The organism is Pelomonas parva, assembly GCF_043555835.1.
GTDB lineage: Bacteria > Pseudomonadota > Gammaproteobacteria > Burkholderiales > Burkholderiaceae_C > Pelomonas > Pelomonas parva.
In genome coordinates this window covers 217565-327640 of record NZ_JBIGHV010000006.1, presented here as the reverse complement: position 1 = coordinate 327640, position 110076 = coordinate 217565, and the positions used below count along the sequence as shown (strand labels likewise).

General features: G+C 69.4%; 102 protein-coding genes (2 of these 102 only partly in view). 40 read left to right on the top strand and 62 right to left on the bottom strand.

Annotated features, from left to right (window positions below; genetic code table 11):
• The 7 genes in view from ACG00Y_RS18075 to ACG00Y_RS18045 are tightly spaced (at most 26 nt apart) and all read left to right on the top strand, a layout consistent with a single transcriptional unit that may run on beyond the window.
• On the top strand, positions 1–397 hold the 3' portion of the coding sequence (locus tag ACG00Y_RS18075; protein WP_394481212.1) for a carbohydrate ABC transporter permease. 440 nt of this gene lie to the left of the window's left edge; the window shows 397 of its 837 coding nt (coding positions 441–837); the start codon falls outside the window, past its left edge; its stop codon occupies positions 395–397.
• Complete coding sequence (locus tag ACG00Y_RS18070; RefSeq protein ID WP_394481210.1) at positions 394–1725, top strand: ABC transporter substrate-binding protein; 1332 nt, start codon at positions 394–396, stop codon at positions 1723–1725. Before ACG00Y_RS18075 ends, ACG00Y_RS18070 begins: the two co-directional genes overlap by 4 nt.
• Positions 1725–3251 (top strand): arabinosylfuranosidase ArfA, encoded by a 1527-nt coding sequence (gene arfA, locus ACG00Y_RS18065; RefSeq protein WP_394481209.1) that lies wholly within the window; start codon positions 1725–1727, stop codon positions 3249–3251. The genes ACG00Y_RS18070 and arfA overlap by 1 nt, the downstream gene beginning before the upstream one ends.
• Positions 3248–4186, top strand: coding sequence for a glycoside hydrolase family 43 protein (locus ACG00Y_RS18060; protein ID WP_394481207.1), 939 nt, complete (start codon positions 3248–3250; stop codon positions 4184–4186). The genes arfA and ACG00Y_RS18060 overlap by 4 nt, the downstream gene beginning before the upstream one ends.
• A 19-nt stretch (positions 4187–4205) precedes the next feature.
• On the top strand, positions 4206–6101 hold the full coding sequence (locus ACG00Y_RS18055; protein WP_394481205.1) for a glycoside hydrolase family 97 protein: 1896 nt from the start codon (positions 4206–4208) through the stop codon (positions 6099–6101).
• A 26-nt stretch (positions 6102–6127) separates the two neighbouring features.
• A complete protein-coding gene (locus ACG00Y_RS18050; protein ID WP_394481203.1) occupies positions 6128–6880 on the top strand; it encodes a FadR/GntR family transcriptional regulator in 753 nt (250 codons plus the stop codon).
• Between the two features lie 10 nt (positions 6881–6890).
• The gene (locus tag ACG00Y_RS18045) at positions 6891–7868 is read left to right on the top strand and encodes a LysR family transcriptional regulator (RefSeq protein ID WP_394481201.1); all 978 of its coding nucleotides are present in this window, start codon (positions 6891–6893) and stop codon (positions 7866–7868) included.
• 96 nt (positions 7869–7964) lie between these two features.
• On the opposite strand, the gene ACG00Y_RS18040 is transcribed toward ACG00Y_RS18045, so the two are convergent.
• The 7 genes from ACG00Y_RS18040 to ACG00Y_RS18010 form a co-directional block, all read right to left on the bottom strand.
• Complete coding sequence (locus tag ACG00Y_RS18040; RefSeq protein WP_394481199.1) at positions 7965–9386, bottom strand: pectate lyase family protein; 1422 nt, start codon at positions 9384–9386, stop codon at positions 7965–7967.
• A 333-nt stretch (positions 9387–9719) separates the two neighbouring features.
• A complete protein-coding gene (locus ACG00Y_RS18035) occupies positions 9720–10829 on the bottom strand; it encodes a cytochrome-c peroxidase (RefSeq protein WP_394481197.1) in 1110 nt (369 codons plus the stop codon).
• Positions 10819–13260, bottom strand: a complete 2442-nt coding sequence (locus ACG00Y_RS18030; protein ID WP_394481195.1) for a porin family protein — start codon at positions 13258–13260, stop codon at positions 10819–10821. Before ACG00Y_RS18030 ends, ACG00Y_RS18035 begins: the two co-directional genes overlap by 11 nt.
• Before the next feature lie 332 nt (positions 13261–13592).
• The gene (locus ACG00Y_RS18025) at positions 13593–16601 is read right to left on the bottom strand and encodes an AAA family ATPase (protein WP_394481193.1); all 3009 of its coding nucleotides are present in this window, start codon (positions 16599–16601) and stop codon (positions 13593–13595) included.
• Positions 16602–16620: 19 nt separating this feature from the next.
• On the bottom strand, positions 16621–17826 hold the full coding sequence (locus ACG00Y_RS18020; protein WP_394481191.1) for a hypothetical protein: 1206 nt from the start codon (positions 17824–17826) through the stop codon (positions 16621–16623).
• A 199-nt stretch (positions 17827–18025) separates the two neighbouring features.
• Positions 18026–18304 (bottom strand): hypothetical protein, encoded by a 279-nt coding sequence (locus ACG00Y_RS18015; RefSeq protein ID WP_394481189.1) that lies wholly within the window; start codon positions 18302–18304, stop codon positions 18026–18028.
• A 137-nt stretch (positions 18305–18441) separates the two neighbouring features.
• Positions 18442–20460 (bottom strand): alpha/beta hydrolase family protein, encoded by a 2019-nt coding sequence (locus tag ACG00Y_RS18010; protein WP_394481187.1) that lies wholly within the window; start codon positions 20458–20460, stop codon positions 18442–18444.
• A gap of 75 nt (positions 20461–20535) precedes the next feature.
• On the opposite strand from ACG00Y_RS18010, the gene uvrA reads away from it, so the two are divergent.
• Positions 20536–23421, top strand: a complete 2886-nt coding sequence (gene uvrA, locus ACG00Y_RS18005) for an excinuclease ABC subunit UvrA (RefSeq protein ID WP_394481185.1) — start codon at positions 20536–20538, stop codon at positions 23419–23421.
• An 11-nt stretch (positions 23422–23432) separates the two neighbouring features.
• Here uvrA and ACG00Y_RS18000 read toward each other — a convergent pair whose 3' ends face one another.
• Positions 23433–24269: an MHFG family PEP-CTERM protein gene (locus ACG00Y_RS18000; RefSeq protein ID WP_394481183.1), complete on the bottom strand. Its 837-nt coding sequence runs from the start codon at positions 24267–24269 to the stop codon at positions 23433–23435.
• 220 nt (positions 24270–24489) lie between these two features.
• Here ACG00Y_RS18000 and ACG00Y_RS17995 point away from each other — a divergent pair, with 220 nt between their 5' ends.
• A complete protein-coding gene (locus ACG00Y_RS17995; protein WP_394481181.1) occupies positions 24490–24882 on the top strand; it encodes a response regulator in 393 nt (130 codons plus the stop codon).
• Here ACG00Y_RS17995 and ACG00Y_RS17990 read toward each other — a convergent pair.
• The 8 genes from ACG00Y_RS17990 to ACG00Y_RS17955 form a co-directional block, all read right to left on the bottom strand.
• Entirely contained in the window at positions 24879–25319 is a 441-nt protein-coding gene (locus tag ACG00Y_RS17990) for a hypothetical protein (RefSeq protein WP_394481179.1), read from the bottom strand. The two genes, ACG00Y_RS17995 and ACG00Y_RS17990, sit on opposite strands and share 4 nt — an antisense overlap.
• A gap of 88 nt (positions 25320–25407) precedes the next feature.
• The gene (locus tag ACG00Y_RS17985; RefSeq protein ID WP_394481177.1) at positions 25408–25845 is read right to left on the bottom strand and encodes an SWIB/MDM2 domain-containing protein; all 438 of its coding nucleotides are present in this window, start codon (positions 25843–25845) and stop codon (positions 25408–25410) included.
• A 221-nt stretch (positions 25846–26066) separates the two neighbouring features.
• On the bottom strand, positions 26067–26612 hold the full coding sequence (locus ACG00Y_RS17980) for a cytochrome b/b6 domain-containing protein (RefSeq protein WP_394481176.1): 546 nt from the start codon (positions 26610–26612) through the stop codon (positions 26067–26069).
• A 3-nt stretch (positions 26613–26615) separates the two neighbouring features.
• Entirely contained in the window at positions 26616–26903 is a 288-nt protein-coding gene (locus ACG00Y_RS17975) for a PepSY domain-containing protein (protein WP_394481174.1), read from the bottom strand.
• A 10-nt stretch (positions 26904–26913) separates the two neighbouring features.
• Complete coding sequence (locus ACG00Y_RS17970) at positions 26914–27954, bottom strand: alpha-hydroxy acid oxidase (protein WP_394481173.1); 1041 nt, start codon at positions 27952–27954, stop codon at positions 26914–26916.
• 74 nt (positions 27955–28028) lie between these two features.
• The gene (locus ACG00Y_RS17965; RefSeq protein WP_394481171.1) at positions 28029–28712 is read right to left on the bottom strand and encodes a Fe2+-dependent dioxygenase; all 684 of its coding nucleotides are present in this window, start codon (positions 28710–28712) and stop codon (positions 28029–28031) included.
• Positions 28713–28736: 24 nt separating this feature from the next.
• The gene (locus tag ACG00Y_RS17960) at positions 28737–31001 is read right to left on the bottom strand and encodes a TonB-dependent receptor (RefSeq protein ID WP_394481169.1); all 2265 of its coding nucleotides are present in this window, start codon (positions 30999–31001) and stop codon (positions 28737–28739) included.
• Between the two features lie 97 nt (positions 31002–31098).
• Entirely contained in the window at positions 31099–31851 is a 753-nt protein-coding gene (locus ACG00Y_RS17955; RefSeq protein ID WP_394481167.1) for an energy transducer TonB, read from the bottom strand.
• 134 nt (positions 31852–31985) lie between these two features.
• Here ACG00Y_RS17955 and ACG00Y_RS17950 point away from each other — a divergent pair, with 134 nt between their 5' ends.
• Positions 31986–32339, top strand: a complete 354-nt coding sequence (locus tag ACG00Y_RS17950) for a phage holin family protein (RefSeq protein ID WP_394481165.1) — start codon at positions 31986–31988, stop codon at positions 32337–32339.
• A gap of 132 nt (positions 32340–32471) precedes the next feature.
• Here the strand turns inward: ACG00Y_RS17950 and ACG00Y_RS17945 are convergent, their stop codons facing one another.
• Positions 32472–34067 (bottom strand): M48 family metalloprotease, encoded by a 1596-nt coding sequence (locus ACG00Y_RS17945; RefSeq protein ID WP_394481163.1) that lies wholly within the window; start codon positions 34065–34067, stop codon positions 32472–32474.
• A gap of 119 nt (positions 34068–34186) precedes the next feature.
• Between ACG00Y_RS17945 and moaC the strand changes: the two genes are divergently transcribed.
• Positions 34187–34663, top strand: coding sequence for a cyclic pyranopterin monophosphate synthase MoaC (moaC, locus tag ACG00Y_RS17940; RefSeq protein ID WP_394481161.1), 477 nt, complete (start codon positions 34187–34189; stop codon positions 34661–34663).
• Here the strand turns inward: moaC and ACG00Y_RS17935 are convergent.
• A complete protein-coding gene (locus tag ACG00Y_RS17935) occupies positions 34655–36370 on the bottom strand; it encodes a PglL family O-oligosaccharyltransferase (protein ID WP_394481159.1) in 1716 nt (571 codons plus the stop codon). The genes moaC and ACG00Y_RS17935 overlap by 9 nt on opposite strands.
• Positions 36371–36456: 86 nt before the next feature.
• On the opposite strand from ACG00Y_RS17935, the gene ACG00Y_RS17930 reads away from it, so the two are divergent.
• Positions 36457–37062, top strand: coding sequence for a fused MFS/spermidine synthase (locus ACG00Y_RS17930; protein WP_394481157.1), 606 nt, complete (start codon positions 36457–36459; stop codon positions 37060–37062).
• 2 nt (positions 37063–37064) lie between these two features.
• A complete protein-coding gene (locus ACG00Y_RS17925; protein ID WP_394481155.1) occupies positions 37065–38687 on the top strand; it encodes a spermidine synthase in 1623 nt (540 codons plus the stop codon).
• A 15-nt stretch (positions 38688–38702) separates the two neighbouring features.
• Here the strand turns inward: ACG00Y_RS17925 and ACG00Y_RS17920 are convergent, their stop codons facing one another.
• From ACG00Y_RS17920 to recA, 13 genes are all read right to left on the bottom strand, one after another.
• On the bottom strand, positions 38703–40097 hold the full coding sequence (locus ACG00Y_RS17920; RefSeq protein ID WP_394481153.1) for an O-antigen ligase family protein: 1395 nt from the start codon (positions 40095–40097) through the stop codon (positions 38703–38705).
• 69 nt (positions 40098–40166) lie between these two features.
• Entirely contained in the window at positions 40167–40628 is a 462-nt protein-coding gene (locus tag ACG00Y_RS17915; RefSeq protein ID WP_394481151.1) for a pilin, read from the bottom strand.
• Positions 40629–40891: 263 nt separating this feature from the next.
• Complete coding sequence (locus ACG00Y_RS17910; protein WP_394481149.1) at positions 40892–41173, bottom strand: virulence factor; 282 nt, start codon at positions 41171–41173, stop codon at positions 40892–40894.
• The gene (locus ACG00Y_RS17905; protein WP_394481147.1) at positions 41173–41373 is read right to left on the bottom strand and encodes a DUF5397 family protein; all 201 of its coding nucleotides are present in this window, start codon (positions 41371–41373) and stop codon (positions 41173–41175) included. The genes ACG00Y_RS17910 and ACG00Y_RS17905 overlap by 1 nt, the downstream gene beginning before the upstream one ends.
• A 45-nt stretch (positions 41374–41418) precedes the next feature.
• Complete coding sequence (locus ACG00Y_RS17900; RefSeq protein WP_394481145.1) at positions 41419–42204, bottom strand: MBL fold metallo-hydrolase; 786 nt, start codon at positions 42202–42204, stop codon at positions 41419–41421.
• Between the two features lie 157 nt (positions 42205–42361).
• Complete coding sequence (locus ACG00Y_RS17895) at positions 42362–43012, bottom strand: FHA domain-containing protein (RefSeq protein ID WP_394481143.1); 651 nt, start codon at positions 43010–43012, stop codon at positions 42362–42364.
• Positions 43013–43064: 52 nt separating this feature from the next.
• Positions 43065–43862 carry a Stp1/IreP family PP2C-type Ser/Thr phosphatase gene (locus tag ACG00Y_RS17890; RefSeq protein WP_394481141.1) on the bottom strand — a complete coding sequence of 266 codons (798 nt, stop codon included), beginning with the start codon at positions 43860–43862 and terminating at the stop codon, positions 43065–43067.
• The gene (locus ACG00Y_RS17885; protein WP_394481139.1) at positions 43859–44977 is read right to left on the bottom strand and encodes a serine/threonine-protein kinase; all 1119 of its coding nucleotides are present in this window, start codon (positions 44975–44977) and stop codon (positions 43859–43861) included. The genes ACG00Y_RS17890 and ACG00Y_RS17885 overlap by 4 nt, the downstream gene beginning before the upstream one ends.
• Positions 44978–45093: 116 nt before the next feature.
• On the bottom strand, positions 45094–45987 hold the full coding sequence (gene sucD / locus ACG00Y_RS17880; protein WP_394481137.1) for a succinate--CoA ligase subunit alpha: 894 nt from the start codon (positions 45985–45987) through the stop codon (positions 45094–45096).
• A gap of 18 nt (positions 45988–46005) precedes the next feature.
• A complete protein-coding gene (gene sucC / locus ACG00Y_RS17875; RefSeq protein WP_394481135.1) occupies positions 46006–47166 on the bottom strand; it encodes an ADP-forming succinate--CoA ligase subunit beta in 1161 nt (386 codons plus the stop codon).
• Positions 47167–47191: 25 nt separating this feature from the next.
• Positions 47192–47764 carry a DUF2889 domain-containing protein gene (locus tag ACG00Y_RS17870; protein WP_394481133.1) on the bottom strand — a complete coding sequence of 191 codons (573 nt, stop codon included), beginning with the start codon at positions 47762–47764 and terminating at the stop codon, positions 47192–47194.
• Between the two features lie 175 nt (positions 47765–47939).
• The gene (locus ACG00Y_RS17865) at positions 47940–48464 is read right to left on the bottom strand and encodes a regulatory protein RecX (RefSeq protein WP_394481131.1); all 525 of its coding nucleotides are present in this window, start codon (positions 48462–48464) and stop codon (positions 47940–47942) included.
• A gap of 20 nt (positions 48465–48484) precedes the next feature.
• The gene (recA, locus tag ACG00Y_RS17860; RefSeq protein WP_394481129.1) at positions 48485–49522 is read right to left on the bottom strand and encodes a recombinase RecA; all 1038 of its coding nucleotides are present in this window, start codon (positions 49520–49522) and stop codon (positions 48485–48487) included.
• A gap of 153 nt (positions 49523–49675) precedes the next feature.
• Here recA and ACG00Y_RS17855 point away from each other — a divergent pair, with 153 nt between their 5' ends.
• Together ACG00Y_RS17855 and ACG00Y_RS17850 are read left to right on the top strand one after the other, a co-directional pair.
• Positions 49676–50347 carry a response regulator gene (locus ACG00Y_RS17855; RefSeq protein ID WP_394481127.1) on the top strand — a complete coding sequence of 224 codons (672 nt, stop codon included), beginning with the start codon at positions 49676–49678 and terminating at the stop codon, positions 50345–50347.
• Entirely contained in the window at positions 50348–51868 is a 1521-nt protein-coding gene (locus ACG00Y_RS17850) for a sensor histidine kinase (protein WP_394481125.1), read from the top strand.
• Between the two features lie 3 nt (positions 51869–51871).
• On the opposite strand, the gene rodA is transcribed toward ACG00Y_RS17850, so the two are convergent.
• From rodA to ACG00Y_RS17825, 5 genes are read right to left on the bottom strand one after another with little or no spacing between them, the layout of a single operon-like run.
• Entirely contained in the window at positions 51872–53026 is a 1155-nt protein-coding gene (gene rodA / locus ACG00Y_RS17845) for a rod shape-determining protein RodA (protein WP_394481123.1), read from the bottom strand.
• Complete coding sequence (mrdA, locus tag ACG00Y_RS17840) at positions 53023–55038, bottom strand: penicillin-binding protein 2 (protein ID WP_394481121.1); 2016 nt, start codon at positions 55036–55038, stop codon at positions 53023–53025. Before mrdA ends, rodA begins: the two co-directional genes overlap by 4 nt.
• Positions 55039–55560: a rod shape-determining protein MreD gene (gene mreD / locus ACG00Y_RS17835; protein ID WP_394481119.1), complete on the bottom strand. Its 522-nt coding sequence runs from the start codon at positions 55558–55560 to the stop codon at positions 55039–55041.
• Positions 55557–56549 (bottom strand): rod shape-determining protein MreC, encoded by a 993-nt coding sequence (mreC, locus tag ACG00Y_RS17830; RefSeq protein WP_394481117.1) that lies wholly within the window; start codon positions 56547–56549, stop codon positions 55557–55559. Before mreC ends, mreD begins: the two co-directional genes overlap by 4 nt.
• A 24-nt stretch (positions 56550–56573) precedes the next feature.
• Positions 56574–57617 carry a rod shape-determining protein gene (locus ACG00Y_RS17825; RefSeq protein WP_394481115.1) on the bottom strand — a complete coding sequence of 348 codons (1044 nt, stop codon included), beginning with the start codon at positions 57615–57617 and terminating at the stop codon, positions 56574–56576.
• Positions 57618–57830: 213 nt separating this feature from the next.
• Here ACG00Y_RS17825 and gatC point away from each other — a divergent pair, with 213 nt between their 5' ends.
• The 3 genes from gatC to gatB are packed head-to-tail and all read left to right on the top strand — an operon-like array spanning position 57831 to position 61068.
• Complete coding sequence (gatC, locus tag ACG00Y_RS17820) at positions 57831–58130, top strand: Asp-tRNA(Asn)/Glu-tRNA(Gln) amidotransferase subunit GatC (RefSeq protein ID WP_394481113.1); 300 nt, start codon at positions 57831–57833, stop codon at positions 58128–58130.
• Positions 58127–59614, top strand: a complete 1488-nt coding sequence (gene gatA, locus ACG00Y_RS17815; protein ID WP_394481111.1) for an Asp-tRNA(Asn)/Glu-tRNA(Gln) amidotransferase subunit GatA — start codon at positions 58127–58129, stop codon at positions 59612–59614. The genes gatC and gatA overlap by 4 nt, the downstream gene beginning before the upstream one ends.
• 2 nt (positions 59615–59616) lie before the next feature.
• Positions 59617–61068 (top strand): Asp-tRNA(Asn)/Glu-tRNA(Gln) amidotransferase subunit GatB, encoded by a 1452-nt coding sequence (gene gatB / locus ACG00Y_RS17810; RefSeq protein WP_394481109.1) that lies wholly within the window; start codon positions 59617–59619, stop codon positions 61066–61068.
• 33 nt (positions 61069–61101) lie between these two features.
• Here gatB and ACG00Y_RS17805 read toward each other — a convergent pair whose 3' ends face one another.
• The 3 genes from ACG00Y_RS17805 to ACG00Y_RS17795 form a co-directional block, all read right to left on the bottom strand.
• Positions 61102–61782 (bottom strand): hypothetical protein, encoded by a 681-nt coding sequence (locus tag ACG00Y_RS17805; RefSeq protein ID WP_394481108.1) that lies wholly within the window; start codon positions 61780–61782, stop codon positions 61102–61104.
• On the bottom strand, positions 61782–62450 hold the full coding sequence (gene pyrE, locus ACG00Y_RS17800; RefSeq protein WP_394481106.1) for an orotate phosphoribosyltransferase: 669 nt from the start codon (positions 62448–62450) through the stop codon (positions 61782–61784). Before pyrE ends, ACG00Y_RS17805 begins: the two co-directional genes overlap by 1 nt.
• A gap of 304 nt (positions 62451–62754) precedes the next feature.
• Positions 62755–65025, bottom strand: coding sequence for a TonB-dependent receptor (locus ACG00Y_RS17795; protein WP_394481104.1), 2271 nt, complete (start codon positions 65023–65025; stop codon positions 62755–62757).
• Positions 65026–65209: 184 nt separating this feature from the next.
• On the opposite strand from ACG00Y_RS17795, the gene ACG00Y_RS17790 reads away from it, so the two are divergent.
• From ACG00Y_RS17790 to ACG00Y_RS17755, 8 genes are all read left to right on the top strand, one after another.
• On the top strand, positions 65210–66001 hold the full coding sequence (locus ACG00Y_RS17790; RefSeq protein WP_394481102.1) for an exodeoxyribonuclease III: 792 nt from the start codon (positions 65210–65212) through the stop codon (positions 65999–66001).
• A gap of 175 nt (positions 66002–66176) precedes the next feature.
• The gene (locus tag ACG00Y_RS17785; protein WP_394481100.1) at positions 66177–66554 is read left to right on the top strand and encodes a RodZ family helix-turn-helix domain-containing protein; all 378 of its coding nucleotides are present in this window, start codon (positions 66177–66179) and stop codon (positions 66552–66554) included.
• 35 nt (positions 66555–66589) lie between these two features.
• Positions 66590–67402, top strand: a complete 813-nt coding sequence (locus tag ACG00Y_RS17780; RefSeq protein WP_394481098.1) for a hypothetical protein — start codon at positions 66590–66592, stop codon at positions 67400–67402.
• Positions 67403–67564: 162 nt separating this feature from the next.
• A complete protein-coding gene (locus ACG00Y_RS17775; RefSeq protein ID WP_394481096.1) occupies positions 67565–68110 on the top strand; it encodes a L,D-transpeptidase in 546 nt (181 codons plus the stop codon).
• Positions 68111–68242: 132 nt separating this feature from the next.
• Positions 68243–69793 (top strand): peptide MFS transporter, encoded by a 1551-nt coding sequence (locus ACG00Y_RS17770; RefSeq protein ID WP_394481094.1) that lies wholly within the window; start codon positions 68243–68245, stop codon positions 69791–69793.
• Positions 69794–69961: 168 nt separating this feature from the next.
• A complete protein-coding gene (locus ACG00Y_RS17765) occupies positions 69962–71125 on the top strand; it encodes an efflux RND transporter periplasmic adaptor subunit (RefSeq protein ID WP_394481092.1) in 1164 nt (387 codons plus the stop codon).
• A gap of 18 nt (positions 71126–71143) precedes the next feature.
• Complete coding sequence (locus tag ACG00Y_RS17760) at positions 71144–74434, top strand: efflux RND transporter permease subunit (RefSeq protein WP_394481090.1); 3291 nt, start codon at positions 71144–71146, stop codon at positions 74432–74434.
• 1 nt (position 74435) lies between these two features.
• A complete protein-coding gene (locus ACG00Y_RS17755) occupies positions 74436–75824 on the top strand; it encodes an efflux transporter outer membrane subunit (protein ID WP_394481089.1) in 1389 nt (462 codons plus the stop codon).
• Here ACG00Y_RS17755 and ACG00Y_RS17750 read toward each other — a convergent pair whose 3' ends face one another.
• From ACG00Y_RS17750 to ACG00Y_RS17730, 5 genes are read right to left on the bottom strand one after another with little or no spacing between them, the layout of a single operon-like run.
• On the bottom strand, positions 75825–76361 hold the full coding sequence (locus ACG00Y_RS17750; protein WP_394481087.1) for a lipocalin family protein: 537 nt from the start codon (positions 76359–76361) through the stop codon (positions 75825–75827). It abuts the gene before it with no gap.
• A gap of 13 nt (positions 76362–76374) precedes the next feature.
• The gene (locus tag ACG00Y_RS17745) at positions 76375–76998 is read right to left on the bottom strand and encodes a PqiC family protein (protein WP_394481085.1); all 624 of its coding nucleotides are present in this window, start codon (positions 76996–76998) and stop codon (positions 76375–76377) included.
• Positions 76995–78044: an MlaD family protein gene (locus ACG00Y_RS17740; RefSeq protein WP_394481083.1), complete on the bottom strand. Its 1050-nt coding sequence runs from the start codon at positions 78042–78044 to the stop codon at positions 76995–76997. Before ACG00Y_RS17740 ends, ACG00Y_RS17745 begins: the two co-directional genes overlap by 4 nt.
• Entirely contained in the window at positions 78041–78811 is a 771-nt protein-coding gene (locus tag ACG00Y_RS17735; RefSeq protein ID WP_394481081.1) for an ABC transporter ATP-binding protein, read from the bottom strand. Before ACG00Y_RS17735 ends, ACG00Y_RS17740 begins: the two co-directional genes overlap by 4 nt.
• A complete protein-coding gene (locus ACG00Y_RS17730; RefSeq protein WP_394481079.1) occupies positions 78811–79938 on the bottom strand; it encodes an MlaE family ABC transporter permease in 1128 nt (375 codons plus the stop codon). Before ACG00Y_RS17730 ends, ACG00Y_RS17735 begins: the two co-directional genes overlap by 1 nt.
• 181 nt (positions 79939–80119) lie before the next feature.
• On the opposite strand from ACG00Y_RS17730, the gene ACG00Y_RS17725 reads away from it, so the two are divergent.
• Positions 80120–80392 (top strand): hypothetical protein, encoded by a 273-nt coding sequence (locus ACG00Y_RS17725; protein ID WP_394481077.1) that lies wholly within the window; start codon positions 80120–80122, stop codon positions 80390–80392.
• 22 nt (positions 80393–80414) lie between these two features.
• On the opposite strand, the gene ACG00Y_RS17720 is transcribed toward ACG00Y_RS17725, so the two are convergent.
• Positions 80415–82010: a hypothetical protein gene (locus tag ACG00Y_RS17720; protein ID WP_394481075.1), complete on the bottom strand. Its 1596-nt coding sequence runs from the start codon at positions 82008–82010 to the stop codon at positions 80415–80417.
• A 432-nt stretch (positions 82011–82442) separates the two neighbouring features.
• Here ACG00Y_RS17720 and ACG00Y_RS17715 point away from each other — a divergent pair, with 432 nt between their 5' ends.
• The gene (locus ACG00Y_RS17715; RefSeq protein ID WP_394481073.1) at positions 82443–83489 is read left to right on the top strand and encodes a sensor histidine kinase; all 1047 of its coding nucleotides are present in this window, start codon (positions 82443–82445) and stop codon (positions 83487–83489) included.
• Positions 83477–84175 carry a LytR/AlgR family response regulator transcription factor gene (locus ACG00Y_RS17710; protein ID WP_394481071.1) on the top strand — a complete coding sequence of 233 codons (699 nt, stop codon included), beginning with the start codon at positions 83477–83479 and terminating at the stop codon, positions 84173–84175. The genes ACG00Y_RS17715 and ACG00Y_RS17710 overlap by 13 nt, the downstream gene beginning before the upstream one ends.
• On the opposite strand, the gene ACG00Y_RS17705 is transcribed toward ACG00Y_RS17710, so the two are convergent.
• The gene (locus tag ACG00Y_RS17705) at positions 84136–85272 is read right to left on the bottom strand and encodes a Fic family protein (protein ID WP_394481069.1); all 1137 of its coding nucleotides are present in this window, start codon (positions 85270–85272) and stop codon (positions 84136–84138) included. The genes ACG00Y_RS17710 and ACG00Y_RS17705 overlap by 40 nt on opposite strands.
• Before the next feature lie 165 nt (positions 85273–85437).
• On the opposite strand from ACG00Y_RS17705, the gene ACG00Y_RS17700 reads away from it, so the two are divergent.
• On the top strand, positions 85438–86694 hold the full coding sequence (locus tag ACG00Y_RS17700) for an acyltransferase family protein (protein WP_394481067.1): 1257 nt from the start codon (positions 85438–85440) through the stop codon (positions 86692–86694).
• Here the strand turns inward: ACG00Y_RS17700 and ACG00Y_RS17695 are convergent.
• Positions 86613–87413: a class II glutamine amidotransferase gene (locus ACG00Y_RS17695; protein WP_394481065.1), complete on the bottom strand. Its 801-nt coding sequence runs from the start codon at positions 87411–87413 to the stop codon at positions 86613–86615. The two genes, ACG00Y_RS17700 and ACG00Y_RS17695, sit on opposite strands and share 82 nt — an antisense overlap.
• A gap of 281 nt (positions 87414–87694) precedes the next feature.
• On the opposite strand from ACG00Y_RS17695, the gene ACG00Y_RS17690 reads away from it, so the two are divergent.
• Together ACG00Y_RS17690 and ACG00Y_RS17685 are read left to right on the top strand one after the other, a co-directional pair.
• Positions 87695–88369, top strand: a complete 675-nt coding sequence (locus ACG00Y_RS17690; RefSeq protein WP_394481063.1) for a helix-turn-helix transcriptional regulator — start codon at positions 87695–87697, stop codon at positions 88367–88369.
• A gap of 103 nt (positions 88370–88472) precedes the next feature.
• Positions 88473–89105 (top strand): Crp/Fnr family transcriptional regulator, encoded by a 633-nt coding sequence (locus ACG00Y_RS17685; protein WP_394481061.1) that lies wholly within the window; start codon positions 88473–88475, stop codon positions 89103–89105.
• A 9-nt stretch (positions 89106–89114) separates the two neighbouring features.
• Here the strand turns inward: ACG00Y_RS17685 and ACG00Y_RS17680 are convergent, their stop codons facing one another.
• Positions 89115–90074, bottom strand: coding sequence for a M48 family metallopeptidase (locus ACG00Y_RS17680; RefSeq protein ID WP_394481059.1), 960 nt, complete (start codon positions 90072–90074; stop codon positions 89115–89117).
• A 58-nt stretch (positions 90075–90132) separates the two neighbouring features.
• Between ACG00Y_RS17680 and ACG00Y_RS17675 the strand changes: the two genes are divergently transcribed.
• On the top strand, positions 90133–90609 hold the full coding sequence (locus tag ACG00Y_RS17675) for a flavin reductase family protein (RefSeq protein ID WP_394481058.1): 477 nt from the start codon (positions 90133–90135) through the stop codon (positions 90607–90609).
• 56 nt (positions 90610–90665) lie between these two features.
• Positions 90666–91109 (top strand): SRPBCC family protein, encoded by a 444-nt coding sequence (locus tag ACG00Y_RS17670; protein ID WP_394481056.1) that lies wholly within the window; start codon positions 90666–90668, stop codon positions 91107–91109.
• Positions 91110–91116: 7 nt separating this feature from the next.
• Here the strand turns inward: ACG00Y_RS17670 and ACG00Y_RS17665 are convergent, their stop codons facing one another.
• The 3 genes from ACG00Y_RS17665 to ACG00Y_RS17655 are packed head-to-tail and all read right to left on the bottom strand — an operon-like array spanning position 91117 to position 93844.
• A complete protein-coding gene (locus ACG00Y_RS17665) occupies positions 91117–92568 on the bottom strand; it encodes a hypothetical protein (RefSeq protein WP_394481054.1) in 1452 nt (483 codons plus the stop codon).
• Positions 92568–93455, bottom strand: a complete 888-nt coding sequence (locus ACG00Y_RS17660) for an ABC transporter ATP-binding protein (protein ID WP_394481052.1) — start codon at positions 93453–93455, stop codon at positions 92568–92570. The genes ACG00Y_RS17665 and ACG00Y_RS17660 overlap by 1 nt, the downstream gene beginning before the upstream one ends.
• Entirely contained in the window at positions 93452–93844 is a 393-nt protein-coding gene (locus tag ACG00Y_RS17655; protein ID WP_394481051.1) for a GntR family transcriptional regulator, read from the bottom strand. The genes ACG00Y_RS17660 and ACG00Y_RS17655 overlap by 4 nt, the downstream gene beginning before the upstream one ends.
• Positions 93845–94034: 190 nt before the next feature.
• On the opposite strand from ACG00Y_RS17655, the gene ACG00Y_RS17650 reads away from it, so the two are divergent.
• On the top strand, positions 94035–94649 hold the full coding sequence (locus ACG00Y_RS17650) for an OmpA family protein (protein ID WP_394481049.1): 615 nt from the start codon (positions 94035–94037) through the stop codon (positions 94647–94649).
• A 19-nt stretch (positions 94650–94668) separates the two neighbouring features.
• On the opposite strand, the gene ACG00Y_RS17645 is transcribed toward ACG00Y_RS17650, so the two are convergent.
• A complete protein-coding gene (locus ACG00Y_RS17645) occupies positions 94669–95874 on the bottom strand; it encodes a hypothetical protein (RefSeq protein ID WP_394481047.1) in 1206 nt (401 codons plus the stop codon).
• Positions 95875–96312: 438 nt separating this feature from the next.
• On the opposite strand from ACG00Y_RS17645, the gene ACG00Y_RS17640 reads away from it, so the two are divergent.
• Entirely contained in the window at positions 96313–96726 is a 414-nt protein-coding gene (locus ACG00Y_RS17640; protein ID WP_394481045.1) for a copper chaperone PCu(A)C, read from the top strand.
• Between the two features lie 25 nt (positions 96727–96751).
• Here the strand turns inward: ACG00Y_RS17640 and ACG00Y_RS17635 are convergent, their stop codons facing one another.
• Entirely contained in the window at positions 96752–97630 is an 879-nt protein-coding gene (locus ACG00Y_RS17635) for an alpha/beta hydrolase (RefSeq protein ID WP_394481044.1), read from the bottom strand.
• 157 nt (positions 97631–97787) lie between these two features.
• Between ACG00Y_RS17635 and ACG00Y_RS17630 the strand changes: the two genes are divergently transcribed.
• Genes ACG00Y_RS17630 through ACG00Y_RS17620 form a run of 3 tightly spaced genes read left to right on the top strand, consistent with a single transcriptional unit; the run spans position 97788 to position 102477 of the window.
• Positions 97788–98396: a GNAT family N-acetyltransferase gene (locus ACG00Y_RS17630; RefSeq protein WP_394481042.1), complete on the top strand. Its 609-nt coding sequence runs from the start codon at positions 97788–97790 to the stop codon at positions 98394–98396.
• 33 nt (positions 98397–98429) lie between these two features.
• A complete protein-coding gene (locus tag ACG00Y_RS17625) occupies positions 98430–101822 on the top strand; it encodes an ATP-binding protein (protein WP_394481040.1) in 3393 nt (1130 codons plus the stop codon).
• A gap of 1 nt (position 101823) precedes the next feature.
• Positions 101824–102477 carry a Crp/Fnr family transcriptional regulator gene (locus ACG00Y_RS17620; RefSeq protein ID WP_394481039.1) on the top strand — a complete coding sequence of 218 codons (654 nt, stop codon included), beginning with the start codon at positions 101824–101826 and terminating at the stop codon, positions 102475–102477.
• A gap of 15 nt (positions 102478–102492) precedes the next feature.
• Here ACG00Y_RS17620 and ACG00Y_RS17615 read toward each other — a convergent pair whose 3' ends face one another.
• Entirely contained in the window at positions 102493–102801 is a 309-nt protein-coding gene (locus ACG00Y_RS17615) for a hypothetical protein (protein ID WP_394481037.1), read from the bottom strand.
• A 282-nt stretch (positions 102802–103083) separates the two neighbouring features.
• Here ACG00Y_RS17615 and ACG00Y_RS17610 point away from each other — a divergent pair, with 282 nt between their 5' ends.
• Complete coding sequence (locus ACG00Y_RS17610; protein ID WP_394481035.1) at positions 103084–103497, top strand: hypothetical protein; 414 nt, start codon at positions 103084–103086, stop codon at positions 103495–103497.
• A 22-nt stretch (positions 103498–103519) separates the two neighbouring features.
• Here ACG00Y_RS17610 and ACG00Y_RS17605 read toward each other — a convergent pair whose 3' ends face one another.
• From ACG00Y_RS17605 to ACG00Y_RS17570, 8 genes are all read right to left on the bottom strand, one after another.
• Positions 103520–104173 (bottom strand): PEP-CTERM sorting domain-containing protein, encoded by a 654-nt coding sequence (locus ACG00Y_RS17605; RefSeq protein WP_394481033.1) that lies wholly within the window; start codon positions 104171–104173, stop codon positions 103520–103522.
• A 190-nt stretch (positions 104174–104363) separates the two neighbouring features.
• Positions 104364–105260, bottom strand: coding sequence for an alpha/beta fold hydrolase (locus ACG00Y_RS17600; RefSeq protein WP_394481031.1), 897 nt, complete (start codon positions 105258–105260; stop codon positions 104364–104366).
• A complete protein-coding gene (locus ACG00Y_RS17595; RefSeq protein ID WP_394481029.1) occupies positions 105260–105856 on the bottom strand; it encodes an ATP-dependent Clp protease proteolytic subunit in 597 nt (198 codons plus the stop codon). The genes ACG00Y_RS17600 and ACG00Y_RS17595 overlap by 1 nt, the downstream gene beginning before the upstream one ends.
• Before the next feature lie 124 nt (positions 105857–105980).
• Positions 105981–106427, bottom strand: a complete 447-nt coding sequence (locus tag ACG00Y_RS17590) for a hypothetical protein (protein ID WP_394481027.1) — start codon at positions 106425–106427, stop codon at positions 105981–105983.
• Entirely contained in the window at positions 106424–107251 is an 828-nt protein-coding gene (locus ACG00Y_RS17585) for an esterase/lipase family protein (RefSeq protein ID WP_394481026.1), read from the bottom strand. Before ACG00Y_RS17585 ends, ACG00Y_RS17590 begins: the two co-directional genes overlap by 4 nt.
• A 34-nt stretch (positions 107252–107285) precedes the next feature.
• Positions 107286–108893, bottom strand: coding sequence for a wax ester/triacylglycerol synthase family O-acyltransferase (locus tag ACG00Y_RS17580; protein ID WP_394481024.1), 1608 nt, complete (start codon positions 108891–108893; stop codon positions 107286–107288).
• Between the two features lie 43 nt (positions 108894–108936).
• The gene (locus tag ACG00Y_RS17575) at positions 108937–109263 is read right to left on the bottom strand and encodes a PspC domain-containing protein (RefSeq protein ID WP_394481022.1); all 327 of its coding nucleotides are present in this window, start codon (positions 109261–109263) and stop codon (positions 108937–108939) included.
• A gap of 105 nt (positions 109264–109368) precedes the next feature.
• On the bottom strand, positions 109369–110076 hold the final stretch of the coding sequence (locus tag ACG00Y_RS17570; RefSeq protein WP_394481020.1) for an ABC transporter substrate-binding protein. Its footprint extends 1077 nt past the window's final position; only the last 708 of its 1785 coding nucleotides appear in the window; its start codon lies off the right edge, out of view; it ends in the stop codon at positions 109369–109371.

The following is a 110076-nucleotide window of genomic DNA, read 5'->3' as shown; positions in this document are numbered from 1 at the left end:
GGGCTTGGCCGCGCCGTTCGGCGTCTACCTGATGACGCAGTACTTCAAGGCCATCCCGGCCGAGCTGGAGGAGGCCGCGATGCTGGACAACGCGTCGCGCTTCAAGACCTTCCTGACCATCATCCTGCCGCTGACGCTGCCCGCACAAGCGACGTTAGGCATCTTCACCTTCCTGGCCTGCTGGAACGACTACCTATGGCCGCTGGTCATCGCCACGCAGCCCGACATGTACACGCTGACGCGCGGCCTGGCCTCCACGCAGACCAACTTCGCACAGTCCGAGGGCTTGGGCTTCCTGATGGCACAGGCGGTGTTCGCCGGCGTGCCCGCGCTGATGCTGTATCTGTTCTTCCAACGCCATCTCGTCACCGCAGTGGCAGGTACGGGCAAGTCATGAAGCGCGCTGCCCTTATCCTCTGCACCGCGCTGCTCGCGGCCTGCGGCGCCCGCACGCCCGAAGCCGGCAAGACCGAGATCACGCTGATGCGCTTCTTCGGCAGCTGCGAGTCGCAGTTCGGCCAGGTGGTCAAGGCGTCCGAGGGCGTGGGCGAGTGCGGCATCGTCACCGCGCTGGTCAACGAGTTCAACGCGACGAATACCGATGGCATCGTCGTGCGCACGCAGATCGGCGAGTGGGGCCCTTACTACGACCAGCTCACCGCCCGCCTCGTGTCCAAGGACATCCCGACGGTCGCCGTCATGCACGAGTCCGCACTGGGCGACTACGTGCGCCGCAAGCTGGTGCTGCCACTGGACGAGGACTTCAAGCGCGTCGGCATCCCGGTGGACGACTTCACCGAACACGCGCGCAAGGGCACCACGTTCAACGGCCAGACCTATGCGCTGCCCTTCGACACCTGGGCCTGGCTGTGGCACATCAACACGACGTTGATGAAGCAGGCCGGGTTGCTGGGCGCGGATGGCCAGCCGGTGCTGCCGCGCTCGCCCGACGAGCTGCTGGCGCAGGCGCGGCAGTTCAAGCAGAAGACCGGCAAGCCCTACTTTGCCTGGGCCGTGGCCAACGAGACGGCCGCCAACAACCGCACCTTCCAGTCGCTGATCGCGCAGCAGGGCGCGGCGCTGTTCGCGGCCGACGGCAAGCGCATCGACATGCAGCAGCCCGCCGTGACGAAGGCGCTGACGCTGATGCAGACGCTCTACAAGGAAGGCCATGTGCGGCCCAATCTGGACTACGCCGCCGCCAACCAGGCCTTCCTGAACGGCCAGGCCGGCGTCGTCATCGTCGGCACGTGGACGATAGACCAATTCCTGCGCGAGTCGCAGAAGCCCGACTCGCCGCTGCAGGGCGGCTACGCGGTGCGGCCGTTCGCGCAGCTGTACGACAAGCCCGCCGTGTTCGCCGACGGCCACGCCTGGGCGCTGTTCAAGGGCGGCACCACCGACGCCAAGGGTCATGAGGCGGCGCTCAAGTTCCTGAAGTTCGTCTGGGACCGGACGGCTGAGTGGTCGCGCACCGGCCACCTGCCGGTCAGCAAGACCGTCGCGCAGAGCGAGGCCTTCCGCGCGCTGCCGCAGCGCGAGTCGCTGGCCGAGATCACGACCACTGGTGCTTCCATGCCGGGCAACGTGCCCACGCAACGCAACATCGAGCTGCTGATCGGCGAGGACGTGGCCAACCTGCTGATGTCGGGCAAGCCCGTGGCCGAGGTGCAGGCCAGCGTCGAGAAGCGCGTCAACAAGGCACTTTCAAAGGCGCGACGCTGATGACCTTCCAAGCCTCCCTGATCGTCGACCGCGACTTCGACCTCGCGCAGCTAGACCGCCGCCTGTTCGGCGTCTTCGTCGAGCACCTGGGCCGCTGCGTCTACAACGGCATCCACGAGCCGGGCCACCCGACCGCCGACGAGCACGGCTTTCGCGGTGACGTGGCCGAGCTGACGCGCGAGCTGGGCGCCACCATCGTCCGCTACCCCGGCGGCAACTTCATGTCGGGCTACAACTGGGAAGACGGCGTCGGCCCGAAAGACCAGCGCCCGCGCCGGCTGGACCTGGCCTGGTTCTCCACCGAGACCAACCAGGTCGGCACGCATGAGTTCATGGCCTGGTGCAAAAAGGTCGGCATCGAGCCGATGTTCGGCGTCAACCTCGGCACACGCGGGCCGGACGAGGCGCGGCACTACCTCGAGTACTGCAACCACCCCGGCGGCACGGCGCTGTCGGACCTGCGCCGCGAGCACGGCGCGGAAGAGCCGCTGGGCATCAAGTTCTGGTGCCTGGGCAACGAGATGGACGGCCCCTGGCAGATCTGCCAGAAGACGCCCGATGAATACGGCCGCATCGCCAAGGAGACCGCCAAGCTGATGCGCTGGGTGGACCCGACGATCGAGCTGGCCGCCTGCGGCTCGTCGGCCTACGACATGCCGACCTACGGCGTCTGGGAAGACCGCGTGCTGGAGCATTGCTTCGAGCAGGTGGACTACCTCTCGCTGCACAGCTACTTCGTGAAGCCTCCGGCCGATACGAGCACCGAGAGCTTCTTCGCGCAGATCGAGACGAATGCGCGCTACATCGAGGACACGGTGGCGATTGCCGATTCGGTGGCCACGCGCAAGCGGTCGACGAAGCGCCTGAAGCTGTCTTTCGACGAGTGGAACGTCTGGTACCGCGCCCGCCACGGCGAGCACCTCAAGCAGGCTGGCTGGCCCGAGGCGCCGCGCCTGCTGGAAGAGGTCTACACGGCCGAGGACGCGCTGCTCATCGGCGGCATGCTGACGATGTTCATGAATCATGCGGACCGCCTCAAAGTGGCCTGCATGGCGCAGCTGTGCAACGTCATTGCGCCCATCATGACCGAGCCCGGCGGCGCGGCTTGGCGGCAGACGATCTTCCACCCCTTCGCGCAGGCGGCTCGCTGGGCGCATGGCGACGTGCTGCGCTCGGTTGTGAAGTCGCCTGGCTATGCGAACGTCAGACACGGCGAGCTGCCCTATCTGTGCGCCAGCGTCGTGGACGATGCGGCGACAGGCCAGACCGCGGTCTTCCTGCTGAACCGCCACCTGACGGACGAGATGGACCTGTCCATTGCGCTGCGCGGCCTGGGTGTGGACCGCGAGCTGGTGCAGGCCGAGCAACTGCACTCGGCCGATCTCAACGCCACCAACACTCTCGACGATCCGGACCGCGTTGCGCCCCAGCCGCTGGATGGCATCGCCATCACGGGCGAGCAGCTGAGCGTGAAGCTCAAGCCCGCCTCCTGGAACGTCATCGTCACCCGAGCCGTCCGCACATGACCTGGTCCAACCCCCTCATCCCCCAGCGCGCCGACCCGCAGATCACGCTCGTCGACGGCCGCTACTGGTTCACCGCCTCCGTGCCCAGCTACGACGCCATCGAGATCCGCGCCGCCGACGGCATCGCCGGCCTGGCCAGGGCGCCGACGAAGGTGATCTGGCGAGCGCACGACAGCGGCCCGGCGAGTTTCCACGTCTGGGCACCGGAGCTGCACCGCATCGACGGTCGCTGGTATGTCTACTTCGCGGCCTCTGAGCGCGACGACATCTGGAAGCTGCGCATGTATGTCCTCGAATGCGAAGGCGCGGACCCGCTGACGGACGGCTGGGTCGAGCGCGGCCAGATCGCCACGCCCGAGGAAGGCTTCTCGCTGGACGCGACGCCCTTTGAGCACGGCGGCAAGCGCTTCCTTTGCTGGGCGCAGAAGAGCCCGCCGACGGAGAGCAACCTCTACATCGCCGAACTCGCCAACCCGTGGACCTTGAAGACCGCGCCGGCCGTCATCACGCGCCCGAACCTGGCCTGGGAGCGCATCGGCTTCTGCGTCAACGAAGGCCCGGCGCTGCTCAAGCGCAACGGCAAGGTGTTCATCGCCTACTCGGCCGCCGCGACCGATGCGAACTACTGCATGGGCCTGCTGTGGGCCGACGAGAACGCCGACCTGCTGGACCCGAAGAGCTGGCACAAGTCGCCCACGCCGGTGTTCACGACCGACGAGTCGGCGAGCCAGTTCGGCCCCGGCCACAACAGCTTCACGACGACGCCCGATGGCAAGGCGGACCTGCTGGTCTATCACGCCCGCAACTACCGCGACATCGTCGGCGACCCGTTGAACGACCCCAACCGCCACACCCGAGTGCAGGCCTTCGGCTGGCGCGCGGATGGCTTCCCCGACTTCGGCACGCCTGTCGCCGACGGTCCCTATTCACTCTGATTCCACGGAGATCGCGACCATGCGCCTCATCGCCTCGCTTCTGCTCACCCTGCCCGCACTCGCCCAGGCACTGAACAGCCCGGACGGCCAGCTTCAGGTCGACGTCTCCATCAACGACCAGCAGCAGCTGGTCTACACCGTGCAGCGCGCCGGCCAGCCCGTGCTGCTGGCCTCGCGGCTGGGCCTGGTCTTGGAGCAGGGCGACTTCGCCAACGGCCTCAAGCTCGTCGCCACCTCGCCCGTGAAGGCCCACCGCGAGCAGTACACGCTGGCCGCCGGCAAGAAGAGCCGCGTCGACTACCGCGCCAACGAGCAGCGCTTCACCGTCGCCAACGCCGCCGGCCAGAAGCTCGTGCTGACACTGCGCGCCTCCAACGACGGCTTGGCGCTGCGCTACACGGTGGACGGCGCAGGCAAGAAGACCTTCAAGGACGAGCTGACCAGCTTCGCCTTCCCGGCTGACGCCCGCGCCTGGCTGCAGCCCATGTCGGTAGCCAAGACGGGCTATGCGCGCACCAACCCGTCCTACGAAGAGCACTACCAGGCCGACATCCCCGTCGGCAGCAAGGCGCCGTCGCATGCGGGGTGGGTCTTCCCCGCGCTGTTCCGCTCGGGCGCCAACTGGGTCGCGCTGACCGAAGCCGGCATGGACGGCCGCTTCCACGGCTCCCGCCTGGCAAGTGACTCGACGGGCGGCACCTACCGCATCGGCCTGCCCGAGCCCAGCGAGGTCTTCACCGGCGGCCACCTGCTGGCCGACATCAACGGTCCGCTGACAACGCCCTGGCGCGTGCTGGCCATCGGCCCGCTGAAGACGGTCATGGAATCCACGCTGGGCACCGACCTCGCCGCGCCCGCCATCGCCTTCGACAAGAAGAAGCTCCAGCCCGGCCACGCTTCGTGGAGCTGGGCCATCCTGAAGGACGACGCCACCGTCTTCGATGTGCAGAAGCGCTTTGTCGACTACGCGGCCGACATGGGCTGGAACTACACGCTGGTGGATGCCTACTGGGACAAGAAGATCGGCGACGCCAAGATGAAGGAACTGGCCGACTACGGCAAGACGAAGAACGTCAGCATCCTGGCCTGGTACAACTCCTCGGGCGCCTGGAACGACACCGACATGAGCCCCAAGAGCGCGCTGCTGACCCCGGCCGACCGCACCAAGGAATTTGCCCGCATGAAGGCCATCGGCGTGAAGGGCCTGAAGGTGGACTTCTTCGGCGGCGACGGCGCTTCGATGATGGCCTATTACGTCGACCTGCTGAAGGAGAGCGCGCAGGCCGGCTTCCTGATGAACTTCCACGGCGCGACGCTGCCGCGCGGCTGGAGCCGCACCTATCCCAACCTGATGACGGTCGAGGCCGTGAAGGGCTTCGAGTTCGCCACCTTCGACCAGAAGGACCAGGACCCGGTGGCCCGCCATTCGGCCATGTTGCCGTTCACGCGCAACCTGTTCGACCCGATGGATTTCACGCCCGTGGTGTTCCACGAGATCCCGAAGATCAAGCGCGCCACGCGCAACGGCTTCGAGCTGGCGCAGAGCGTGCTGTTCCTGTCCGGCATCCAGCACTACGCCGAGACCCCCGACGGCATGGCCACCGTGCCGGCTTATGTGAAGGGCTTCCTGCGCGAGCTGCCGCGCGCGTGGGACGAGGTGCGCTTCCTCGACGGCGAGCCCGGCAAGTTCGCCGTCATCGCCCGCCGCGCCGGCAAGCAGTGGTTCGTCGCCGGCTTCAATGCCGACGAGCAGCCGCGCGAGGTGCAGCTGGACCTCGCCTGGCTGGGCAAAGCCGAAGGCCAGCTCATCACCGACGGCGCGGGCGAGCGTGAGTTTGCCGAGGGCAAGCTCGCGGCACCGGCGGCCAAGCTGACGCTGGCGCCACGCGGCGGCTTCGTCGCACGCTTTCGATAATGCGGGCTTTTCCAGGCCAGGCGCCCATGCGAACCCGAGCGGACCACTCCACCTACAGCGCCCAGAGCGAGGGCAAGAGCCAGCACGGCCGCATCGTCAGCGAGCTGGGCCTGTCCATCGTCGGCGGTGAGTTGAAGCCCGGCGACAAGCTGCCGCCCGAGGCCCAGCTGCTGGAGCGTTATGAGATCAGCCGCCCGGTGCTGCGCGAGGCGGTGCGTGTGCTGGTCGCCAAGGGCCTGGTCGTGTCGCGCCAGCGCGCCGGCGCCATCGTGCGGCCCCGCAACGAGTGGCATCTGCTGGACCCGGACGTCCTGTACTGGCTGATCCAGTCCCGCCCGCAGCGCGACTTCGTGCAGACGCTGCTGGAAGTGCGCCAGATCTTCGAGCCCGCCGCCGCCGCACTGGCCGCCCGCGCCGCGACGGACGCGCAGCTGGCGTCGATCGCCAAGGCCTACGAAGGCATGGCCGCCGCACGCACGACCGAAGAGCTGCTGGAGCCGGACCTGGCCTTCCACCGCCGCATCGCCGAGGCCACCGGCAACGACTTGCTGGCCTACATCGGCAACATGCTGTCGCTGGCGCTGCGCGAGTCCATCACGCTGTCCAGCCAGCTGCCCAACACGCACGAGCTCTCGCTGCCGCGCCACAAGGCCATCCTGACCGCGCTGCAGGCCCGCGACCCGCTCGGCGCCCGCCAGGCCACGCTGGTGCAGCTGGACGAGACGGGCGACGACATCAACAGCGTCTTGGCCAACGATGGTCGGGTGAACCTTGCTTAAGAAAACTGCCATGGCTCGCGACGACGAAGACGACAGCGGCCTGACCGACGCCAGCCCCAACCCGAACTGGTTCCTGCGCGCGCGCCTCAAGACGCGCCAGCTGCTGTTGCTGATCGCGCTGGACGACGAGCGCAACATCCACCGCGCTGCCGAAGTCCTGTGCATGACCCAGCCGGCTGCCTCCAAGCAGCTCAAGGACTTGGAGGACATGCTGGACGTGAAGCTCTTCGAGCGCCACCCGCGCGGCATGGAGCCCACGCTCTACGGCGAGACCATGATCCGCCACGCGCGCATGGCGCTGACGTCGCTGTCGGCTGCACATGACGACATCGTGGCGCTCAAGCACGGCCTGTCGGGCCAGGTCGAGGTGGGCGTCATCATGACCCCCGCCATGGGCCTGCTGCCGCGCGCCATCTCGCGCATCAAGCTGCACGCGCCCAAGCTGCGCATCGGCGTGCAGATGGACAGCAGCAAGGCGCTGCTGGACATGCTGCGCCGGGGCAAGCTGGACTTCATGATTGGCCGCATCCTCGAGGACGAAGGCGCGGCCGGCATGCACTACGAGGAGCTGACGGTGGAGCCCGCCTGCGCGGTGGCGCGTGTGGGGCATCCGCTGTTGAAGGCGGACAACCTCCGGCTGGCCGACCTGGCGAATCAGCCATGGATATTGCCGCCGGTTGGCAGCGTGTTGCGGCACCGCTGGGAGCTGATGTTCCGCCGCGCGGAGCTGGAGCCGCCGGCGAACAACGTCGACACGACGGCCTTGCTGTTGATCACTGCGCTGCTGCAGCAGACGGACTCGCTGCATGTGATGCCCGTGGAAGTGGCGCGTTATTACGCGTCGCTGAATGTGCTGGCGATCCTGCCCATCGAGTTGCCCTGCCACATGGATGCGTTCGGCATCATCACGCGTGAAGGGCATCTGATGTCGCCGGGGGCGAGGCAGTTGCTGCACGAGGTGCGACTGGCTGCGCGGGATCTGTACTGAGATTGCTTGGGTTGCGCCGGGTTGCGCGTTCCTGAGCTGCGCCCGCTGCCAAGAAAGCCGGCGCCTGCGTGATGCAGGCGCCGGCTGGTCAGTGCGTTAGCAACTGACCTTCGCGTAGTTCTTGCCCGCGCCCGCCGCTGCCGGCAGCTTCTGCTTCACGCAGGACGCCGGCTGCAGCGTGTAGCTGTAGGGGATGCCCAGCGGGAAGTTGGCCGTCGTCGTCCAGTCGGTCGCGTCCCGCGACGGCGACGAGCCGCTGGCCACCCAGGTGATGCCGTAGGTGGCGAAGTCGGCCGGGCTTCTGACGTTGTTGTCGCGCAGTTGCCAGTAGCCGATGGAAGAGCTGTCGCGCGAGGTCACCGGGTTCTGCGCGTTCTCGAACCAGTTGCCCTCGATCAGCGAGTAGCCGCCCATGCGGATGTTGGCGCCGGAGGTCTTCACGCCGCTGTAGAGGTTGTTGTAGAGGTGCGTGTAGCCGCCGCGCTGCAGCGGCAGGCGGGCGCTGACGTTCTGGTAGTGGTTGTGGTGGAAGGTGATGTAGCGGTCGCTGGCGTCGCTGTCGCTGGAGCCGATCAGGCCGACCTTCTGGTGGTCGTGGATGTGGTTGTAGGAGTAGGTGATGTGGTGGGCGCCGGCCTTGCTGTCGATGAGACCGTCGAACTCCAGGTCGCCCGCGCCGCTGCATTCCTTCATGCTGCTGAACAGCGTGTTGTGGTCGATCCAGATGTAGCCTGGGGTGCCGCCACCCTGGCCTTCGATGCCGATGGCGTCGATGGAGCCGGGCAGCAGGCCGATGGTCATGTTGCGGATGATGACGTTCTGCGCATTGCCCTTGATGGCCAGGCCGAAGTTGGCGCCGGAGCCGTTGGCGCCTTCGATGGTGACGTTGCTCTTGTTCTTGACCTCGACGATGGCGCCATCCGGCAGCTTCCATTGCGTGCAGCTGTCGGTGATGCCCGCGAAGTTGAACGTGCCCGTGTAGCGCAGCACCAGGCCGGAGCTGCCGTCGTAGGCATTGATGGCGGCCTGCATCGCGGCGGCGGTGCTGACCGTCACCGGCGTCTTGCTGCCGCCGCCGGTCACCGTGCCGGCATAGCCGCCGCTGTGGCCGGCCGGCGCGGGCGCGGGCGTCGGGGCGGGTGAAGGTGCGGGGGTGGGCGCAGGGGTCGGTGCCGGCGTGGGCGCTGGTGTCGGCGCGGGGCTGGGAGCCGGGCTGCCCACCGGACCGACGGCGCATTTCTTCGTGATGCCGGGGTTGGGGTCCGAGCCGAAGGTGGCCACCGTGCAGGCGATGTTGCCGCTGAGGTTCTTGATGACCCATTTGTCCTTGATGCCGAAGGACACGGGCCGGGTGGCGGTGCCGGCCTTGCAGGTGCCGCCCTGGTCGGCGCACTTCGAGTAGCCCGATGGCCAGTCCGCGGCCTGCGCAGCCGAGGCGGCGAGCAGCAGCGACATGGCGGCACCTGCGGCGGCCGCGGACCGCACGGTCGGCAGCGGCGGGGGAGTGAGCTTGTTCATGGGGTTGTCTCCTGTCGTTGTGGCGGCGCGGTATCCGTCCAGGCACGCGCAGCCTGCCTGCGCGGGCGGGCCTGGAGCGCGCCGACGCGAGAGCGGTGGGGTGGGAGGAACCAGTGCCGACGTCAGGTCGCAACCGGTCGATCCGCGCGCGGGGGCGCGGCGACGTCAGGTCGGCGCAGCAAGGCTGCCGCGCATCGCAGGGCGACTATGAAACACCGTTCTGCTTTTATGGATACGTAGTTTCACGAGCCCGATGGCTGCGACTGGGCCTTCTTCAGCAAGCCGGTCATGCCCATCCGCGCGAACTGGGATCGAGACCGTTGCAACGCCGCCTCACAGCGTGCGCAGGAACGCCTCCACCGCCCGTACCTCTTCCACCGTCAACCGCAGCGGCTTGATCAGCGGCGACGGCGGCGGGATGGGTGGCTCGCGGCCGCGCGGTTGCGGCAGGCCGGCGTTGTAGAGGTCCAGCACGCCGCGCAGCAGCGGCACCACGCCCTGGTGCATGTAGGGCGCCGTGCGGGACACGCCGCGCAGGCTTGGCGTGCGCATGGCGCCGGCGTCCTCCACGCGCCCGGTGACGGCCTGGCGGCCAAGATCCTGGTTCGCGCGGCCCAGGAAGCTGATGCCGATCTGGTGGAACCCGTGCTGCGTCAACTGCGGGCCGCTGTGGCAGTTCATGCAGCGAGCCTTGGTGCGGAACAGGTGCAGGCCGCGCAGCTCCTGCCCGGTGAGCGCGGTCGGGTCGCGGCCTTCGATGAAATCGTCCCAGCGCGTGCGCGGCGCTTCCAGCGTGCGCTGGAAGCTGGCCAGCGCGCTGGCCAGGCGTGCCAGCGTCACATCCAGCGTCTGGCCGTGACCCTTGAATGCGGTGGCGAAACGTCGGGGATAGTCAGTCTCGGTGTTCAGGCGCTGGAGCAGCTGCGGCAGGTCCATCGCCATCTCGGCCGGGTTGACCATGGGCAGCAGCGCCTGCGACTCCAGGCTGTCGGCGCGTCCGTCCCACATCAGTTGCGGCACGAAGGCCACGCCCCACAGGCCCGGCGAGTTGCGCTTGCCGGCGCTGCCCTCATGGCCCAGCGCAAAGCGGCGGCCGTCGCTGAAGCCCAGGTGCGGCGCATGGCAGCTGGCGCAACTGACGTCCTGCTTGCGCGACAGCCGCCTGTCGTGGAACAACTGCTCGCCCAGCGCGGCCAGCGCCGCGGGCTGAGGCGTCAGCGCCGGGCGCGGTGCCAGCTCCTGCCACTGCACACCGGCATCCACCGTCGGCGCCGGCCACTGCGCGCGCGGGCCGCGATAGGCCCGTTCGACGCAGCTCGTGTCGGCCGCCGTGCCGGCGCCGGTGGCCAACAGCGTGGTGCAGTCGTCGGCGCGCGCTGCGCTGCCGAGCAGCGCGCTGGTCAGCAGCAGCGCGGCGGTCAGGCGACGGTGATCAGAACGCATAGCCCACCTGCACCGTGGCGGCGCGGCCGCTTTCGTAGCTGATGACGCCGGTGGTTGACGCGCTGATGATGTTGCGACGGTTGGTGAGGTTGCTCACCGACAGCTGAACGAACGGCCGATGCGTGCCCCAGCGGTGCTCCCAGCGCAGCGATACATCCCACGTGAAGGTGCTCGGAAAGGCCGTCTCTTCGTGCACCGTCAGGGTCTGACCGTCATGCTGCTCGGTCCGGGAGGTCTCGGCCACCCGGCGGTAGCCGCCCTGCCAGCGCACGGACTGGAACAGGCTGATTCGTGCGCCGTCCCACTCGCTGTGCAGCGACGCATGCGCTGCCCAGGGCGCGTTGAAGTTCTCGGCCGGGCGGTCGCTGTAGCGCATCACCTGACTCTTGTAGACGATCAGCCGGTTGGCATCCGCATCGCTCAGCGCCTCGTCGTAGGCGACATGGTTGCTGCGCGTCTGTGAACGGCCGGCCGACACGCGCCACTGGTGGCTGCCGGCCAGCGTGGTGAACGGGCGGCTTGGCGCGAGTTCCAGCGCGACCGTGTCGGACGACCCGCGACCGTTGTTGTTGTAGCTGTAGACCTGGTTGTTGGCGTAGTTGCCGCTGGTGTCGCGTTCGCGCACCCGAGCGATCTGATCGCGAGCCTCGCGGTGCACCCAGTGGACGCTGGCCAGCCACCCGGCGCCGAAGCGTTGTGTCACGCCCAGCTTGGCCTCGTCGTCGTAGGGCACATCCAGGTCCTTCAGGCGGTTCATCGGCAGGAACTGCCCGGTCTGCACCCAGGCCCAGTCGGCGGCGCGGCGCTGCTGGGTGGTCTGCAGCGTCGCCTGCTTTTCGCGGATCGCCATGCTGAACAGGCTGCGGCCGTAGTAGCGGTTCAGGCCTGCTTCCAGCTCGGTTGCGCCGTGTTCTCCCAGCGCCCAGGAGGCGGAGACGCGTGGCGCCAGCACGGCCTCGCGGGCCAGTTCGTCGCGGTCTGCGCGCACGCCGGTGCGCAGGCTCAGCGCGCCCCAGCGCATCGTGTCCTGCAGCCACAGGCCGTACTGGCCGGCCTGCACGTCGAAGCTGCCGGCGCGGTAGACGTCGCGCTCGCGCCAGTACTGGCCGCTGGTGGGGTAGCGCGCGGAGGGTGCCAGCGAGCAGCTCTCGGTATCCAGCACCCCGGTGGGCGATGTGCAGGTGGTGGTGGCCACGCGGCCGCCGGCGATGTAGGCCACCTGGTCGTTGGGCCGGGCGTAGAACGCTTCGCGGCGCGACAGCTCCAGGCCGGCACTGAGCCGATGCTCGGCCCCCAGCAGCGCCAGCGGCGTATTGCGGCTGAGCTTGAGTTTGTAGGCCGCCGTGCGCTGCTCGGTGTCCAGGTTGCCCCAGCTGCCTTCGGTGCTCAGGGAGCCGGCGCCGCGTGTGCCGTCGCCCCAGTTCTTGTCGGTGGCCGACCATGACCAGACGCGCAGGTAGCTGGCATCCGAACGGCGGGACTGCCGCACGTCGCTGTGGCTCAGGTCGTGGCGCACCGTCCAGCCCGCCAGTGCGTGCTGCGCGCCGGCCGTCAGGGCACGCCCGCCACCCTGGACCTCGAAGCTGCTGTTGCGGCTGTTCACGATGAAGTAGCGGTCGGCCAGTGGCTGCTCGCGCACGCTGAACCAGGCGCTGGTGTCGGCATCGGGCCGCCAGGTCAGCTTGACCATGCCGTCGCGCTGCGTTCGGCGCTGTTCCTTGTCGGCCAGCGTCGGGTCATTGGGCGTCTGGGCGGCTGCGTAGCCCCGCAGCGGGATCACCGAGCGCGCGTAGCTGGCCTGCGCCACGATGCCCAGCTCCGAGGTCGGGCGCCCTTCCAGCTGCGCGGTCCAGAACTGCTTGTCCCAGCGGGCCTGCAAGTCTTCGGAGGTCGATGTCGCCAGTGCCGCCTCGCGCGCCGGGTCGACGAACAAGGTCTGCCAGGCACTGCGCGCCAGCTTCAGGGTCACGCGGCCGGCGAAGGCGTGAAGTGCCTCGCACAGCTCGGCCTTCACGACGCCGCCCTGGAAGCCGCCGTACTCGGCGCTGACGTTGCTGTCCAGCAGCTGCAGCTCGCAGATCAACTCCTTGTCGATGGGCATGCCCAGCGACGCGCCCGGCACGTCGGCCACGGATGTCGCCACGCGCGACGGCAGTGGATCGAGGTCGTTGTTCAGGCTCAGCCCGTCCAGCAGGAACAGGTTCTGGTAAGGCTTGGCGCCGTGGATGGAGATTTCGGGCGGCGCCAGCTCGCCCTGGGTCAGCGCGTTGTTCTGGGTGTTCGATAGACGCAGGCTGGGCGCCATGCGCAGCACGCTGAGCACGTCATTGTTGGCGGCAGGCGTGAGACGCAGCGTGGCCATGTCCACTGGGTGCGTACCCGGCTCGGCCTGGGCGCGCACGCGCACGATGGGCAGTTCGCCGGCCAGCAAGCGCGGTGCGGCGGCAGGGGCTGGTGTCGCAGGCGCCGAAGCGGCTGGAGCGGCCGCCGCCGGGGCGGTCTGCGCCCTCACGAGCGGGCTGGCACAGAGCAAGGACAAGACGGCCAGGGCGGTGGCAGTGCGCGGCAGGCGCAACGGATGAGCGGGGCAGGAGGACAAGGCAGGCAGGCGGCTGGGAGTGGGCGCCATCCGCTCGGTCGCGTCCGCCATGCACCCGGGGGAACACGGCAGGCGCCGCCGGGCAGTCAGGGCGGAGAGCTAAAAGTGTAATGCGAATGATTCGCATTACACATGCCATTTCAGGCACTCGTGCCGTCAGCCTGTCAGTCGCCGTGCGCAGCGGCCAGTCGTGCTGCACGTTCGGTAAAGCCGGGCATGTCCATCCGTCTGAACTCCGATCGAGCCCGCTCCAGCGCAGCCTGCCAGCCGTCGTCCAGCCGCAGTTCGGCCTCCAACAGCGCTGTCACGGCGGCTTCATGGTCCGAATTGCGCTGCTCCCCCGCCCCCCGCGCCAGTGCCAGATAGCGCCGTGCCTGGGCGGCGTCGCCCGCCTGCGCCGCCAGCCGGGCGGTGGCGCGGTAGGCCATGGCGCCGCCGATCCAGTCGTGCTGCCGGCCGCGCCTGAGCGCCAGCGCGACGTGGCGGCGCGCGGCCACCGCGTCGCCCTGCACCGAGAGCATGTCCGCCAGCCAGCCGTGGTTGAAGCTGCTGTACAGGCCGCCGCCGCGCGGCGCCAGCCAGGCGGTGGCGTCGCGCACGCGCTGCAGCGCGGTCGGGTCGGCCTGCTCCATCCAGGCGGCGTAGGCGGCGGCGGCATGGCCCATCGCGCAGGTGAACATGCTGCGCACCTGGGCGCCGACACGGTGGGCGGCCAGGGCGGCCTCGCGCGCCTCGGTCCAGCGGCCCTGCCACAGCAGCACGGCGGCGCGCCAGCCCTGGATGCTGGCCTCCACCGCATGGCCGCTGCCGTCGAAGGGCGCCAGCGCCTCGGCAAAGATGTCGTGGGCGTCGCCGAAGCGGCCCTGGTCGGCCAGCACATAGGCGCGGCAGCACAGCGAGAACGACAGGCCGATGCGGTTCACGGCACTCTTGCTGGCGCGCGCGCGCTGGCGGGTGATCGCCAGGTCCAGCATGGGCAGGGCCTGGGCGTAGTCGGCGGCGGCGGCTTGCAGCTGGCCGACGGTGCCGGGCAGCTGGGCCAGCAGCGCATGGTCGCCGCATTCCTGCGCCTTGGCGACGGCGGCATGGGCATGGCGCAGGCTGTCGCGCGTCTCGCCCAGCGCGTAGCCGACGTAGGCCAGCCAGTACTGGGTGCGGGCGATGAGGCCGGCGTCGCCATCGGCCTGGGCCAGGGCGGCGGCATGGCGCAGCACGCGCAGGTCGTCCTGCGAGGCGTCGAAGACGCAGGCCATGCCCAGGCGCTGGGCGATGGCCACCCAGCGGCGTTGCCAGTCGCGGCGGGCGTCGTCGCCGTCGTCGGGGCTTTGCAGGAACTCCAGCGCGGCCAGCGCGGCGCGGAACTGCTTCTTGGCGCGGTCCAGCGCCGAGGCGGCCAGGGCCAGGTCGCCGGCGGCCTCGGCGTGGCGGGCGGCGGCGGGCCAGTCGTTGGCGGCGGCGTCGTGATAGGCCAGCTGCTCGTGCAGCTGGCTTTCGCTGCCGCCGCGCGCGCTCAGCTCCTGGCTGATGAGGCGGTGCAGGGTCTGGCGCTCGTGCAGGCCGGTGGCTTCGTAGACGACGTCGCGGGTGATGCCGTGCTTGAAGCGCAGATGGCCGGGGCTCTGGTCCGGGAAGATGAAGTCCTGCGCCGCCAGCGCCCGCACGGCGGGGTGCTGCTCGCCGCAACCCGACAGCGCCTGCAGCAGCCAGGCCGGGATGACGTTGCCGATGACGGCGGCCAGCCGCACCAGCTGCGCCTGCTCGGGCGGCAGCCGGCCCACCCGCGACTCGACCAGCGCGGCCAGCCAGGCCGAGCTGCTCTGGCCCTCGACGAGGCCCTCGCCGGTCTCGGCGGCGGCGTGGCACAGCTCCTCGATGAACAGCGGGTTGCCGCCGGCATGGCGGCGTACCTCGGCGGCGATGAAGGGGTCGGTCTGCGGCAGCAGCTGCTGCACGGCGCGGGCGGATTCGCACTCGGTCAGCGGCGGCAGCTCGATGATGTCGGCCTCGTCGTCGCGCGCGCCGGGCAGCGACGGCTCGGGCCGGCTGGCCGTGAGCAGCAGCAGCGGCAGGCTCTGTGCGGCCGCGATGGTGCGCAGCCGGTGCAGCAGGCGCAGCGAGGCGTCGTCGGCCCACTGCAAGTCGTCGATGAAGACGAGCTGGGCCTCGCGGCGCGCCAGCGTCAGCAACAGGGCCAGCAGCGCGTCGGCGCGTTCGGCCGGCGCGCTGTGCTGGGCGATGGCCAGCTGGGGCGGCGCGTCCGTCATGCCGTCCATGCCGCGCAGCATCTGCAGGAAGGGCTGCAGCGGCTCGGCGCTGAGGTAGCTCTCGCAGTAGCCGCGGTGGATGCGGCAGATCTGGCCGGCCTGGTCGGCCGCCTGGCGCAGGAACTCCTCGGTCAGCCGCGTCTTGCCGACGCCGGCACCCGCGCGCAGGCCCAGCCACAGCGTGCGCCCGCCCAGCGAGCGCACCAGCGCGGCTTGCAGCGCCGTCAGCTCGGCCTCGCGACCAACGAAGGGCGCCAGGCCGCGGCGCATGCTGGCCTCGAAGCGCCGGCCCACGGCGGCGCGGCCGAACACGCGGTAGACGGCCAGCGGCGTCGCGCGGCCGCGCAGCTGCAGCGAGAAGCGCGGCCCGGTCTCGAAGAACTGGCTCTGCAGGCCCAGGCTCTCCTCGCTGGCGATGACCTCGTCGGCCTTGGCGGCCTCGGACAGCCGCGCCGTGATGTTGGGCGCATTGCCCAGCAGCTCGAAGCGGCCGCGCATCTGGTCGCCCTCGTTGACGAGCACGATGCCGGCGTGCACGCCGCTGTGCAGCGTCAGGCCGCGGAAGTGGGCCGGCCGCGGGCCCGGCGGCAGCAGGCCGCGCACGGCGGCGTGCAGCTCCAGCGCGGCCTCGGTGGCGCGGCGGCCGTCGTCCTCGCGCACCTCCGGGTGGCCGAAGACGGCCAGCATGCCGTCACCCTGGATGCGCGCGATGACGCCGCCGTGGTGGGGCACGATGCGCTCGTACAGCGCGCGCAAGGCCCCGAGCATGGCCGAGTAGTGCTCGGCCTCCATCCACTCGGCCATGGCGGTGGAGCCGCTGAGGTCGACGAACAGCAGGGTCAGCAGGCGGCGCTGGCCGGCCGCGCTGGGGGTGCCAGCGGCGGCGAAGGGAGCGGGGAACTCGGTCACTGCGCCCGTCGAACCGGCTTCAGGTGGGCAGCGGATGGAAATCCGTGTCCGCCACCGTGCGCGGTGCGTCCGGGGGCAGGTCTTCCTCGCGCAGGCCCAGGTAGATGGGTTCGCCGTTGCGGCGGTGGATGTTGATCTTGGCGTTGTAGACGCGGTGGATCAGGCCGTGCTTGTCGGCGATCTGGTATTCGCTGATGCCCCACAGGCCCGTCTCGTCGCGCCGGCCGGTCAGGTAGCAGGCGATCTCGTCCACCTCCGAGCCGGCCAGCTTCAGGCCGTTCAGGCTGCGCAGCGGTGCGCGCGTGCGCTCGACGAAGTCCAGGCTGTCGATGCGCACGTCGTCGCCGGTGGTCTCGTCGTGCATCAGCGTGTTGAACTTGCCGACCAGGATCTGCCCCGGCCGCGCGTTCTCCACCATGCGCGCCAGCTCGATGGTGACCTGGCCCACCAAGTAGCTGAACGAGGTCGGGTTCAGGCCTTCGGATTGGTAGAACTCGTAGTGCGAGCCGACGTGGAAGCAGGCGCGCAGCTTGGGCACCGACTCGGGCCGCGTCGCGCGCTCCTGGGCCAGCGCGTTGTCGGCCAGGATGAACTGCATCAGCTGGTACAGCTCCACATTGGCCTCGACGCCGCGCATGCGGTTCCAGATGTAGAAGCCGTCGCCCGTCGTCGTGCGCGCGAAGTTGATGTTGATTTCCTGGGCCAGCAGCTTGGCGTAGGCGGCGTTGACCGAGCAGGACAGGCTGTTGAGCTGCACCACCTGTTGCAGCGGTGTCAGCAGCGAGAAGCCGACGGCGTCGAACAGGATGACGGCGCGGTCTTCCACCAGGCGCACGCCGTAGCGCGCGGCGATGGCGGCGATCAGCGGCAGGCCCAGGCCCTGCTCGGGCGCGAACGGCAGCTCGATGAAGCGCGGCGCCACGCCCAGGGCGGCGCTGACTTCGTCGAAGGCGGCGCCCTCCAGGTGCTCCTGGTTGGACAGCAGCTTGTCCAGCAGCCGCGCGCGCCTGGTCAGCTCGGCCGGCGGCAGGTTGCCGTCGCCCAGGGCGAACTCGGTCAGCATGGGGTGCGGCGCGACGATGGCGCGCAGGCCGCGCGGTGCGGGCGTCCAGCCGAACAGCAGGTTGTCCCCCAGGTTCCACAGCGTGTAGAGCGCCTGGTCCAGCAGGATGATGTTGTCGCGCAGCTGGGTTTCGCTCAGGCCTGCCGGGGCGGGATAAGCCATGAAGCCATCCAGCCAGGACCGACGTTGGCGCAGCTCTTCTTTCACAAGCGGGCTCCGATGAAGAAGCCCGATTGTCTTTCAGAGATTCGGCTTTGACCGCGAGAGACAAGCCGACTCGGCGGCGCAGTTCAGGCCACCGGCCTGCTGCGCCGGCGACTCGGCTCGTGTGGGGTGCTTCAAACGCATCGTCATGCGGGGCTCAGGCGCGGCGGATGCCCGACTTGGCGGCGGCCAGGGTCTGCTGGCGCAGCAGCGTGGTCTCGCTGTAGCCGACGACGGTGACGCGCGGCAGCTGGGCCACTTCGCGCACGGCGTAGCCGGTCACGACGACGCGCGGCAGCTGGGCGATTTCGGGCGTGGCCTTGCCGGTGACGACGACGCGGGGCAGCGTCTTGACCTGGGGCGCGGCGCTGGCCGTGAAGGCGGTGAAGGCAAAGGCGGCGACAGCGGCAGCCTGGATGAGGACGGTGGATTTCATGGTGCTTCCTTCGGGGTTGTCACAGCGGGATTGCTGTGTCGATGGAAGGAGTTTCGGCACCGGACCGGCCCGTCGCCAGGGCGCTGCGATGAAGCGCAAGAGCCGCGTCGCCAACTGCAGGCGGCGCGGACGAAGCGTCAGTTGCCCGGGCCGATATGTCTGGCCAGGAAGCGCTCGACGCGGCCCCAGAAGTCTTCGTTCGTCTTGAGGTTGAACCAGCCGTGGCCCTCGTCCGGATAGACGACCCATTCCAGCGCTTGGTCATCGCGCAGGGCGGACTTCATGTCTGTGCCGTGTTTGATGGGCACGCGCCGGTCCTCGCCGCCGTAGGCCATCAGCAGCGGTATGCGGATTTCCTTGGCGCGTTGCAGCGGCGACGTCTTGCGCATCTGCTCGGCGTCGGCGTCGGTGTCGGGGTCGGCCACCAGGCGCTTCATGCCGTAGTCCCTCCACTCGTCCGACATGTCGCTCCAGCTGATGCTGGACAACAGCCCGATGTCGGTCACGCCGACCCAGTTGACCGCGCACTTGAACAGGTCCTGCTGCGTGACGGCTGCCATCAGGGCCGCGTAGCCGCCGTAGCTGGCGCCCATGACGCACGCGCGTTTGGGGTCGGCCCAACCCTGCTTGACGGCCCAGGCCAGCGTGTCGGCGAGGTCATCCTGCATGGCCAGGCCCCATTGCTTCCAGCCGGCGCGGAAGTGTCCGAAGCCGTAGCCAGTGCTGCCGCGGAATTCCGGCTCCAGCACGAGGTAGCCGCGGCTGGCGAGGAACTGGGCATTGGGCGACCAGGGCCAGTGCGTGCCCCGCACATAGGGCCCGCCGTGCACGAGCACGATGGTGGGTGTGGCGGCCTTGGCGCCCCCGGCTGGCTGCGTGACGAGCACGGGCATCTCGAGGCCATCGCGGGCCTTGATGCGGTGATAGTCGCGCTGGCCCATGGCGGCGATGGGGAGGTCGGCGCGGGTGCCGGCCAGCGGCTGCAGATCCTTGTCCGCTGGCTTGTACAGGTGGTACAGCGGCGGGCGCTTGTCGGACAGCGAGGTGACGACGAGGTGGCTGGCCTCTACGCAGCGCAGGCATTCGATCAGATTGACGCTGCCGGGCAGCCGGGCGTCGATCTCGGCCTGGCGTGCCTTCATCGTCTTGTCCAGCCACACGGTGCCGGGTGCGTCGGTCTCGTAGCGCACGCCCAGCAGGCGACCCGTGTCGGGCTCGGTGATGAGTCGCCCCTCGAAGTCGTAGCCGGGGGTGGAGATCAACGGCTCGCCGTCGGCGCGGCCGGTCTTCGCGTCGAGGCGGAAGACGGCGGTGAAGCCGCCGTGGCCTTGCTCGCCCAGCACCAGGCCGTCCGGCCCGAACCAAATCGGCCAGGGGTGGTTGCGCGCCTCGGGGTCATCCTCGTACCAGAACTGCCAGCGGCCGGCGTCGTCGCGGTGGAAGAGCCGGCTGCGTCCCTGGTGTTGGGTGTTGATGACGCGCGGTGCACCGCGCCAGTCGAGCAGCCAGTTTTGGGCGTAGTCGGGGACGCCCTCGCTGAGCGTGCGCATCAGGCCGGTACGCGTGTCCAGCCGCGCCAATTGCGCACCGGTTGCCTCGCGCTCGCTCATCCAGCGCCGTCGCATGACGACCACTTCGCCGCCGTCCAGCCCCGGTGGCACGCTGTGCAGCACCCAGTTGACGTCCAGTCGGCGGTCGTTGATGAGGGTGGCCGTGGTAATGAAGTGCTTGTCCGTCTTGATCAACTGGCGCGAATTGCTACCGTCCCGGTCCACCGCCCACAGGCCCTGGCCATTGACGCGCGTCGTGCCGTCTGGCGAGTCGGACACGTCGAACGCCAGGCGGTCCTCGCTGATCCAGTGATGGGTGGCGATGTCAGCGTCATTGAAGCCGGCGATGAACTTCGGGGTCTGCATGGTCTGCAAATCCAGCACGGCCAGCGACATGCGGTCGTTCTTGCCGGCCGCCTGGATGGCGAGGTAGCGGCCGCTCGGGCTGAGCTTGGGGCGCCGCACCGACGGACGTTTGAAGAAATCAGCGATGGCCGGCGGCTTGGCGGCCACGGGCGCAGGCGCAGCAGTCTGTGCCTGTGCGGCGGGCGCCGCCTGCAGCAGGCTGGCGATGGCGAAGGCGGCGGCCATCAGGCGCACGGGCATCGGTCTCTCCCTTTCGGCTCTTGAACGGCCGCGATTGTCACGACCTATCATGCCCGGTTGCTCGTGAAAACTCCCATGTCTTTGCCTGAGTCGAAATTCATCCGCGTGCGCGGCGCGCGCACCCACAACCTGAAGAACATCGACGTCGACCTGCCGCGCCACGCGCTGGTCGTCATCACCGGGTTGTCCGGGTCGGGCAAGTCGTCGCTCGCCTTCGACACGCTGTATGCCGAGGGGCAGCGGCGGTATGTCGAGAGCCTGTCCAGCTACGCGCGGCAGTTCCTGCAGCTGATGGACAAGCCGGACGTGGACATCATCGAGGGCTTGTCGCCGGCGATCTCCATCGAGCAGAAGGCGACCAGCCACAACCCGCGCTCGACGGTGGGCACGGTCACCGAGATCCACGACTACCTGCGCCTGCTCTACGCCCGCGCCGGCACGCCCTTCTGCCCGGACCATGACCTGCCGCTGGAGGCGCAGTCGGTCAGCCAGATGGTCGACGCCGTGCTGGCCATGCCCGACGAGAGCAAGCTGATGCTGCTGGCGCCGGTCGTGCGCGACCGCAAGGGCGAGTTCGTCGAGCTGTTCCAGGAGCTGCAGGCGCAGGGCTATGTGCGTTTCCGTGTCGATGGCGTGACGGTGGAGGCGCCCGAGATCCCGGCGCTGAAGAAGGCCGAGAAGCACGACATCGACGTCGTCATCGACCGCGTCAAGCTGCGCGCCGATTCGCACGACCAGCTGCGCCAGCGCCTGGCCGAGAGCTTCGAGGCCGCACTGCGCCAGGCCGACGGCCGGGCGCTGGTGATGAACATGGACACCGGGCACACCACGCTCTTTTCCAGCAAGTTCGCCTGCCCGGTGTGCTCCTACTCGCTGCCCGAGCTGGAGCCGCGCCTGTTCTCGTTCAACTCGCCGGTGGGCGCCTGCCCCAGCTGCGAGGGCCTGGGCCAGGTGACAGTGTTCGACGCGGAGCGCGTCGTCGCCTTCCCGACGCTGTCGCTGGCCAGCGGCGCCGTGAAGGGCTGGGACCGCCGCAACCCCTACACGTTCTCGCTGCTGGAATCCGTGGCGGCGCACTACAAGTTCGACGTTGAGGCGCCGTGGGAGAGCCTGCCGCCGGCTGCGCAGGAGGTGCTGCTGCGTGGCTCGGGCGACGAGGACATCAGCTTCGTCTACCAGGCCGAGACGGCCAGCGGCAAGAAGCGCAGCGTCAAGCGCCAGCACCCCTTTGAAGGCATCCTGCCCAACCTGCAGCGCCGCTTCAAGGAGACCGACTCGGCCGCGGTGCGCGAGGACCTGGCCCGCTACATGGCCGCCAAGCCCTGCGTCGCCTGCGAGGGCTCGCGCCTGCGCCGCGAGGCGCGCAACGTGGTGCTGCAGCCTGCGGACGCGCCGCCCGGCGTCCGCGGCCGGCCGATCTTCGAGGTCGAGCATTCGACGCTGCGTGAGTGCCTGGACTACTTCGAGGGGCTCAAGCTCAAGGGCAACAAGGCCGACATCGGCGACAAGGTCGTGCGCGAGATCGCGTCACGGCTGCGCTTCCTGAACGACGTGGGCCTGAACTACCTGAGCCTGGACCGCAGTGCCGACACGCTCTCGGGCGGCGAGGCCCAGCGCATCCGGCTGGCGTCGCAGATCGGCTCTGGGCTGACGGGCGTCATGTATGTGCTCGACGAGCCCAGCATCGGCCTGCACCAGCGCGACAACGACCGGCTCATCGCCACGCTGCGGCGCCTGCGTGACCTGGGCAACTCGGTGCTGGTGGTGGAGCACGACGAGGACGCCATCCGCGCCGCCGACTGGGTGCTGGACCTCGGCCCCGGCGCGGGCGTTCACGGCGGCCACATCATGTCGCAGGGCACGCCGGCCCAGGTGGCGGCCGACCCGAACTCGCTGACCGGCCGCTACCTCAGCGGCGCCGCGCGCATCGAGGTGCCCACGCAGCGCCACAAGGCGCCAGAGGATCAGAAGCTGCGCATCGTCAATGCGCGCGGCAACAACTTGAAGGGCGTCACGGTCGACATCCCGGTCGGCGTGCTGACCTGCGTGACCGGCGTGTCCGGCTCGGGCAAGAGCACGCTGGTCAACGACACGCTCTACGCCGCCGTCGCCAAGAAGCTCTACAACAGCCACGCCGACCCGGCCGCCTACGACGAGATCGAGGGCCTGGACGCCTTCGACAAGGTCATCAACGTCGACCAGTCGCCCATCGGCCGCACGCCGCGCTCCAACCCGGCGACCTACACCGGCCTGTTCACACCCATCCGCGAGCTGTTCGCCGAGATGAACACGGCGCGCGAGCGCGGTTACGGCCCCGGGCGCTTCAGCTTCAACGTGGCCGGCGGCCGCTGCGAGGCCTGCCAGGGCGACGGTGTGCTGAAGGTGGAGATGCACTTCCTGCCCGACGTCTACGTGCCCTGCGACGTCTGCCAGGGCCGGCGCTACAACCGCGAGACGCTGGAGGTGCTCTACAAGGGCAAGAACATCACCGAGGTGTTGAACATGACGGTGGAGGACGCCTTCACGCTGTTCAACGCCGTGCCTGCGCTGGCGCGCAAGCTGCAGACGCTGCTCGATGTGGGCCTGGGCTATGTGAAGCTCGGCCAGAGCGCGACGACGCTGTCCGGCGGCGAGGCCCAGCGCGTCAAGCTGGCGCTGGAGCTGAGCAAGCGCGACACGGGCCGCACGCTCTACATCCTGGACGAGCCCACCACCGGCCTGCACTTCGCCGACATCGCACTGCTGCTCAAGGTGCTGCACCAGCTGCGCGACGCGGGCAACACCATCGTCGTCATCGAGCACAACCTGGACGTCATCAAGACGGCCGACTGGCTCATCGACATGGGCCCGGAAGGCGGTGCCGGTGGCGGCACGCTGCTGGTGGCCGGCACGCCGGAAGACGTGGCGGCCTGCGAGGCCAGCCACACGGGGCGCTACCTGGCGCCGTTGTTGAGGCGCTGATCAGGCGTTGATCAGTCCCGTCGGCCGCGCCTTGCGCGGAAACCGATGACCAGCAGGCCGGCGGCGATCATGGCCCAGGTGCCCGGCTCGGGCACGGCCGGCGTCACGCCGGGCAGGTTGGGGGATTCGGCCGGGCGCACGGTGCCTGGCGGCAGGCTGGGCATGCCGAGGCTGGGCAGGCCGGGGACGCCACCGCCTGTGTTCGCGGCCGTGCCCGGTGCAGGAGCGCCGCTGAGCCCCGCAAAGCTGCTGCCACCCTGGGCCGGGCTGCCGCCACCGCCCAGCGAGGCCCCGCCGGCTTGCGCAGAGAAGCTGTCCGGCTGGGCGGCCGCCATCGGGCCGGCGCCAGGCGCCTCGAACTCCAGCGGCGCGACAGCCTCGCCTTCCTGGGCCGACGAGGCCACGTTGCCCGCGCCGGATGGCGCTGCGGCGGCCGGCTTGGCGTCCAGGCGGCGGATGCGGCTGACGTTGCGGCAGACGGTGGGCACGAGGATGCACTGGCCGTCCTCGCAGTAGACAAGGCCGCGCTCCTGCGTCTTGGCCGTCCACTTGGCGCGCGTCACCGTCTTGCAGACGGCGCCGGGGCCGAAGTGCATGTCGCTGATCTCCGGCGCGTAGGTCGCCTGGCCCTTGATGGTGTCGCGCTCGATGAGGGCGATGTCGTCATAGCTGCGCGCCTTCATGCGCGCCTTGAGCTTCTCGCGCGTGGCCACCGGGATGTCCTGGTAGCGGTCCACGGCTGCCACCACGTCGCCCATGAAAGGGTTGGCGCCCGGGCGGTCCCAGCTGCAGGTGGGCAGCGCGGAGCCGGCGGAAACGGCGAGAGCGAAGGTGGCGATCAGAGACATCGGCGGGCCTGTCAAAACGACGCGCCCCAAACCCAGGGGCGAACGCCGTAAGTGTTAGGGATGTACAGGGTTTGTACGCGTTGAAACCCCCCGAAGACGGGGTGCGCGGCGGGTGCGAAATGTCACGCAACGCCTGGAAAAGACCGCAGCGCGGTGTGCCCGGGCCGATCGGGCATTGCTGCTATCGTGCCGACCGCTGTAGCTGTTCCCCGATCCCGCCATGCCCGAACGCGCCGCGCCGCTGGTGCTTTACGTCGAAGACGACCGCATCCATCTGATCCTGATGGAGGAGGTGTTCCGTACGCTGCCGGGCTGGGAGCTGCGCTGCGCCGAGACGGGTGCCGAGGCGCTGGCGGTGCTGGCCGAATGCCGGCCCGACCTGTTGCTCATCGACATGAACCTGCCCGACATGACGGGGCTGGCGCTGCGCGAACGTGTCGCTGCGGACGTGGGTCTGTCGGCCGCGCTGGCAGACGCGCGCTGGGTTGCGCTGTCGGCCGACAACCCCGGCGAGGTCGTTCGCGCGGCGCGTGCCGCGGGCTTTGCCGACTACTGGCTCAAGCCCATCGACCTGCCACTGTTGCAAGCCAGCCTGCGCACGCTGCTGACCTAACGGGCGTCGATGACGTAGTCGCCGCGCGGCAGGTTGCGAAAGGTGACTTCCACGCCGAGCTTGGCGTGGCAGGCCGCCACCGCACCGTCCGGCGGAACTTCCCAGCGCGGTTTGATGACGATGCGCCGGCCCTTGACCTCGCGGTCGGCAGACACGAGCACATAGCCGGGCGACAGGAACTCCCACACCTCGACCTTCAACTCTCCGGCCTCGGTCCAGTGCTGGCGCGTGTAGTAGCGCTGCTTGCCATCGGGCCAGGCGGGCATGCCGGTACCTGGCGGGTCGTCGGTGTTGCCGCACTCGACTTGCAGCGAGCGCACGTCAGCGCTGCGGTCAGCGCCGCTCCAAACGTGGCTGACGAGCAGCGCAGCGACCCCGAGGCCGGCGATGACACCCAGCGGGCCGACCAGCTTTTTGAATGAATGTGGATGCGTCATCGCCGGGCGGAAGGAGGAGCAGCGCGCACAAAAAAGCCCGGCACTGCCGGGCTCCGTGTTGACGAGGCCGCGCAAGCGCGGCGCCCGTTCACTTCAGGTGGCTGTTGATCAGCTTGGTCATCTCGAACATGTCGGCCTTGGCCTTGCCGAAGATTTCCTTCAGCTTGGCGTCGGCGTTGATGACGCGCTTGGACAACTCGTCCTGCAGCTTGTTCTTCTTGATGTATTCCCAGACCTTCTTGGTCACGTCGGTGCGCGGCAGGGGTGCTGCGCCGACGATGGCCGCGAGCGCGGCGCTGGGGGTCAGGGCCTTCATGAAGGCGGCGTTGGGCGTGCGCTTCTTGGCGGGTGCGGCGGCCTTCTTGGCCGGCGCTGCCTTCTTCGCTGCAGGTGCCTTGGCGGGCGCTGCTGCCTTCTTTGCTGCAGGCGCCTTTGCAGGTGCTGCCGCCTTCTTCGCCGGTGCGGCCTTCTTAGCCGGAGCCGCAGCCTTCTTTGCGGGCGCGGCCTTCTTCGTCGCAGTTGCCATGTCGATTCACTCCATCAAAAGTTGTTGATGTGCCGGGCGTGGGTGAAGGCCCAGTAGGCCTTCAATACTCGCTAGCACCCTGCGGCGGCGATGGTACTGCGCTCCCTGGGGGAAAAGAAGGCTTTCATAGAGGGGATGACCCGCAGAGGCCCATGAAATCGGGCCTTTACGCCATGCTTGTCGCGGGGCCGCATCAATCCTGGGTTCTGCAGGCCGCTGTGTCAGCGAATGTCGTCGCCGTCGGGCGAGCGCTTCACGCCGCTGAACATCGCGGCCACGAGGTTCTCGCGGTGCCGCCAGCTCGTCACGACGACGCCGCCGAGGTGGCCGATGACGAGGGCCAGGATGCCCCAGGCCAGCCAGGCGTGCAGGTTCCACAGCCATTCGTAACCCCACAGCCAATCGGTGGTGTAGAGCCAGCCGGTGAGGGACAGTGAGGCGGCCGTGGCCCACAGCGCCAGCACCATCCAGCCGCCCAGCGGGTTGTGGCCGACATGGCGCGGCTCGCGGCCGGCGCGCATCGCGCGGGCATAGGCCAGCACCGCGCGCGGGCCGTGCACGAATTGGGCGAGGCGGGCATAGCGCGTGCCCGTGAAGCCCCAGACGAGCCGCAGCACCACGGCCGCGCCGGCCACGTAGCCGGCGATGTGGTGCCAGGTGTCGAAGTCATGAGGTGGCCAGTGGCCGCTGATCCAGGCAGTGGCGACGGCTGCGGCCAGCGTCCAGTGCAGCACGCGCACGAGCGCGTCCCAGACGCGGATGGGCATCGCTTACTTCTTGTCGGTGGGCTGTTCGCCCTCGGGCCAGACGCGCTCGAAGGTCTTGGGGTTGAAGAAGGCCTCGGCCTTCTTGCCGCTGTTGTCGAAGCCGTAGACCTCGTAGCAGCCGTTGAAGTTCTGCACGCGGCGGACCTTCCAGCCCTCGGCTTCGAGCTTCTTCTGCAGTTCCATCTGGCCCTTCTTCTCTTCCTTGGGAACGGCGGGGCAGGAGACGGCGCCATGGGCGAAGGCGGTGCCGCTGATGGCGGTGAGGGCGAGGGCGGCGAGTAGGCGTTTCATCAGAGAGTCCTTAGCGGGAGGTGGTGGGCCAGAGCAGCGCCGGGCCGGCGTCGGCGAGGGTTTTGCAGCCGGAGAGCGCCATGGCGATCTCCAGCTCATCGCGCAGCAGCCGCAGCGCATGGGCCACGCCCAGCGCGCCGCTGGCCGCGAGCGCATGCACATAGGGGCGGCCCAGCAGCACGGCGTTGGCGCCCAGGGCCATGGCCTTGAGCACGTCGGTGCCGCGGCGGAGGCCACCGTCGACGAGCAGCGGCACGTCGGGGCCGACGGCGGCGCGCAGCGGCGGCAGCAGCGCAGCGGTGGCGGCCACGGTGTCCAGCGTGCGGCCGCCGTGGTTGGAGACGATGAGGCCGGCCACGCCGCGCGCCAGCGCTTCGCGCGCGTCATCGGCGTGCGTGACGCCCTTGAGCAGCAGCGGCAACTTGCTCTCGGCGCGCAGCCAGTCGACCTCGGCCCAGGTGGCGGCGCGCGGCATCAGGCCGTCGAAGAGTGCGCTCTGGCCCGGCTGCAGGTTCAGCGGCTTCTTGACGCCGCCGAGGTTCACGGCGCGGATGTCGGCGGGCAGCTTGAAGCCGATGCGGCGCTCCCGGTCGCGCGCGCCGTGCACGGGCGCGTCGACGGTCAGCACCAGGGCCTGGTAGCCGGCGGCCTCGATGCGGCGCAGCAGCGCGCGCATGAAGTCGCGGTCGTCGCGCCAGTAGAGCTGGAACCACAGCGGGCCGGCGGTGGGCTCGGCCAGCATGGGGGCGGCCACGTCTTCCATGGGCACGCTGGCCTGGGCGCTGAGGATGATGCCTGCGCCTTGCGCGGCGGCGGCGTGGGCGATGGCCCTCTCGCCATCGGCGTGGAACAGGCGCTGGTAGGCGATGGGCGCCAGCAGCACGGGATGCAGCAGCTCGCGGCCCAGCAGCGTCACGCGCGTGTGGCCACCGGCCAGGTCGCGCAGCACGCGGGGCTGCAGCTTGATCGCGTCCCAGGCGGCGCGGTTGGCCTGCAGCGTCAGCTCATCCGCCGCGCCGCCATTCAGATAGGCCCAGGCGGATTCGGTCACGCGCGCTTTGGCGGGCGCTACAAAGTCCGCCAGATTGGCCAGACCTTCAGGCAGGGGCTCGATGGCCGGCGCAGTCACGTATCGGCCCACATGCGCAGCAGGTTGTGATACGCGCCGGTCAGCCGCACCAGCTCGGGGGTCTCGCCGAGATCACCGCGCAGCGCCATCAGGCTCATGTCCATCTCGTAGAGCAGGCGGCGCTGCTCGTCGGCGCGCACCATGCTCTCGATCCAGAAGAAGCTGGCCAGCCGCACGCCGCGCGTGACCGGCTCGACGCGGTGCACGCTGGTGCCGGGGTAGACGACCAGGTCGCCCGCCGCCAGCTTGATGCGCTGCTCGCCAAACGACGTGTCGATGACCAGCTCGCCGCCGTCGTAGTCGGCCGGGTCGCTGAGGAAGAGCGTGCAAGAGATATCGGTGCGCACGCGTTGTGTGCCACCGGGCAGGTAGCGCACCGCCTGGTCGACGTGGCTGCCATAGGCATTGGCCGCGCCGGCATAGCGGTTGAACGAGGGCGGCAGCACGCGCTTGGGCAGCGTGGCGGAGAAGAACAGCGGGTGCGCCTCCAGCGCCTGCAGCACCAGCGCCTGCAGTGCGCGGTGCTGTTCGCTGCCGGCCTGCAGCTGGTCGTTGTTCTTGACCTGCGCCGCCTGGCGGCCGGCCGTCTTGCGGCCATCGCCCCAGGGGGCGGCGGCCAGCAGTTCGCGGGCCCGGGCGAGGTCGGCGTCGTCGAGGATCTGGGGGATCTTCAGCAGCATGACGTGGCCCGGGTAGTCATCGGTTCAGAACTTGTAGGAGCCGGTCACGCTCGTCACGCGGCCGGTACCGGGCACGTAGAACGACGGGTAGAGCTGGTCGGCATAGAGCTTGTTGGCCACGTTGCTGACGTAGAGCTTGAACATCAGCTGCTCCGGGATGGCCGTGTACTCGGCCATCACGTCGGCGGTGACGAACTTGGGCGCGACGACGCCGACCGGGTTGCGGATGGGCGTCTGGCTGCTGCGGGCGTTCAGGCCGGCGCCCAGGCGCAGTGCGGGCAGCGCCTGGTAGGCCGTCCACAGGCTGCCGGAGTAGCGCGGCGACAGCGACGGGCGCGCGCCCTGCACTTCACCCGAGGTGGCGCTGGAGATGTCGATCTTGGCCACCGGCATCCACGTGAAGTTGCCGAAGACTTCCCACTGCGGCGTGATGCGGCCGACGATGTCGACGTCCAGGCCGGCGGCGTGGCGCTTGCCCGAGAGCGTGACCAGGTTGGTGATCAGCGGGTCTGTGTTGCGCTCATGCAGCTTGGTGTTGCGGAAGGCGCCGGCACGCAGGCTGAGCCTGCCGTCGGCGCTGTCCCATTTGGCGCCCAGCTCGACGTTGAGGGACTCCTCCGGCGGGATGTTCACGTTGGCCGCGCTCAGCGAGTACGCATCGCCCGAGGTGTTGAAGGACGTGGCGCCCATCAGGTGGAAGGACCACTGCGCATTCGGCTGGAACAGCACCGCCGCGCGCTTGCTGACCTCCGAGACCTTCATGCGGTAAGGCGTCGTCGTCACGGGCGAGAGCGCGTTGTTCGGCACGGCGTACTGCTCGTAGTCGCCGGTCAGGTTGTCGTAGCGCAGACCGGCCAGTAGCTTCCAGGCCGGCGCGAGCTGGATCATGTTCTGCAGATAGCCGCCGTAGGCCTTGGCGGTATAGGCGTTGTTGTCGCGGTAGCTGCGCAGGCTCTCGTTGATGCTGGCGCCGTCAGACGGCGTGCCGATCGTCGTGTTGGGCCGGGCCGGCACGACGCCGCCCTGCGCGGCCGAGACCTGGGCGAAGACCTGCTTCTTCTCGTGCGCGAAGTCGACGCCGGTCTGCAGCGTGTGCTCGAAGCCCAGCGCCTTGAAGCGCGTGCTCAGGTCGCTCTGCGCCGTGATCGTCTGCATGTCCTGCTTCTTGGGCTGGAAGCCGCGCGTGATGACGGTGGCGCCGCTCAGGTTGTCCAGCGTGACGGCCTGGCCGCCCGGCTGCAGGGCCGCACCGGCGAAGTTCCACAGCGTGGCGCGCTGGTCGCGGGTGTACTCGGCATAGCGCACCTTGGTCACCAGCTCCGTGTCCTTGGAGAAGCGGTGCGTGTGCGTGAGCATGCCGTAGTAGGCCGTGCCCTTGTTGAAGTCGCTGGCCAGGCCGTAGTAGGCGTCCGGGTCCAGCTTGGTGTTCAGGCCGTTGACATACGGGGACGTGGCCGTCGGGCGGATCCAGCGCACGCCGTAATTGATGCCGTTGTCGTTCTGCAGTGCGTACAGCGTCACGCCGAACTCGTCGGTCTCGTCGATGCCGAAACGGTAGTTGACGCCCACGCCGCGCTTGTCGACCTTGGAGCCCGCGCCGTTGCTGTCGGCGTGGTTGACCATCGCGCTGACGCGCAGCGCGGCCGTCTCGCCGGTGCGCTGGTTGAAGTCGGCGATGGCGCGCAGCGCGCCGTGGCTGCCCATGGTCACGTCGATCTGGTTCTGGTCGGCCAGCTGCGCCTGCTTGGTCACCTGGTTGACGGCGCCGCCCGTGGAGCCGCGGCCGAACAGCAGCGAGGCCGAGCCGCGCAGCAGCTCGACCTTGTCGAGGAAGAAGGTGTCGCGGTCGTAGAAGGCCGGGTCACGCATGCCGTCGATGAAGATGTCGCCGGTGCTCTGCAGCGGAATGCCGTGGATGCGGATGTCCTCCTCGCCGCCTTCGGCCGCCAGGAAGGTGATGCCCGAGGTGTTCTTCAGCACTTCCTTGACGTTGCTGAAGTTGCGGTCATCCATGACCTTCTCGGTGATCACGGTGATGGACTGCGGGATGTCGCGGATGTCCTGCTTGCCCTTGCCGATGCGGGTCTCGGTGGCCTGGTAGTCGTCCTTGCCCTGCTTCTCGGCACTGGCCTTGGCACGCACGACGGGCAACACGTTGTCGCCCTTGGCCTGCGGTGTGGGAGCGGGCGCGGTCTGGGCCAGCGCGGCCGAGGCCAGGCCGAAGCCGGCAGCCAGCGCGCCCAGCGGCAACAGCATGGCCGGGGCTTTCGATTTGTTCTTGCGGGACATGAAACTCTCCGAGGGATCGTGAATGGGCATGGCTTTGCCCACGACGGCGTCAAGCACCGCCCACGGCATGGCTAGTGAGGGAAAGGGAAAAGGCGCGTCAGCGGTCGACTTCGTAGGACATCGGCGTGATGACCTCCCACTCGACGGGCTGGCCGTTGTCGGTCTGCGGCACGAAGCGGGCGCTGCGCATGTCCTGCAGCGCCTGCTCGTCCAGGCGGGTAAAGCCGGAGGATTTGGACAGGCTGATCTCGCGCGGCAGGCCGCGCGTGTCGACGACGACGCGCAGATAGACGATGCCGGACTCGCGCAGCCGCTTGGACATCAGCGGCACCGTCATGCGCGGCTCGCGCAGGTAGCGCACGGCGCTGGCGGGAATCTGCTTGAGGGCGGGCGCGGGTGGCGTCACGACCGGCACCATCGGCGTGGGTGCGGCCTGCGCCACCACGGGCGTCGGCGGCGGCGGGGGCGGCAGCGCCGCGACGACCGGGGATGGCGCCGGCGCGGCGGCGATCGCGATCAGCGGCGGCTCGATGAAGGTCGGCGTCGGCACCTGCAGCGTGGGCATCGCGACGGGCACCGGCGGCAGGGGCTTGGGCGGCTCAGCCGGCGCAATCAGGCGCACCACCACCGGCGTCATGCGCGCCACCGTGCGCCGCACATCCTGCATCTGGCTCAAGCCCCACAGGACCAGCACGTGCAGCGCGACCACGCCCACCGCCAGCAGGCGATGGCGGGCCGAGCTGGACGACAGCTCGGCGTAGCTGGGCTGCGGCTGCGCGCGCGCCATGGCGGGCCGCGAAGGCGCGGTGGCGACCGGGGCGTGAGCGACGAAGGCGAGGGCGGGCTTCAAGGACGGCAAGCGGTGACGAGGGGCAGACTCAAGCAAAAATGTTAACACGAATGCGAACGATTCCTATTTGATGGGCGACGAATGCAGCGGTGGCGCTACACAGCCCATGGCCCTGCCCGATATGCTCGGCGCCCATGAAGACACTCACTCGATGGCTGTTGCTGGCCGGCGCGCTGCTGCTGGTGGCGCACCTCTACCCTGGCGTCGTGGTGACGAGCTTCACCTCGGCGCTGATCGCGGCGGCGGTGCTGGGCCTGCTGAACACGCTGCTGCGGCCCGTGCTGGTGCTGCTGACGCTGCCCGTGACGGTGCTGACGCTGGGCCTGTTCCTGTTCATCATCAACGCGCTGATGTTCTGGGCGGCGGCGTCCCTGCTCGACGGCCTGGCCGTGACCGGCTTCTGGGCCGCGCTGATCGGCTCGCTGATCTACAGCCTGTGCGGCATGCTCATCGACGTGGTCGTGGAGCGGATGTTTCCGCAGGACTGACCAAGCGGGGCGTCCGGGCCGAGCGCCGGGCCGCCCCAAGCCGGCCCGCCTGGCGATGTGCGAGCGGCTCAATGCCGCGAGCATCGCCGTCCCCTCGGGGGACCGACCAAGGTACTCCTTGGGCGAGGGGCCTCAATTTGGCAGTTCGACGTCCGGCGGGATGTAGCGCCCGCGGTACATCTCGCCCAGGATGGACTGGCGCTCGTAGACCAGCGCGCGCAGCCGGGCGTCGATGACTGCGGCCTCGACCTGGTCGGCATCCGGCCCGCGCGACTGGCGCAGGCCGGAGCGCATGCGATCGATGGCGCCGTTCAGGTCGCCGGCGGCAGCATGCACCTCGGCCTGGGCGCGCACGGCCCGCAGCGGCTGGCCCAGTTTCTGCCAGACCAGTGCCAGCTGCGCCCAGGCCAGCGAGTCGCGGGGCTCCAGGCTCACGTGGGTCTGCAACGCGTCCGCAGCTTCGCGCAGGGCGGGCGACGCCGGGCCGGCGGCCAGCGCCAGGCCGACGCGCTGCATCAGCAGCGGGCGGGACTTCTCGCCCTTCAGCGAGTCCAGCGCGGCAATGCCTTCCATCGGCCGGCCGCGCGCCTGTGCCAGCTCGGCGCGCAGGTAGGTCAGCTGCCGCGTGGCCGCTGCCGTCTCGGCGGGGCTGGGATTGATGAGCTGCAGCGTCACCTCGGCGCTGCGCAGCGTGGCCTCCGCGCGGTCGAAGTTGCGCAGCTTGAGGGACGCCAGTGTGGCCGCGTAGCGCGCGCCGAGTTGTTCGTAGCCGCCGCTATCGCGGATGTTGCGTGCGCCCGCGTCGTAGTTCTCCAGCACCTTCCAGGCATCGACGCGCGGGTCCATCAACACCCGCGCACGTGCCGCCATCAGCGCATGCTCGGCGAGGCCTCGCGGGCGGGCGAAAGGCTCCAGCGCCAGGCGCGTGCGGGCGTCGCCGATGCGCTCGCTGGTCAGCGGGTGGGAGCGCAGGTACGGATAGGCGCCGTTGTCCATCAGGTGGTAGGCCTGTTCCATGCGCTCGAACATGCTCACCATGCCGCTGCCGGCGAAGCCGGCCTCCACCAGCACGTTGAAGCCGACGCGGTCGGCCTCGCGCTCCATGTCGCGCGAGAAGTTCAGCGACATCTGCTGCGCGGCTGCCTGACCACCGACGATGCCGGCATTGGCCATGTCGATGTTGCCGCGCGATGCGGCCAGCACGCCGAGCAGCAGGCCGGCGATGGCGATCATGCTGTTCTTCGAGTCGCCGGCGATGCGGCGCGCGATGTGGCGCTGCGTGACATGCGAGATCTCGTGGGCCAGTACCGAGGCCAGCTCGTCGCGCGACACCGTCATCGCGATCAGCCCCAGGTGGGTGCCGAGGAAGCCACCCGGCAGCGCGAACGCATTGACGCTCTTGTCCTCGACGAGGAAATGCTCCCAGGCGAAGCGGGTCTGGATGTCATCGCCGATGTGGCCCAGCTTGCGCGAGGCCGCCACCAGCGGCTCGAAGATGGTCGCCATGTATTCCGTCAGCAGCGGGTCCTGCACGACGGCCGGGTCGATGCGGATCTGGCGCATGTAGCGGTCGCCGAGCTGCCGCTCGGTGCCCACGTCCAGGTCTTGTGAGACCGAATCGCCCAGCGCCGGCAGGTTGACCTGGGCACTCAGCGGCGCACCCGGCAGGGCCAGTGTGGCGGCGGCGAGCAGGGACAGCAGGGGGCGGGTGGCGAACGACTTCTTCATCAGGCAAGGGCTCCGGCCGCCGCCGGCTCAGTACCGGGCGGCTGCCTATGATGCCTGCAACTCGAAACCTGAATGTTTCCTGAAAATGAAGCGCCTCCCAAAGGCAGGGCAGCCCTGACATGACATCCCCACTGACCCACTTCGATGCCGAAGGCCAGGCCCACATGGTGGACGTGTCGGCCAAGGCCGAGACGCACCGCGTGGCGGTCGCGGCCGGCGAGATCCGCATGCTGCCCGAGACCTTCGCGCTGATCGCCAGCGGCACGGCCAAGAAGGGCGATGTGCTGGGCGTGGCGCGCATCGCCGCCATTCAGGGCGCCAAGCGCTGCAGCGACCTGGTGCCGCTGTGCCACCCGCTGCCGATCACTCGGGTCAAGGTCGAGTTCGAGCTGGACGAGCCCGGCAGCCGCGTGCTGTGCCGCGCCCAGGTCGAGACGCTGGGTCGAACGGGTGTCGAGATGGAGGCGCTGTGCGCCGTGCAGGTCGGCCTGCTGACGATCTACGACATGTGCAAGGCGGCGGACCGCGGCATGGTCATCGACGGTGTCCGGGTGCTGCAGAAGCAGGGCGGGAAGTCGGGCGACTGGTCAGCGTAGCGTCCGCCAGTCGATGACCGCCGACGCCGGCTGGCACTGCAGCATCGCCGCCGCCGAGGCGGGCTCCGCGCAGCTCTCGAACCAGCTGTCGCCGGTCGGGTTGCGGAACTCGCGCAGCCGGTCGGCGAGGTAGCGCGCACCTTCGGCATCGCCCGTGGCCTCCAGCGAGCGGGACCAGTGCATCAGCAGCCGCGCATCGATGAGGCTGAAGGCGGTGCGGCGCGCTGCGGCGAGCGCAGCTGGCCCGGGCGGGTCGCTGGTGGCGGCGGCGTAGTCGGCCTGATGGCCAAACAGCGGCGAGCGCTGGCCGGTGGCGATGCGCTGGCTCAGCGGCTGGGCCGTCGCGCTGGGCGTGTAGATTGCGACGACGCGCTGGTAGTCCCACACCGCGAACAGGCTGCCGACGATGAACAGCGCGCCGAGCGCCATCGCCGGCACGGGTGATGCAGGCCGGGGTGAACTGCCCGCCGCCGCAGGGGCAGGCAGGGCCAGGCCCAGCGCGAAGCAGGCCGGCAGCAGGAAGTAGGCGTACCAGAGCGGGTACTCCAGCAGGCTGTGCAGGGCGATGGCCAGCACCACCATCAGCGCGGCGCGGCGCAGCGGCGCCTCGTCGTCATCGCGAGCGGCGGCGCGCCAGCTCTGCCACAGCGCCCAGCAGAGCAAGGCCAGCACCGCGCCGGCCCAGGGCAGGCCCAGCTCCACGGCCAGTTGCGACGGCAGGTTGTGCGTGTGGTCGAAGAAGGCGATGGCGCGCGCCGGGAAGGGCGTCAGGCTCCACGCGAAATTGAACTCGCCCCAGCCGACGCCCAGCCAGGGGTGGGCCATGGTCAGGGCCCAGGCGTCGCGCAGGATAGCCAGGCGCGATGGCGAGCCCGCGCCCTCCGCCAGCCTTGATGCGGCGCCAAAAGCATGGTCGCCGGCGGCGGCCCACAGCGACATCAACCACCAGCTAACGCCCAGCATCAGCGGCGTGGCCAGCAGCGTCAGGCGCGCGCTGCGTGACAGCTTGCGGTCGACGATGCCCCACAGCGCCAGCATGGCGATGCCGACGAAGCCGGTGCGCGAGGCGCTCAGCACGACGGTGAAAACGCAGGCGAACAGCAGTGGCGCCAGCAGCAGCCGCCAGCCGCGCCGCTCAGTGATGAAGACCGCCGCGACGGCGCCCCACATCATCAGGCTGGCGAGGTGGTTGGGTTGGCGCAGGTTGCCGACCGCACGGCCAGGAATGCCGGAGCGGGCAATGACGTCGCCGTCGGCCCAGCCGGGCGCGAACACCTGCGCCAGGCTGATGGCGATGCTGAACAGGCCGGCCACCAGCAGGCCCCAGCACAGCGCCTCGCCTGCGACGTTGCGCGCGTTGCGCGACAGGCCCTGGGCCAGCAGCAGCACGGCCAGGCCGGCGCCGATGATGGCGGTGGCGTTCAGGCCCAGCGACAGCGGCAGGCCGCGCCACGCGACCGAACTCAGCGGCGCGACCAGCAGCAGCGCCATCGCCAGCGCCGCCGGGCTCGTCAGGCCGGCCCGCCAGCCGGGCGCCGAGCGGGCCCAGAGCAGCAGCGCCAGCCCCCAGCCGGCGAGGGCCAGCAGCTGGTTGTAGAGCGTGGCGGCCGGCGTCTGGTTGAAGGCCAGCAGCGTGGGCAGCGTGACGGCAAGGACGAGGGCGAGAGGCGCGGCCTCGTGCGGCGCGGCGGAGGTCTGATACGACATGGGCGCGCATGATGGCATGAGCGTTTCGCCGGGCCTGTCGCGCCCCGACGCGTCGCTATGCTGATGGCTTGGTCAATACACATGTCATGGGTCTGCGGCGCCACGTCGAACTGGGGCTGATCGGCGCCGCGTTTGCCTGCTCCGGCTTCGCGGCGCTGGTCTATCAGCTGGTCTGGCAACGCCTGCTGTTCGGCGCGATCGGCGTGGACGTCGAATCGGTGACCGTGGTGGTGTCGGTCTTCATGCTGGGGCTGGGCATCGGCGCCTGGCTCGGCGGCTGGTTGGCCGACCGCCATCCGCGCCGCATCGTCGCGCTGTTCGCGGGCTTCGAGCTGGGTATCGCCGCCTGCGGGCTGGTCAGCGTCCCGGTGCTGCTGGGGCTGGCCGACACGCTGGCGCTGCTGCCACGCATCGGGGCGGGCGCGGCCTGCTTTGCGCTGCTGCTGCTGCCGACCGTGCTGATGGGTGCGACGCTGCCGATGCTGGTCGCGCATGCGGCCGAGAACCGCGCCATGATCGGCCAGGCCACGGGCTGGCTGTACTTCATCAACACGCTGGGTGCGGCGTTGGGCGCATGGTGCATGGCCTTCGTGCTGCCCTACTGGCTGGACCTGGCGCAGATCGTGCACCTGGCCGCTGCGCTCAACCTGGCGGCCAGCTTTGGCGCTTTGCTGGCCGTGGGGAGGCGCTGAGGATGCGCGGGCTGGCGATCACGTTGTCCTTCGGCATGGGCTTGCTGAGCCTGAGCCAGGAGATCGCCTGGGTGCGCCTGGTGTCGTTCGGGCACGAGGGCCGGCCGCATGCCTTCGCGGTGGTGCTGGTGGCCTTCCTGCTGGGCATTGCCGTCGGTGCGTTGCTGGGCGGTCGTCACTGCCGGGGCGACGGGCCGCTGCTGCCGGTGGTCGCGCGCATCCTGGCGCTGGCGGCCGTCGTGGACCTCGGCGCACTCCGGCTGGCGCCGTGGTTGATGACCTCCGAGCCGACCGCTGAGCTGGCGATGCTGGCGCCGTTCCTGATCAATCGCGAGGCTGACACGCTGTGGCCGCTGCTGGCGCTGATGCTGCTGATCGGCGCCTGTGCGGCCATCAAGGGCATGCTGTTCCCGATCATTCACCACCTCGGGTCGCAGTCGTCCCAGGACGGTATCGGGCGCAGCGTCTCCCGTGTCTACGTGGCCAACGTGCTGGGTTCGGCGCTCGGGCCGCTGCTCACCGGCTTCGTGTTGCTGGACGTGTTGACGGTCGATCAGGTCTTCGTGGCGGTCAGCCTCGGCGCAGCGGCGCTGGCGCTGCTGGTGACGCTGCAAGAACGGCCCGCGCCGTCGGCGGCGGCATGGCGGCTGCCGGTGGTGGCCGTGGCGCTGGGCCTGCTCAACCTTCTCCATCCCGCCGCCAGCCTGGAGACCATTGCGCGGCTGGGTGGTGGCACGCTGCGCCACCTGATCCAGAACAAGCATGGCGTCGTGCACGTGCTGGCCGGCTCGGGTGGCGGCGACATCACGCTGGGCAACAACGTCTACGACGGCCGCCTGAACATCGACATGCGCGTCAACAGCAACCGGCTCGACCGTGGCTACCTGCTGGCCACGCTGCACCCGCAGCCCGCCCGCGTTCTGGTGATCGGCCTGAGCACCGGCGCGTGGACGCAGGCACTGGCCGGCATGCCGGGGGTCGAGCGCATCGACGTGGTGGAGATCAATCCCGCCTATCTGGAGCTGGTGCAGCGTTACCCCGCGGTGTCGGCCATCCTGAAGGACCCGCGCGTGCACATCCACATCGACGATGGGCGCCGCTGGTTGAAGCGGCAGGCCTCGGAGCGGTTCGACCTGGTCGTCATGAACACGACCTTCCACTGGCGGGCGTATGTATCGCTGCTGCTGTCCACCGAGTACATGCAGCTGGTGCGCAGCCGGCTGGCGCCGGGCGGCATCTTTGCGTTCAACACGACCGGCAGCCTGGACGCCATGCTGACCGCCAGCCAGGTGTTTGCCGACGTCGTGCGCTACCAGAACTTCGCCTATGCCAGCGACCGCACCATGGCCAAGCTGCCCGATGCATTGCAACGTCTGCAGGCCAGCCGGCTACCCGGCGGGTCCGCGTTCGCAGCTGAACTTTTTGCGTCGGGCGAGCTGGCCGAGCAGCTCGCCCATGCGCCGCTGGAGCGGGCGGGGGACTACCTGGCGCGCAGCCAGAAGCCTGGTGCGCCGCCGCCCGAGGCCATCACCGACCTCAACTTGCTGACCGAATACCGTCATGGCCGCCCGCCCTTGCAGGGGCGGCTTCAGGGCTGGTTGCCGCCGACGCCGTTGCGGCCCTGACTGGCGGCTCGCGGCTCAAAGCCAACCTTGCTGCCAGAAACGCGGGCGCGGTTTCTGGTCAGCGGTCGTGATGGGGCTGAGATCGGAAATGCGGGGAGGAATGTGCTGCCATTGGTGCCAGGCCACGGCGCATAGCCAGACCTGGGAGGCTAGCAGGCCTGCAAGCGCAAGGCGGCGAAGCCCTGTCCGAAGTGGGGTGGTGACAGCAAGGCCGATCGGCAATGCCGCCAGCAGCAAGCCATAGGTGACCGCGATCCATACCTGAGACAACGGCATCACGAAGTTGCCGGAGAAGCCCGCGTCCACCAATGCGGCCAGCAGCGCGGCGCTCAGCGCAGCGGTCATTGCCGGGCTTTGGGATCGCGTTTGCCGCAGCAGCGCCGAGGCTCGCCACAGTGGGATTGCCAGCACCGCCACGAGCAACAGCAGCGATGGCAGACCGAACTCGGCCGCCCATTGAAGGTAGAGGTTGTGCGGGTGTGCACCCTTGGGATGTGCCAGCGCCGCGAAATGCATGGGGCCTGCGCCCAGCCAGGGATGGTCGCGTATCAGATCAAGGGCTGCGGACAGGAGCAGGTCGCGGGAATGGCTGCTGGTAAGTTCCTGCAGGCCGGCGAAATGGGTGAACCAGCTGCGTCCCAACGCGATGGGCAGAGCAACGAATAGAACCCAATGAATGACGAAACCCGCCAGCGCGCACAGCAGCAGGCGACGCCACAACGGCCGGGCGCCGACCCAGCAGCACCAGACGGTCGCAACCGCCAGGGCGAGCAGGCTGGCACGCGCGACATCCATGAAAAGCCAGGCGAAGTGCAGGCTGGCAGCGACCGATGCTGCACGACGCCGCAGGCGATCAGGCGCCGCGACGGACCAGCCCAGCAGCACCGGCAGCGCCAGCGTCTGGACATGATTGAAAAAGCGCGGATTGTCGAAACCCAGATGCAGCAGTCGCGCATTCAGCGGGCCTGCGCCCGCATCCAGCAATGCGACGCCATAGATGCCGGTCGTCAGCAGGAAGTAGGTGCAGCTTCCGGCGAGCAGGCCGTCGTAGGCCCACCCGATCGCGTTGCCCCGCGCTGCGTGGCACACCTGCAAGGCCAAGACGGCCAAGCCCAACATCAGTGCGATTTCCTGGGCAGCGGCGGCGCGATTCGGCGCGGCCAGCAGGGATGGCAATGCGATCGCCAGGGCGGCAAGCGCGCAGGCCTTCAGCGAGTCCGGCGCTGTCGCCCGCAGCCCAACCGATCCCGCCACAGCAAGCAGGCTGACGACTGCCAGCAGCGCCAACTGCAACGCGCGGCTGCCATCGTGGGCCGATGCCGGGTAGGCAAGCAAGGGCGCGACCGCCAGATAGGCGACGGTCGCCAGCAGTGCCAGGGTGGCCGGCAGGCTGCGAGTGGGGTGGCGCATGTCCAGGAGAGGTGATGGCGAAAACAAAAAAGGGGCCGAAGCCCCCTTTTTTGATGTCGCGGCAGAAGATCAGGTGCCGACGTTGTTCTTCTCGAGCGAACCCTTGATGACTTCGTCCGTGATGTCGGTGGTCGTCTTCCAGGTCACGGCGTTGCCATGGATGCCGTCCACGTCGAAGGTGATCTTCTTGCCGCTAGTGCCCGCGCCGATGTCGTTCAGCACGATGACGATCTTGCCGTCGGTGACCGACTCCAGCGAGGCAACTTCCTTCGTGCCCTTGAAGTCACCGGTGGCCATGATGCCGTTGCTGCCTGCGTCGCAGCCATCCTTGGAGCCGCCGGCTTCCTGGATGCACAGCGCCACGGCCGACTTCAGCGAGTCAGCGACGGTCAGTGCGTTGGCGGCCTTGGCGCGGGTCGTGTAGGTGCGGTACTGCGGCAGGGCCACGGCGGCCAGGATGCCGATGATGGCCACGACGATCATCAGTTCGATCAGGGTGAAGCCCTTTTGGGCGCTGGCTTTGACTTGCATGTCGGTACTCCAGAGAGGGAGAGTTGTTGGGTGGGGGCAGACCCCTTGAATGCAGGGGCCGTGCCAGCCCCGCAGCGGCGTTTTGGCGTGCGAAACCGCACGTTTGGCCGCCCTGGCCGGCCCGTTCTGACAAAAAGCGTCAGTCGGGCGTGACGCGTTCTGTCAGTCGAGCGCCTGCGGCCAAGAAACGTCAGGCATGAAAAACGGCGCCGAGGCGCCGTTGATTCGCGAGCTTGAAACCGAGCCTGCCACGTAACGCCACGTCAGGGACCTTTGACCACGCCCGTGAAGTCGGACCACTGCTCGATACGGAAGGCGCGGATGTCTCTTACCGAGGGCGGAAACCAGGGGCGGCGCTTGAGATCCATGATGGCCAGGAACAAGTTCGCCATGTCTTCCTTGTCGGTGACATAGAGGCTGCCCTGCACCCAGCGAAAGCCGAAGCCCGCAAGAGCGTCTCGAATCTCGCCATACGCCGCAGAAACACCCTTAGGGTGGTTGGCGCGGGTGTCATCCACTTTCAGGTCGAAGGCGACGGCGAACATCAATGAGCGTCCGGGTCGTCATTGATGCTGGTGAGCCGGTACTCCGCATGCTCGCCGGTCTCGACCATCACGATATCGACCATCCAGTCACCGTCTTCCAGCTGGCGCAGCGGCTTGATGATCTCGTAGGCGGGGCCGTATCGGCCAAACGTCTTGAATTGCCCGACAGGGATGGATGGGGGAGCGATCTCAACTTGCATGGCGACACCTCCTCGGTCGGATGTCGATGATAGCGAGCGCGCCGCTCAGAGCCCCATGCTCTGGCCAGCCTCCAGCGCGCTGATGCGATGCGGGCTGGTCAGCGCCTGCACGCCCTGCATGACGGCCTCGGCCTCGCCGGGCTTGATGTGGGTGATGCGCACGTCCACGCTGCCGCCCAGCTGGGCCAGCTCGGTGCCGAGATCGGTCGGGCACAGATGCTGGCTGACGTGGGCGAGTTCGATTTCGTCGTCGCTGAAGGCGGTCTCTATGACCAGGTGCGACAGCTTCAGTTGCGCCAGCCGTTGCCACAACGCCGGGTTGGGGCCGGTGTCGCCGGTGAAGACCCAGTGTGCATGGCCGCTGGCTGCGCCGCCGTCGATGGCGAAGCCCACCGCCGGCACGGTGTGCGCGGCCGGCAGCACCTCGATCATGCGGCCGCCCAGGTCCAGGCGGTCGCCGATCTGGAAGGCGTGAAGGCTGAGCACCGGCGCCTCGCGGCTGGGCAGCCGGGTGAAGTCGGGCCAGATGGCGCCGTTGAAGATGTGGCGGCGCAGCGCCTCCAGCGTTTCGGGCAGCGCGTGAACCTGAATGGGCGGCCGGCCGGCGGCCACGCGCAGGCGCAGCACCGCGTCGGCCAGCAGCGGGATGCCCAGCACATGGTCCAGGTGCGAGTGGCTGAGCAGGATGTGGTCGATCGCGGCCAGGGCGTCCAGCGGCAGGTCGCCCACGCCGGTGCCGGCGTCGATGAGGACATCGTCGTCGAGCAGAAAGGCGGTGGTCTTGTAGCCGGCTGCAATGGCACCGGAGCAGCCCAGGACGCGGATGTTCATGCGGTGCGTTGGCTCGGATTCGGGGGCCCCGCATCGGGCGAGGTGGAGCCAAGAATGTACGCACCCGCCCGGAGGGTCGGACGGTCGGATTACCGAGTTGGGGGTATCGCTGGCGTGAGGAAGTCACGCAGCCGGGGCGGCCGGCTGCGTGGCCCGGTCAGCTCTGGATGAACTGCATCTGCGTGCCGGCCAGCTCGATCAGGTCGCCGCTGCGCAAGGCGATGGATTCACCGGTCAGCGGGATGCCGTTGACACTCGGGCGCTGGCCGCCTTCGACATGGGCGAAGACGTAGCCAGTGGGCCGCTTGGTGATGGAGGCCACCTGCACGCCGGGCTTGCCCAGCGTCGTGACGACCTTGGTCAGCGCGACCTCGCGGCCGGCAGCGGCGCCCGTCAGCACCTTGATGGTGGCCGGGCCGACGGTGACGGCGGTGCCCAGGCCGCCGAAGGCCGACCCGACGCCCATGCCCGGCACGGCCTGGCCGGGCTTGAGGATCATGGTCTTTTCGTAATCGTTGCCGTCGTTGGTCAGGTACTTGATCTTGTACTTGCCGATCTCGACGGTGTCGTTGTCCGCCAGCAGCTGCTTCTTGATGGCCTTGCCGTTGATGTAGGTGCCGTTCGTGGAGTTGAGGTCTTCGATGAAGACATCGTTGCCGACCATCTGCAGCACGGCGTGCTCGCCCGACACCGCGAGGTTGTCGATGACGATGTCGTTGTACGGCCGCCGACCCAGCGTGGTCTTGTCCTTCGTGATCTGCACCTCCTTGATCACGACGCCGTCGAGCGACACCACCAGTTTGCCCATGAATGACCTCAAGTTCTCTGTTGTGCGTGCCGCAGCCTGTCAGGCAGGCTTGTCAGTTGCCGCCACGTCGCCCGAAGGGCCACCAGCCCCGTCCTTCGGTCCGTTGGCGGCTCTCGGCGCGGGCCAGGATGAGCGCGATGTTATCGCGGCCGCCGCTGTCATTGGCTGCGTTGATCAGCGCCTGTGCAGCCTCGGGCAAGGCCGGATTGCCGCTGAGCAGATTGGCGATGCTGTCGTCGTCGAGCATGTCGGACAGGCCGTCCGAGCAGAAGAGGTAGGTGTCGCCCGCCTGCACGTCGTGCAGATGCAACTCCAGCAACACCGTGTCCTCCACGCCGACGGCGCGGGTCACGAGGTTCTTGTTGCTGGAGAAGGCGGCCTCTTCGACGGTCAGCAGGCCGGCGTCGATCTGTTCCTGCAGCAGGGAATGGTCGCGCGTGATCTGCATCAGCCGGCCGGCGCGCATCCGGTAGCCGCGCGAGTCGCCGACGTGGCCCAGCAGCAGGCCCTCGGGGCGGAACACGCCCAGCACCAGCGTCGTGCCCATGCCGGCGTACTTGGGATTGGTATTGGCGGCGTTGAAGATGGCGCGGTTGGCGTTGTCGACGCAGATGTCCATGGCGCGCTTGACCTCGCCGGCACGGGCCTCGCGGCCGGCATCTTTCAGCCAGCGACCCAGTTCCGAGCTGATGAAGCCTGTGAGCATCTGGCTGGCGACCTCGCCGGCGTTGTAGCCGCCCATGCCGTCGGCCAGCACGGCCAGGCCGGCGGCCTCGTCCAGGGCGACCGAGTCCTCGTTGTTGTCGCGAGCACGGCCCACGTCGGTGGCGCTGAAGAACTCCAGGATCATGGGGCTTGCGGTGGCTCGTGGGGCTCAGCGGGGGAGCGGCGATTCTGCCCTGCTTCCTCCGGCGTCAAGCGCAGTGTTTGTGCGAAGCCGGGGTCCTGAGGCGTGTGTCCCTGCGGCGCGGCGGGCTCGGCCTGCAGGTCCATGACGAGGACGGCGTCGAGGTCGCGAGCCAGCTGCTCGCCCGAGGCATAACGCAGCTCGGGCCGCTTCTGCAGCGACAGGGCGAGCACCAGCGCCAGCGACTCGGGCAGCTCGGGGCGGCGGGTGCGCACATCGGGCGCGGGCTCGGTGGCGATCTGCTGCATGAGCCGGGCCATGGAGTCGCTCTGGTGCGGCAGCGAGCCGGCGAGCAGTTGGTAGAGCAGCACGCCCAGCGAGTAGAGGTCGCTGCGGCCGTCGACCGTCAGGCCGGCGAGCTGCTCGGGCGACATGAACGACGGCGTGCCCAGCACGAGGCCGGTGCGGGTGCGGCTGCCGTCGCCGACGCGGGCGATGCCGAAGTCCATCAGCTTGAGGCTGCCGTTGACGCGGTCCAGCATGACGTTGGCCGGCTTGATGTCGCGGTGGATGACGCCCTGACTGTGCGCATAGTGCAGTGCCCGCGCCAGCCGCGCGCCGAGTTGCACGACCTCGCGCACCGGCAGCAGCTGGCTGGGTTTGGTGAAGGTGCTGAGGTCGCGGCCGAGCACGTATTCCAGGGCAATCCACGCGTCACGGCCGTCCTGGCCGGCGTCGACCACCTGCAGGATGTCCGGGTGGTCCAGCGTGCGGGCGGCGCGGGCCTCGCGCATGAAGCGTTCGCGCACGTCCACCAGGTCCTCAGCGGAGAACTCGCGGCTCAAGGCCAGGCGCTTGACGGCGACCTGGCGGCCGGTGGAGCGCTGCGTGGCCTTGTAGACGATGGCCATGGCGCCACGACCGATCTCGGCGCCGAGGTCGAAGTCGTGCAGGTCGGCCGGCACTGCCGTGGACGGTGCCTGAGGCGCTGAGGAGCCGGGCGCATGCGTGTGCTGCACGGCCGGCAGTGTGGACAGCTCGCTGGGAGGTGCGTCGGCGGCATCGGCCACGCGACCGATGAGGCGTTGCCAGAAACCGGGTTTGCCGCCGCTTGCCATGCGGCCGATCTTAGGCGGAGCGGGCGACGGTCACGGCGAAGGCGGGCGAAGGCCGGCGGAATGAAAAAAGCCGCCGGGCGGTGGCCCGGCGGCTCTGCAGCGGGAGCGCGTCGCGATTACAGCAAGGCCTTGAGCAGCTTGGCCATCTCGGACGGGTTGCGCGTGACCGTGAAGCCGCACTCTTCCATGATGGCCAGCTTGGCGTCGGCCGTGTCGGCGCCGCCGGAGATCAGCGCGCCGGCGTGGCCCATGCGCTTGCCGGGGGGCGCAGTCACGCCGGCGATGAAGCCGACGATGGGCTTCTTCATGTTCAGCTTGCACCAGCGGGCGGCTTCCGCCTCGTCCGGGCCGCCGATCTCGCCGATCATGATGACGGCGTCGGTGTCCGGGTCGTCGTTGAAGGCCTTCATCACGTCGATGTGCTTCAAGCCGTTGATCGGGTCGCCGCCGATGCCGACTGCCGACGATTGGCCCAGGCCGATCTCGGTCAGTTGGGCCACGGCTTCATACGTCAGCGTGCCCGAGCGCGAGACGACGCCGATGCGGCCCTTGCGGTGGATGTGGCCGGGCATGATGCCGATCTTGATTTCTTCCGGCGTGATGAGGCCCGGGCAGTTCGGGCCCAGCAGCAGCGTCTTCTTGCCGCCGGCGGCTTCCTTGGCCTTCATCTTGTTGCGCACTTCCAGCATGTCCCGGACAGGGATGCCTTCGGTGATGCAGATGGCCAGGTCCAGGTCGGCCTCGACGGCTTCCCAGATCGCGGCAGCGGCGCCGGCGGGCGGCACGTAGATGACGGAAACGGTCGCACCGGTCTGCGAGGCGGCTTCCTTGACGGTCGCGTAGATGGGAATCTCGCTGAACTTCTCGCCGGCCTTCTTCGGGTTCACGCCCGCGACGAAGGCGTTCTTGCCGTTGGCATAGGCCTGGCAACCCAGCGTGTGGAACTGGCCGGTCTTGCCGGTGATGCCCTGGGTGATGACCTTGGTGTCTTTGTTGATGTAGATCGACATTTCTCTTACTCCTGGGCGTTAGGCAACAGCGGCAACGATCTTGGTGGCCGCTTCGGCCATCGTGTCGGCGGCGATGATGGGCAGGCCGGATTCGGCCAGCATCTTCTTGCCCAGTTCTTCGTTCGTGCCCTTCATGCGCACGACCAGCGGCACGCTCAGGTTCACGGCCTTGCAGGCGGTGATGACGCCCTCGGCGATGGTGTCGCACTTCATGATGCCGCCGAAGATGTTGACCAGGATGCCCTTCACTTCCGGGTTCTTCAGCATGATCTTGAAGGCCTCGGTGACCTTCTCGGCGGTGGCGCCGCCGCCGACGTCCAGGAAGTTGGCCGGCTCGCCGCCGAACAGCTTGATGGTGTCCATCGTCGCCATGGCCAGGCCGGCGCCGTTCACCAGGCAGCCGATGTTGCCGTCCAGGCTGATGTAGGCGAGGTCGAACTTGCTGGCTTCGACTTCGGCGGGATCTTCTTCGTCCAGGTCGCGGTAGGCCACGATCTCGGGGTGGCGGAACAGCGCGTTGGCGTCGAAGTTGAACTTCGCGTCCAGGGCCATCAGGTTGCCCTTGGAATCGCAGTTCAGCGGGTTGATCTCAACCAGCGACGCATCCGTGTCCATGTAGCACTTGTAGAGCTTGGCGAAGATGTCGACGGCCTGGTCGACCGAAGCGCCGGTCAGGCCGATGGCCGCCGCGATCTTCTTGCTTTGCTCGGCGGTCAGGCCCACCAGCGGGTCGATCATCTCGGTGATGATCTTCTCGGGCGTGGCGTGGGCCACTTCCTCGATGTCCATGCCGCCTTCGCTCGACGCGATGAAGGCGACCTTCTGCGTGCCGCGGTCGGTGACCAGCGAGACGTACAGCTCGTTCTTGATGTCGGCGCCGTCTTCGATGTACAGGCGGCGGACCTTCTGGCCTTCAGGGCCGGTCTGGTGGGTCTTGAGCTGCATGCCCAGGATGCCCTCAGCCTTTTCCTTCACGTCGTCTATGGTCTTGGCGACCTTGACGCCGCCGCCCTTGCCGCGGCCGCCGGCGTGGATCTGGGCCTTGACGACCCAGACCGGGCCACCCAGCTTCTGGGCCGCCTCGACGGCTTCCTGCACGGTGAAGGCGGGGATGCCGCGCGGCACCGGCACGCCGAACTGGCGCAGGATTTCTTTGCCCTGGTATTCGTGGATTTTCATGGCTTGGGTCTTTCGGGTCGGGAAGTCAGGAATCGTTGGCGGCCGGCGCGGAGGACTGGTGCCAGCGGGGGTAGAACTTGGCCACGGTGGCGCCGTCGCGGCGCAGCGCATGGCAGCGGTCCAGCTGGAAAGGCGGGTTGCCGGCGGCATCCCCCTCGCGGGTGTCGATGACCGAGCCGGCCATGGCCTGGATGACGGCCGTCGGCAGCACCTGGCACAGCTCGGTGAGGTGGGTGCAGCCCCTGGTGCCGCCGAGGCGCTCGGTGACGGCCTGGCGGAAGCCCCTCAGCAAGTTGAGGCCCACGAGCTGCGCATAGGCGTCGCCGTGCTCGCCGCAAGCCTGCACATAAGGCATCCACAGCGTCTCGGACGAGGCGGCGGTGACCGTCAGCGTCGCGTCGACAGTCAGCCGCAGGTGCATTTGGTGAATCGGATCGCCCGCCTTGCGCGTCGCGCCGGCCAGCGGCACGTCATGCGCCTTGGTGTCGGTGAGGCCGGCTTCGACGTCAAACAGGCCGTCATCGCGTGCGAACACCCGCACATCGAAGGCGCGGCGATGCAGCGGGCGGCGCGTGACGGACGGTTGGGCGGCGGGCATGGAGGGCGGGAGTGACAGATCAACCCGGCCGGCGCCGGGACGGGGACAGCCGGCGTTTGCAGCGCTTCGCCGTAGGGGCAGAGGCCTTGTAACCGGGTGAACCCTCGTTTTTTGGGCAGCCAGCAATGTAGCACGCGAGGTGCAAATTCCCCCTGCGCGCTCGGTCAAGCGGCCCTTAGGCCCTCAGCAAGCGGTGCACCACTTCGGGGGCAAAACCCCGGGTCAGCAGGAAACGCGTCTGGCGCGCCCGCTCTTCGGGGTTACGGGACGGTTCCGCGCCAAAACGCCTGAGCCAGACCTCGCGGGCCCGCTCCAGCTCGGTTGCGCGCAGCGCTGCCTGCTGTTCAGCGTCCAGCCGCAGCCCGTGCTGGGCCAACTCCTGCTGGATGCGCTGCGTGCCGAAACGGCCGGCGCGGATATGCAGCCGGGAGTCGACGAAGCGCGCCTCGTCCAGATAGCCGGCGGCGGCCAGCGTGTCGAGCAGAGCCTCGACCACCGAATTGGCGGCTTCAGGCGCAGGCTCGTCGTCCGAAGCCGCCTCGCCATCGTCGAAAGCCCCGGCAGTTCGAGTCGCTGTTATGCGCGCACGCTGCTGCTGCTCAATGCGAAGGAGCTTGCGCCGCAGTTCCGACCGGCTGTGCTCGCGCTGGGCCAGCAGGCCGATGGCGCGAGCTTTCAGCGACAAAGGCGCACGCGCCATGGCAGCACCAACGGAAAGGCTTACTCCGGTGCTGCCGTGGTCAGCAGCGCCACGCCCAGCGACTCGCGGATCTTGTTCTCGATCTCGCGGGCCACATCGGGGTTCTCGCGCAGGAACTCGCGGGCGTTGTCCTTGCCCTGGCCGATCTTCTCGCCTTGATAGGCATACCAGGAGCCGGACTTCTCGACGATCTTGGCGATGACGCCCATGTCGACGATCTCGCCCTCGCGGCTGATGCCCTCGCCGTAGAGGATGTCGAATTCGGCGGTCTTGAACGGCGGGCTGACCTTGTTCTTGACGACCTTGACCTTGGTCTCGGAGCCAATGACTTCCTCGCCCTTCTTGATGGAGCCGATGCGGCGAATGTCCAGGCGCACGGAGGCGTAGAACTTCAGCGCATTGCCGCCGGTGGTCGTCTCGGGGCTGCCGAACATGACGCCGATCTTCATGCGGATCTGGTTGATGAAGATGACCATGCAGTTGGTCTTCTTGATCGTGGCGGTCAGCTTGCGCAGGGCCTGGCTCATCAGGCGGGCTTGCAGGCCGGGCAGGCTGTCGCCCATCTCGCCTTCGAGTTCGGCCTTGGGCGTCAACGCCGCAACCGAGTCGACGACGATGAGGTCCACCGAGCCGGAGCGCACCAGCGCGTCGACTATCTCCAGCGCCTGCTCGCCGGTGTCGGGCTGGCTGATCAGCAGTTCCTGCAGGTTGACGCCGAGTTTCTGGGCGTACTGGATGTCGAGTGCGTGCTCGGCGTCGATGAAGGCGCAGGTGCCGGCGAGCTTTTGCATCTCGGCGATGACCTGTAGCGTCAGCGTGGTCTTGCCCGAGGACTCGGGGCCGTAGATCTCGACGACGCGGCCGCGCGGCAGGCCACCGACGCCCAGCGCGATGTCCAGGCCCAGGGAGCCGGTGGAGACGACCTGGATGTCCTCGATGACCTCGCCTTCGCCAAGCCGCATGATGGAGCCCTTGCCGAACTGCTTCTCGATCTGGGCAAGGGCGGCCTGCAGGGCCTTGGCTTTTTCGGTGTTCAGGGCTTTGACGGGGGCGTCCATGCGAGTCTCCAAAGGAATGGCTGAATTATGGGGCAATCTGTATGTTTGTACAGTGGTTTGTCCCCAGGATTGATGAGCATGCTAGGCGGTCGGTAGCTCAACAGATGAGCCACTCGACCAACACATAACATCGGTGGCGGAGACAAAAGAACCATGCGCATCCTGATTGCCGAAGACGACCAAGTGCTGGCCGATGGCCTGTTGCGTGCCTTGCGCGCGTCGGGCTATGCGGTGGACCGTGTCAGCAGCGGCACGGAGGCCGACTCCGCGCTGGCGACGCATGAGTTCGATCTCGTGATCCTCGACCTCGGCCTGCCGCGCCTGCACGGGCTGGAGGTGCTGCGCAAGCTGCGCGCCCGCGGCGCGACGATGCCGGTGCTGATCCTGACGGCGGCCGACAGCGTGGAGCAGCGCGTCAAGGGCCTGGACCTGGGCGCGGACGACTACATGGCCAAGCCGTTCTCGCTGCAGGAGCTGGAGGCGCGCGTGCGGGCGCTGACGCGGCGCGGCCTGGGCACGGCCAGCAGCGTCATCAAGCATGGGCCGCTCACGTTCGATGCCACCGGCCGCGTGGCCTACATCAATGACCAGATGCTGGAACTGTCGGCGCGCGAGCTGTCGCTGCTGGAAGTGCTGCTGCAGCGGGCGGGGCGGCTGGTCAGCAAGGACCAGCTCGTCGAGCGGTTGTGCGAGTGGGGCGAGGAGGTCTCGAACAACGCGATCGAGGTCTACATCCACCGGCTGCGCAAGAAGATCGAGCAGGGGCCGATCCGCATCGCGACGGTGCGCGGCCTGGGCTACTGCCTGGAAAAGATCGCCTCTTAAATGCCCAATAAGGACGGCGCCAGCCCGCAACAGGGCTCGCTGTTCGGCGAGATCCTCGACTGGATGCTCGCCCCGCTACTGCTGATCTGGCCGATCAGCGTGGCGCTGACCTGGCTGGTGGCGCAGGGCATCGCGGGCCAGCCCTATGACCGGGAACTGGGCGAGATGGCGCGCAGCCTGGGGCAGCAGGTCAGCGCGGTGGATGCGCCCGCCAAGGGGCGGGACCGCTATGCGCTGGCGCCCGAGGCGGCGGCGCTGCTGCGTGTGGATGCGTCGGACACGGTCTACTACCAGGTGCTGGGCCTGCGCGGCGAGCTGCTCAGCGGCGACGCCGGCTTGCCGGTGCCGACCGAGGACGCGCCCGTCGTGCCTTGGGAGCTGCATTTCCGCGACGACGAGGTCGGCGCGGACACGGTGCGCGTGGCCTATCTGTGGGTCGCGCCCGAGGGTCAGGCCGGGCCGGCCAAGACCATGCTCGTGCAGGTGGCCGAGACGCTGGGCAAGCGCACGCGGCTGACCAACGAGATCATCAAGGGCGTCATCCTGCCGCAGTTCGTCATCCTGCCGCTGGCGGTGCTGCTGGTCTGGCTGGCTCTGGCGCGCGGCATCGCGCCGCTGAACGAGCTGCAGCGGCGCATCCGCTCGCGCGACAGTTCGGACCTGTCCCCCATCGATGAGCAGCGCGTGCCCGACGAGGTGGCGCCGCTGGTGCAGGCCATCAACGACCTGCTGGCGCGGCTGGACTCGTCGATGAGCCGGCAGAAGCATTTCCTCGCCGATGCGGCTCACCAGCTGAAGACACCGCTGGCGGGGCTGCGCACGCAGGCCGAGCTGATCCAGCGCGAGATCGACGCCGGCCGGGCGTCGCCCGAGGAGCTGAAGCGATCGCTCGCGCAGATCGCCCGGGCCAGCGAGCGGGCGGCCCACATGGTCAACCAGCTGCTGTCGATGGCGCGCGCCGAGGACGCCGAGCAGGCCATGCGGCGCGAGCCGGTCAACCTGGCCGAGATCGCCGTCGACACGGTGCGCGACTTCGTGCCGCGCGCGCTGGAGCGGCGCATCGACCTGGGCTACGACGGCGTGCTGCCGGAGGACGGCCGGCTGCGCGTGCAGGGCCAGCCGGTGCTGATCGGCGAGCTGATCCGCAACCTCGTCGACAACGCGCTGCTCTACACGCCGGCCGGCGGCATGGTGACGGTGCGGGTCGTGGAGGACCCGTTCGGCCAGGTCGTCGTGCTGCAGGTGGAGGACACGGGGCCAGGCATCGCGCCGGCGGAGCGGGAGAAGGTGTTCCAGCCGTTCTACCGCTCGCTGGGCAGCGGCGTGGAGGGCTCGGGCCTGGGCCTGGCCATCGTCAGGGAGATCGTCCAGCAGCACGACGCCGAACTGACACTTGACGACACGCGGCTGCGCCGGGCGGCGGGTGGCGAGCTGCCCGATGGCCAGGGGCCGGGGGCGCGGTTCACGATCCGGTTTGCGGCCGGGGCAGTGGTCGTGGCCGAGGCGGACGCTGCTGAATGAGCGTCAGGTCTTGACGATCTTCTTGACCCGCGCGATCGACAGCAGCAGGCCGAGCGACAAGCCCAGCGTCACCATTGCCGTGCCGCCGTAGCTGACGAAGGGCAACGGCACGCCGACGACGGGCAGGATGCCGCTGACCATGCCCATGTTGACGAAGACGTAGGTGAAGAAAGACAGCGTCACCGCGCCGGCCATCAGCCGCGCGAACAGCGTCGGCGCATCGGCGGCGATGGCCAGGCCGCGCAGGATCAGCGCCGTGAAGCCTGCCAGCAGGGCCAGGGCGCCCATGAAGCCGAACTCCTCGCCGAAGGCCGCGAAGATGAAGTCGGTGGTGCGCTCGGGGATGAACTCCAGGTGGGTCTGCGTGCCCTGCATGAAGCCCTTGCCGGTCAGGCCGCCGGAGCCGATGGCGATTTCGCCCTGGATGATGTGGAACCCCTTGCCGAGCGGGTCCTTGGTGGGGTCGAGCAGCGTGCAGACGCGGGTCTTCTGGTAGGGCTTGAGCAGCGGCCAGGTCACGTCCGGCTGGCAGATCGCATCCTCGCTGGCCACCAAGGCCACCACACCTGCGGCGGCCAGCACGACGGCGGGGACGATGAGCTTCCACGGCAGCCCGGCGAAGAAGATCACGTACAAGCCGGCGGCGAGCACCAGCAGGCTGGTGCCGAGGTCGGGCTGCTTGGCGATCAGGAAGAAGGGCAGCAGCAGCAGCGCGAAGGCGGCGACGAAGTCCGGCCAGCGCAGCAGCCCCTCGCGCTTCTGGAACCACCAGGCCAGCATCAGTGGCGTGGCGAGCTTGAGCAGCTCGGAAGGCTGGATCTGCGTGATGCCGATGCTGAGCCAGCGGGTGGCGCCCTTCTTCGTGACGCCGAACAGCGCGGTGGCGATGAGCAGCGCGATGCCCAGCGTGTACAGCGGCACGGCCATGGCCATCAGCGTCTGCGGCGGCACCCGCGAGACGATGTACATCAGGCCCAGGCCGAGCGCCATGTTGCGCGCATGGTCGACGAAGCGCGTGCCGTGGTCATAACCGGCCGAATACATGCACAGCAGGCCCCAGGCGCACAGCCACAGGATGGCCAGCAGCATCGGGATGTCGAAGCCGCTGAGCCAGGGCTTCAGGCGGTTCATCAGCGGCGGTCGTTCGATGACGGTCATCGCGAGGCTCCGGAGGCTGGCGCAGAAGCGGCTGAGGCGGCGGATGCAGCAGATGCAGCGGCAGTGGGTAGGAGCGGTACGTCGGCCGCGCGGCGCGGCGTGCCGATGGGCGCGTAGGTCTGGCCCAGCTGCGTCTTGGCAATGTCTTCCTCGCTGGGGTAGGTGCCGGCCAACAGGTAGTCGAACACGCGGCGCGCGATCGGCGCGGCGGCGGCGGAACCCCAGCCGGCGTTCTCGACGATGACGGCCAGCGCCACGGTGGGCTGGTCCACCGGCGCGAAGGCGACATAGAGCGAATGGTCGCGCTTGCGCTCGTCGGCCTTGATGGCGCTGTAGCGCTCGCCGGCGCGCAGGCCGACGGCCTGGGCCGTGCCGGTCTTGCCGCCGCTGGTGTAGGTTGCGCCCATGAAGACCTGGCGCGACGTGCCCTCCAGCGTCACGCCGCCCATCGCGTTGCGGATCACGTCGACATCGGCGGGCCGCAGCGGCAGCGGCGTCAGCGCATCGCTGGCGACGCGGCGTTGCTCGTGGCGCACGACATCCTCGATCTCGCGCACGAGACGCGGCTTGTAGCGCTGGCCGCCGGAGGCGACGGTCGCATAAGCGTTGGCCAGCTGCAGCATTGTGAAACTGTTGTAGCCCTGGCCGATGCCCAGCGAGATGGTCTCGCCGGGGAACCACTTCTGGTTCGCCGGGCTCCTGCGGAAGTAGTTGCGCTTCCACTCCTGCGACGGCAGCACGCCGGCGACTTCGCCCTGCACGTCGATCTCGGTCTTGCGGCCCAGGCCAAAGGGCGCCAGCTCGTCGTGGATCAGGTCCACGCCCATCTCGTTGGCCAGGCTGTAGAAGTAGACATTGGACGAGCCGACGATGGCCAGGCGCATGTCCTTGGGGCCGGGCCGGTCGGCCTCGGGGCTGCCGAAGCTGCGGCCGCCGAAGTTGTAGACCAGGTTGTCCATGATCACCGTGCCGGCCGCGCGTTTGCCGCTGTTCAAAGCGGCCATGGCCATCAGCGGCTTGAAGGTGGAGCCGGGCGGGTAGGTGCCGCGCAGCGCGCGGTTCAGCAGCGGCTTGTCGATGTCCTCGTTGAGGTCGCGCCAGGAGTCGGCGTCGATGCCGTCGACGAAGAGGTTGGGGTCGAAGGTGGGCTTGGAGACGAAGGCCAGCACCTCGCCGTTGCGCGGGTCGATGGCCACCAGCGCGCCGCGCCGCTCGCCGAACAGCTTTTCCACCAGCGCCTGCAGCTTGATGTCGACGGACAGGTTCAGCGTGTTGCCGGGCGTGGGCGGGCGGTGGTCCAGCCGGCGCACGGCGCGGCCGCCGGCGCTGGTCTCGACCTGCTCGAAGCCGGTGATGCCGTGCAGCTCCTTCTCGTAGGCCTGCTCCAGGCCCAGCTTGCCGATGTACTCGGTGCCGCGGTAGTTGGCGAGGTCCTCCTCCTCCCACTCGTCCATGGCCTTCTTCTCGGCCTGGTTGATGCGGCCGATGTAGCCGATCAGGTGGGCGCCCACCTCGCCCAGCGGGTAGGAGCGGAACAGCCGCGCCTTGATCTCCACGCCGGGGAAGCGGAAGCGCTGCGCTGTGAAGCGGGCCACCTCCTCGTCCGTCAGCTTGGTGCGGATGGGCAGCGAGTCGGTGTGCTTGGCCTCCTCCAGCAGGCGCTTGAAGCGGCGCCGGTCGCGGGCCTGGATCTCGATGACCTCGTTCAGCGCCTCGATGGTGGCATCGACATCGGCGACTTTCTCCGGGTTGATCTCCAGCGTGTAGGCCGAGTAGTTGCTGGCCAGCACGACGCCGTTGCGGTCCTTGATGAGGCCGCGGTTGGGCACGATGGGCACGATGGCGATGCGGTTGGACTCGGCCCGCTCGGCGAAGCTGTCGTACTGGATGACCTGCAGCCACACCAGCCGCGCCACCAGCAGCCCGAAGCAGAACAGCACGAAGGCGACCGCGGCCAGCACGCGCAGCCGGAAGCGCGCCAGCTCCTGGTGGAGGTTCTTGAGGACGACCATTTAAAGCGGTCGATGCGCGTCGCGGTCTGGCGCACGGCGCTGCGGGGCCAGCAGCAACACGCTGGCGACCGGCCACAGCGCGGCCTCGAACACCGGCGCCAGCAGCATGCCCCAGCCCGGCCACATGCCGCCCACCATCATGCGCACCACCAGCGCCAGCACATGCGCGGCGAAGAACAACGGCAAGACCTGGACAGCCTGCGCGCCCAGCGAGAACCAGGTCAGACGGCGGTGCAGCATGATCGCGCCGAAGCTCAGGGCGCTGTAGGCCAGCGCATGCTGGCCCAGCAGCGCGCCGTCATGTACATCGATGAGCAGGCCGAACACGAAGGCCCACAGCACGCCGACGCGGCGCGGCTGGTGCACGCCCCAGAACACCAGCACGACGGCCAGCACATCCGGCATCGCCGCAGCCCGGCCGACCGGCACCATGTCGATCATCAGCGCGACGATCAGCGTGAAGGCGATGAACCAGGGGTTGGCCGGCAGCAGCAGCTTCTCGGCGGCGCGCGGCATGATCATGGCGCGGCTCCCGAGGCCTTGGCGGCGGCTTTTGCCGCCCGTTCTTCCTTCTTGGCGGTACGGGCGCTGGCCTTCGCTTCTGCGGCCGAGGCCGCCTCTGCGGCGGCGGCCATCTCGGCCTCCTGCTTCACCGCGTCATGCCGGTCCATCGGCTGCAGCACCAGCACATGGCGGGCGCTGTCCGGCTGCGCGATGGGCGCCAGCTGCACCTGGGCGAAGCTGGAGTCGCCGCGCCGCTCGACGACCGCGACCCGGGCCACCGGCAGCCCCGGCGGGTAGACGCCGTCCAGGCCCGATGTCGTCATCAGGTCGCCCACCTTGATGTCGGAGTTCGCGGCCAGGAAGCGCAGTTCCATGCCGCTGCCGTCCGGGCGGCCGGCGGCGGCGTTGCGCATCTGGGTGCGTGCGTTGAGCAGCGGAATGGCGGCGTCCTTGTCGGTCAGCAGCGTGACCTCGCTGGACAGCGGATAGACCCGCGTCACCTGACCCAGCACGCCGGCCTCGTTGATGACGGGCGAGCCCCGTGCGATGCCGTGCGTCGCGCCACGGTCGATGACGACGCGGCGCGAGAACGGGTCCGGCGCCTCGAACAGCACCTCGGCCGGGGTGGACGGCACCGTCAGCGCGGGGCGCAGCTCCAGCAGCTTGCGCAGGCGGTCGTTCTCGGCCTGCAGCGCCTCGGCGCGCGACAGGCGCTCGGCCTGCGCGCTGAGCTGGCGCTTGGCCTGGTCTTCCGCCGCCATCGCGCGCTTGGTGCCGCGCAGGTAGTCGCCGGCCGTCTCCCAGGCGTCCACCGGCGTCAGCAGCAGGCGCTGCACCGGCTGCAGCACCAGTGCCAGCGCGGCGCGGGCCGGCTGCATCAGCTGGAAGCGGGCATCCGCCACCATCAGCAGCAGCGCCAGCGCCGAGCACAGCGCGAGCTTGCTCAGCGCCGACGGACCCTGTTGGAAGAACGGCGGGGGGGAGCGGTCTAAGGTGCCGAGGGGCATTGCGCGCCTGGCGCTCTGGCGGGATTAATCGGACGTGAAGATGGAACCCAGGCGCTCCATGCGCTCCAGCGCCATGCCGCAACCGCGCACGACGCAGGTCAGCGGGTCTTCGGCAACCAGCACCGGCAGGCCGGTTTCCTCGCTCAGCAGGCGGTCCAGGTCACGCAGCAGCGCGCCGCCGCCGGTCAGCATCATGCCGCGCTCGGCGATGTCGGCGCCCAGCTCGGGAGGGGTCTGCTCCAGCGCGTTCTTCACGGCGGAGACGATCTGGTTGAGCGGGTCGGTCAGCGCTTCCAGGATCTCGTTGGACGAGATCGTGAAGCTGCGCGGCACGCCCTCGGCGAGGTTGCGGCCCTTGACCTCCATCTCCTTGACCTCGGAGCCCGGGAAGGCGCTGCCGATGTTCTTCTTGATGGCCTCGGCGGTCTGCTCGCCGATCAGCATGCCGTAGTTGCGGCGGATGTAGTTGATGATGGATTCGTCGAACTTGTCGCCGCCGACGCGGACCGAGCCCTTGTAGACCATGCCGCCCAGCGAGATGACGCCGACTTCGGTCGTGCCGCCGCCGATGTCGACCACCATGGAGCCCGAAGCCTCGGACACCGGCAGGCCGGCACCGATGGCGGCGGCCATGGGTTCCTCGATCAGGTAGACCTCGCTGGCACCGGCGCCCAGCGCCGCGTCACGGATGGCGCGCTTCTCGACCTGCGTGGAGCCGCAGGGCACGCAGATGATGATGCGCGGGCTGGGCTTGAAGGTCTTGCTGTCGTGGACCATCTTGATGAACTGCTTGATCATCTGTTCGGTCACGACGAAATCGGCAATGACGCCGTCCTTCATCGGGCGGATCGCCTCGATGTTGCCGGGCACCTTGCCCAGCATGGCCTTGGCCTCGCGGCCGACGGCCTGGATGGTCTTCTTGCCGTTGGGGCCGCCTTCGTGGCGGATGGAGACCACCGAGGGCTCGTCGAGGACGATGCCCTTGCCACGCACGTAGATCAGGGTGTTGGCGGTGCCGAGGTCGATGGCGAGGTCGGTGGAGAAATAGCGGCGCAGGGAGGCGAACATGGGTGGGCGCGGAAGGAGCCTCGCCGACGGGGCGCGGCTCTGGAAATGGGGTGTGCTTAAAGCAGCGAGGCCGCCCGGACGGCGACGAAATCAGTCGCTGAAGGGGCAGCCCCGAAGGCCATGAAGATGGACGGCGATAATAACTGAACACCCCGTTCCGAGGCCCGCCAGCACTGGCTTTTCTGGCCTTGGGCTTACATCTGAAAACCCTTCATGAGCCTCACCCCTGACGACGTGAGCCGCATCGCCCACCTGGCCCGGCTGGAACTGCAACCCGCGGAGTCCGAGGCGCTGCTCGGCAACCTGAACGACTTCTTCGCCATCGTCGGCCAGATGAGTGCCGTCGACACCGCCGGCGTCGAGCCGCTGTACACGCCGCTGTCGGCCGTGCAGGAGGTGGCCCTGCGACTGCGCGAGGACGCCGTCACCGAGAGCAACCAGCGCGAGCTGAACCAGCGCAGCGCCCCGGCCGTCGAGGACGGCCTTTTCCTCGTTCCCAAGGTCATCGAATGAAGCCCGTTCACGACATGGGCGTGGCCGAGCTGGCCGCCGCCCTGAAGAGCCGCGCGCTGTCCAGCCGCGAAGCGACGCAGGCGCTGCTGTCGCGCATCACCGCCCACGAGTCGCTGGGCGCTTTCCTGCACGTCGACACCGACGGCGCGCTGGTCCGTGCTGCGAAGGCCGACGAGCTGATCGCTGCGGGCAACGCCGGCCCGCTGGCCGGTGTTCCCATCGCCCACAAGGACATCTACGTCACGGCCGACATGCCGACGACGGCCGGCTCCAAGATGCTGGCCGGCTACCGCAGCCCCTTCGATGCCACCGTCGTCGCCAAGCTCAACGCAGCTGGCACGGTCTCCTTGGGCAAGCTGAACTGCGACGAGTTCGCGATGGGCTCGGCCAACGAGAACAGCGCCTACGGCCCGGCGCACAACCCCTGGGACGTGACGCGCGTGCCGGGCGGCTCGTCCGGCGGCTCGGCGGTGGCCGTGGCCGCGCGCCTGGTGCCTGGCACCACCGGCACCGACACCGGCGGCTCCATCCGCCAGCCGGCCAGCTTCACCGGTATCACGGGGATCAAGCCCACCTACGGCGTCTGCTCGCGCTACGGGATGATCGCCTTCGCCTCCAGCCTGGACCAGGCCGGCCCGATGGCCCGCTCAGCCGAGGACTGCGCGCTGCTGCTGTCGGCCATGAGCGGCTTTGACGAGCGCGACGCGACCAGCGTGCAGCAGCCGCCGCAGGACTTTCATGCGCAAATGCTGGCGGCCCGCGACGGTGCGACGGCTGCTCAACCGCTGAAGGGCCTGCGCATCGGCCTGCCCAAGGAGTTCTTCCCGGCCGGCCTGACGGCGGATGTGAACGCCGCCGTGCGCGCGGGTCTGGCCGAGCTGGAGAAGCTGGGTGCCACGCTGGTGGACGTCAGCTTGCCCCGCACCGAACTGGCCATTCCGGTGTACTACATCATTGCCCCGGCCGAGGCCAGCTCCAACCTGAGCCGCTTCGACGGCGTCAAGTTTGGCCACCGCGTGGCCCAGTACGACGACCTGCTGGACATGTACAAGAAGACGCGCGCCGAGGGGTTTGGCCCCGAGGTGAAGCGCCGCATCATGATCGGCAGTTACGTGCTGAGCCATGGCTACTACGACGCCTACTACCTGCAGGCGCAGAAGCTGCGCCGCATGATCGCGGACGACTTCCAGCAGTGCTTCGGCGCCTGCGACCTGATCGCCGGCCCGGTGGCGCCCACCGTCGCCTGGAAGCATGGCGAAGGCAAGGACAACCCGACCCAGGCCTACCTCGCCGACATCTTCACGCTGCCCGGCTCGCTGGCTGGCCTGCCCGGCATGAGCGTGCCGGTGGGCACGGGCGAAGGCGGCATGCCGGTCGGCCTGCAGCTGATCGGCAACTACTTCAAGGAGGGCCAGCTGTTGCACGCGGCGCACGCCCTCCAGCAGGCGACCGACTGGCACCTGGCCGCGCCCGCAGGAATCTGACCATGCCCACGACATCCAAGCTCATTCGCGGTTATGAGGTCGTCATCGGCCTCGAAAACCACGTCCAACTCTCCACGCAGAGCAAGATCTTCAGCGGCAGCTCGACCGCCTTTGGCGCCGCGCCCAACACGCAGGCCTCGCCTGTGGATCTGGCGTTGCCCGGCACGCTGCCGGTGCTGAACCGCGCCGCCGTCGAGCGCGCCATCCGCTTCGGCCTGGCCGTGGGCGCCAAGGTCGCGCCGCTGTCCATCTTCGCCCGCAAGAACTACTTCTACCCGGACCTGCCCAAGGGCTACCAGATCAGCCAGTTCGAGATCCCCGTCGTGCAGGGCGGCTCGGTCGAGTTCTTCGTCGGCGACGTGAAGCACAAGGTCAATCTGACCCGCGCCCACCTGGAAGAAGACGCCGGCAAGAGCCTGCACGAGGACTACCACGGCCAGTCCGGCATCGACCTGAACCGCGCCGGCACGCCGCTGCTGGAGATCGTCTCCGAGCCCGACATGCGCTCGGGCGCCGAGGCCGCCGAGTACGCCAAGACGCTGCATGCGCTGGTGATGTGGCTGGGTATCTGCGACGGCAACATGCAGGAAGGCTCGTTCCGCTGCGACGTCAACGTGTCGGTGCGCAAGCCTGGCGAGCCCTATGGCACGCGCCGCGAGATCAAGAACCTCAACAGCTTCCGCTTCCTGTTGCAGGCGGTGGAGTACGAGGTCAACTGGCAGATCGACGAGATCGAGGACGGCCGCAAGATCCAGCAGGCGACGATCCTGTTCAACCCGGACACCGGCGAGACCCGGGCGATGCGCAGCAAGGAAGACTCGGCCGACTACCGCTATTTCCCCGACCCCGACCTGCCGCCGCTGGTCATCGCGCCGGAATGGGTGGAGCGGGTGCGCAGCGAGATGCCCGAGCTGCCGCGCGTGATGGCGGCGCGCTTCGAGAGCGTGGACGGTCTGCCGGCCTACGACGCGACGATGATGACGCAGAGCCTGGCGACGGCGCGCTACTACGAGGCCGCCAAGGCTGCGGGTGCGGCACCCAAGCTGGTGGCGAACTGGGTGATGGGTGAGATATCGCGTCGGTTGAACGCGGAAGACGGCCAGATCGATGCGGCGCCGGTTGGCCCTGTGCTACTCGGCCAGCTGATTGCCCGCATCACCGACGGCACGATCTCGAACAACGCGGCCCGACAGGTGTTCGAGGCGCTGTGGTCTGGCGAGGCGACCGATGTCGATGCGGTCATTGAAGCCAGGGGCCTGAAGCAGGTCAGCGACACCGGCGCCATCGAGGCCATCCTCGACGAGGTGCTGGCCGCCAACCAGAAGTCCGTCGACGAGTACCGCGCCGGCAAGGACAAGGCGTTCAACGCGCTGGTCGGTCAGGCAATGAAGGCAACCAAGGGCAAGGCCAACCCGGCCTTGGTCAACGAACTGCTGAAGAAAAAGCTCGGCTAGAACCGAGGGCAAACCTGAGACTGAAAAAAGGCCTCAGTGCTTGGGCGTCGTCGCCGGTGTCGACTTGGGCAGCTCGTTCAGAGGCGGCATCGAGCCCGGTGTCGCGCCGCCCCAGAGCTTGCGCAGCCGCGCCAGCTCGGCGTCGAAGCGCGCGTTGATGCGCACGATCTCGGCCTTCTGGTTCTCGATGAGCACCTCCTGGGCCTCGACGCCGGCGTCGTTGGCGTCCAGCGCCTGCTTGAGCTTGCCTGGCAGCGGCCTGCCCTTGTAGAACTCGGCTTCGTCAAGCAGTGGCTTGCGCTCTTGCCCGAGGTCCTTGATACGGCGCTCTGAAATGCGCAGGGCCTTGTTGGCATCGTCCAGCGCGCTGTTGCGCGCGCGCTGGTGCACCGCCTCTGTGGGGTAGCGCTGCATCAGCGTGCGGTCGCGGCGGATGGCGTCCTGCTGGGCAATGCGCTCGGCGGCCGCGCGGCGGTCGGCGGCCTCCTTGGCGGCGCGCTCCTCGGGGCTGAGGAAGGGCGGCAAAGTCGCGCGCTGGGAGCCGTCGGGATTCAGGATGCGCTGCTCGCGCGCCGTGCATTCGGGAATGGGGCGGTCGCCCGTCAGCTTGCGGCCGTCCGCCGTCGTGCAGGTGTAGATGCCCTTGCCCGGCTTGGCCTCCTGGGCCCAGGCGGTGCAAGCGAGCAGGCAGCCAGCGACGAGCAGAACGCGCATCACACCCCGTAGCGTTCGCGGTAGGCCAGCACGGCCGGGCGGTGGGTGGCCAGCTCGGGCGCGCCGTCGAGATAGGCGAGCAGGTCGGCAAGACCTGCCACCGCGACGACCGGCAGGCCGTAGCGCTGCTGCACCTGCTGCACGGCGGACTGCGGGCTGTCGACGCCGCCCTCGGCGGCCTTCTCCTGGCGGTCGAGCGCGATGGCCACTGCGCAAGGCGTGGCGCCGGCGGCCTCGATCATCTGGATGGATTCGCGCACCGACGTGCCCGCAGAGATGACGTCGTCGATGATCAAGACCCGACCCTTGACCGGCGCGCCGACGAGCGTGCCGCCCTCGCCGTGGTCCTTGGCTTCCTTGCGGTTGTAGGCGAACGGCACGTTACGGCCGCGCCGCGCCAGCTCCATGGACACGGCCGCCGCGAGCGTGATGCCCTTGTAAGCGGGGCCGAAGATCATGTCGAAGGCAAGACCCGACGCGATCAGCCGCTCGGCATAGAAGTCGGCCAGGCGGCCCAGCTTGGCGCCGTCGTCGAACAGGCCGGCGTTGAAGAAATACGGGCTGAGCCGGCCGGCCTTGGTCTTGAACTCGCCGAAGCGCAGCACGCCGGCCTCGACGGCGAAGGTGACAAAGGACTGGGCGAGAGGGTCGGCAGCGGCGCTAGACATGTGACAAAGATTCTATGGGTCAAAAAAACAGGCCCGACCCCTAGAACGGGCCGGGCCTGTGACGGTTTACACCGGGGCTGAATTCAGCGGATTCATTTGGGTTCCGCGAAGAACCCGCTGAATCAGTTGGGGACGGAGCTGCCCGTGAGTACACAGGCAGGTCCATCCCGCAATGAACCCGCTGAGTCAGGTGAGGACAGAGCAGTCCATGAGTACATGGCCTGGTCTGTCCCGCACTCAACCCGCTTGATCAGTTGGGGACGGACCTGCCCGTGGGTACACGGTCAGGTCCATCCCGCAAGGACTAGAAACTTGCCTTGAACTGCACCCCGTAGCTGCGCGGCTCGTTGACGATGCCGGTCAGGTTGTTGAAGTCGATGGCGGCGACGACCTGACGGTGGTCGGTGATGTTGCGCGAGAACGCGGCCACCTCGTACTTGCCGTTGTCCCAGGCGTAGCCGACGCGCAGGCCGCCTTCCAGCGCCGACTTGGCGCGGTACTCGACGGCCTCGTACAGGAACATGTTGTACTTGTCCTTGAACGCCCAGTCGGTCAGCACGCTCAGCTCGCCGCCGGCGATCTCGGTGCTGTACTTCAGCGTCCAGTTCCAGACGACCTTGGGCGCGCGCGGCAGCGGGTTGCCGTTGATGCTGACGGTACCGGGCAGCGAGCCCGCCGGGTCGAGCACCGTGCAGGGCGCGCCACAGGGCGCAGCAAACAGGTTGGCGTCCTTGATCTGGGTGTCGTTGTACGAGAAGCCCAGCGTCGTGCGCCAGTCGCGCGCAATGATGGCCTGTGCATCGATCTCAAAGCCCTGGCCCTCGGCCTTGGCGGCGTTGACCAGGCGGTTCTGGTTGACGCTGCCGCTGCCGGCGGTGAGCTGCATGTCCTTGACGCGGTACTTGAACACCGTGCCGCTGATGCGCGCGGTGTTGTCGAGCAGGTCGGCCTTGAAGCCCGCCTCGACCGACAGCACCTTCTCGGAGTTGGCCACCGAGATCGTGTCGCCGAACAGCACGCGGCCCTGGATGGACGGTGCGCGGTAGCCGGTGGCGACGCGGGTGAACAGCGTAAGGGCCTTGTCGACGCTGTAGTTGGCGCCCAGGTCCCAGCTCCAGTTCGTGGACTTGGGGTTGGTCGTCAGCGGGCCGACGTTGTTGCCACCGAAAGGCGTCTGCGTGCGCGACGCGGTGAAGTCCTTCTTGTCGTTCGTGTAGCGCAGGCCGGCGGTGAGCTTGAGGGCCGGCGTGATGGCGTACTTGACGTTGCCGAACGCGGCCCAGGACTTGGCGTCCTGGTTCTGCACGGCATAGCCGTTCTGCGTGTCGCCGGCGTTGAAGCTGTCGAAGTTGAAGCTGTCGACCTGCAGCTCTTCGTTGAAGTAGTACAGGCCCATGATCCATTGCATCGGGTCGCCGCTGTTGGACTGCAGGCGGACCTCCTGCGTCGTCTGGCGCAGCGTGGGGATGCCGTCCGCAGTCTGGGCGTCGAACGGGATGTTGGCGAGCTGGCTGCCGTAGTTGGGGCCCGACGGCGGCGCGTAGGGCGCGCCGAAGCCGCCGTCCACGTCACCGCGGCTGTAGAACTTGGCGCGGGCGTGCGACGTGATGGAGTACAGCGAGACGCCGTTGAAGTCCCAGCGCAGGCGGGCGCTGACCTCGCTGGACTTCAGCGTCTGCGAGTTGTAGCCGTCGGTGGGGTAGTAGGCGTCGTCGTAGCCGTCGACGAAGTCGTTCGTGCCCTTCTTGATGATGTTGGCGCGGAAGGTGGTCGCCGTGCCCTTGAAGTCGCGGGCCTGGACCTTGAAAAGACCCTCAAAGCCGCTGTTGGTGTAGAGCGCCTGCACGCGCACGGCCTTGTCGTTGTAGCCCTCCAGGTCGGCGGTCGCACCCAGCGTGTTGGCCATGGGGTTGTGCACGCGGTCGTCCTGGCGCTGCACGATGCCGGCCACGCGCAATTGCAGGTCGCTGTTGACCGGGACGTTGACGGCGGCCTCCAGGTTGGCGGCGTTCCAGCGGCCGAAGCCGAGGTTGGCGTAGCCCTCCAGGCGTTTGGTCGGGCGGGCGGAGTCGAACTTCATGACGCCGGCCGGCGAGTTGCGGCCGAAGAGGGTGCCCTGCGGGCCGCGCAGCAGTTCCACCTGCGCCATGTCGAAGACCGGGAAGCCCTTCAGCGCAATGCTCTCCTGCACCACGTCGTCGTAGACTAGGCCCACCGGCTGGGAGGCGTTCATGTCGAAGTCGGTGTTGCCCAGGCCGCGGATGTAGAAGCGCGGGAAGGTGCGTCCGTAGTCGGACTCGATGTTCAGACTGGGCACCTTGCCGGACAGCGCGCGGATGTCCTGGCCGGCCGCGTTGTAGGTGTCCAGCTCCTCGGACTTGATGGCCGAGATGGACAGCGCGACGTCCTTCAGGTTCTCCGCCCGGCGGCTGCCGGTCACGATGACGGCCTCCAGCTGGCTGACATCCTTCTTGGCTTCGGGTGCCGGCGCGTTCTGGGCCACGGCGGCCTGCATCGGAAAGGCTGCGGCCAGCGCTAGCGCGAGCAGGGTCGGAGAAATGCGTTGCATCGGCATGAGAAATCCTCGGGTTGGGCGGTGAAGACGGGGGAGGAGGCGAGCGTGGGCATTTGTGATGCCTCTTGATTGCTACGGGATAGTAAAGATCCCGTGACAGTTTCACGATGACAGTGGCGCCGGCTGTTGTGCGTTTGCTGCACTGCGATACTGAAGAGCACCAGTTCCCCGGCCCATCTCCTCCATGCGCTTCATCACCGCCAACCTCAACGGCGTCCGTTCCGCCGCCAGCAAGGGCTTCTTCGACTGGCTGGACCGGCAGCAGGCCGACGCGGTCGGCGTGCAGGAGCTGAAGGCGCAGGCGGATGTGGTGGAGGCCAAGTTCCGCCATTGCGACAAGCTCGCGGGCCACTTCCACTACGCCGAGAAGAAGGGCTATTCCGGCGTCGGCCTGTACACGAAGGAGGAGCCGAGCGACCTCGTCACCGGCCTGGGGATTGCGGAATTCGACTGCGAGGGACGCTACGTCGAGAAGCGTTTCGACAAACCCGGCCGCAAGCTCAGCCTCATCAGCGTCTACTTCCCCAGCGGTACCAGCGGCGAGGAGCGCCAGCAGGTCAAGTACCGGTTCCTGGCCGCGCTGTACCCGCACCTGCAGGCCTTGAAGGCGGAGCGCGAGTTCATCCTCGTGGCCGACGTGAACATCGCGCACAAGGAAATCGACCTCAAGAACTGGCGCAGCAACCAGAAGAACAGCGGCTTCCTGCCCGAGGAGCGGGCGTGGCTGACGCGGCTGTTTGACACGGCAGAAGGCGCCGGGCTGGTGGATGTGTTTCGCACGCTGAACGACAAGGCCGAGCAATACACCTGGTGGAGCAACCGTGGCGCCGCGCGCGCCAACAACGTCGGGTGGCGGCTGGACTACCACCTGGCCACGCCCGGCGTCGCGGCGCTGGCCAGGACTGAGGCCATTTATACGGGCCAGCTGTTCAGCGACCACGCACCGCTGACGATCGACTACGACTTTTCGCTCTGACTGCAAGCAGCGCGTCGCGAATGTCAGCAGCCGCTGTCGGGCGTAACCGCACGCATCCACGTGGCCGCGCCTCCTACAGCCCGTTTGGCGGCAGGCCGACCCTCATGGGCGTGGCAGGAACTTAGAGTGGATTCAGCCGGTGGAAATGCCGGTCCCCCCACCAAAGGAGTTCATCATGTCCGCCATCAAGACCGCCACCACCACCCTGACCGCCGCCCTCCTCGTGTCCGGCATCGGCCTGGCCTGGGCCCAGTCCGAAGAGGCCCAGCAAGCCACCGAGCCGACGCCCGCCGTCAGCCCCATGCCCAGCGAGCAGACGCCCGCCAACCCGAACGCCGTGCCGTTGACCGACAACAGCGCCGCCACGACGACGCAGCAGGCTGCCACCACCACGCCGCCGGCCGTCGACAGCACCACCCCGGCCCCGATGTCTAGCGACGCCAACTCGCAGGCGCCTCAAAGCACCACGGCGACGATGGACAACAACACGTCGGTCACGCCTGCGCCTGAAGCCAGCGCCTACGAGCCGGCCCCCCGCGCCGACCGCAACTGAGCGGCCGACCGCAAGCCCGCCCGCGCTGACTGACCATGCGTTTCGGTGAGCACCAGGACATCGACGCTGCGGAAAGCGCGCGGCGCGATGTCCTCTCCGGCTTGGGGCAAGGCGTGCTGCTGGCTGCCATCGCCCTGGGCGTTCTCTATTTCATCTACGGCGACCGTCATCGGGCACCGTCGCTGTCCGGGCCGGTGGCTGCCGCGCCTGCACCGAGGCCAGCGCCGGTCATTGAGCGCCGGCTGGACCTGGGCGCGGAACGTGCGCCGGCCGATGTGACGCAGGTTGCTGCCTGGGCCGTTCGCGCAGCCGACAACGGCGACCGGCCCTTCGCCATCGTCGACAAGCGGCGCGCCAACCTCTATGTGTTCGCCGCCAGCGGCCGCCTGATGGGCGCCAGCCCCGTCCTGCTGGGCTATGCCGCCGGCGACCACACGGTGGCCGGCGTTGGCAGCAAGGCCATCGAGGACATCAAGCCGCACGAGCGCACGACGCCGGCCGGCCGATTCGCTGCCGAGCCGGGGCGCAACACGCTGGGCGACGACGTCGTCTGGGTGGACTACGACGCCGCCGTCTCCATGCACCGCGTGCGCGCCACCAACCCCGCCGAGCGTCGCCTGGAGCGGCTGGCCACGCCCACGGCGAAGGACAACCGCATCAGCTGGGGCTGCATCAACGTGCCCGTGGCCTTCTTCGACGCCACCGTGTGGCCGCATATCGGCCGGCAGCGTGGCATCGTCTACGTGTTGCCCGAGCAGCAGTCGCTGACTGCCTTCTTTCCCGCCGCTGGCGCGCCGCGACTGCTGGCGCAAACGTCTACCCCAAAAGGTAACGACGCAAAACCGTGAAGTCCTCGGCTGTGCGCCGCAGGCCTGCCTTTCTAGACTGCCCGCCAGGCTGGCGCGAGGTTGCGCCGCCCGGGGACAGCGGGGCAGCAAGTGGGCAGCAGTTGGGCAGGCCGGATCAGGACCGGCGTCGTTGGCATCGTTACAACTTGGGGCGTCATCTCAATGGCGCCGGCGGCAGCCGAGGTCGCGTCCCGCCCGGTGGCGCATGACGCGCAGGACGGCCGCCCCTTCGCCATCGTCGACAAGCGGCGTGCCACGCTGTCCGTCTACGCCGCCGACGGCCGCCTCGTCGGCCGCACGCCCGCGCTGCTGGGCCTGACGCCCGGTGACACCGAGCCCGCCAGCGCGCGCGGCAAGGCGCCGTCGGCGCTGGCCGCGCATGAGCGCGTGACGCCGGCCGGCCGCTTCGAGGCCATGCCGGGCCGCAATCTGAGTGGCGAGCGTGTCGTCTGGTTCGACTACGACGCCAACCTCGCCATCCACCGCCTGCGCCCCGCCCCGGCGCAGGAGCGCCGCCCGGAGCGCCTGGCTTCGGTCAATGCGCAGGATCACCGCATCACGCTCGGCTGCGTCGTCGTCGACCCGGCCTTCTTCGACGCGGTGGTGCTGCCGACGCTGGGCCAGGGTGCCAGCCTGGTCTACATCCTGCCGGAGCGCGAGCCCTTGGTTGCCGGCGCCGGCGCGGGCCGGGTGGCCGCCGCGCCCTGAGGCGCGATCCCAGGGCAATCCCGAAGGCCGGCGGGTCCGGAAACTGCATTCCAGGGCCGGACAATCCCGGCCCTGTGCTGCGGGTTATCGCCCGCCTCGCCCGCCCTACCGGGCCCACCTGGAACGAACGACGTGACTACCCCCTCTGCCGCGGCCGACGCTGCCGCGACCCACCGCACCGCCATCCTCGGCCAGCCCAACCAGCTCTTCGTCCTCTTCTTCACGGAGATGTGGGAGCGCTTCTCCTACTACGGCATGCGGGCGCTGCTCGTGCTGTTCCTCATTGCAGAAGCCAGCAAGGGCGGCTGGGGCTGGAGCCGCGAGGAGGCGTTGAGCCTGTACGGCTGGTACACGCTGTTCGTCTACCTGACGCCCATCCTGGGTGGCTACATCGCCGACCGGCTGCTGGGCACGCGGCGCTCGGTGCTGCTGGGCGGCTTCGTCATCGCGGCCGGCCATGTCGCGCTCTTCATGGAGACGACGACCAGCTTCTACATCGGCCTCGGGCTGATCGTCATCGGCACCGGCCTGTTCAAGCCCAACATCTCGGCCATCGTCGGCCAGCTCTACGGCAAGGACAACGAAGGCGCCCGGGACGGTGGCTACACGCTGTTCTACATGGGCGTGAACGCCGGCGCCTTCTTCGGCATCTCGCTGTGCGGCTACATCGGTGAGAAGGTGTCCTGGAACCTCGGCTTCGGCCTGGCCGGCATCTTCATGATCCTCGGCGCGCTGCAGTTCTGGCTCAGCCAGGGGCTGTTCGGCGCCATTGGTGACAAGATCGACGCCGCTGCCAAAAGCGCCCGCGAGGCGCTGGACGACACGCCCAAGCATGTCGTGGCCGACCGATTGAAGGCGATCTTCGTGTTTTCCTTCTTCACGATCTTCTTCTGGTTCGCGTTCGAGCAGGCCGGCGGGTCCATGACCATCTTCGCGGCCGACTACACCGACCGCACGCTGACCGGCACCAGCGGCCTCATCTTCAAGATCATCAACACCGCGATGACGCTGATCCCGGCGGCCATCCTGTCGTGGCTGCTGTTCCGGCTCTACCGCTCCACGGGCGGCCAGTACGCGCTGGCCAACCTGTCGCTGGCCGTCGCTTTCGCCATCATCTGGGGCCTGTGCCTGTGGATGCTGGGCCGCGAGTTCGCGATGGAGCAGAGCGAGGTGCCGGCCACCTGGTTCGGCGTGCTGAACAGCTTCTTCATCGTCGTGCTGGCGCCGATGTTCTCCAAGATGTGGGAGGAGAAGTGGAACCCGTCCGGCCCGGTCAAGTTCGGCGTCGGCCTGGTGCTGCTGGGCCTGGGCTTTGCGGTGCTGTCCTATGGCTCGGCCGGCATTCCCCAGGGCGCCAAGACGGCCCAGGTCAGCATGATGTTCCTGACGCTGGCCTACCTCTTCCACACCATGGGTGAGCTGTGCCTGTCGCCGGTCGGCTTGAGCTACATCTCCAAGCTGGCGCCGGCGCGCCTGCTGGGCCTGATGTTTGGCGTCTGGTTCCTGAACTCGGCCATCGCCAACAAGATCGCCGGCTCGACCGGGTCGTACATCGACCACATCTCCACGACCTATTCGATGTCCGCCTTCTTCCTGATCTTCACGATCATCCCCATCGCCGCCGGTGTCGTGCTGATGGCCATGACGCCCTTGATGAAGAAATGGATGCACGGCGTGCATTGATTTGGCGCGTTACGCACCAGGCCGCCGCGTTCCGGCGGCTTTTTCGTTTTTGGTCACGGTTCCCGGCTGTTGCCAAGTCTTGTCAGCAGGTTCTACGGGCTTTCTGTTGGGGGTTACATCAGTTCATGTGATTTGCTTACAGTCGCCCGCTTGCATTCGGAGCCCCCCATGACCAAGACCAGCCTGGCGCTGACCCTGACCCCCCTCCTTGTCCTGCTCGCCGCCTGCGGCCAGAAGTCGGACGGCGCCGGCGGCCCGGGTGGGGCCGGTGGCCCGCCGCCGGTGTCGGTGGCGCCGGCCACGCAGCGCCAGATCCAGGAGTTCGACGAGTTCACCGCCCGCCTGGAGGCGCCGGACACCGTCGAGGTGCGCTCCCGCGTCGCCGGCACCGTGGAAGCCGTGCGTTTCAAGGAAGGCCAGTTGGTGCGCAAGGGTGATCCGCTGTTCACCATCGACACGCGCGCCTTCCGCGCCGAGGTGGCCCGCGCCGAGGCGCAGATCGCCGCGCTGAAGACGCAGGCCGACCTGGCCCGCACCGACCTGGGCCGCTCGGAGAAGCTGGTCAGCGTCAATGCCGTCAGCCAGCAGGAGATCGACCAGCTGCGCTCCGCGCTGCGCAGCGCGGAGGCCAATCAGAAGGGCGCCGAGGCCGCGCTAGTGCAGGCCCGCCTCAACGTTGAGTTCGCCAACGTGACGGCGCCCGTCAGCGGCCGCACCTCGCGTGCCAACGTCACGCCGGGCAACCTCGTCGGTGTCGGCGACGCCGTGCTGACGACGCTGGTCTCCAGCGACCGTGTCCACGCCTACTTCGACGCCAGCGAGGCGGCTTATCTCAAGTACATGCGCGCCGCCAAGCCGGCCGACGTCATCGTGCAGATGGGCCTGTCCAACGAGCAGGGCTACCCGCACACCGGCAAGCTGGACTTCGTCGACAACCGCCTGAACCCGGCCACCGCGTCCATCCGCGCCCGCGCCGTATTCGACAACAAGGGGGGTCAATTCACGCCCGGCCTGTACGCGCGCATCAAGCTCGGCGGCAGCGCCAGCTACACCGGCGTCGTCGTGCCCGACCGCGCCATCAACACCGACCAGACCCGCAAGGTCGTCTTCATCGTCGGCGCCAACAACATCGTGCAACCGCGCCCGGTGACGCCGGGCGCGCTGTTCGACGGCATGCGTGTCGTGGACGGCATCAAGCCTGGCGAGCTGGTCATCGTCGACGGCGTGCAGCGCGCCATGCCGGGTGCACCGGTCACGCCGCAGGTGCTGAAGGTGGACGACAAGGGCATGCCGATCCCGGCTGCCGCCCCGGCTCCCGCCGCCTCCAAGTAAACCCAGGCGGCCGCTGTCATGGACATCTCACGCTTCTTCATCGACCGGCCGCGTTTCGCGACCGTGTTGTCCCTCTTCATCTTCCTGATCGGCGCGCTGGCCATTCCGCTGCTGCCGATCTCCGAGTACCCCGAGGTCGCGCCGCCGCAGGTCGTCGTGCGCGCCCAGTACCCCGGCGCCAACCCGCGCGTGATCTCCGAGACGGTGGCTGCGCCGCTGGAAGAGCAGATCAACGGCCTGGAGAACGTGCTGTATTTCGACAGCCAGGCCACCGGTGACGGCGGCATGAGCCTGACGGTCACGTTCAAGATCGGCACCAACCCCGAAGCCGCCGAGACGGCGGTGCAGAACCGCATCAACCGTGCGTTGCCGCGCCTGCCCGACATCGTGCGCACCATCGGCGTGACGACCGAGAAGAGCAGCCCCAACCTGACCATGGTGGTCCACCTGGTCAGCCCGGACAACTCGCGCGACGCGCTCTACCTGCGCAACTACGGGTCGCTCAACGTGCGCGACGACCTGCTGCGCGTGCCCGGCATGGGCTCGGTGCAGACCTTCGGCGCCGGCGACTACGCGATGCGCATCTGGCTGGACCCGCAGAAGCTGGCCGCCCGCAACATGACGGCCGCCGATGTCGTCGGCGCCATCCGCGAGCAGAACTCGCAGGTCGCGGCCGGCGTCGTCGGCGCGTCGCCCGCGCCCAAGGGCACGGAGTTCGAGCTGGCCATCAACACCCAGGGCCGCCTCACGACCGAGGAGGAGTTCGCCAACATCATCGTGCGCGCCGAGCCCCGCACCGGCGCCATGGTGCGCCTGCGCGACGTGGGCCGCGTCGAGATCAGCGCCAACACCTACGCGCTGCGCAGCCTGCTGAACAACAAGGAGGCCGCGGCCATCGCCATCTTCCAGGCGCCGGGCTCCAACGCGCTGGCCATCTCGGAGAACGTGCGCGCAACGATGGAGCGCCTCAAGCCCAGCTTCCCGGCGGGTGTGGACTACGCCATCGTCTACGACCCCACGCGCTTCGTGCAGACGTCCATCAGCAAGGTGGTCAGCACGCTGTTCGAGGCCGTCGGCCTGGTCGTGCTCGTCGTCATCATCTTCCTGCAGACCTGGCGCGCCTCCATCATCCCGCTGGTGGCCGTGCCGGTGTCCATCGTCGGCACGTTCTCGGTGCTGCTGCTGCTGGGCTTCTCCATCAACACGCTGACGCTGTTCGGCCTCGTGCTGGCCATCGGCATCGTCGTGGACGACGCCATCGTGGTCGTCGAGAACGTCGAGCGCAACATCCAGGACGGTCTCACACCGCGCGCCGCGACGATCAAGGCGATGCAGGAGGTCTCGGGCCCCATCATCGCCATCGCGCTGGTGCTGTGCGCCGTGTTCATCCCGCTGACGCTGGTGCCGGGCCTGTCGGGCCAGTTCTACAAGCAGTTCGCCGTCACCATCGCCATCTCGACGGTGATCTCGGCCTTCAACTCGCTGACGCTGTCGCCGGCGCTCGCCGCCATCCTGCTGCGCCCGCACGACGCGCCCAAGGACGCGCTGACGCGCGGCATGGACAAGGTGTTCGGCCGCTTCTTCCACTGGTTCAACCGCTTCTTCCACCGCCGCTCGGAGGCTTATGGCCGCGGCGTCACCGGACTGCTGCGCCGCAAGTCGGCAGCGCTGGTCGTCTATGCGCTGCTGCTGGGCGCCACGGCGCTGCTGTTCTCGCGCATCCCCAGCGGCTTCGTGCCGGCGCCGGACAAGCAATACCTGATCGGCATCGCCCAGCTGCCCGCCGGTGCCAGCCTGGACCGCACCGAGGCAGTCATCCGCGAGATGAGCGCCATCGCGCTGAAGGTGCCGGGCATCGTCGACTCGGTGGCTTTCCCCGGCCTGTCGGGTGCCGGCTTCTCGGCCGCGCCCAACGAAGGCATCGTCTTCTTCGGCCTGGCCGACTTCGACAAGCGCACCTCGCGTGACCTGAGCAAGGAAGCCATCCTCGGCCAGGTCAACGGCGCCATCCAGCAGATCCAGGGCGCGCGCATGTTCGTCGTGCCGCCGCCGCCGGTGGACGGCCTGGGCATCGCGGGCGGCTTCAAGATCCAGGTGCAGGACCGCAGCAGCCAGGGCGAACAGGCCTTGTACGGCGCGGTGTGGGGCACGCTGGGCCAGGTCTACGCCAACCCCAAGACCAGCATCGGCACGCCCTACTCCAACTACGACATCAACGTGCCGCAGCTGTTCGCCAACGTGGACCGCACCAAGGCCAAGCAGATCGGCGTGCCGCTCGCGTCCATCTACGACACGCTGCAGATCAACCTCGGCTCGCTCTACGTCAACGACTTCACCAAGTTCGGCAAGACCTACCAGGTGATCGTGCAGGCCGACGCGCCCTTCCGCGCCAAGGCCGAGGACATCACCCAGCTCAAGACGCGCAACGGCGCCGGCGAGATGGTGCCGCTGGGCTCACTCATGACGGTCGAGCCCACCTTCGGCCCGACGCGCGTGACGCGCTACAACGGCTTCCCGGCTGCAGACATCAACGGCGCGCCCAACCCCGGCTTCTCGTCGGGCCAGGCCGAGGCCGAGATCGAGAACCTGCTCAAGTCGCTGCCCCGCGGCTTCGGCTACGAGTTCACCGACCTCAGCTACCAGGACCGCCTGACCCGCGATGTCGCCGTGCCCGGCACGACGCTGAAGATCCCGACGCTGGCGGCCGTGCTGCTGTTCTCGGTCGTGCTGGTGGTGCTGGTGCTGGCTGCGCAGTACGAGAGCTGGAGCCTGCCGCTGGCCATCATCCTGATCGTGCCGATGTGCATTCTGTCGGCGCTGTTCGGCGTGTGGATCTCGCATTTCCCGCCGTTCATGCAGTCAGGGGACCTGAACATCTTCACGCAGGTGGCGCTGGTCGTGCTGGTGGGCCTCGCGTGCAAGAACGCCATCCTGATCGTCGAGTTCGCCAAGGAGCTGGAGGAGCGCGGCAAGTCGGTCACCGACGCCGTCATCGAGGCCTGCCGCCTGCGGCTGCGCCCCATCCTGATGACCTCCATCGCCTTCTGCGCCGGCGTGCTGCCGCTGATCCTGGGCAGCGGTGCCGGCAGCGAGATGCGCCGCGCGATGGGCATCGCCGTGTTCGCCGGCATGCTGGGCGTGACCTTCTTCGGCATCTTCCTGACGCCGGTGTTCTACGCGCTGCTGCGCAAGGGCACCGAAAAGCGCCGCGCCCGCGCCGCCGCGCTGCGCGCGCAGGTCGAGGCTTCGGCCCACGCCTTCCATCCGGGCATCGACGATGAACCCAATGCCAAGAAGGAGGGCCACTGAAATGAAAGCTCGCCTCACCCTCCTTGCCGCAGCCGCCGTGCTCGCCGGCTGCGCTGCGCCCGGCCTTTCCCAAGGGCCGCAAAACCTGGCCCCTGAAAAGTTCGCGCAGCTGCCGCCGGCCAACACCGGTGCCGCGACGATGACCGCCGCCTTCGTCGACAGCGCGCAGCTGCAGCGCGTCGTCGACGACGTGCTGGCCAACAACCGCGACCTGCGTTCCGCCGCCGCGCGGCTGCGCCAGGCCGAGGCGCTGGCCGACGCCGCCGGTGCTCGCCGCCTGCCGTCCGTTGGCGCCAACGCCAGCGCCAGCCGCCAGCGCGCGGCCAACGACCAGGGCCAGTACAACACCTTCAACAACTACGGCGTCAACGCGACGGCTGGTTGGGAAATCGACCTGTGGGGCCGCGCCTTGGCCGCCGCTCAGGCAGCCGGTTATGACGCGCAGAGCGCCGCGCTGGACCGCGACGCCGCCCAACTCAGCCTGGCCGGCACCGCGCTCAACCTGCAGGCCCAGCTGATCGGCCTGGGCCATCGCCTGAAGCTCGCCAAGGAAACGCTGGTTGTGCAGAACCAGCTGCTGGACCTCGTGAAGGCCCGCGTCGGCGCCGGTCGCAACACCGCGCTGGACCAGGCCCGCGCCGAGGCGCTGGTGGCGCAGACCTCGGCCAGCGTGCCGGCGCTGCGCAATGCCGCCTGCCTGACCCGCCTGCAGCTGGACGTGCTGCGCGGCCAGCCGCCGGCCGACTGCGACAAGGCCGACAGCGACGCGCTGCCCGCGATGCCTGAGCCGCGTCTCGTCAGCCTGGGCGCGCTGCCCGATCCGGCCGGCCTGCTGGCCGCCCGACCCGACGTGAAGGCAGCCGCCGTGCGCGCCGAGGCTGCCGCGTCACGCGCCAACGTCGCCTGGGCTTCGCGCTGGCCCAGCATTGGCCTGTCCGGCTCTATCGGCTGGAGCAGCGGTGCGGCCTCCGACTTGTTCAAGAGCGCCACGCGCGTCAACAGCCTGGCCGCCGCGCTGAACTGGAACTTCCTCGACTTCGGCGCCCGCAAGGCCGAAGAGAGCGCCGCCCGCGCAGGCTTCGACGCCGCCGTGGCCGGCGCCGAGCAGGCCCAGCTCGTCGCGCTTCAGGACGCGCAAGGCAGCCTGTCCACGCTGCGCGAGACCGAGCTGCAGGCCGTGTCGCAAGCCGCCGCCGCCGACGCCACGCTGCGGGCCCGCGACCTGGCCTTCAAGCGCTACGACGCCGGCGTGGCGGACTTCTATTCGCTGCTGACCGCCGAGCAGGAACGGCTGGCCGCGCAGGACGCGCTCATCCAGGTGCAGACCGGCCGCGCCACCGCTCTGCTGGCGGTGCACAAGGCGTTTGCGGCGAGGTTGACGGCGAACTGATCAGTCCAGCGGCTGGGTCTGCGGCGTGCGCTTGAAGGAGGTCTTTTCAAAGCCCAGCGCCGCCGCGCGGTCCAGCAGCGCCTCCAGCGCGCTGTCGTCCAGCTGCGGTGTGCGCGCCAGCACCCAGGCGTACTTGCGGTTCGGCGCGCCCACCAGCACCTGGCGGTAGTCGGGGTCCAGCGCCAGCACCCAGTAGTCGCCGTAGAAGGGCCAGAAGAAGGTCACGCGCAACTTGGCGTTGCCGCTGCCGTCGACGACCTTGGCATGCCCCTTGATGTCGTCCACCCGGCCGTCGGCCATGCGGCAGCGGTTGAACACCTCGACGCGCTCGCCGTCCAGCCGGTAGCGCGCCTGGGTGTCGGCCACGCATTGCTTCTGAAAGCGGTTGGGCAGAAGCGCGATCTCATACCAGGCGCCGGCATAGCGGGCCAGGTCCACGCTCGCCACGGTCGGCAGCGGCGGGCTTTCTGCAACGGCAGGCGGGGCGGCGCCGAGGGCGGCAGCGGCGAGGAGCAGCAGGCGGGTCAGGTGTTGCATAGCGCGCAGTGTGTCAGGACGCCGCCACGATGCGCGCCGCCAGCGCGGTGATGCTGCGGCGGTAGGCGTCGGCCAGTGCATCGGCCTGGGCGGCGCACGGCAGGGTCAGCTCGGACGTGCCCGCAGCCGGCAGCGCCGTGCCGGCCGGCGCATGCAGTGGCGCCCAGCGCCAGCGGGCGCGCAGCTTGAGCGCAAGGCTCGCGCCGTCCGGGCGTGCCAGCCATTCGTCCACCTGCACGACCAGCCGCAGTGACTCGACCCCATCGGCCGGCGCCGCGCCCAGCGTGACGGGGTAGGGCTGGCGCAGTCGCCACAAGTCCTCGGCCAGCACGCGCGGCAGCGCCTCGCGCAGCGGCTCTGCCCAGCGCGCCTCGGGCCAGGGGCGCAGTCCGGCGCTGCCTTCGGCGACCAGGAGCTCCTCGCGGTCCAGCAGCTCGGGCAGGGCGATGCTGGAGCTCAAAACCCATGCGCGGCCGTCCTTGCCGGGCTTGGCGTCGGGTGGCAGCGGTGGCGTGCCGGTCAGCGCGTACAGGCGGCGCGGCGGCGTGTCGTGCGTGGCGCATCCGGTCAGGGCGGTGGCGGCCAACAGCAGCATCAGGTCGCGGCGCTGCAGGGGCAGGGTGTTGTTTGACTTCATCGTTGGGGCTCCCCGGCAGGCGTGACGGGTGTGACATCGGGCTTGCGGCCACGCAGCAGCGCCTCGGGCTGCGCTTCCAGCGATGTGGCCAGCTGGCGCAGCGCGCGCGCCGCCTGCGACAGGTCGCGCATCGTGCGCTCGGTCTGTTGCAGCAGCGGGCCGTCGCCGTCGGCGGCCTGGCGCAGCTGGCTGCTGGCGCGCTGCAGTTCGGCAAGTGTCTTCTGCAGGTCGGGCACCAGCGGACCGTTGGGGTCCAGCAGCGTGCTGGCCTTGTCGGCGCCGGTGCCAAGCTTGTCGGCGGCGCTGGAGACCTTCTCGCCCGCGCGGTCCACGCTGGCCATGGCGCGCTCGGCGCCGCGCGTCAGCGGCGTGGCGCGCTGCTCCAGCTGGGCGGCCAGCTTGCGCGCATGGCCGGCGGTGGCGGCAAAGTCCGCGAAGCCCTGCTTCAGCTCGGGCGCCGAGAGCAGCGTGCGGGTGGAGTTGGCGATTTGGCTCAGGTCGTCCAGGATCTTGCGCAGGTCCACGCTTTCGAGCTGGTCCTTCAGCGCCTGGAAGGCCGTCGAGCTGGTCGGGATCTCGGTCTCGTCGCCTTCGTAGCCGCCGTGCAGCTTGCCTGGCGGCTTGGTGCGGAAGTCCAGGTCCACGTAGAGCTGGCCGGTCAGCAGGCTTTGCGTGCCGAGCTGGGCGGTCAGGCCGCGCTTGATCAGCAGCGGCAGCGCGTGGCCGATGTCGTCGTGCGTGAAGCGCCCCTCCAGGCCGCGCACCGCGTCGTCATCGAGGCGCGCGATGACGGGGATGGCGAAGCTGTCGGTCTTGCTGTCGTAGCGCACGCTGATGTCGGTCACGTCGCCCACGCGCACGCCGCGGAAGACGACCGGCGCGCCTTTCTGCAGCCCGAACACCGAGCCCGAGAAGAACATGACGACACGCTGCGGCTGCTTGAACCAGTGCTGCCCGGGCAGGGCGACCAGGGCCAGCACCAGCACCGCCAGGCCGCCAATGACAAAGGCGCCGATGGCCAGGGGGTTCGCTCGTCTACGGCTCATGCCGCCTCCAGTTCAGTGTTGGCCGCACCACGCGTCAGGAACTCCCGCACGCCCGCCGGCCCGTGGTCGCGCAGCTCGGCGGGTGGGCCGAGGGCGGTCGCGGTGCGCGTCTCCACGTCGAGGAAGAGCACGCGGTCGGCCACCGCGAACAAGCTGTCCAGCTCGTGCGTCACGAGCACGATGCCGGTGCCCAGATCGCACTTCAGCCGCTTGATCAGATCGTCCAGCCGCGCGGAGGTGAGCGGGTCCAGCCCGGCCGAGGGCTCGTCCAGGCACAGCAGCGGCGGGTCCAGCATCAGCGCGCGGGCGATGGCGGCGCGCTTCCTCATGCCGCCCGACAGCGACGAGGGCTCGGCGTCGAAGGTGGCCGCGTCGGGCAGGCCGGCCAGCGCCAGCTTGAAGCGCGCCTGGCGCTCGCGCTGCGTCTCGTCCAGCTCGGTGTACAGCTCCAGCGGCAAGGTGAGGTTCTCGCCCACGGTCATGCTGCTCCACAGCGCGCCGGCCTGGAAGGCGACGCCGATCTCGCGGCGCGGCGGGTCGTCGCCATGCACGTCGCGCTCCTCGCCGCCGGCGGTCCAGATGACTCGGCCTTTCTGCGGCGTCTGCAGGCCGATCATGTGGCGCAGCAGCGTGCTCTTGCCGCAGCCACTGGCGCCGCAGATGGCCAGCACCTCGCCGGCGCGCACCTCGAAGTTCAAGCCATGCTGCAGCTCGCGGCCGCCGGCATGCAGGCTGAGGTCTTCGACACGCATCAGCACCTCGGCCATCAGACGCCCAACCTTTGGAAAATGACCGTCAGCAGCGAGGCAGCAATCACCATCCAGACGATGGCCTGCACGACGGCCGCTGTCGTGGCCTCGCCCACCGCCTGCGCGCTGCGGCCGGCGTTCAGACCCTGGCGACAACCAGCCAGCGCCACGAGCACCGCATAGACGCTGCCCTTGAGCAGGCCGACGAACAAGTCCCAGCCGGCCAGCGCCTCGCGCGTGGTCGTCAGATAGGCCATGGCCGGCACGTCGTACAGGAACACCGCCACGGCGCCGCCCACGCCCAGCCCGGCCACGCCGGCGCACAGCGTCAGCAGCGGGCCGGTGACGAGCAGGGCCAGCATGCGCGGCAGCACCAGGTGCTCCACCGGGTCCACACCCAGCGTCGTCAGCGCGTCGATCTCCTCGCCCGCGCGCATGCTGCCGATCTGCGCCGCGAACGCCGCGCCCACGCGGCCCGCCAGCACGATGCCCACCACCAGCGCCGCGATCTCGCGCACCACGCCGACGGTCACCAGGTTGGCGATGAAGCTCTGCGCGCCAAAGCGCTGCAGCTGCTCCGCGCCCATGTAGGCCACGATCAGGCCCACCAACGTGGCCACCAGCAGCACGATGGGCAGGCTGCGCGGCCCCGTCTGCTCGATCTGCCATAACCAGTCGCTCAGGCGCATGGCGCTGCGCCCGCGCAGCAGCCGGCCCAGGGCGGCCAGCATCTCGCCGATGAACACCATGGTCTTGCGCCATTCGGGTTCGGGCGCTGCCTCCTCGGTGGCTGCGGCCTTCTTCGGTGCGTTGTCGGGCGGCGGCAGGCTCAGGCCCAGCAGCGGCTGCAGGCCGCGCGGCAGGCCGGCCAGGTCCAGCACCACGCCGCCGCGCGCCAGCGGTGCCAGCGCCAGCCACAGCGCCGCGGCGAAGGCGGGCTGCCAGTGCGACAGCGCCGAGCTGTCGAAGCCCACCTGCGTGCCTTCTTCCAGCAGCAGGCCGGGTGGCGGTTTGGGCAGCTCGGCGTCGCCGCCCCAGTCACCGGACAGCACCAGGCGCCATTGATCACCTTCGCCCTCCCAGTGCGCGTCGCCCAGGCCGGCATGGCCGGTCGGCAACGGTGGAGCGGAGAGGGCATGGGCCATGACGCCACATGCTCCGTTGCCACGGCGCGTTTGCAGCCCGGACGCCAACGCCGCGCGTTGTAGGACGCCGCGCCGCCACATGCGCTGTCGGCCTGCACCGACAGGCCAACGGCGGCCCCGACGACCGCGCCCGCGCCGTGCGGCGCTCAGAGTTCAAGTCTGATCCATGCGAGAGCACGCCATGACCGCGAACACCTCACCCCGTCCTGCCGAAACCACGCAACGCGGCACCGTCGAGCCGAAGGGCCCTTCGCTGCCGCATGAGCGCGATCAGCAGATCGATGCCACCCACCCCGACCCGGACCCCGGCATCGAGCGCGCCGCCCAGGACCTGCAGCAAGGCCAGGTCGACACCGACCTGCGCGCCACACCGGGACTGGACGCCGAACGGCGCGGCGACCTGGTGGACGGCGGCGAGCGCGGCGCGGGCGATCAGCCAGCCGCCAGGCGCTGACGGCTGACGGCGCCCGAACGGATCAGTTCGGCAGGTCGATCAGTTTGAAGTCGCTGACTGCACGCAAGCCATCGCTGGAAATACGTGCCGGCATGGCGGTGTCGAACGGCAAGAAGACGCTGTTGCCGTAGAGCCCGTCTTTCCAACGCGCCTGCAAGGTGCCGGAAGAAGTGAACAGCCACAGGTCATCGCCTGCGGCGGCGTAGATCGGATTGGTGCTGACCAGTACACGGCCATCGCCGCCGAGCAGGACATGGGTGCGTGGGTGGCTGCTGGTCGCGGCCATGGCATCGCGAACGGGGCTCGCCGCAGCGACCAACGTGTCGCCCACGGATTGCAGGACATTCAGGCCATTGAATACGCCGCCTCCCGGCATTGGCTGGAGGATGCCGAAACCGTCCCGCGTCGCCGTGCGCGAAAAAAGCGTGCCTTTCGAATTGAGGGCCGGTCGAACCTGCAGCAGCTCCCGTGTGGCGCCGATCTCGCGAGATGCGTAGAGGTAGCGACCATCCTGGCTAGGAACCACGGCCAGTTGGTTGAAGCCCGCGCCATCGAGGGTCAACGCGCCTTCCTTGGCGCCCGTCTGAGGGTTGAGCAACGGGGATATGCCGATGGAAATGCCGCTGGACGCCCCACGCTGGGCCAGCAACAGGCCTCGGCCGTTCAGGCGAAAGTACGTCAGTGCGCCGCCACTGTCGATCAGGTCCGCCGTGCTGAACGAGCGGTCGATCTGACTGCGCACCAGGTCGATGACGTGGACCTTCTGACTGGACCCTTCGAGGGCGTACAGCTCGCGGCCGTCGTCACTGACCGCAAGGCTGCGTATGTGGCCCGGATCGCCGGACCCCGAGGGTGCCACGGTCCACGTCGCAAGCACCGCGCCGCTGTAGAAGTGGCGCGCCGTCACGATGCCGCGTTGCGCCGTGTAGAACTGCGCGCGGACTGGGTCGTTGACCAGCAGCAGGCCCTCGTAGGGCGAGGTGGCCGGGCGACCCGGGGTGGTCGTGGCGCGCGCGCTGCGCGTGACGTACAAGCCGACGGAGAGTGCTTGAGGCTGGGTGATGCGCGTGTTGTCCGAGCGCACGGTCACGGTGGCGACGTACTGCCCTTCCGCGAGCCCGGCGTCGTCCGCAGTCAGCGCCAGTGTGCCGCCTGCGGAGCCCGAGGCGGTCACGCGCAGCCAGGGCGCGTCGCTGCTGGCGCTCCATAGGCTGGCCGCGCCTGCGGAGTCGCGCACGGTGAGCGTTTGGCTCAGGCGCCGACCGTGCGGTGCAGCCGCGAGCGCCACGCCGTACTGCGACAGCTCGAGCGCGGGTGCTGCTGAGGCGGCCCGCAGCGTGTGCGTAACGTCCACCGTCTTTGGGCTGCCGCTCACCGGGCGCGTGCAGCCGGCGTCGTAGCACGCCTTGATGGAGATCCGGTCGTTGTAGGTGCCGGGCTGCAGCGTGTTCCATTTGGGCGGTGCCACCAGCAGCCGGCCCGTTGTGGTGCCGGTCATCTCGAACTGTGGCGGGCCCAGCGCAGCGTTCGTGTATTCGACGAACAGGTAGACCGGCTCCGTCGCCCCATTGATCGAGCCATTGATCACCTGGGCGCTTGCCGCCTCGCCTTCCTCCATGTCCCAGCTCAACGAAGTACGGTCCACGGTCAAGCCGGCGACGGGTGCCGGGGGCGCGGTGCCGCCGCTGCTTCCACCTCCGCCACCGCCGCAGCCCGACAGGGCCAGGCAGGCCAAGACCAGCCAGGCATGAGACAACGCGCGTGCCGCAGCGCGGCCCGGAGCTCTTGAAGTCATCTTTCCTCCCTGAATGCGCCGTGGCTAGATGATTCCCGGCGCTACATGTAGCCGGATTCTATGGAGGGCAGCCCCGGTCGGTGGTGTCGGAGTGGCCCGGCGGAAGTCGGCGTCACCGGCTCGGGTTGGGCGAGCGCAGCCCACAGCCGCCCCAGCGCGTGGCGTGGCACCGCGCGGCGCGTGATGGGGCCAACAGCGTCCCCGACGGGGCGAGTTGCTGCGCCGGCGTCCCAAGTGCGGCTACTCTGCAGGGCCATGTCCGTCCTGCCGCCCCGCTGGCGCCTGCCCTATCTCGCGCTGCTGACCGTCATCGGCCTGCTGCTCAGCGCCTCTGCGCTAGAGGCCTATCAGCTCTCGGGCGGCACGCGGCCGTGGGAGCCCTTCCTGTGGGAATTCAGCTCCGTCCTCGTCATCGGCGCGCTGGCGCTGGGTGTGCACGCCCTCGTCGGCCGCTTGCGTGGCCGGCCCTGGCCGCAGCAGCTGGCCGCGCACGCACTGGCGCTGCCGGTCTTCAGCGGCCTGCACATCACCGGCATGTTCGGGCTGCGCCTGCTCGTCTACGGCTGGGTCGGTGTCGACTATCGACCCGACGACGTGCCCACGCTGCTGATTTTCGAGGGCGGCAAGGACGCGGTCAGCTACATCAGCTTCTGCCTGATCTCGCGCGGCGTCTGGATGGCCCGCGCCGCAGAGAGCGCCCGCCGCGAGCTGGCCGAGGTGCGCCTCGCCCGCCTGGCCGACCAAGTGCAGCCGCACTTCCTGTTCAACACGCTCAACCTCATCAGCTCGGTCATGTACGAGGACGTGGCGCGCGCCGACCGGCTGCTCTGCCAGCTCGCAGACCTGCTGCGCCAGACCCTCGCGGCCCAGCAGCGCGTGGAGCATTCGGTGCGCGAGGAGTTGGCACTGGTGCAGCCCTTCCTGGCGTTGATGCAGGCGCGCTTCGGGCCGGAGCGGCTGGTCGTGCAGATCGAAGCCGACAATGCCGCGCTGGACTGCCGGCTGCCGGCGTTGCTACTGCTGGCGCCGGTGGAGAACGCGGTGAAGCACGACGTGGCGCGCCACCGTGGCCGCGTCATCGTCGTCGTGGCTGCCACGCGTGACGGCGAGCGGCTGCGGCTGCGTGTCAGCAACCACGGCGATACCCCCGTGCCCGAGGCACCGCCAGACCCCGACGGCGGCCTGGGCCTGCGCAATCTGCGCGAGCGGCTGGAGGCGCGCTACGGCGGCGCGGCGCGTGTGAACTTCGGGCCGGACGGCAGCGGCATGAGCCTGAACGTGGACTTGCCATGCGCGTCCTGATCGTCGACGACGAACCCGCCGCGCGCGCCAAGCTGCGCCGCCTGCTGGCCGCCGAGCCCGACGTGGCCGAGCTGCTGGAGGCACCCGATGCGCCTGCCGCACTGGCTCTCGTGCAGACGCTCGGCGCGCCGCCCGACCTCGCCCTGCTCGACATCGAGATGCCCGGTGGCAACGGCGTGCAGCTCGCCTCCGCGCTGCGCGCGGCCGGCGTGCGCTGCGTCATCTTCTCGACGGCGCACGCCGAGCATGCGCTGCAGGCCTTCGAGCTGGCTGCGCTGGACTATCTGCTCAAGCCCTACACGGCCGAGCGCCTTGCAGCGGCCATCGTCCGCGTGCGCGAGCAACTCGCACGGCCGGTGGCGCTGGTGGGCGAATGGTGGGTCGACGGCGAGCGCATCCAGCTCGCCGACGTGCACTGGATCTCGGCTGCGGACAACTACATCGAACTGCACCTGCCGCCGCGCAGCCTGCTGGACCGCGCCACGCTGGCCGAGGCACTGACCCGCCCCGGCTGGGCCGCCCGCTTTCTGCGTGTGCACCGCAGCCATGCCGTCAACCCGGTGCATGTGCAGCGCATCGAGCGCCTGGGCAGCGGCGAGGCGGTGCTGAGCTTGAGCTGCGGCGAGACGCTGCGCGTGTCGCGCGGCTACCGGGCGGCGCTGGACGGTTGGTTCGCCAGCTCGTAGCTCGTGCTGCGCCCGCCGGCGCCCGAGCGCTGCAGCAGACCGCGCGCCACCAGGTCGTTCAGGTCGCGCAGCGCGGTGTCGGCCGAGCACTTGGCGATGGCCGCCCACTTGCTGCTCGTCAGCTTGCCGTCGAAGCCATCGAGCAGCCGGTTCAGCACCTTCACCTGCCGCTCGTTCAGCGCCACGGCCGGCCCTTGCTGCCAGAAGCGTGCCTTGTGCAGCACCGTGTCCAGCGTCTGGTGCGCCTGGCCCAGCGCCGCCTGCAGCGTCTGCAGGAACCAGGCGAGCCAGGCGGTGGCATCGAGGTCGCCCTGTTTCTGCGTTTGTTCCAGCATGTCGTAGTAGGCCGAACGCTCGCGCTGGATCTGCGCCGACAGGCTGTAGAAGCGCTGCGGGCTGCCATCGGCGCGCGCCAGCAGCAGGTCGCCCACGGCACGCGCCAGGCGGCCGTTGCCGTCGTCGAAGGGATGCAGCGTGACGAACCACAGATGGCCCAGGCCCGCGCGCAGCAGGGCCGGTTCAGCGGGCGCGGGTGCATTCACCCAGGCCAGGAAGCGCGCGATGTCGCCCGGCAAGCGCGCAGCCGGTGGCGCCTGGAAATGCACGCGCTGGCGGCCTACTGGGCCGGAGACGACCTGCATCGGCCCCTGAGCATCGTCGCGCCAGCCGCCGGTGGTGATTGGTGTCAGGCCCGAGAGGCCGGTCGGGAACAGCGCCGCGTGCCAGCCGAACAAGCGCTCTTCGGTGAGGGGCGCCTCGGCGTTGCCCGTGGCGTCCAGCACCATGTCGACGACGCCTTCCACATGCCGGTCCACCGGCGCCAGCGCGCCGATGTCCACGCCCAGCCTGCGGGCCAGCGACGAGCGCACCGAGGCGGGCTGCAGCGCCTCACCTTCGATCGCGCTGGTCTTGATGACGTCGTCCGTCAGCGCCGCCAGGCTGGCCGCGTCGCGTGGCCCCAGGCCCACGTCCGCGAGCCGGCCTAGCAGCAGGCCTTGCGCCTGGCTCACGGCCGCCAGCGGCGTCGCGAGGGCGGCCAGGTCGTAGCGCCAGGCCGGCCAGTCGGGCGATTGCCAGATGTATTCACCGCTGAACATGCGGCGATTGTGCCTGGATTCGCCGCAAGCGGTTCATTTGCCGCGACTTATGCGGTAAATGACATGGTTTATCACCGCACAGGGGCTCCGCAGCTCGCCCCCACCCGCCCGCCACTCGCCCCGCCGCGCTCGCCCCCAAACGCGCCCGCCGCGAAGCTGGCGGCCATGAACACCCCGCCCACCCGCCTCCCCTTCCTCGACGGCCTGCGCGTCGCCGCCTTCGCGCTGCTGATTCCGTATCACGTCGGCATGTACTACGTGACCTGGGACTGGCATGTGAAGAGCCCCGCCGCCAGCGCCGCGCTGGAGCCCTTCATGCAGCTCAGCTCGCCGTGGCGGCTGAGCCTGCTGTTCCTGATCGCCGGTGCGGCGGCCCAAGGCCTGTTCGCGCGGCGCGGCGCCCTCGGCACGCTGAAGGATCGCTCGCTGCGCCTGCTGCTGCCGCTGGTCTTCGGTATGGCCGTCATCGTCACGCCACAGGCCTATTTCGAGGTGCTGACCAAGGTGCCGGCGCAGTTGCCGGGTGACGGCGGCTACATGGACTTCTGGCAGGCCTACCTGCAAAGCGGCAAGTACTGCCGTGGCGACGACTGCATGGTCGTGCCGACCTGGAACCACCTGTGGTTCCTGCCCTATCTGTGGGTCTACGCCGTGCTCGGCGCGGCGCTGGCCGCACTGCGCCTGAAGCCGCGCGCGCTGGGCCTGCCCGCCTGGGCCTGGCTGCTGCTGCCCGCCGTGCCGCTGGCGTTGCTGCGCGTCTTCGTGATGCCGCATTGGCCGACCACGCACGACCTCGTGCACGACCTCTACAACCACCTGCAATACGGCCTCGTCTTCGCCATCGGCTGGGCCAGTCGCACGCCAGTCGCTGAAGGCCTCTGGCCGGCAGCGCTGCGGCTGCGCTGGTGGGCGCTGGGCCTGTCGCTCGCGAGCTGGGCGGTGCTGCTGGCCTTCAGCAGCCACTACGCCAACGCCGAACCGCCCGACGCCGTCCTGGCCGCCGCCCGCACGCTGCGCGCCTCGTTGACTTGGTGGGCCATCGTCGCCGCCTGTGGCTGGGCTCAGCGCGCCTTCACCCGCGAGTCGCCCCGGCTGCGAGCGGCAGGTGCGGCGGTGTTCTGCCTCTACATCCTGCACCAGAGCGTCATCGTGCTGCTGAGCCAGGCCCTCAAGCCGCTGGCGCTGCCCTGGGGCCTGGAGGCGTTGTTGCTGATCGTGCTGACCTTCGGCGTCTGTGCGCTGGCCTACCTGGGCGCCCGCCGCGTGCCGGGGCTTGCGCTGCTGCTGGGCATCCAGCGCCGGACGGGTGCAATCGTGCCCGGCCTCGGTGCGCCGTCAGGTCAGGCGGCAGCCCGAGCGGCCACGCCGTCGCTGACGAACACGCAATCACCCTGCTCGAACACGCGCACCTCGCCGGGCTGAAACGCCTGCCAGGCCTCGTCGTGCGTCAGTGGCTCGGTGGCCACCAGCGTCATGCGGTCGCGCGGGCCGTTGAGCAGCGCGAGGTCGACGCTCAGGTCGCCGTCGCGCAGGCGCACATGGCCGAAGGGCGCCTGGCGGCGCAGCCAGTGCAGGCGCGTGGACGCATGCGCCAGCATCGCGCGGCCATCGGTCAGCAGCAGGTTGAAGCGGCCGTGCTCGGCGATCTCGTGCAGCCAGGGCGTCAGCGTCGCGGCCAGCTCGGGCCAGGCGGGCGCCTGCTGGCCGAAGCGCTGCTGCAGGCGCTGCATCAGCCAGCAGAAGGCGCGCTCGCTGTCGGTCTGGCCGCTGGTGCGGAAGCTGCCGTCCAGCGCGGGGTGGAAGTCCTGCAGGTCGCCGTTGTGCGCGAAGACCCAAGTGCGGCCGGCCCAGTCGCGCCGGAACGGGTGGCAGTTCTCGACGGCCCGCGCGCCCTGCGTGGCCTTGCGGATGTGGGCCAGGATGTTGCGGGCCGGCACCGGGTGCTGGCCGTAGTGCGAGGCCAGGTCGGACTCGGCGGCCGGCCGGTCCTCGACGACCACCTCGCAGCGCTCGCCTTCGTGGAAGGCCACGCCCCAGCCGTCGACATGGTCCGCCGTGCGCCCGCCGCGGGCGGCGAAGCCGCGCAGCGAGAAGTTGGCGGCGGCCGGCAGATGGCTGTTGAGGGCGAAAAGCTCACACATCGGAGGTCTCGGAGCGGCGTGTTGGAGAACTGAACGCAGCAAGTCTGCGGGCCGATGACAGAAACCACAACGAAGCTTCCGTCATGAGCTCATGCCGTCGTGCTTTGTGCACGCCCGGGGGCGTGAAAGCTGCGCAATCCCTAATATCCACTGTCGTTTTTGCAAGATGACAGCTTCCTGTAATTCGTTCACAAACACACCCAGCAACATTTACGCCCAGGTCGAAACGTGCTCTCCTACTCTGAAAGGGTGGTCACGACGACCGGCCGAGGAGTGCTGCGATGTGGATGAACGAGTTTGTTCTGCCGGAGCCCGGCCCCCGCAACCGCCAGGAGCGGCGTGCGGCGGCCTCTTTGTCCAACCAGTGGCTGGGACTGGTGCTGGAGGAGCTGGACCATGGCGTCGTGCTGCTCAACGGCGCCGGCCGCGTGTTGCACACCAACCTGGCGGCCCGCGCGGCGCTGGACGACAACCACCCGCTGGAGATGGTGGGGCCCCATCTGCGGGCGCGCCTGCTGACTGATGCCGTGCCGCTGGCCGAGGCGCTCGAGGGCGCCGAGGCGAGCGGCCGGCGCTGCCTGCTGCGCCTGGGCGACGACCGCGCCGAATGCGGCCGCACCAACGTGGTCGTCGTGCCGCTGAACCGCGACGTCAGCCAGGCCGCCGTGCTGTTGATCCTGGAGCGCCGCCAGCTCTGCGGCGACCTGGCCGCGCAGTGGTTCGCGCTGCGCTACCAGCTCACGCCGGCCGAGACCGAGGTGCTCAAGGCCTTGTCCGCCGGCGTCAAACCTACCGACGTGGCGCAGCGCCAGGGCGTGGCCATCTCCACGGTGCGCAGCCAGATCCAGAGCATTCGCGCCAAGAGCGGCGCCGACAGCATCGGCGAGCTGATGCGCCAGCTCGCACTGCTGCCGCCGCTGGTGTCGTCGCTGCGGCCGCCCAAGCTGGTCAACTGAGCGCGGCTCATTTCAAGCGGCCTGCGGGCCGGCCCAGGTAGGCCTGGGTCGACGGGCTAACATTCCAGCGCGCCGTTGGGCCTCATGCCCGCAGCGTTGATGAATGCCCGACGCCGCCGACGATGACGAATTCCTGGCCCTGCCACCCTCGCTGAGGCTGCTGGCCGCGCGCGGCATTGCGCGCAGCTACCGCAAGGGCGTGGTGCTGATCGAGGAGGGCTCGGTCGGCGACAACCTCTACCTCATCGTCGCCGGCTCGCTGCGCGCCTTCAGCAGCGACGTGCGCGGCCGCGAGATCACCTACGGCGTCTACGGCCCCGGCGAATACGTCGGGGAGATGAGCCTGGACGGCGGGCCGCGCTCGGCCAGCGTCATCACCGAGCAAGGCAGCCGCCTCGTCATGGTCACGCGCGCCAGCCTGCTGACCCACATCAGCGAGCACCCCGAGTTCGCCTTCGAGCTGCTGACCAAGGTCATCCGCCGCGCGCGCGCGGCGACGCTGTCGACCAAGCAGCTGGCGTTGAACGACGTCTACGGCCGGCTGCGCAACCTCGTCGACGAGCTGACCGGCGACGGCCGCCACCTGGCGCTGACCCACCAGGGCATGGCCCAGCGCCTGGGCTGCTCGCGCGAGATGGTGTCCAAGCTGGTCAAGGACCTGGAGCTGGGTGGCTACCTGCGGCGTGTCGCCGCTGGCGAATACCAGCGTCTCAAGACGCTACCCGCTCGCTGGTGAGGCGGGTGCTCAGCCCGGCGCCGACTTGAGCGGCGGCGCGACCGGGAAGCGCTGTGGCGGCCGGGGCGCGCGGTCATAGAGCCCGGCCACCTTGGGCAGGTTGGCCTGGATGTCGCGGATGCGCGTGCCGCTGGCCGGGTGGGTGGACAGCCACTGCGGCGGCGCGCCCTTGTTGGCCGCCATCATCTTTTCCCACAGCCGCACGGCGGCGCTCGGGTCGTAGCCGGCGCGCGCAGACAGCTCGATGCCCACGAGGTCGGCCTCGGTCTCGTCCTCGCGGCTGAACCTCAGGCTCAGCAACTGCGCGCCCATGCCGGCGGCGTAGCGGCCCAGGTTGCCCAGGCCCAGCAGGGCGGAGCCCAGCTCGATGACGACGTTGGTCGCGGTGGACTTGCCGACCCGCTCGCGCGCATGCTCACGCAGCGCATGCGCCACCTCGTGGCCCATGATGGCGGCGACCTCGTCGTCGTCCAGCTTGAGCTTTTCGAGGATGCCGTAATAGAAGGCGATCTTGCCGCCGGGGATGCAGAAGGCGTTCAGCTGCGCATCGCCCAGCAGGTTGACCTCCCACTTCCACTGCCGTGCGCGGTCGTTCCATTCATAGCTGAACGGGATGATGCGCTGGGCGATGTAGCGCAGCCGCTTCAGCTGCGGATGCTGCATCGGCGCGAGGCCGCGCTGCTGCGCGGCCTGGGACATCATCTGCGCGTACTGCTGACCACCGGCCTTCTCCAGCTCCTCGGCCGACACGAAGCCGGTGAACTTGCTCTTGGGGCCAACGTCCACGCCCTCGCGAGCCCAGGCGGGCATGAAGGCTGAGGCACCCAGCAGGCCCGTGAAGAGCCGCCGGCCGCGCTGGCTGGGCGGTGCGCAGCGGCCGGAGGCGCAGTCGGCGCACTGGCCGAACATGCGGGGCAGGGGATGGGTGAACTGCAGGTCGTCGCGGACCTGGAAGTCGTCGGCATGCATGGCTGGCATTGTGCGATGACGCCGCCAGGGTCTTCGTAGGACTGGCGACAATCACACGATGGACAGCCAGCAATTCCGCGCCGCCCTCGGGCTCTTCGCCACCGGCGTGACCATCGTCACCGTGCGTTCGCCGGACGGCGGCCTCGTCGGCCTGACGGCCAATTCCTTCAACTCGGTGTCGCTGGACCCGCCGCTGGTGCTGTGGAGCCTGGCGCGGCGCGCCGGCTCGCTGCCGACGTTCACGCACGGCTCGCACTACGCCATCAACATCCTCGCGGCCGACCAGAAGGAGCTGGCGCAGCGCTTCGCCACGCGCGACATCGACCGCTTCGCCGGCGTCGCCTGGCGCGAGGGCGCGGGCGGCGCGCCAGTGCTGGACGGAGCGGTGGCCGTGTTCGAGTGCGCCAACCGCAGCCGCTATGAAGAGGGCGACCACGTCATCTTCGTCGGCGAGGTGGAGCGCTGCACGTCGCGCCAGGGCGCGCAGCCGCTGATCTTCCACGGCGGGCGCTACTTCACTGAATTGCCGATTTAGGTCGATCCGGCGGTGCGCCGATCGTCGTGTCTGTGTCTCCCAATCTCAGGACTGCCATGACCAACACCGTCACCCTGCACCGCGTGCTGCGCTGCCCGCCCGAGCGCGTCTACCGCGCCTTCACGACGCCGGCCGCGATGGCCAAGTGGCTGCCGCCGCATGGCTTCACGGCCACCGTCCATGCGATGGACCCGGTGGTGGGCGGCGAGTGGCGCATGTCCTTCACCAACCTCACCACCGGCCACAGCCATTCCTTCGGTGGCCGCTACCTGGCGCTGGAGCCGGGCCGGCTGCTGCGCTACACCGCCACCTTCGACGACCCCAACCTGCCCGGCGAGATGCAGACCACGGTGACGCTGGAGCCCGTGTTCTGCGGCACAGAGATGCGCGTCGAGCAGACGGGCATCCCGGACGTGATCCCGGTGCAGGCCTGCTATATGGGCTGGCAGGAGTCGCTGACGTTGCTGGCCCTGTTGGCCGAGCCGGAGATCAATCAGTAGGGTCAGGTCATGCCAGGCGCCCGGCCGGCAGGGCAGCGGGTGCAGCCACCAGCCGGCGCCAGCGCCAGGCCAGCAGGGGTGCCGACACCGCGAGCATGGCCAGGCCGAGCAGCCACAGCGGCGCGCCCAGCTCGCGCGCCAGCAGGAAGAGGATGCCCGCCAGCGTCAGGAAGATGAAGCTCGGCGCCACCATGGTCATGGCGGTCGGGGCGCGCATCAGCGCGGGCGGCCGGGTCAGCGTCAGCGCGGCAATGGGCAGCGCGGCCAGCGGCAGGCACAGCAGCAACTGGTTGCCGGTGCCCATGCCCAGCGCCACCAGCAGCAGCGTCGTCAGCAGCCAGCCGACGATGAAGTCACGCCATTGCAGCCGCGCCAGCGCCACATTGAGGGCGCGGCCCTGGGGCATGCCGGGCAGCAATTGCAGCAAGGCCTGCTCGCGGCGGCTCTGCCACAGCATGTTGGGCGTCGTGAAGCCCGGGTTGAGGCCCGCGCTGGCCAAGCCGATGCCCATGCCGAAGCCGCCGTGCTGCAGCACGAGGGCCAGGCTGACGCCGGTGGTGGACAGCACCAGCGCGAAGATCGCGAACACGAAGGCCATGATGACGCCCATCGTCAGCGCATAGCGAAGCCAGTGCTGCTGGCCGTGCAGCACGATCTCGGCGCGCGCCATGACGCTGCGCAGGCTGGCGTTGTCGGCGCGGTCCAGCACATGTCGCAGCCAGGCCGACAGGATGCGCACGAAGGGGCGGCTCAGCCGCTCGAACGGCGCCCAGGCGCTGATGGCCGGCGGCTTGCCTTCCAGCTGCATCTGCATGGCGCGGCGCATCAGCGCCTGCGTGGCGTAGCGGGCCTGGTGCCTGGCGTCGCCATTGGCGATGGCGCGCATCGCCAGCCAGGCCTGGAACAACAGGCACAGCAGCAGGACTTCGTAGGTATGGCTCTCCCACAGCGCCGCGAGCGCCCGCCGGGCCGGCGCCAGCGAAGTGCCGAAGGCAAGGCTCAGCGGCGACAGCAGGATGGCCAGGAACCACAGCCACACCAGCCGCGTCGTCCACAGCAGGAAGGCCGAGAGGAAGCCGCTGCACAGCAGCAGGATGGGCCACAGGCCGGCGGTGGGCATCATGGCCCAGGCCACCAGCGTGAACAGCAGCGTGCACAGCGCCCAGCCCAGCAGCGCGGCGCGCCTGAGCGTGCGCACATGGCCGGGCACGCAGCGGGCGGCAGTCGGGTGGTTCTGCTCCAGCAGGTTGGTGCCGATCGCCATCCACGTGCCCAGCACGACGACGAGCAGCTCCACCAGCGGCACCCGCCACGCGGCCTCGCGAGGCAGCCAGATCAGGCCGGCGATACCGCTCAGCACCAGCAGCGCGGCAATCGTGCGGCGCCCCCAGGGTGACGACAGGTCGCGCTGCCGCCACACGGCCAGCAGCACTTGCGAATAGCGGGCGGTGGCGGTCATCAGGTCAGCTCCGCGAACAAGTCATCGAGGTTGACGCGGTCGGCCGCCACTCCGGCCGGCACCGCCGTCGCCGCCGGCAGTCGGGCCAGCACGCGCTCGCGGCCGGCCTCCAGCGGCGTGCGCTTGAGCGGCTGGGCATTCAGGCGGGCCATCAGCGTGGCCATCTCGGTGACGGTGCCGGTGAAGGCGCGCACCTGCTCCAGCAGCTCGTCCAGCGGCGCCTGCAGCGCGATGCGGCCGTCGCTCATGAAGGCCAGGTTGAAGGCCACGCGCTCCAGGTCGGACAGGATGTGCGTGGAGAACACGACGGTGGCGCCGCGGTCCAGCACCTCGCCCACCAGCTCGCGCAGGAAGTCGCGGCGGCCGGCTGGGTCCAGGCTGGCGACGGGCTCGTCCAGCACCAGCAGGTCGGGCTCGTGGGCCAGCGCGCGGATGATGGACAGGCGCTGCTTCTGCCCGCCCGAGAGCTTGCGGATGGGTTTGTCGCGGGCAATGTCCCAGCGCGACAGCAGGCCCTCCACCTTGGCCTCGTTCCAGCGCGGGTAGAAGCTGCGGAAGTAGGCCAGCAGCTGGGCCGGCGTGAAGCCCTCGAACAGGTCGCTGTGCTGCGGCACATAGCCGATGCGGGCGCGGGTGGCGTCGTCCAGCTGCAGCGCGTCCTGGCCGAACAACCTCACCGTGCCGGCCTGCGGCTCTCGCAGGCCCAGCAGCGCTTCCAGCAGCGTCGTCTTGCCGGCGCCGTTGCGGCCCAGCAGGCCGACCACCTGGCCGGGCAGCAGCTGCCAGTCCAGGCCCTTCAGCACGAGGTCGCCCTTGGGGTAGGCCAGGTTCAGGCCGCGCAGCTCGGCGCTGGGGGACTCGGTGTGGGGGAAGTGAGGGCTCGTCATGGGGCTTCTTCCAGAATCGATTTGAAGAGTTGCAGGGCCTGGGTCTTGGGGAGTTCGAGCTGGCGCGCCTCGGCGGCGGCCTTCTCCAGCGTCGGCCGCAGCAGCTCGACGCGGTCGGCGGTGGACTGCGCCCGCCGATGCTGGGCCGCCACGACCATGGACAGGCCGCGCCGGCGTTCCAGCACGCCTTCCGTCTCCAGCAGCGAATAGGCCTTGGAGATGGTCATCGGGTGCACGGCCAGCGCCTGGGCCAGCTCGCGCACCGACGGGATCTCGTCGCCCGCCTTCAGCTGCCCCGCCGCGACGCGCCGCTTCACCTGCTCGATGAGCTGGCGGTAGATGGGCTCGGGCGAGCCGGTGTTGATGTGAACGAAGTGGGTGGGGTCCATGGGTACTGCCAACGTGTACTAGTACGATAGTACACATAGACAGTTGCCGTCAAGCCTCCGTGCGGCGGCGCAGAACGGTAAGGCTTTGTTGAGCCCGGTTAACGGCGCAAGGATTGCTCACAGCTCGCTACGTTTGCCTGTGGAGGACTGTCTAGAGTCGCGCCACTTTCTTCCTCCAGGAGTCCAATTGATGTCGAGGCTTTCCCCCCTGATCGTTGCCAGCAGCGTCCTGTTGCTGAGCGCTTGCGCCACCAAGGAATTCGTCAAGGAGACCGTCGCGCCGGTGCAGACCAGTGTGGACGGCCTCGGCGCCCGCGTGCAGGCGCATGACGAGGGCCTCAAGGCCCTGGATGGCCGTGTGCAGAGCAGCGAGGCGCGGATGATGGCCGCGCTGCAGCAGGAGGCTGCGGCGCGCACCCAGGCCTTCAACAACCTGCCCAAGCCGCCCGGCCTGCTGATGAGCACCGTGCTGACCGATGACAAGATCAAGTTCAGTTCGGGCCGCGCCCAGCTCACCGGGCAGGCCGGGCAGGAGCTCGATCAGCTCGTCGCCAAGCTCAAGGCCGACAACCAGCCGGTGTTCGTCGAGATCCAGGGCCACACCGACGCCACCGGCAGCGACACGGGCAACGAGCAACTGGGCCTCAAGCGGGCCGAGGCCGTGCGCCAGTACCTGGCCCGTGCCGGCCTGCCGCTGGCGCGCATGGCGACGATCAGCTACGGCGAATCCGCGCCGCTGGCCGACAACGGCACCCGCGAAGGCCGCAGTACGAACCGGCGCGTCCAGCTGATCGTGATGCGCTGAGCGGGAGGGGCCGGGCCAGTCAGCTCGAACGCCCGGCGGGCAAGGCCCGGGGTGCCGCGCCAAGGGCCTGCCAGCGCCAGGCCAGCAGTGCGGCGCTGGCTGCCAGGGTTGGCGCCGACATCAGCAGCAGCGGCGGGCCGCTCCCGAGCAGCGCCAGCACCGCGAGGCCGGAGGCCAGCAGCAGCGTGCCAAGCAGGGGCAGCATCGCCCTGGAGGCGCCTGCCGGCCTCATCCGCGCAGGCGTGCGCACCAGGTGCAGGATGCCCACGGGCAGCACGGCGAGCGGCAGGGCTGCGGCGAGCGGCTGCTTCATCGCGTAGCAAAGGGCGCACAGGACAGGCGCCGCCAGGCCCCAAGCGACGAGGAAGTGGCGCAGCTGGCGCCAGACGACGGCGCGGGTCTGCGCGGCGCCTTGCGGCATGCCGGGCAGCAACGTCAGCAAGGCCTGCTCCTGGCGGCCATGCCACAGCACGGAGCGTAGCGAAAAACCGCCGAAGCCACTGAAGATGCTGCTGACGAGCAGCGCCATACCTCCCACGATCATGGCGCTTGCGGCGGCTGGCCAGACGACGATCAACGCGACGCTGAGCAGCATCCAGATGACGACAAGGCCGGCGCCCAGCAGTTGCCGCAACCAGTGCTGGCGGCCGTGCAGGACGAACTCGGCGCGCGCCATGACGCTGGCCGGATGCGGGTTGGCAGTGGCTAGCAGGTGGCGCAGCCAGGCGGCGGTGGCCGCGTCGAACCGCAACAGCGCGGCCAGCCGCTCGCCGACGCGGCCCGCCGCTGCAAGCCGGTCGATGTTGCCGTTGTCTGCGTCCGTTGCGGCCTTGTGCTGGCGGCGCTCGCGCTCGTGGCGGGCCTGGTGGCGTGCATCGCCACAGCCAAACACCCGCGCCAGCAACAGGCCTTCGACCAACAGCAGCAAGGCCAGCCACCCCCACGGCTGCGCATGCCAGGCGCCCAGCAGCGCCGACCACACGGGCTCGCCGTGCGCCATGAGCAGCAACGCACCCACCCACAGCAGCGACACCATCCCCGCAAGCCGGAGTCCGTCGTGCTGCGCCCAGACCACGAAAAGTCCGACGGTTGCGCTCACCAGCAGCAGGGTGGGCAGCGGCTGCTGGAAGCCCTCCACCGCCCACAGCAGCAGGCCGGCCAGGGTCGACAGCGCCAGCCAGCCCAGCAGCGCAGCGGTGCGCAGCCGGCGGAGGTGGCCGGGCACGAGCCGTGCGGCAATCGGGTGGTTCTGTTCCAGCAGCCGCCGCTCAGCGCCCCCCACGCGCAAAGCGGCAGCATCAGCAGTCCGATGGCGACACCGGCGGGCGTGACGAGATCTGACCCGGCCACCAGCAACGACAGCAAGCTCAACAAGCCAACGAGCATGAGCAGCTCAAACGCCCGCCGGCACCAGCGGGGGAGTTGCTCGTCGTCGCCTCGCCAGGCCGCTGCCGTCACCTGTCGCAAGCTGTGGCCCAAGTCGGCGCGGCGACGCGATGGCGGCGGTTCGCGCGGCGGCTGATTGAGGGGCACGGGCGGCAGATGCGGAGGCAGCGGGTCACCTGACTTTACGGAACGATGGATGGACTCTCCACGTCACTGCTGAAAGCGGCGCTCGGCCTGCGCACAATGCAGGTCTCCTCGTTGTTGTTGAAGCCTCGCCATGCGCCGTCTGCTGCTTGCCTCCGCCCTGCTTGTTTCCTTTGCCGCCCAGGCCCAAGTGAAAGTGGATGACCCCTGGGTGCGCGCCACCGTTGCGCCGCAGAAGGCCACCGGCGCCTTCATGCAGTTGACTTCGCCCAAGGCAGTCAAGGTGGTGGCGGCCAGTTCGCCGGTGGCGGCGATGGTCGAGATCCATGAGATGAAGATGGACGACGGCGTCATGAAGATGCGCGCCGTCGACGCGCTGCCGCTGCCGGCCGGCCAGGCTGTGGCGCTGAAGCCGGGCGGCTATCACGTCATGCTGATGGGGCTGAAGGGCCAGATCAAGGCCGGCGATGCGGTGCCGCTGACGCTGACCGTCGAGGGCGAGGACGGCAAGCGCACGGCGGTCGAGGTCAAGGCGCAGGCGCGCTGAGAAATCAGGACAGCGGCGGGGCTGGCTACTCAGCGCCGCACAGGTGCTGACCGAAGAACGCCAGCACGCGGTCGGTGTACTGCGTCGGCAGGGCGCGGTAGGTGCCGATGTGGCTGGGCGTGTCGGTGGTCCACAGGCCGGCGCCGCAGGCGGCGGCGATGGCGCGGCTGTCGGCCACCGGGATGAAGCGGTCGCCTTCGCTGTGGATGACGAGCACCGGCCGCCCGCGCAGCGCCGGGGCCGCGCGCAGCGGGCTGAGGCGGCTCAAGTCGATGCCGGTCAACAGGCGCGAGACGAGCAAGGCCCCCGGCAGGAAGCAGTGCGGCAGCCGGCAGAGCTTGCCGTACTGGCGTTCGATCATGGCCGGGAAGTCGGCGAAGGAGCTGTCGGCCACCAGGGCCGTCACGGCAGGCTCCTCGGCAGCCGCCAGCAGCGCCGAGGCCGCACCCATGGACGCGCCCAGCACGCCGATGCGGCCGTGCCCCTGCGCGCGCAGCCAGTCCACGGCGCCGAGCACGTCGTGCCGCTCGGTCTGGCCGTAGGTCAGGCGCGCGGCGCTGCTGCCGCCGTGGCCGCGCAGGTCGATGCGCAGCACGGCGATGCCGGCGGCGTCGAGGGCGTCGGCCAGCGCGGCGGCGTCGGTCTTGAGTTCGTCGCCGCGGCAGGCGTCCTTGCCGTGCACGAACACCACCGCCGGGCAGCCATCGGCCGGCCGGGTGTACCAGGCGGTGATCTGCGCGCGCCCGTCGCGTGACGCGAACTGCACCGTGCGTGCATCGGCACGCGGCGGCGCGGGCAGCGGCTTGCGCTGCGCGGTCGTGAAGCGGTGGGCGATGGCGCCGCACACCCCCAGGTAGCCGAGGGCGAGCAGTCCGATCGTGAGCAGTGCAACGGTAGCCGGCATGGCAGCCTCCAGGCGGTGGGTGTGGAGGCAGTGTCAGCAGGCGTGCCCGGGGCGGCGCAGCCGTGTTCACTATTGAACACCGATGCCGCCAGCGGGCGGGGCGCGCTGACAGTGGCGACGCGGCGGACGTTTCCCGCCGCGTCGCTGGAGAGCCGCCATGTCCGCCTTCGCAGTCCGCCCCCAACGCGCTTCCAGGCCGATGCTGCGCCCGGCCCACGCCGAGGACGCCGCCGCCGTCAGCGTCTTCCTGCAAGGCCTCAGCGCCACCAGCCGCCGGCTGCGCTTCCATGGCTGCTGCAACCCGCAGTCGCCCGCGCTGGCGCTGCGCCTGTGCGAGGTCGACGGCGTGCGCCACCAGGCCTGGCTGGCGTGGGCGGGCCAGGGCGACACGGCCGTGGTGGTCGGCGAGGCGCGGCTGGTGCACGTGACCGACACCGACGCGGCGGAGCTGGCCATCATGGTGGCCGACGACTGGCAGGGCACGGGCCTGGCCGATGCGCTGATGAGCCAGGTGATGGCCGCCGCAGCGGCGGCCGGCGTGCGCACGCTCTACGGCGACGTGCTGGATAGCAACGCCCGCATGCAGGCCTTCATGCACCGCCATGGCTTCGAGGCCGACCTGTTCGCCAGCGGCGAGGTGTTGCGCATGGCGCGCTCGCCGGCCGCACGCCAGGCGCGGGCGGGCCATGGGCTGTTCGAAGCCTTCGCCGCGCTGTTTGCACCCCGGCCCCTGCATGCCCGCGTTGCGCCGCAACGACCCAGCTGATGGCCGTGGCCTAACGGCCTATCATCGTCGGCGATGCCGACAGACGATGCCCACCAGCAAGCCTTGATCGACGCCATCGGCGCGCTGGAGCGCCAGCGCGACGCGCTGGGCGATGGCGTGGTGGACGCCGCGCTGGCGCCGCTGCGGCGGCAACTGCAGGCCACGCCGGCCGAGCCCGAGCGCCGGCTGCGCCAGGTGAGCGTGCTGTTCCTGGACCTCGTCGGCTCCACGCAGCTCATCCAGCACCTGGACCCCGAGGACGCGCAGTCGGTGGTGGATGGCGCGCTGGCGGCTTTCACCGCCATCGTCCAGCGCCACGGCGGTGAAGTGTTGCGTTATGCCGGCGACAACATCAAGGCTGCCTTCGGCGTCAACGGCACGCACGAGGACGATGCCGAGCGCGCCGTGCTGTGCGGGCTGGCGCTGCTGCAGGAGGCCGCGCGCCGCGGCGAGGCCGTGCGGCGCGAGCATGGCCACGAGGGTTTCGACGCCCGCGTCGGCATCCACACCGGCCCCGTGGTGCTGGGCGGCGGCATCGAGAAGGACAAGAGCCTGAGCGGCCTGGCCGTCAACATCGCCGCGCGGCTGGAGCAGGCCGCACCCACGGGCATGCTGCGCGTCAGCCAGGACACCTGGGCCCTGGTGCGCGGCGTGTTCGATGCCGACGCGCAGCCGCCGCTGGCCGTCAAGGGCCACGACGCGCCCATCGTCAGCTGGCTGGTGCGGGGCAGCAAGCCGCGCGCCTTCCGGCTCGTCGCGCGCGGCATCGAGGGCCTGGAGACCGCGCTCGTCGGCCGCCGTACCGAGCTGGCGCAGCTCGATGCCGCCTTCGAAGGCCTGCTCGCCGACCGCGCGCCGTGTGCGTTGACGCTGATCGCCGAGGCCGGGCTCGGCAAGAGCCGACTGCTGCACGAGTTCCAGCATCGGCTGTCGGCGCACGCGGCCACCTGCTGGCTGCTGCTGGCGCGCTCGCAGCCCTCGGGCGGCCTGCAGCCCTATGGCCTGCTGCGCGACATGGTGTCGCGCCGGCTCCGCATCGCCGACAGCGACAGCGCCGAGGTCGCCAAGGCCAAGCTCATCGCCGGCCTGGCGCCCTGGCTGGCCCAGCCCGACGACCCCGCGCCCGAACCGCTGGGCCAGCTCATCGGCCTGGACTTCAGCGGCACCCCGGCGCTGGTGCGCCTGGGCACCGACGCCAGCCTGCTGCGCGACCGCGGCCTGGCGGCGCTGCGTGTGTGGCTGGAGCGGCTGAGCGCCAGCGACGGTTCGCCCGTCGTGCTGCTGCTCGATGACCTGCAGTGGAGCGACGACGCCTCGCTCGACGCGCTGGCCGTGCTGCTCAAGCGCGCGACGCTGCCGTTGCTGGCGGTGGTCTGCGCCCGGCCCGGCTTGATCGAACGCCGGCCCGACTGGGGCGAGGGGCTGCCGCAGCACCGGCGGCTGACGCTGCAGGCGCTGGACGAGCAGGAGCAGGGCGAGCTGAGCGCGGCGCTGCTGCAGCGGCTGGACGAGGTGCCGGTTCTGCTGAGCACGCTGATCCGCCAGCGCGCCGAAGGCAATCCGTTCTATGCCGAAGAGCTGGTGAAGATGCTGCTCGACCACGAGGTCATCGAGACGCGCGAGGGCCGCTGGCACTTCCATGCAGCGCGGCTGCAGCCCGGGCGGCTGCCGACCACGCTGACGGGCGTGTTGCAGGCCCGCATCGACGCGCTGGCGCCCGAGGCGCGCACCGCGCTGCAGCTGGCCAGCGTCATCGGCCCGGTGTTCTGGGACGAGGCGCTGGGCGCGCTGGACGATGGCGCCCCGGCCTCGCTGCCGATGCTGCAGGCGCGTGCCATGGTGCAGGCGCGGCCGACCAGCGTGTTTGAGGACACCGTCGAGGAAGCCTTCCACCACCACCTGCTGCACCAGGTGAGCTACGACACCGTGCTGAAGGAACAGCGGCGCCAGGCGCATGCGCGCGTCGCCGCATGGCTGACCGCGCGCGTGGGCGGGCGCAGCGACGAGTACCTGGCCATCGCCGCCGAGCATCACGCGCGCGCCGGCCAGCATGCGCAGGCGGCCGACTGGTTCGAGCGCGCGGCAACGCTGGGCGCGCGGCGCTACGCCAGCCGCCAGGCGCTGCACTTCATCGACCGCGCGTTGGCCGAGGCGGCGCTCGCCCCCGAGCCCTGCCCCGCCGAGCGGCTGTTCGAGCTGGAATGGCTGCGCTGCAACTGCAGTGTTCACCTGGGCCTGTCCGACGACCAGAGCCAGGTGCTGGACCGCATGCTGGCCCTGGGCGAAGCCCATGACCGGCAGGACTGGCTGGCGCGCACGCTGGCGGCGCGCACGCTGTGGGCCTACCGTCGCGGGATGCTGGCGGAGGCCGAGGCGGTGGCGCGCCGTGGCGCGGAGGTCGCCATCGCGGCTGACCACGCGACCTCGGCGGCGCTGTGCACCGGCAACCTGGCCTACATGCATCTCGAACGCCGCGAGTTCGAGGCGGCGCATCGCCATCTGGCTCAGGCCCAGCACTGGGCCGGGCTGGCCCGCGAGCGGATGCAGATGCCCGGTGACGACATCTACGTGATGCAGATGCTGTTGGTCGAGAACCACCTGCATGCGGCCGAGAACAGGCCCGCTGCGGCGGCCGATGCGTCGCGGCGTGCGGTGGCGGCGATGGAGGGCGCCGACAGGCCGCTGGCGCAGGTCAACTGCCGCGGCACGCTGGTGACGGACGCCTTCGTGCGGGGTGACCTGGCGCAGGCCACCGAGCACCTCGAAATCGCCGAGCGGCTGGTGCGCGAGTACGAGTTGCACGTCCTGCTGTCGATGACGCGACGCTCGCGCGTCTTCCTCTACCTGCTGCAGGAGCGCTGGGCCGAAGCCGCCGAAGAGAGTGCCGCCGCCGTGATCGCGGCCCGCGCCGTCGCCAACCCCGTCGACGCGCTGAAGGGCCGTGCCCACCAGGCCGAGGTGGCCTGGCGCAGCGGCCGCAGCGATGACGCCGTGGCCATCTGGCAGGAGATGGTGTCGACGTGCGAGCAACTGGGCGAGACCGGCCGCAGCCATGCACCACGCCTGCGGCTGGCCGATGCCCGCGCGGCGTCCGGCCAGCCCGAGGACGTGGCGGCGGCGCGGCTGGCCGTGCTGGACGTGCTGGCCGCCGAGGCCCAGGGGTCGGCGATCCGGGGGCCTTATCGCGAGGCGGCGCGCCTGGCGGCCTGGCGCGTGCTGCGGCGTGCCGGCGACCCGGCCGCCGCTGGCCAGCTGGCACTGGCGGCGAATGAACTCGACCAGGTGCTGAGCGCCTTCGACGACCGCGACGTGCGCGAGCGCATCGTGCGCGTGATGCCCTGGCACCGCGAGGTGCTGGAGGCCCTGGGGCTGATGCCATCGGCCGTGCGCAATGCCGCGTGGCTCAGCGCCGCAGGGGTGGGCTGACATGGCGAAGGACGAGACGGACGACGCCACGGCGACCGTGCGCTCGGTCGGCGGCATCCTGCACGAACTGGCCCGGCTGGGCGACACGCGCACCTGGGAGGCCGGCACAGTAGTCGTCAACGAGGGCGACCCCGCCGACGCGATGTATCTCATCCACGAGGGCGAGCTGCGCGCCTTTGTCGGCGGCGAGGGCGGGCGTGTGCTGGAACTCAACACGCTGGGCCCTGGCGAGTTCTTCGGCGAGCTGATGCTGAGCGGCCACAAGCGCGCGGCCAGCGTACAGGTGACACGGCGGGCGCGCCTGACGCGGGTGACGCGCGACGAGGCCCAACACATGCTGGCCACGCGGCCCGACCTGGCCTTCGAGCTGATCCAGAGCCTGGTGCAGCGCGTGCGCACGCTCACGCGCACCGTGGGCCGGCTGGCCTCGGCCGACGTCTACGGCCGGCTCGTCGGCCTGTTCGATACCTTGGCCGTCGACGACAAGGGCCAGCGCGTCGTGCCCGGCCCGTTGAGCCAGCAGCGCATCGCCGAACGCGTGGGCGCCTCGCGCGCCATGGTCAACCGGCTGCTGCAGGACCTCGCTCGCGGTGGCTACATCGAGGTCACGCGCGAGCGCATCGTGCTGCTGAAGGCCCTGCCGGCGCGGTGGTAGCGCACGGCCGGGGGCTCAGCGCGCGGCCAGCATGCAGTTGCCCAGCGCCGCCTTGTGCTCTGCCACGCGCACGCGGTTGGCCTGCGGCGTGGTGACCGGGCGGGGGCCGTGGTCCGGCTGCAGCAAGGGCGCGGCAGTGGTGCAGGCCGCGTTGGTGGCCGGCTCGGCGTGGGCGACGCGGGTGGCAGCCGGGGCCGTTTCGGTCGACGCGGCGCGGCGCAGCTTGCGCGCCTGCTCGATGGCGCTCCAGTCGGGGCCGGCCAGGGCCGGCGCGGCCATGGCAAAAGAGCAGACGGTGACGGCCAGCAATTTCAGCGTGTTCATGGCGGACTTCCTTGAGGTTGCATCGACGCGTGATGGAGGGGGTGCGTCGATGGAACCCAGTGTCTGCAGGCCGTTGTCCCGCGGCGCACCGGCGTTCAATAGTGAACGCGCCGGGCTGTGCCTCGGCCTGTGGCCTGCTGCCGTGAGCTGCGCACAGTGATTTCCCTTGCCGCCCAGGCCCAGGTCAAGAGGGCTGCAGAGCCAGATCAAGGCCGGCGTAAAGACGGTTCAGTCCTTGCCTGTTTGGCCGAAACAGAGGGGAAATCTTTTCGGAGCCCGCTCATGATCACCGCCGTCAACGCGCAAGTCCCGGCCGCTGCCGGGTCCGGCAGCGCGCCTCCCCGCCAAGCCGAGCGCGCGGATGCCGAGCAGGCGGCCAAGGCGCAGGATGGCGGCGGCAACCAGCAGTCCGCCGTCGTCAGGATTTCGGCCCAGGGCGCCAGGCCTGCAGGCGGCCAGCCGCCAGCGGGCGCTGGCGCCAAGGCTGCCGGCGCCACGAGCAGCAGCGCCGAAACCTACGAGCCCGCCGATGCCAACGAGGACGGCAAGGTCTCCGTACAGGAACAGCAGGCCTATGACGCCAGGCTGGCCGCCGAGAAGGCCGCGAACAGCGGGCGTACCGCGCAGGCCGACGCGGCGGTCAAGGCCTATGAGGCAGTCGAACAGCTCGGCCAGGACAGCGGCACCGCCGCCTGAAGCTAGCCAGCGACGTAGCGAATCAGCGGCGCCGGCGGGCGATGCCCACGCCGGCCAGTGCGGCCATGACCAACGCGATGGACGCCGGCTCGGGAATCACGGCGCCCGGCGAGAAGGCGGTGATGACGCGCACATAGTCGCCCGGTGACGAGGCGAAGGTGTTGAACAGGATCTGGCGCGTGCCGCTGATCGTCACCGAGTCGCCGGCCTCCAGGCCGCGCAGGCCGGGGTTCAGGTAGGTCACGCCGGTGTTGGCGAGGATGTCGCTGATATTCAGCAGGCCGGTGCTGGTGATGATGCCCAGCACGTCGGAGTCGAAGTCCACCGTGCCGATGATGTGACCGGCCGGGTTGGTGTTGGTGGGGTCGAAGAAGATGTAGTGGCTGGCCACCTGCGTGCCGGCGGCGATGGTGGCGCCGATGTCCATGTCCAGCGCCGAGGTGAGCAGGATGTTCTGGCTCTCGTCGAAGCCGAACAGGTTGGGCGATTGGAAGTTGTCAGCGCCAACCGTGTTGCCCGGCGTGGAGCCCGTCAGCGGCACCGGCAGCTTCACGAAAGCGCCGCCGGTGTTGCCGCCGGTGACCGCGCCGCTGACGATGGTGGCCGAGGCGGTGAACGCCGCGAAGGCCATGCAAAGGCCGGCGGCCAGGGACGTGAAGGCTGAAATACGGGGCATCGTGGCTCTCCTGTTGGCTGGTCTGCAGCCTGGGGGATGGAAAGCCCGCGCAAACAGCCGCGGGGGGTGCGGGCACCGCACGCACGAGCCGTGCCGCGCCTGGCCGCAAGGCTCAAGTCGTTGATGGCATTGCGCTTTGGGTGCGTGCGCCGTGCTGGTGCAGCAACAGGTGTAAAGCGCGCCGACGCGCTCAGGCCCGTTTGGCGATGGCCGCAATCTCGGCCGCCAGCTGCGGCCACAGCGCCTCGGGCAAGTCATGACCCCAGCCGGGGATGACCTCCAGCCGCGCGCCGGGGATGCGGCGTGCCAGGTCATGCGCGGCGGCGACGGGGATCAGCGCGTCGCCCTCGCCGTGGATGACCAGCGTGGGCGCCGTGATGCGCGGCAGGCGCTCGGCGCGGTGGCGGTCGGCCGCGATGGCGACGATCTGGCGGGCGACGGCCTGGGGCCGCAAGGAGCGCCGCACGCCGCCGGCGATGCGTTCGCGCAGCTGGGTCGGCTCGCTCGGGTAGCCGGGGCTGCCGATGACGCCGTAGAGCCGCACGAAATGGTCGAGGATGTTGTCCAGCGTCTGCTCGGGCGTGGCGCCGCGCCGGGGGCGCGACATCAGCACGCGCCGCACCTTGAGGCTCTCGCGCGGCAGGCTGCGCGCGCCGCTGCTGGTCATCATCAGCGTCAGGCTCTTCAGCCGGTCCGCGTGAGCAAAGCCCAGGTGCTGGGCAATCATGCCGCCCATGGAGGCGCCGCAGACATGGGCCTTGGCGATGCCCAGCGCGTCCAGCACGCCGACGGCGTCGCGTGCCAGGTCGGCGAGTTGGTAGGGCGCCTTCACCGGCAGGCGCAGCGTGTGCAGCAGCGCCGCCAGCGGCACGCTGGGCACGCCCAGGTCGTCGAAGGGCTGGGAGAGGCCGATGTCGCGGTTGTCGAAGCGGATGACGCGGAAGCCGTGGCCGACGAGTTCATCGACGAACCCCTCGGGCCAGGCCACGAGCTGCATGCCCAGGCCCATGATCATCAGCAGCGGCTCGCCGCTGTCAGGGCCGCAGACGTCGACTTCGATGTGGACGCCGTTGGCAGAAACCTGCATCAGCCGAGATCGACCTGGCGCTCGACGACGCGCGACACCAGGCCGTAGGCGATGGCCTCGTCGGTGCCCATCCAGAAGTCGCGCTCGATGTCCACGCGCACGCGTTCCAGCGGCTGGCCGGTCTCGCGGGCGATGACGGCGGCGATGCGCTCGCGGGTGCGGATGATTTCCTTGGCCTGGATGGCGATGTCGCTGGCCTGGCCACCGGCGCCGCCGGCGGGCTGGTGGATCATGAAGCGCGTGTTGGGCAGCGCGACGCGGCGCTCCTTGGGCACGGCCAGGTAGATGTGCGTGCCGGCGCTGGCGACCCAGCCGGTACCGACCACCGTCACCGGCGCGCGCACGAAGCGGATCATGTCGTGGATGGCGTCGCCGCTCTCCACATGGCCGCCGGGCGAGCACAGCAGCAGCGTGATCGGCGCGTCGGATTCCTGGCTCAGCGCCAGCAGGCGGCGGCAGGTGGCGTGGGCGATCTTGTCGTCGATCTCGCCAAAGATCATCACGTAGCGGCCCTTGAAGAGCAGTTGCTCTTCGTGCTTGTCGGCGGCGTCTTTCTTGGCGGCCTTGTCTTCGGCGGCGAGGGTGTAGTGGTGCATGGGGGAGGTCCGGGGTTAAGGGCGATACCTTACCGCGAGATGCGGAAGGGGGCGGCCATGAGGTTTCGGGCGTCGCCGAGCCGATGCCGCCACACGAACGTCGGGTCGTCAGAGGCTCAGCGGTTCACCACGACGAATACTCCACCATGACGACAGACTGCCCGTCTGCCAACGCCCAGGCGTAGTACGAGCCGCCTTGCTTCGACGTGGACTCCGCCGCTCTGACGGTGTAGCGCGCAAACGCTGCATACATCTCGGCGCTGCAGGGGCTGGCGTTGTCCGAGCCCGTGCCGGGCCGGATGGCGGCGAGCAGCCGTTCGTAATCCGCCTGCGACAGCTTGATCAGCGCGCAGGCGTCGTGGTCGCCTCGCAGGTCCCAGCCCCGCGATTCGCCCTTCAGGATGCGCGCCGATGCGGGCAGCTTCTGCCCTGTGGCGTCCTCGAAGTCTGCGGCCGAGAACTCGTGCTCGCCGTACAGCTGGAAATACACAAGGCCAGCACCCAGCGCAGCGAGAGCGATCAAGGCGCCGACGACGGCGACCGTGAACTTGGCAACCCGTTCGACGATCACTCCGGGTGCACCGGCGTCTTGTAGAACCACCGCCGCGCCCCCTTGGGCTCGAAGTGTTTCCACTCCCCCTCCGGCTGCGCCAGCCGGTCCGCCAGCGCGTACAGCGCGATCGGGTTCACGCCCAGGCCGATGTGGCTGGCCTGGACCTCGATGTTCTCGGCCAGCGGCGACGGCTCGTTGACGCTGCAGCGCCAGGCGACGACGCCGTCGGTCTTGGAGTAGATGGACGTCGTCGGTACCGGCGGCGCGGTGCGGATCTGGGCCATCAGCTCGGCATCGTTGGACGTGTGGCCGCTGACGATCTCGAAGAATCGCCAGGCGTTGGTGGCGCGCGGGTGGCCGGTGAAGGGCGTGCCCAGCGTGACGACGCAGCGCGTCAGCTCCGGGCATTCCTTGGCCAGCTCGCGGGCATAGATGCCGCCCAGGCTCCAGCCGATCAGGCTGACCTTGCGGTGGTGCCGCCGGTGCAACGCCTGCAGGTCGGCCCTGGCCCGCTCCAGCACGCCGGTGCGCGGGCCGAAATTGAAGCCCTGGCCCCAGGGCTGCGTCGCATAGCCCAGCGAGTCCAGCATGGCGCGCAGCGGCGCCGTCGTCAGGTCGTTGGCCCCCAGGCCGGGGAAGACGAGGACCGGGTGGCCGTCACCGGGCGGCAGCTTGCGCATCCACGGCAGCGAGGCCAGCAGCGCGGCGTATTCCCAGGGCGCGCGGCCTTCCAGCATCAGCAGCCAGGCGTTGGGGGCGCGCAGGTCGGGCCAGTCGGAATGGGCAGGGGCGGCGGTCGTCTTGGGCCGGCGGGAGGGGCGCGGCGAGCGGGTATCGGGCATGCAGAAAACGGGAGCGGGCGAGGCCCGGTGATTGTTAGCCAGCCGCGGCCCGCTTCCGAGGCGTGCTTGCCCGGGGCTTGGGTGTCGCCTTCGAGACGGCCTTCTTTTTGGCCGGTCCGCGCTTCTTCGCCACCGGCGCCGGCTCGGGTTCCACCGCCGCCACCGGCAGCGCCTGGAACTCCATGAACGCCGCCTCCACATAGGCCGCCAGTTCGCTGGTCTGCGGCAGCGCCTCGCCGCAGGCCATCAGGCCGATGTCCAGCGACTGGTTGTAGGTCTGCACCGTCACGTTCAAGGCCAGGCCGTGCACGGCGATGGACGTGGGGTAGTTGGTCAGCATCCTGGCGCCGGCCAGGTAGAGCGGCAGCTGCGGGCCGGGTACGTTGGAGATGACGAGGTTGGCGACGACAGGCAGCTTCTCGGCCACCTTGGCGCGGCCGTAGAGCATGGCGCCGGCCTGCATCAGCCAGGGGATGCCCAAGGCCGGGAAGTCGGTGGGCATCAGGCTCTTGACCTGGCCCATCTGCGCCTTCATCGCCTGGCTGGACGCGATGACGTGGGCCAGCCGCTGGGCGGGGTCGGCCAGGTGGGTGCCCAGGCTCATGAGGCTCATGGTCGCCTGGGTGTTGGACGTGGTGTCGCCGGCCGCGCGCATGGACACCGGCACGGCGGCGATCAGGCTCTTGCGCGGCAGCGGGCCGTGGCGCGTGAGGAAGCGCCGCAGCGCGCCGCCGATGACGAAGAGCACCGCGTCGTTGACGCTGGCGCCGTGGCGCTTGCGGGTGCGGTTCAGCTCGGCCAGCGGCAGCGTGACGCCGGCGAAGGACCGCGTGGCCGAGAGGCTGACGTTGAAGCGCGTGCGCGGTGCCGGGCCAAGGCTGGAGACTGCGGTCTTGCCGCGCACGACGGCAGTCGTCTGCGCAGCCACGTCGGCAAGCAGCGTGCGCAGCTTGTCGACGGCCGAGCCGCCCGCCGCGCTGCCGACATAGTCCGCCGCCATGCTGCCCAGGATGCCGGCCGCGCCGGGCAGCGAGCGGGCGAGCTTGGCGGTCTGCTGCCATTGCTGCGCGACGGCGGCGCGCAGCAGGCCCACGGTGCCGAGCCGGCCGCGCTTGTTGCCCCGCGTGGCGGTGGCTTCGATGGCGCGCGGCTCAGGGCCGAGGTCCAGGATGACCTGGGCCAGCGCGACGGCGGCCTGGCCGTCCACGGCGGCGTGGTGGAGCTGCGTGTACAGGGCCACGCGGCACTGGCCTTCGGGGCCGGGCGCCAGGCCGGTGAAGACGTGGAACTTCCACAGTGGCCGGCTGCGGTCCAGCAGCACCGGGTGCAGCGCGCCGACCTGGGCCTCCAGCTCGGCCATGCCGCTGTCCGGCGGCAGTTCGACCTCGACGATGTGTTCTGCGAGGTCGGGGTCGGCGTCCACCCAGCCGGGGTTGGACAGGCCCAGCGGCATCGTCAGCAGCTTGCGCCGCAGCGCGGGCAGCAGCGGCAGGCGCAGGCGCATGTGCTCGCGCAGGTCCTCGACGTAGTCACCGGCGTAGTCGGCCGGCAGCTCCAACAGGTGCAGCGCGCCGACATGCATCGGCATCTGCGGCGTCTCCAGGTACAGGAAGCTGGCGTCGAGGCCGGCGAGCTGTTTCATAGGGTGTCTCCTGGGCGTTTTCAGCCCAGGATAACCGTGCCGCTCATTCTTCCGGTACGAAGATCCACAGCAGGATGTACAACAGGATGCCGCCGCCGAAGGCCAGCGTCAGCGCGGTGAACAGCAGGCGCCAGATCCACGAGTCCACGTTGGTCGCGCGGGCGATGCCGCCGCAGACGCCGCCGAGCCAGCGGTCCGTGCGGTCGCGGCGCAGGCCGTTGACAGGGCCGAGGTTGGGCGCGGCGGGGCTCTGGGCGGCGCGCGCCTGGCCATCGAGCACGCGGGCCTTGGCCTTGGCGAACTCTTCGTCGCTGAGCACGCCGCGGGCGTGCAGGTCGGCCAGCTTGTTGAGTTCTTCTGCGTCGGTCATTTCAGGGCTCCTCGTGGTGTTGATGGTGCGAAGCCTAGCGGCAGGCCGCGTGCCCGCCAGCGCCGTGCGACAGGCCGTCGAATCGGTGGGTCGCCCCCGGCAAACTCAACGGACAGTCTGTTTGGCCGGGTCGATGTCCACGTACTCCCACCAGTTCTGGATGAACATCGGCCGGCGGTAGCCGCGCAGCTGGGCGCGCTCGATGTCCAGCAGGAAGCGGTGGCCCTTGATCTTGTAGGGCATGTAGGCCACGCCGATGCGGCGCAGCTGGGCCACCTTGGCCATGCGTTCGGGGCCGTCGGGCATGGCGGCGATGTCCTCCACCAGGCGGTCGGCCTCGGGCAGGCTGAAGCGGGCGATGTTGTTGCCGCCGGCATGCGTGCTGGACAGCCGCGAGGCGGCGCTGTAGGCGTCGGGCTGGGCCGAGGAGTAGGCCACCGTCCACATCTGCAGCTTGCCGGCGCGGGCGGTCTTCAGCTGCTCGGGCCACTTGGCCGTTTTGAAGGGGATGCACAGGCCGATGCGGCGCATGTCCTTGTTGAACAAGTCGTCGATCTGTCGCTGGATGCCCTCCGGCGTGGTGGACATCTCCAGCTTCAGTGGGCCGCCGTCGGGGGCGTCGCGGCAGCCGTCGCCGTTGCGGTCGACATAGCCGTACAGGTCCAGCAAGGCCTTGGCCTTGATCGGGTCGAAGTCGCCGTTCTCGCTCTTGAACGTGGGGTCGTAGCCCAGCGTGTGCGGCGGGAAGTTGCCCTGCGCCTGAATGGCCTGGCCGCCGCGCACGAGGCGGATCTCGCGCTCCACGTCCATGGC

What these genes read in the sequence shown, in the direction of transcription:
- ACG00Y_RS18070 (WP_394481210.1), top strand. Translation starts at nt 394, where the DNA reads ATGAAGCGCGCTGCCCTTATCCTCTGCACCGCGCTGCTCGCGGCCTGC.
- arfA (WP_394481209.1), top strand. Translation starts at nt 1,725, where the DNA reads ATGACCTTCCAAGCCTCCCTGATCGTCGACCGCGACTTCGACCTCGCG.
- ACG00Y_RS18060 (WP_394481207.1), top strand. Translation starts at nt 3,248, where the DNA reads ATGACCTGGTCCAACCCCCTCATCCCCCAGCGCGCCGACCCGCAGATC.
- ACG00Y_RS18055 (WP_394481205.1), top strand. Translation starts at nt 4,206, where the DNA reads ATGCGCCTCATCGCCTCGCTTCTGCTCACCCTGCCCGCACTCGCCCAG.
- ACG00Y_RS18050 (WP_394481203.1), top strand. Translation starts at nt 6,128, where the DNA reads ATGCGAACCCGAGCGGACCACTCCACCTACAGCGCCCAGAGCGAGGGC.
- ACG00Y_RS18045 (WP_394481201.1), top strand. Translation starts at nt 6,891, where the DNA reads ATGGCTCGCGACGACGAAGACGACAGCGGCCTGACCGACGCCAGCCCC.
- ACG00Y_RS18040 (WP_394481199.1), bottom strand. Translation starts at nt 9,386, where the DNA reads ATGAACAAGCTCACTCCCCCGCCGCTGCCGACCGTGCGGTCCGCGGCC.
- ACG00Y_RS18035 (WP_394481197.1), bottom strand. Translation starts at nt 10,829, where the DNA reads ATGCGTTCTGATCACCGTCGCCTGACCGCCGCGCTGCTGCTGACCAGC.
- ACG00Y_RS18020 (WP_394481191.1), bottom strand. Translation starts at nt 17,826, where the DNA reads ATGGCTTATCCCGCCCCGGCAGGCCTGAGCGAAACCCAGCTGCGCGAC.
- ACG00Y_RS18015 (WP_394481189.1), bottom strand. Translation starts at nt 18,304, where the DNA reads ATGAAATCCACCGTCCTCATCCAGGCTGCCGCTGTCGCCGCCTTTGCC.
- ACG00Y_RS18010 (WP_394481187.1), bottom strand. Translation starts at nt 20,460, where the DNA reads ATGCCCGTGCGCCTGATGGCCGCCGCCTTCGCCATCGCCAGCCTGCTG.
- uvrA (WP_394481185.1), top strand. Translation starts at nt 20,536, where the DNA reads ATGTCTTTGCCTGAGTCGAAATTCATCCGCGTGCGCGGCGCGCGCACC.
- ACG00Y_RS18000 (WP_394481183.1), bottom strand. Translation starts at nt 24,269, where the DNA reads ATGTCTCTGATCGCCACCTTCGCTCTCGCCGTTTCCGCCGGCTCCGCG.
- ACG00Y_RS17995 (WP_394481181.1), top strand. Translation starts at nt 24,490, where the DNA reads ATGCCCGAACGCGCCGCGCCGCTGGTGCTTTACGTCGAAGACGACCGC.
- ACG00Y_RS17990 (WP_394481179.1), bottom strand. Translation starts at nt 25,319, where the DNA reads ATGACGCATCCACATTCATTCAAAAAGCTGGTCGGCCCGCTGGGTGTC.
- ACG00Y_RS17985 (WP_394481177.1), bottom strand. Translation starts at nt 25,845, where the DNA reads ATGGCAACTGCGACGAAGAAGGCCGCGCCCGCAAAGAAGGCTGCGGCT.
- ACG00Y_RS17980 (WP_394481176.1), bottom strand. Translation starts at nt 26,612, where the DNA reads ATGCCCATCCGCGTCTGGGACGCGCTCGTGCGCGTGCTGCACTGGACG.
- ACG00Y_RS17975 (WP_394481174.1), bottom strand. Translation starts at nt 26,903, where the DNA reads ATGAAACGCCTACTCGCCGCCCTCGCCCTCACCGCCATCAGCGGCACC.
- ACG00Y_RS17965 (WP_394481171.1), bottom strand. Translation starts at nt 28,712, where the DNA reads ATGCTGCTGAAGATCCCCCAGATCCTCGACGACGCCGACCTCGCCCGG.
- ACG00Y_RS17960 (WP_394481169.1), bottom strand. Translation starts at nt 31,001, where the DNA reads ATGTCCCGCAAGAACAAATCGAAAGCCCCGGCCATGCTGTTGCCGCTG.
- ACG00Y_RS17950 (WP_394481165.1), top strand. Translation starts at nt 31,986, where the DNA reads ATGAAGACACTCACTCGATGGCTGTTGCTGGCCGGCGCGCTGCTGCTG.
- ACG00Y_RS17945 (WP_394481163.1), bottom strand. Translation starts at nt 34,067, where the DNA reads ATGAAGAAGTCGTTCGCCACCCGCCCCCTGCTGTCCCTGCTCGCCGCC.
- moaC (WP_394481161.1), top strand. Translation starts at nt 34,187, where the DNA reads ATGACATCCCCACTGACCCACTTCGATGCCGAAGGCCAGGCCCACATG.
- ACG00Y_RS17935 (WP_394481159.1), bottom strand. Translation starts at nt 36,370, where the DNA reads ATGTCGTATCAGACCTCCGCCGCGCCGCACGAGGCCGCGCCTCTCGCC.
- ACG00Y_RS17930 (WP_394481157.1), top strand. Translation starts at nt 36,457, where the DNA reads ATGGGTCTGCGGCGCCACGTCGAACTGGGGCTGATCGGCGCCGCGTTT.
- ACG00Y_RS17925 (WP_394481155.1), top strand. Translation starts at nt 37,065, where the DNA reads ATGCGCGGGCTGGCGATCACGTTGTCCTTCGGCATGGGCTTGCTGAGC.
- ACG00Y_RS17920 (WP_394481153.1), bottom strand. Translation starts at nt 40,097, where the DNA reads ATGCGCCACCCCACTCGCAGCCTGCCGGCCACCCTGGCACTGCTGGCG.
- ACG00Y_RS17915 (WP_394481151.1), bottom strand. Translation starts at nt 40,628, where the DNA reads ATGCAAGTCAAAGCCAGCGCCCAAAAGGGCTTCACCCTGATCGAACTG.
- ACG00Y_RS17910 (WP_394481149.1), bottom strand. Translation starts at nt 41,173, where the DNA reads ATGTTCGCCGTCGCCTTCGACCTGAAAGTGGATGACACCCGCGCCAAC.
- ACG00Y_RS17905 (WP_394481147.1), bottom strand. Translation starts at nt 41,373, where the DNA reads ATGCAAGTTGAGATCGCTCCCCCATCCATCCCTGTCGGGCAATTCAAG.
- ACG00Y_RS17900 (WP_394481145.1), bottom strand. Translation starts at nt 42,204, where the DNA reads ATGAACATCCGCGTCCTGGGCTGCTCCGGTGCCATTGCAGCCGGCTAC.
- ACG00Y_RS17895 (WP_394481143.1), bottom strand. Translation starts at nt 43,012, where the DNA reads ATGGGCAAACTGGTGGTGTCGCTCGACGGCGTCGTGATCAAGGAGGTG.
- ACG00Y_RS17890 (WP_394481141.1), bottom strand. Translation starts at nt 43,862, where the DNA reads ATGATCCTGGAGTTCTTCAGCGCCACCGACGTGGGCCGTGCTCGCGAC.
- ACG00Y_RS17885 (WP_394481139.1), bottom strand. Translation starts at nt 44,977, where the DNA reads ATGGCAAGCGGCGGCAAACCCGGTTTCTGGCAACGCCTCATCGGTCGC.
- sucD (WP_394481137.1), bottom strand. Translation starts at nt 45,987, where the DNA reads ATGTCGATCTACATCAACAAAGACACCAAGGTCATCACCCAGGGCATC.
- sucC (WP_394481135.1), bottom strand. Translation starts at nt 47,166, where the DNA reads ATGAAAATCCACGAATACCAGGGCAAAGAAATCCTGCGCCAGTTCGGC.
- ACG00Y_RS17870 (WP_394481133.1), bottom strand. Translation starts at nt 47,764, where the DNA reads ATGCCCGCCGCCCAACCGTCCGTCACGCGCCGCCCGCTGCATCGCCGC.
- ACG00Y_RS17865 (WP_394481131.1), bottom strand. Translation starts at nt 48,464, where the DNA reads ATGGCGCGTGCGCCTTTGTCGCTGAAAGCTCGCGCCATCGGCCTGCTG.
- recA (WP_394481129.1), bottom strand. Translation starts at nt 49,522, where the DNA reads ATGGACGCCCCCGTCAAAGCCCTGAACACCGAAAAAGCCAAGGCCCTG.
- ACG00Y_RS17855 (WP_394481127.1), top strand. Translation starts at nt 49,676, where the DNA reads ATGCGCATCCTGATTGCCGAAGACGACCAAGTGCTGGCCGATGGCCTG.
- ACG00Y_RS17850 (WP_394481125.1), top strand. Translation starts at nt 50,348, where the DNA reads ATGCCCAATAAGGACGGCGCCAGCCCGCAACAGGGCTCGCTGTTCGGC.
- rodA (WP_394481123.1), bottom strand. Translation starts at nt 53,026, where the DNA reads ATGACCGTCATCGAACGACCGCCGCTGATGAACCGCCTGAAGCCCTGG.
- mrdA (WP_394481121.1), bottom strand. Translation starts at nt 55,038, where the DNA reads ATGGTCGTCCTCAAGAACCTCCACCAGGAGCTGGCGCGCTTCCGGCTG.
- mreD (WP_394481119.1), bottom strand. Translation starts at nt 55,560, where the DNA reads ATGATCATGCCGCGCGCCGCCGAGAAGCTGCTGCTGCCGGCCAACCCC.
- mreC (WP_394481117.1), bottom strand. Translation starts at nt 56,549, where the DNA reads ATGCCCCTCGGCACCTTAGACCGCTCCCCCCCGCCGTTCTTCCAACAG.
- ACG00Y_RS17825 (WP_394481115.1), bottom strand. Translation starts at nt 57,617, where the DNA reads ATGTTCGCCTCCCTGCGCCGCTATTTCTCCACCGACCTCGCCATCGAC.
- gatC (WP_394481113.1), top strand. Translation starts at nt 57,831, where the DNA reads ATGAGCCTCACCCCTGACGACGTGAGCCGCATCGCCCACCTGGCCCGG.
- gatA (WP_394481111.1), top strand. Translation starts at nt 58,127, where the DNA reads ATGAAGCCCGTTCACGACATGGGCGTGGCCGAGCTGGCCGCCGCCCTG.
- gatB (WP_394481109.1), top strand. Translation starts at nt 59,617, where the DNA reads ATGCCCACGACATCCAAGCTCATTCGCGGTTATGAGGTCGTCATCGGC.
- ACG00Y_RS17805 (WP_394481108.1), bottom strand. Translation starts at nt 61,782, where the DNA reads ATGCGCGTTCTGCTCGTCGCTGGCTGCCTGCTCGCTTGCACCGCCTGG.
- pyrE (WP_394481106.1), bottom strand. Translation starts at nt 62,450, where the DNA reads ATGTCTAGCGCCGCTGCCGACCCTCTCGCCCAGTCCTTTGTCACCTTC.
- ACG00Y_RS17795 (WP_394481104.1), bottom strand. Translation starts at nt 65,025, where the DNA reads ATGCCGATGCAACGCATTTCTCCGACCCTGCTCGCGCTAGCGCTGGCC.
- ACG00Y_RS17790 (WP_394481102.1), top strand. Translation starts at nt 65,210, where the DNA reads ATGCGCTTCATCACCGCCAACCTCAACGGCGTCCGTTCCGCCGCCAGC.
- ACG00Y_RS17785 (WP_394481100.1), top strand. Translation starts at nt 66,177, where the DNA reads ATGTCCGCCATCAAGACCGCCACCACCACCCTGACCGCCGCCCTCCTC.
- ACG00Y_RS17780 (WP_394481098.1), top strand. Translation starts at nt 66,590, where the DNA reads ATGCGTTTCGGTGAGCACCAGGACATCGACGCTGCGGAAAGCGCGCGG.
- ACG00Y_RS17775 (WP_394481096.1), top strand. Translation starts at nt 67,565, where the DNA reads ATGGCGCCGGCGGCAGCCGAGGTCGCGTCCCGCCCGGTGGCGCATGAC.
- ACG00Y_RS17765 (WP_394481092.1), top strand. Translation starts at nt 69,962, where the DNA reads ATGACCAAGACCAGCCTGGCGCTGACCCTGACCCCCCTCCTTGTCCTG.
- ACG00Y_RS17760 (WP_394481090.1), top strand. Translation starts at nt 71,144, where the DNA reads ATGGACATCTCACGCTTCTTCATCGACCGGCCGCGTTTCGCGACCGTG.
- ACG00Y_RS17755 (WP_394481089.1), top strand. Translation starts at nt 74,436, where the DNA reads ATGAAAGCTCGCCTCACCCTCCTTGCCGCAGCCGCCGTGCTCGCCGGC.
- ACG00Y_RS17750 (WP_394481087.1), bottom strand. Translation starts at nt 76,361, where the DNA reads ATGCAACACCTGACCCGCCTGCTGCTCCTCGCCGCTGCCGCCCTCGGC.
- ACG00Y_RS17745 (WP_394481085.1), bottom strand. Translation starts at nt 76,998, where the DNA reads ATGAAGTCAAACAACACCCTGCCCCTGCAGCGCCGCGACCTGATGCTG.
- ACG00Y_RS17740 (WP_394481083.1), bottom strand. Translation starts at nt 78,044, where the DNA reads ATGAGCCGTAGACGAGCGAACCCCCTGGCCATCGGCGCCTTTGTCATT.
- ACG00Y_RS17735 (WP_394481081.1), bottom strand. Translation starts at nt 78,811, where the DNA reads ATGGCCGAGGTGCTGATGCGTGTCGAAGACCTCAGCCTGCATGCCGGC.
- ACG00Y_RS17730 (WP_394481079.1), bottom strand. Translation starts at nt 79,938, where the DNA reads ATGGCCCATGCCCTCTCCGCTCCACCGTTGCCGACCGGCCATGCCGGC.
- ACG00Y_RS17725 (WP_394481077.1), top strand. Translation starts at nt 80,120, where the DNA reads ATGACCGCGAACACCTCACCCCGTCCTGCCGAAACCACGCAACGCGGC.
- ACG00Y_RS17720 (WP_394481075.1), bottom strand. Translation starts at nt 82,010, where the DNA reads ATGGAGGAAGGCGAGGCGGCAAGCGCCCAGGTGATCAATGGCTCGATC.
- ACG00Y_RS17715 (WP_394481073.1), top strand. Translation starts at nt 82,443, where the DNA reads ATGTCCGTCCTGCCGCCCCGCTGGCGCCTGCCCTATCTCGCGCTGCTG.
- ACG00Y_RS17710 (WP_394481071.1), top strand. Translation starts at nt 83,477, where the DNA reads ATGCGCGTCCTGATCGTCGACGACGAACCCGCCGCGCGCGCCAAGCTG.
- ACG00Y_RS17705 (WP_394481069.1), bottom strand. Translation starts at nt 85,272, where the DNA reads ATGTTCAGCGGTGAATACATCTGGCAATCGCCCGACTGGCCGGCCTGG.
- ACG00Y_RS17700 (WP_394481067.1), top strand. Translation starts at nt 85,438, where the DNA reads ATGAACACCCCGCCCACCCGCCTCCCCTTCCTCGACGGCCTGCGCGTC.
- ACG00Y_RS17695 (WP_394481065.1), bottom strand. Translation starts at nt 87,413, where the DNA reads ATGTGTGAGCTTTTCGCCCTCAACAGCCATCTGCCGGCCGCCGCCAAC.
- ACG00Y_RS17690 (WP_394481063.1), top strand. Translation starts at nt 87,695, where the DNA reads ATGTGGATGAACGAGTTTGTTCTGCCGGAGCCCGGCCCCCGCAACCGC.
- ACG00Y_RS17685 (WP_394481061.1), top strand. Translation starts at nt 88,473, where the DNA reads ATGCCCGACGCCGCCGACGATGACGAATTCCTGGCCCTGCCACCCTCG.
- ACG00Y_RS17680 (WP_394481059.1), bottom strand. Translation starts at nt 90,074, where the DNA reads ATGCATGCCGACGACTTCCAGGTCCGCGACGACCTGCAGTTCACCCAT.
- ACG00Y_RS17675 (WP_394481058.1), top strand. Translation starts at nt 90,133, where the DNA reads ATGGACAGCCAGCAATTCCGCGCCGCCCTCGGGCTCTTCGCCACCGGC.
- ACG00Y_RS17670 (WP_394481056.1), top strand. Translation starts at nt 90,666, where the DNA reads ATGACCAACACCGTCACCCTGCACCGCGTGCTGCGCTGCCCGCCCGAG.
- ACG00Y_RS17665 (WP_394481054.1), bottom strand. Translation starts at nt 92,568, where the DNA reads ATGACCGCCACCGCCCGCTATTCGCAAGTGCTGCTGGCCGTGTGGCGG.
- ACG00Y_RS17660 (WP_394481052.1), bottom strand. Translation starts at nt 93,455, where the DNA reads ATGACGAGCCCTCACTTCCCCCACACCGAGTCCCCCAGCGCCGAGCTG.
- ACG00Y_RS17655 (WP_394481051.1), bottom strand. Translation starts at nt 93,844, where the DNA reads ATGGACCCCACCCACTTCGTTCACATCAACACCGGCTCGCCCGAGCCC.
- ACG00Y_RS17650 (WP_394481049.1), top strand. Translation starts at nt 94,035, where the DNA reads ATGTCGAGGCTTTCCCCCCTGATCGTTGCCAGCAGCGTCCTGTTGCTG.
- ACG00Y_RS17640 (WP_394481045.1), top strand. Translation starts at nt 96,313, where the DNA reads ATGCGCCGTCTGCTGCTTGCCTCCGCCCTGCTTGTTTCCTTTGCCGCC.
- ACG00Y_RS17635 (WP_394481044.1), bottom strand. Translation starts at nt 97,630, where the DNA reads ATGCCGGCTACCGTTGCACTGCTCACGATCGGACTGCTCGCCCTCGGC.
- ACG00Y_RS17630 (WP_394481042.1), top strand. Translation starts at nt 97,788, where the DNA reads ATGTCCGCCTTCGCAGTCCGCCCCCAACGCGCTTCCAGGCCGATGCTG.
- ACG00Y_RS17625 (WP_394481040.1), top strand. Translation starts at nt 98,430, where the DNA reads ATGCCGACAGACGATGCCCACCAGCAAGCCTTGATCGACGCCATCGGC.
- ACG00Y_RS17620 (WP_394481039.1), top strand. Translation starts at nt 101,824, where the DNA reads ATGGCGAAGGACGAGACGGACGACGCCACGGCGACCGTGCGCTCGGTC.
- ACG00Y_RS17615 (WP_394481037.1), bottom strand. Translation starts at nt 102,801, where the DNA reads ATGAACACGCTGAAATTGCTGGCCGTCACCGTCTGCTCTTTTGCCATG.
- ACG00Y_RS17610 (WP_394481035.1), top strand. Translation starts at nt 103,084, where the DNA reads ATGATCACCGCCGTCAACGCGCAAGTCCCGGCCGCTGCCGGGTCCGGC.
- ACG00Y_RS17605 (WP_394481033.1), bottom strand. Translation starts at nt 104,173, where the DNA reads ATGCCCCGTATTTCAGCCTTCACGTCCCTGGCCGCCGGCCTTTGCATG.
- ACG00Y_RS17600 (WP_394481031.1), bottom strand. Translation starts at nt 105,260, where the DNA reads ATGCAGGTTTCTGCCAACGGCGTCCACATCGAAGTCGACGTCTGCGGC.
- ACG00Y_RS17595 (WP_394481029.1), bottom strand. Translation starts at nt 105,856, where the DNA reads ATGCACCACTACACCCTCGCCGCCGAAGACAAGGCCGCCAAGAAAGAC.
- ACG00Y_RS17585 (WP_394481026.1), bottom strand. Translation starts at nt 107,251, where the DNA reads ATGCCCGATACCCGCTCGCCGCGCCCCTCCCGCCGGCCCAAGACGACC.
- ACG00Y_RS17580 (WP_394481024.1), bottom strand. Translation starts at nt 108,893, where the DNA reads ATGAAACAGCTCGCCGGCCTCGACGCCAGCTTCCTGTACCTGGAGACG.
- ACG00Y_RS17575 (WP_394481022.1), bottom strand. Translation starts at nt 109,263, where the DNA reads ATGACCGACGCAGAAGAACTCAACAAGCTGGCCGACCTGCACGCCCGC.